89 protein-coding genes and 1 pseudogene (2 of these 90 running past the window's edge) are annotated in these 115343 nt (G+C 59.2%); 37 read left to right on the top strand and 53 right to left on the bottom strand.

Annotation, left to right across the window (positions count from 1 at the left end; translation table 11 throughout):
- Positions 1 to 327 carry the beginning of a TonB-dependent receptor gene (locus AACH73_RS17615; protein WP_338736543.1) on the bottom strand. It extends 2595 nt beyond the left edge of the window, so 327 of the gene's 2922 nt are visible here — the first part of the coding sequence; its start codon is at positions 325 to 327; its stop codon lies off the left edge, out of view.
- A 546-nt stretch (positions 328 to 873) separates the two neighbouring features.
- Between AACH73_RS17615 and AACH73_RS17620 the strand changes: the two genes are divergently transcribed.
- Positions 874 to 1890, top strand: a complete 1017-nt coding sequence (locus tag AACH73_RS17620) for a LacI family DNA-binding transcriptional regulator (protein ID WP_338736544.1) — start codon at positions 874 to 876, stop codon at positions 1888 to 1890.
- Between the two features lie 4 nt (positions 1891 to 1894).
- On the opposite strand, the gene AACH73_RS17625 is transcribed toward AACH73_RS17620, so the two are convergent.
- The 3 genes from AACH73_RS17625 to AACH73_RS17635 all read right to left on the bottom strand — a co-directional run bounded on the left by AACH73_RS17625 (position 1895) and on the right by AACH73_RS17635 (position 4969).
- Positions 1895 to 3067 carry a benzoate/H(+) symporter BenE family transporter gene (locus tag AACH73_RS17625; RefSeq protein WP_338736545.1) on the bottom strand — a complete coding sequence of 391 codons (1173 nt, stop codon included), beginning with the start codon at positions 3065 to 3067 and terminating at the stop codon, positions 1895 to 1897.
- 37 nt (positions 3068 to 3104) lie between these two features.
- Positions 3105 to 3827, bottom strand: a complete 723-nt coding sequence (locus AACH73_RS17630) for a hypothetical protein (RefSeq protein ID WP_338736546.1) — start codon at positions 3825 to 3827, stop codon at positions 3105 to 3107.
- 353 nt (positions 3828 to 4180) lie between these two features.
- Complete coding sequence (locus AACH73_RS17635) at positions 4181 to 4969, bottom strand: alpha/beta hydrolase (protein ID WP_338736547.1); 789 nt, start codon at positions 4967 to 4969, stop codon at positions 4181 to 4183.
- Positions 4970 to 5105: 136 nt separating this feature from the next.
- Between AACH73_RS17635 and AACH73_RS17640 the strand changes: the two genes are divergently transcribed.
- The 3 genes from AACH73_RS17640 (at position 5106) to AACH73_RS17650 (ending at position 10140) form a co-directional block, all read left to right on the top strand.
- Positions 5106 to 5576 (top strand): MarR family transcriptional regulator, encoded by a 471-nt coding sequence (locus tag AACH73_RS17640; RefSeq protein ID WP_338736548.1) that lies wholly within the window; start codon positions 5106 to 5108, stop codon positions 5574 to 5576.
- 87 nt (positions 5577 to 5663) lie between these two features.
- Complete coding sequence (locus tag AACH73_RS17645; protein WP_338736549.1) at positions 5664 to 7925, top strand: prolyl oligopeptidase family serine peptidase; 2262 nt, start codon at positions 5664 to 5666, stop codon at positions 7923 to 7925.
- A gap of 133 nt (positions 7926 to 8058) precedes the next feature.
- Positions 8059 to 10140, top strand: coding sequence for a methyl-accepting chemotaxis protein (locus tag AACH73_RS17650; RefSeq protein WP_338736550.1), 2082 nt, complete (start codon positions 8059 to 8061; stop codon positions 10138 to 10140).
- Positions 10141 to 10214: 74 nt separating this feature from the next.
- Here AACH73_RS17650 and AACH73_RS17655 read toward each other — a convergent pair whose 3' ends face one another.
- Positions 10215 to 12572, bottom strand: a complete 2358-nt coding sequence (locus AACH73_RS17655) for a beta-galactosidase (protein ID WP_338736551.1) — start codon at positions 12570 to 12572, stop codon at positions 10215 to 10217.
- A gap of 572 nt (positions 12573 to 13144) precedes the next feature.
- On the opposite strand from AACH73_RS17655, the gene AACH73_RS17660 reads away from it, so the two are divergent.
- The 3 genes from AACH73_RS17660 to AACH73_RS17670 are packed head-to-tail and all read left to right on the top strand — an operon-like array spanning position 13145 to position 13960.
- A complete protein-coding gene (locus tag AACH73_RS17660; protein ID WP_272740925.1) occupies positions 13145 to 13435 on the top strand; it encodes a type II toxin-antitoxin system RelE/ParE family toxin in 291 nt (96 codons plus the stop codon).
- A complete protein-coding gene (locus tag AACH73_RS17665) occupies positions 13425 to 13727 on the top strand; it encodes a HigA family addiction module antitoxin (protein ID WP_272740926.1) in 303 nt (100 codons plus the stop codon). The genes AACH73_RS17660 and AACH73_RS17665 overlap by 11 nt, the downstream gene beginning before the upstream one ends.
- Positions 13728 to 13741: 14 nt before the next feature.
- Positions 13742 to 13960, top strand: coding sequence for a hypothetical protein (locus AACH73_RS17670; RefSeq protein WP_272740927.1), 219 nt, complete (start codon positions 13742 to 13744; stop codon positions 13958 to 13960).
- Positions 13961 to 14047: 87 nt separating this feature from the next.
- On the opposite strand, the gene AACH73_RS17675 is transcribed toward AACH73_RS17670, so the two are convergent.
- From AACH73_RS17675 to vapB, 4 genes are all read right to left on the bottom strand, one after another.
- On the bottom strand, positions 14048 to 14575 hold the full coding sequence (locus AACH73_RS17675) for a GNAT family N-acetyltransferase (RefSeq protein WP_338736552.1): 528 nt from the start codon (positions 14573 to 14575) through the stop codon (positions 14048 to 14050).
- Complete coding sequence (locus tag AACH73_RS17680) at positions 14572 to 14850, bottom strand: DUF1778 domain-containing protein (RefSeq protein WP_338736553.1); 279 nt, start codon at positions 14848 to 14850, stop codon at positions 14572 to 14574. Before AACH73_RS17680 ends, AACH73_RS17675 begins: the two co-directional genes overlap by 4 nt.
- Before the next feature lie 213 nt (positions 14851 to 15063).
- On the bottom strand, positions 15064 to 15483 hold the full coding sequence (locus AACH73_RS17685; protein WP_338736554.1) for a type II toxin-antitoxin system VapC family toxin: 420 nt from the start codon (positions 15481 to 15483) through the stop codon (positions 15064 to 15066).
- Positions 15483 to 15707, bottom strand: coding sequence for a type II toxin-antitoxin system VapB family antitoxin (gene vapB, locus AACH73_RS17690; protein WP_338736575.1), 225 nt, complete (start codon positions 15705 to 15707; stop codon positions 15483 to 15485). Before vapB ends, AACH73_RS17685 begins: the two co-directional genes overlap by 1 nt.
- A 187-nt stretch (positions 15708 to 15894) precedes the next feature.
- Here vapB and AACH73_RS17695 point away from each other — a divergent pair.
- The 5 genes and pseudogenes from AACH73_RS17695 to AACH73_RS17715 all read left to right on the top strand — a co-directional run.
- Positions 15895 to 16038, top strand: a pseudogene (locus AACH73_RS17695) (transposase); the annotation flags it as partial.
- Between the two features lie 1128 nt (positions 16039 to 17166).
- A complete protein-coding gene (locus tag AACH73_RS17700) occupies positions 17167 to 18189 on the top strand; it encodes a hypothetical protein (RefSeq protein ID WP_338736555.1) in 1023 nt (340 codons plus the stop codon).
- Between the two features lie 465 nt (positions 18190 to 18654).
- Positions 18655 to 21543, top strand: coding sequence for a pitrilysin family protein (locus AACH73_RS17705; RefSeq protein WP_338736556.1), 2889 nt, complete (start codon positions 18655 to 18657; stop codon positions 21541 to 21543).
- 354 nt (positions 21544 to 21897) lie between these two features.
- Entirely contained in the window at positions 21898 to 22779 is an 882-nt protein-coding gene (locus tag AACH73_RS17710; RefSeq protein ID WP_338736576.1) for an alpha/beta hydrolase, read from the top strand.
- Entirely contained in the window at positions 22776 to 24515 is a 1740-nt protein-coding gene (locus tag AACH73_RS17715) for a CocE/NonD family hydrolase (protein ID WP_338736557.1), read from the top strand. The genes AACH73_RS17710 and AACH73_RS17715 overlap by 4 nt, the downstream gene beginning before the upstream one ends.
- Before the next feature lie 377 nt (positions 24516 to 24892).
- Here the strand turns inward: AACH73_RS17715 and AACH73_RS17720 are convergent, their stop codons facing one another.
- The gene (locus AACH73_RS17720; RefSeq protein WP_338736558.1) at positions 24893 to 25870 is read right to left on the bottom strand and encodes a 3'-5' exonuclease; all 978 of its coding nucleotides are present in this window, start codon (positions 25868 to 25870) and stop codon (positions 24893 to 24895) included.
- A gap of 159 nt (positions 25871 to 26029) precedes the next feature.
- Between AACH73_RS17720 and AACH73_RS17725 the strand changes: the two genes are divergently transcribed.
- A complete protein-coding gene (locus AACH73_RS17725; RefSeq protein ID WP_338736559.1) occupies positions 26030 to 28684 on the top strand; it encodes a M1 family metallopeptidase in 2655 nt (884 codons plus the stop codon).
- Positions 28685 to 29022: 338 nt separating this feature from the next.
- Positions 29023 to 30234, top strand: coding sequence for an FAD-dependent oxidoreductase (locus tag AACH73_RS17730; protein ID WP_338736560.1), 1212 nt, complete (start codon positions 29023 to 29025; stop codon positions 30232 to 30234).
- 107 nt (positions 30235 to 30341) lie between these two features.
- Here the strand turns inward: AACH73_RS17730 and AACH73_RS17735 are convergent, their stop codons facing one another.
- The 5 genes from AACH73_RS17735 to AACH73_RS17755 all read right to left on the bottom strand — a co-directional run bounded on the left by AACH73_RS17735 (position 30342) and on the right by AACH73_RS17755 (position 34907).
- Entirely contained in the window at positions 30342 to 30641 is a 300-nt protein-coding gene (locus AACH73_RS17735) for a YciI-like protein (RefSeq protein ID WP_338736561.1), read from the bottom strand.
- Between the two features lie 82 nt (positions 30642 to 30723).
- Positions 30724 to 31002 (bottom strand): hypothetical protein, encoded by a 279-nt coding sequence (locus AACH73_RS17740; protein ID WP_272741009.1) that lies wholly within the window; start codon positions 31000 to 31002, stop codon positions 30724 to 30726.
- 264 nt (positions 31003 to 31266) lie between these two features.
- Positions 31267 to 31599, bottom strand: coding sequence for a hypothetical protein (locus AACH73_RS17745; RefSeq protein WP_272741010.1), 333 nt, complete (start codon positions 31597 to 31599; stop codon positions 31267 to 31269).
- A 371-nt stretch (positions 31600 to 31970) separates the two neighbouring features.
- Positions 31971 to 33935, bottom strand: coding sequence for a beta-N-acetylglucosaminidase domain-containing protein (locus AACH73_RS17750; RefSeq protein ID WP_338736562.1), 1965 nt, complete (start codon positions 33933 to 33935; stop codon positions 31971 to 31973).
- 228 nt (positions 33936 to 34163) lie between these two features.
- Positions 34164 to 34907 carry a GntR family transcriptional regulator gene (locus AACH73_RS17755; protein ID WP_338736563.1) on the bottom strand — a complete coding sequence of 248 codons (744 nt, stop codon included), beginning with the start codon at positions 34905 to 34907 and terminating at the stop codon, positions 34164 to 34166.
- Positions 34908 to 35303: 396 nt separating this feature from the next.
- On the opposite strand from AACH73_RS17755, the gene AACH73_RS17760 reads away from it, so the two are divergent.
- Complete coding sequence (locus AACH73_RS17760) at positions 35304 to 37385, top strand: alpha-L-fucosidase (protein WP_338736564.1); 2082 nt, start codon at positions 35304 to 35306, stop codon at positions 37383 to 37385.
- A gap of 17 nt (positions 37386 to 37402) precedes the next feature.
- Here AACH73_RS17760 and AACH73_RS17765 read toward each other — a convergent pair whose 3' ends face one another.
- From AACH73_RS17765 to AACH73_RS17795, 7 genes are all read right to left on the bottom strand, one after another.
- A complete protein-coding gene (locus tag AACH73_RS17765) occupies positions 37403 to 39682 on the bottom strand; it encodes a hypothetical protein (RefSeq protein WP_338736565.1) in 2280 nt (759 codons plus the stop codon).
- Entirely contained in the window at positions 39682 to 41970 is a 2289-nt protein-coding gene (locus AACH73_RS17770) for a GH92 family glycosyl hydrolase (RefSeq protein WP_338736566.1), read from the bottom strand. Before AACH73_RS17770 ends, AACH73_RS17765 begins: the two co-directional genes overlap by 1 nt.
- Before the next feature lie 45 nt (positions 41971 to 42015).
- Complete coding sequence (locus AACH73_RS17775; RefSeq protein WP_338736567.1) at positions 42016 to 43446, bottom strand: glycoside hydrolase family 125 protein; 1431 nt, start codon at positions 43444 to 43446, stop codon at positions 42016 to 42018.
- Positions 43447 to 43451: 5 nt separating this feature from the next.
- Positions 43452 to 45293 carry a beta-galactosidase gene (locus AACH73_RS17780; protein ID WP_338736568.1) on the bottom strand — a complete coding sequence of 614 codons (1842 nt, stop codon included), beginning with the start codon at positions 45291 to 45293 and terminating at the stop codon, positions 43452 to 43454.
- A gap of 18 nt (positions 45294 to 45311) precedes the next feature.
- Positions 45312 to 47909: a glycoside hydrolase family 3 C-terminal domain-containing protein gene (locus tag AACH73_RS17785; RefSeq protein ID WP_338736569.1), complete on the bottom strand. Its 2598-nt coding sequence runs from the start codon at positions 47907 to 47909 to the stop codon at positions 45312 to 45314.
- 23 nt (positions 47910 to 47932) lie between these two features.
- On the bottom strand, positions 47933 to 50614 hold the full coding sequence (locus AACH73_RS17790) for a glycoside hydrolase family 2 protein (RefSeq protein WP_338736570.1): 2682 nt from the start codon (positions 50612 to 50614) through the stop codon (positions 47933 to 47935).
- Between the two features lie 243 nt (positions 50615 to 50857).
- The gene (locus AACH73_RS17795) at positions 50858 to 53524 is read right to left on the bottom strand and encodes a TonB-dependent receptor (protein ID WP_272741019.1); all 2667 of its coding nucleotides are present in this window, start codon (positions 53522 to 53524) and stop codon (positions 50858 to 50860) included.
- A gap of 399 nt (positions 53525 to 53923) precedes the next feature.
- On the opposite strand from AACH73_RS17795, the gene AACH73_RS17800 reads away from it, so the two are divergent.
- From AACH73_RS17800 to AACH73_RS17810, 3 genes are read left to right on the top strand one after another with little or no spacing between them, the layout of a single operon-like run.
- Entirely contained in the window at positions 53924 to 55456 is a 1533-nt protein-coding gene (locus tag AACH73_RS17800; protein WP_338736571.1) for a tryptophan halogenase family protein, read from the top strand.
- A 7-nt stretch (positions 55457 to 55463) separates the two neighbouring features.
- A complete protein-coding gene (locus tag AACH73_RS17805; RefSeq protein WP_338736572.1) occupies positions 55464 to 56246 on the top strand; it encodes a copper homeostasis protein CutC in 783 nt (260 codons plus the stop codon).
- Positions 56247 to 56256: 10 nt separating this feature from the next.
- Positions 56257 to 57165: a BadF/BadG/BcrA/BcrD ATPase family protein gene (locus tag AACH73_RS17810; RefSeq protein WP_338736573.1), complete on the top strand. Its 909-nt coding sequence runs from the start codon at positions 56257 to 56259 to the stop codon at positions 57163 to 57165.
- A 273-nt stretch (positions 57166 to 57438) separates the two neighbouring features.
- Here AACH73_RS17810 and AACH73_RS17815 read toward each other — a convergent pair whose 3' ends face one another.
- A complete protein-coding gene (locus tag AACH73_RS17815; protein ID WP_338736364.1) occupies positions 57439 to 59610 on the bottom strand; it encodes a hypothetical protein in 2172 nt (723 codons plus the stop codon).
- Positions 59610 to 60356 (bottom strand): SDR family oxidoreductase, encoded by a 747-nt coding sequence (locus tag AACH73_RS17820; protein WP_338736365.1) that lies wholly within the window; start codon positions 60354 to 60356, stop codon positions 59610 to 59612. The genes AACH73_RS17815 and AACH73_RS17820 overlap by 1 nt, the downstream gene beginning before the upstream one ends.
- Before the next feature lie 211 nt (positions 60357 to 60567).
- Between AACH73_RS17820 and AACH73_RS17825 the strand changes: the two genes are divergently transcribed.
- Complete coding sequence (locus AACH73_RS17825; RefSeq protein ID WP_338736577.1) at positions 60568 to 61695, top strand: glycosidase; 1128 nt, start codon at positions 60568 to 60570, stop codon at positions 61693 to 61695.
- Between the two features lie 418 nt (positions 61696 to 62113).
- Here AACH73_RS17825 and AACH73_RS17830 read toward each other — a convergent pair whose 3' ends face one another.
- Complete coding sequence (locus AACH73_RS17830) at positions 62114 to 62647, bottom strand: hypothetical protein (protein ID WP_338736366.1); 534 nt, start codon at positions 62645 to 62647, stop codon at positions 62114 to 62116.
- A gap of 300 nt (positions 62648 to 62947) precedes the next feature.
- Here AACH73_RS17830 and AACH73_RS17835 point away from each other — a divergent pair, with 300 nt between their 5' ends.
- Positions 62948 to 63172 (top strand): hypothetical protein, encoded by a 225-nt coding sequence (locus AACH73_RS17835; RefSeq protein WP_338736367.1) that lies wholly within the window; start codon positions 62948 to 62950, stop codon positions 63170 to 63172.
- Positions 63173 to 63268: 96 nt separating this feature from the next.
- Here the strand turns inward: AACH73_RS17835 and AACH73_RS17840 are convergent, their stop codons facing one another.
- The 3 genes from AACH73_RS17840 to AACH73_RS17850 all read right to left on the bottom strand — a co-directional run bounded on the left by AACH73_RS17840 (position 63269) and on the right by AACH73_RS17850 (position 64519).
- A complete protein-coding gene (locus AACH73_RS17840) occupies positions 63269 to 63550 on the bottom strand; it encodes a hypothetical protein (RefSeq protein ID WP_338736368.1) in 282 nt (93 codons plus the stop codon).
- An 82-nt stretch (positions 63551 to 63632) separates the two neighbouring features.
- Positions 63633 to 64154 (bottom strand): ferritin-like domain-containing protein, encoded by a 522-nt coding sequence (locus tag AACH73_RS17845; protein ID WP_338736369.1) that lies wholly within the window; start codon positions 64152 to 64154, stop codon positions 63633 to 63635.
- A 101-nt stretch (positions 64155 to 64255) separates the two neighbouring features.
- A complete protein-coding gene (locus tag AACH73_RS17850; protein WP_338736370.1) occupies positions 64256 to 64519 on the bottom strand; it encodes a hypothetical protein in 264 nt (87 codons plus the stop codon).
- Positions 64520 to 64801: 282 nt separating this feature from the next.
- Between AACH73_RS17850 and AACH73_RS17855 the strand changes: the two genes are divergently transcribed.
- Together AACH73_RS17855 and AACH73_RS17860 are read left to right on the top strand one after the other, a co-directional pair.
- Positions 64802 to 65959: an alpha/beta hydrolase gene (locus AACH73_RS17855; protein ID WP_338736371.1), complete on the top strand. Its 1158-nt coding sequence runs from the start codon at positions 64802 to 64804 to the stop codon at positions 65957 to 65959.
- A gap of 123 nt (positions 65960 to 66082) precedes the next feature.
- Positions 66083 to 66937, top strand: coding sequence for a transglutaminase family protein (locus AACH73_RS17860; RefSeq protein ID WP_338736372.1), 855 nt, complete (start codon positions 66083 to 66085; stop codon positions 66935 to 66937).
- Between the two features lie 139 nt (positions 66938 to 67076).
- Here AACH73_RS17860 and AACH73_RS17865 read toward each other — a convergent pair whose 3' ends face one another.
- The 7 genes from AACH73_RS17865 to AACH73_RS17895 all read right to left on the bottom strand — a co-directional run bounded on the left by AACH73_RS17865 (position 67077) and on the right by AACH73_RS17895 (position 78469).
- Entirely contained in the window at positions 67077 to 68237 is a 1161-nt protein-coding gene (locus tag AACH73_RS17865; RefSeq protein ID WP_338736373.1) for a PHB depolymerase family esterase, read from the bottom strand.
- Positions 68238 to 68665: 428 nt separating this feature from the next.
- On the bottom strand, positions 68666 to 69508 hold the full coding sequence (locus tag AACH73_RS17870; RefSeq protein WP_338736374.1) for an OmpA family protein: 843 nt from the start codon (positions 69506 to 69508) through the stop codon (positions 68666 to 68668).
- 9 nt (positions 69509 to 69517) lie between these two features.
- Positions 69518 to 69913, bottom strand: a complete 396-nt coding sequence (locus tag AACH73_RS17875) for a hypothetical protein (protein WP_338736375.1) — start codon at positions 69911 to 69913, stop codon at positions 69518 to 69520.
- Between the two features lie 719 nt (positions 69914 to 70632).
- Positions 70633 to 71937, bottom strand: a complete 1305-nt coding sequence (locus AACH73_RS17880; RefSeq protein ID WP_338736376.1) for a glycosidase — start codon at positions 71935 to 71937, stop codon at positions 70633 to 70635.
- A gap of 428 nt (positions 71938 to 72365) precedes the next feature.
- Positions 72366 to 76790: a chemotaxis protein CheB gene (locus AACH73_RS17885; protein ID WP_338736377.1), complete on the bottom strand. Its 4425-nt coding sequence runs from the start codon at positions 76788 to 76790 to the stop codon at positions 72366 to 72368.
- Positions 76791 to 77022: 232 nt separating this feature from the next.
- Positions 77023 to 77859: a HAMP domain-containing sensor histidine kinase gene (locus AACH73_RS17890; protein WP_338736378.1), complete on the bottom strand. Its 837-nt coding sequence runs from the start codon at positions 77857 to 77859 to the stop codon at positions 77023 to 77025.
- Between the two features lie 262 nt (positions 77860 to 78121).
- Complete coding sequence (locus tag AACH73_RS17895) at positions 78122 to 78469, bottom strand: hypothetical protein (protein ID WP_338736379.1); 348 nt, start codon at positions 78467 to 78469, stop codon at positions 78122 to 78124.
- 514 nt (positions 78470 to 78983) lie between these two features.
- Between AACH73_RS17895 and AACH73_RS17900 the strand changes: the two genes are divergently transcribed.
- Positions 78984 to 79499 carry an RcnB family protein gene (locus AACH73_RS17900; RefSeq protein WP_338736380.1) on the top strand — a complete coding sequence of 172 codons (516 nt, stop codon included), beginning with the start codon at positions 78984 to 78986 and terminating at the stop codon, positions 79497 to 79499.
- A gap of 855 nt (positions 79500 to 80354) precedes the next feature.
- On the opposite strand, the gene AACH73_RS17905 is transcribed toward AACH73_RS17900, so the two are convergent.
- The 3 genes from AACH73_RS17905 to AACH73_RS17915 all read right to left on the bottom strand — a co-directional run bounded on the left by AACH73_RS17905 (position 80355) and on the right by AACH73_RS17915 (position 81839).
- Positions 80355 to 80876 carry a ferritin-like domain-containing protein gene (locus AACH73_RS17905; protein WP_338736381.1) on the bottom strand — a complete coding sequence of 174 codons (522 nt, stop codon included), beginning with the start codon at positions 80874 to 80876 and terminating at the stop codon, positions 80355 to 80357.
- Between the two features lie 102 nt (positions 80877 to 80978).
- Positions 80979 to 81164: a hypothetical protein gene (locus AACH73_RS17910; protein WP_338736382.1), complete on the bottom strand. Its 186-nt coding sequence runs from the start codon at positions 81162 to 81164 to the stop codon at positions 80979 to 80981.
- Positions 81165 to 81185: 21 nt separating this feature from the next.
- Positions 81186 to 81839 (bottom strand): DUF6766 family protein, encoded by a 654-nt coding sequence (locus AACH73_RS17915; protein WP_338736383.1) that lies wholly within the window; start codon positions 81837 to 81839, stop codon positions 81186 to 81188.
- A 236-nt stretch (positions 81840 to 82075) separates the two neighbouring features.
- Here AACH73_RS17915 and AACH73_RS17920 point away from each other — a divergent pair, with 236 nt between their 5' ends.
- Positions 82076 to 83254, top strand: coding sequence for a zinc-dependent alcohol dehydrogenase (locus AACH73_RS17920; RefSeq protein ID WP_338736384.1), 1179 nt, complete (start codon positions 82076 to 82078; stop codon positions 83252 to 83254).
- 13 nt (positions 83255 to 83267) lie between these two features.
- On the opposite strand, the gene AACH73_RS17925 is transcribed toward AACH73_RS17920, so the two are convergent.
- Positions 83268 to 84209: a GlxA family transcriptional regulator gene (locus AACH73_RS17925; protein ID WP_338736385.1), complete on the bottom strand. Its 942-nt coding sequence runs from the start codon at positions 84207 to 84209 to the stop codon at positions 83268 to 83270.
- A gap of 122 nt (positions 84210 to 84331) precedes the next feature.
- Between AACH73_RS17925 and AACH73_RS17930 the strand changes: the two genes are divergently transcribed.
- Positions 84332 to 85126: an SDR family oxidoreductase gene (locus AACH73_RS17930; protein ID WP_272741031.1), complete on the top strand. Its 795-nt coding sequence runs from the start codon at positions 84332 to 84334 to the stop codon at positions 85124 to 85126.
- Positions 85127 to 85158: 32 nt separating this feature from the next.
- Positions 85159 to 85923 carry an SDR family NAD(P)-dependent oxidoreductase gene (locus tag AACH73_RS17935; RefSeq protein WP_338736386.1) on the top strand — a complete coding sequence of 255 codons (765 nt, stop codon included), beginning with the start codon at positions 85159 to 85161 and terminating at the stop codon, positions 85921 to 85923.
- A 25-nt stretch (positions 85924 to 85948) separates the two neighbouring features.
- On the opposite strand, the gene AACH73_RS17940 is transcribed toward AACH73_RS17935, so the two are convergent.
- Both AACH73_RS17940 and AACH73_RS17945 read right to left on the bottom strand, forming a co-directional pair.
- The gene (locus tag AACH73_RS17940; protein WP_338736387.1) at positions 85949 to 86872 is read right to left on the bottom strand and encodes a FecR domain-containing protein; all 924 of its coding nucleotides are present in this window, start codon (positions 86870 to 86872) and stop codon (positions 85949 to 85951) included.
- Positions 86857 to 87402, bottom strand: coding sequence for a sigma-70 family RNA polymerase sigma factor (locus AACH73_RS17945; RefSeq protein WP_272741034.1), 546 nt, complete (start codon positions 87400 to 87402; stop codon positions 86857 to 86859). The genes AACH73_RS17940 and AACH73_RS17945 overlap by 16 nt, the downstream gene beginning before the upstream one ends.
- Before the next feature lie 227 nt (positions 87403 to 87629).
- On the opposite strand from AACH73_RS17945, the gene AACH73_RS17950 reads away from it, so the two are divergent.
- Entirely contained in the window at positions 87630 to 90698 is a 3069-nt protein-coding gene (locus AACH73_RS17950; protein ID WP_338736388.1) for a TonB-dependent receptor, read from the top strand.
- A gap of 84 nt (positions 90699 to 90782) precedes the next feature.
- Here AACH73_RS17950 and AACH73_RS17955 read toward each other — a convergent pair whose 3' ends face one another.
- The 5 genes from AACH73_RS17955 to AACH73_RS17975 all read right to left on the bottom strand — a co-directional run bounded on the left by AACH73_RS17955 (position 90783) and on the right by AACH73_RS17975 (position 95958).
- Entirely contained in the window at positions 90783 to 93548 is a 2766-nt protein-coding gene (locus tag AACH73_RS17955; RefSeq protein ID WP_338736389.1) for a TonB-dependent receptor, read from the bottom strand.
- A gap of 101 nt (positions 93549 to 93649) precedes the next feature.
- Positions 93650 to 94090, bottom strand: coding sequence for a DoxX family protein (locus tag AACH73_RS17960; RefSeq protein ID WP_272741037.1), 441 nt, complete (start codon positions 94088 to 94090; stop codon positions 93650 to 93652).
- The gene (locus AACH73_RS17965) at positions 94087 to 94842 is read right to left on the bottom strand and encodes a DNA-binding domain-containing protein (RefSeq protein WP_272741038.1); all 756 of its coding nucleotides are present in this window, start codon (positions 94840 to 94842) and stop codon (positions 94087 to 94089) included. Before AACH73_RS17965 ends, AACH73_RS17960 begins: the two co-directional genes overlap by 4 nt.
- Complete coding sequence (locus tag AACH73_RS17970; protein ID WP_272741039.1) at positions 94839 to 95669, bottom strand: DUF692 domain-containing protein; 831 nt, start codon at positions 95667 to 95669, stop codon at positions 94839 to 94841. The genes AACH73_RS17965 and AACH73_RS17970 overlap by 4 nt, the downstream gene beginning before the upstream one ends.
- 1 nt (position 95670) lies before the next feature.
- Complete coding sequence (locus tag AACH73_RS17975; protein ID WP_272741040.1) at positions 95671 to 95958, bottom strand: DUF2282 domain-containing protein; 288 nt, start codon at positions 95956 to 95958, stop codon at positions 95671 to 95673.
- 188 nt (positions 95959 to 96146) lie between these two features.
- Here AACH73_RS17975 and AACH73_RS17980 point away from each other — a divergent pair, with 188 nt between their 5' ends.
- The 9 genes from AACH73_RS17980 (at position 96147) to AACH73_RS18020 (ending at position 104722) form a co-directional block, all read left to right on the top strand.
- Positions 96147 to 96431 carry a hypothetical protein gene (locus AACH73_RS17980; protein ID WP_013481134.1) on the top strand — a complete coding sequence of 95 codons (285 nt, stop codon included), beginning with the start codon at positions 96147 to 96149 and terminating at the stop codon, positions 96429 to 96431.
- A 51-nt stretch (positions 96432 to 96482) separates the two neighbouring features.
- Positions 96483 to 97316, top strand: a complete 834-nt coding sequence (locus AACH73_RS17985; RefSeq protein ID WP_338736390.1) for a DUF692 domain-containing protein — start codon at positions 96483 to 96485, stop codon at positions 97314 to 97316.
- Positions 97313 to 98059: a DNA-binding domain-containing protein gene (locus tag AACH73_RS17990; protein WP_338736391.1), complete on the top strand. Its 747-nt coding sequence runs from the start codon at positions 97313 to 97315 to the stop codon at positions 98057 to 98059. Before AACH73_RS17985 ends, AACH73_RS17990 begins: the two co-directional genes overlap by 4 nt.
- The gene (locus AACH73_RS17995) at positions 98056 to 98616 is read left to right on the top strand and encodes a sigma-70 family RNA polymerase sigma factor (protein ID WP_272741043.1); all 561 of its coding nucleotides are present in this window, start codon (positions 98056 to 98058) and stop codon (positions 98614 to 98616) included. The genes AACH73_RS17990 and AACH73_RS17995 overlap by 4 nt, the downstream gene beginning before the upstream one ends.
- On the top strand, positions 98609 to 99277 hold the full coding sequence (locus AACH73_RS18000) for an NrsF family protein (RefSeq protein WP_338736392.1): 669 nt from the start codon (positions 98609 to 98611) through the stop codon (positions 99275 to 99277). Before AACH73_RS17995 ends, AACH73_RS18000 begins: the two co-directional genes overlap by 8 nt.
- Complete coding sequence (locus tag AACH73_RS18005; RefSeq protein ID WP_338736393.1) at positions 99271 to 99915, top strand: NrsF family protein; 645 nt, start codon at positions 99271 to 99273, stop codon at positions 99913 to 99915. Before AACH73_RS18000 ends, AACH73_RS18005 begins: the two co-directional genes overlap by 7 nt.
- 181 nt (positions 99916 to 100096) lie before the next feature.
- A complete protein-coding gene (locus AACH73_RS18010; RefSeq protein WP_338736394.1) occupies positions 100097 to 100615 on the top strand; it encodes a sigma-70 family RNA polymerase sigma factor in 519 nt (172 codons plus the stop codon).
- On the top strand, positions 100605 to 101543 hold the full coding sequence (locus tag AACH73_RS18015) for a FecR domain-containing protein (protein WP_338736395.1): 939 nt from the start codon (positions 100605 to 100607) through the stop codon (positions 101541 to 101543). Before AACH73_RS18010 ends, AACH73_RS18015 begins: the two co-directional genes overlap by 11 nt.
- A 254-nt stretch (positions 101544 to 101797) precedes the next feature.
- Positions 101798 to 104722 (top strand): TonB-dependent receptor, encoded by a 2925-nt coding sequence (locus AACH73_RS18020; RefSeq protein ID WP_338736396.1) that lies wholly within the window; start codon positions 101798 to 101800, stop codon positions 104720 to 104722.
- 210 nt (positions 104723 to 104932) lie between these two features.
- Here the strand turns inward: AACH73_RS18020 and AACH73_RS18025 are convergent, their stop codons facing one another.
- Positions 104933 to 105805: an oxygenase MpaB family protein gene (locus AACH73_RS18025; protein ID WP_338736397.1), complete on the bottom strand. Its 873-nt coding sequence runs from the start codon at positions 105803 to 105805 to the stop codon at positions 104933 to 104935.
- 350 nt (positions 105806 to 106155) lie between these two features.
- Here AACH73_RS18025 and AACH73_RS18030 point away from each other — a divergent pair, with 350 nt between their 5' ends.
- Positions 106156 to 107106 (top strand): alpha/beta hydrolase, encoded by a 951-nt coding sequence (locus AACH73_RS18030; protein WP_338736398.1) that lies wholly within the window; start codon positions 106156 to 106158, stop codon positions 107104 to 107106.
- 203 nt (positions 107107 to 107309) lie between these two features.
- On the opposite strand, the gene AACH73_RS18035 is transcribed toward AACH73_RS18030, so the two are convergent.
- From AACH73_RS18035 to AACH73_RS18060, 6 genes are all read right to left on the bottom strand, one after another.
- On the bottom strand, positions 107310 to 108302 hold the full coding sequence (locus AACH73_RS18035; protein ID WP_338736399.1) for a cation diffusion facilitator family transporter: 993 nt from the start codon (positions 108300 to 108302) through the stop codon (positions 107310 to 107312).
- A 54-nt stretch (positions 108303 to 108356) separates the two neighbouring features.
- A complete protein-coding gene (locus AACH73_RS18040; protein WP_338736400.1) occupies positions 108357 to 111527 on the bottom strand; it encodes a CusA/CzcA family heavy metal efflux RND transporter in 3171 nt (1056 codons plus the stop codon).
- Between the two features lie 8 nt (positions 111528 to 111535).
- Positions 111536 to 112468 carry an HlyD family efflux transporter periplasmic adaptor subunit gene (locus AACH73_RS18045; RefSeq protein ID WP_338736401.1) on the bottom strand — a complete coding sequence of 311 codons (933 nt, stop codon included), beginning with the start codon at positions 112466 to 112468 and terminating at the stop codon, positions 111536 to 111538.
- Positions 112469 to 112573: 105 nt separating this feature from the next.
- The gene (locus AACH73_RS18050) at positions 112574 to 113863 is read right to left on the bottom strand and encodes a TolC family protein (protein ID WP_338736402.1); all 1290 of its coding nucleotides are present in this window, start codon (positions 113861 to 113863) and stop codon (positions 112574 to 112576) included.
- A 67-nt stretch (positions 113864 to 113930) separates the two neighbouring features.
- Positions 113931 to 114341: a hypothetical protein gene (locus AACH73_RS18055; RefSeq protein ID WP_338736403.1), complete on the bottom strand. Its 411-nt coding sequence runs from the start codon at positions 114339 to 114341 to the stop codon at positions 113931 to 113933.
- A 307-nt stretch (positions 114342 to 114648) separates the two neighbouring features.
- Positions 114649 to 115343 carry the 3' portion of a TonB-dependent receptor gene (locus tag AACH73_RS18060; RefSeq protein WP_338736404.1) on the bottom strand. Its footprint extends 433 nt past the window's final position, so 695 of the gene's 1128 nt are visible here — the last part of the coding sequence; its start codon lies off the right edge, out of view; its stop codon occupies positions 114649 to 114651.

Raw genomic sequence — 115343 nt, forward strand, 5'->3', positions numbered from 1 at the left:
CGAGCTCAGACCCTGCTGACCGCTGGAGGTGCTGAAGGTGTTGGTGGCGACGCCGCTTGACCCCTGAAGCGAGGGCAGTTGCGCGATGGTCGTGAAGACGTTGGGCTGCGCATTCTGGGCGATTTCCAGCGCGCCTATGGTGCTGGTGGGGGTAGGCGCCTTAAAGCCGCGCGAAGCAATGCGCGAGGCCGTAACGACGATGGTGCTGTCGTCGGAGGGTTCGGCATCTTTCGCCGGTGCGGCTTCCTGTGCAAACGCACCGGCGGCCAGGGTCGCGAGAACCATAGCCGAAACCGAGCTGATGATATGGCGCTTGAAAAGAGGCATGTGTGTCTTTCCCTTCACATGAGGCGTCAATGTCAGCGCTATCATTGCAAATTGCATACGTTTGCACGTGGTTTTGTGCAAAATCGACCGCCTTTGGGCGCTCTTCGAGCACATTGAGGCGGCTGATAGCGGTATCATTGAAGCGGATAGATAAACGACCCGTGTCCAATGCGGTTCGTTCGGCGTTGTTTCCCAGTCAGATTTTTATTGCCAATGACAGCGCTAACATTTCATAACGCAGCTATCGGTCGGACAATTGGTAAATCGGATATGGACCACATGTCAAGCGCCCGACCAAATAGTCTGACTTCAATCGATGGCATGTGATAAAAAAGTCAGTAATAACAAAATCAATTTTATTTTATCACCTTGCGGACGATGGAAAGTGGCAGCCGGGCGATGGGCATTTTTATGAGCGACGTGCTCGTCCCCCATTGGATTGAAAAATAAAAAATGATAGCGCTGTCATTGCCATTTTGCGCGATTCGGTGATATGGCTGAGACTGTGGCCGCCTGGAGCTGGCAAAACGAAACAGGGTGATAATATTGGCCTCACGCGCCTCCAGTACGGGTCGGGCGACCCTTGACGATGTCGCCCGAATGACGGGTGTCTCGACGATTACGGTGTCGCGCGCCTTTCGCCATCCGGAAAAAGTCTCGGAAGATCTGCGTCGCCGCATCCAGCAGGCGGCCGACGATATCGGCTATGTGCGCAATCGCGCCGCAAGTGCGCTGGCCTCGAACCGCTCGATGAATATTGCCGTTCTGGTCCCATCACTCAGCAATTCTGTGTTTGTCGAAACCGTCACCGGCATCGAAAAGGTCTTCCGCGAGCACGGCTATCAGATGCTGATGGGGGTCAACCACTATTCGGCCGAAGAGGAGGAAGCGCTGGTGCGCGCCTATCTGGCCTTTGCGCCTGACGGTATGTTGCTGACCGGTTTTAATCACCGTGATTCCACGCGCAGGCTCCTGGAACAGGCCGGGATTCCTATCGTCCATATGATGGAGCTGTCCGATCGCGAAGGGGCCTACAGCGTCGGTTTTTCGCAGGAAGCGGCGGCTCAGGCCATGACCGAGCATCTTCTGTCGCGGGGGCGTCAGCGCATCGCCTTTGTCGCCTCGCAACTCGATCCGCGGACTTTGGCGCGTAATCGGGGGTATCGCGACGCGATTATCCGGGCCGGGCTCTATGAGTCTCACCGCGAACTGCTGGTGCCGGATCAGTCGTCGGTGGCCTTAGGGGCGGTCCTCCTCAAACGCCTGCTGGAACAGGCCCCTGACACGGACGCCATCTTCTTCTGTAACGACGACCTGGCGCAGGGGGCCCTGTTCGAATGTCTGCGGCAGGGCATCGCGGTCCCCAACCGGCTGGCCGTTGCCGGGTTCAACGATCTGGCGATTTCCGAATGTACCGTGCCGTCTTTGACGACCATCAAGACGCCGCGCTATGAGGTCGGGGTCGAAGCGGCGCGAATGCTGCTGGCTCTGATCGAAGGCGAACCTGTTCCGCGCAAGGTGATAGATCTGGGGTTTCAGTTGCGCGCCAGAGAGAGCACCTGAGCGTTTAGGATGCAGGCCTCGGCAAGAGCCGCTTCATCGTCAGGGCGACACCTCCGGCTACCAATCCCCAGAAAGCACTGCCAAGGCCCAGAAAGACGACGCCTGAGCCTGTGGCAAGAAAGGTGACGATAGCGGCGTCACGTTCATCCGGTGTGCTCAGGCTGGTTTCAAGCGCGCTGATGAGCGGCGCAATCAGGGCCAGCCCCGTAACGGCGGCTATGACGGCAGGCGGCAGCGAAACGAACATGCGCACCAGCGCGGGCGCGAACAGAGCGAGAGTCAGATAGAGGCCTGCGTAGATGACGGCGACGAGCCATCGGCGACCGGCATCTGGATGAGCGTCCTGACTGGTGCAGAGGCTGGCCGTAATGGCCGCGAGGTTGACGCCGTGCGCACCGAACGGCGCGGCCAGCAGCGTTGCGAGGCCCGTGGCGGCAATCAGTGGCCCTGCAGGGGGTTCATAGCCGGCTGAGCGCAGGACGACCAGACCAGGCAGGTTTTGCGACACGAGCGTTACAAGGAACAGAGGCAGACTTAAGCTGATCAGGGTTGAGATGTCGGCTCGGGGCATTTCAGGCAAAAGCGTGCCGAAGATCGCACCGGGTGGCGGCGCGTGAAGTTCGCCGCGCAGGCCGGTCCAGGCGATGGCGGTGCCCAGGACCAGAATAAGCGAGTAGAGCGGGACCTTTCGGCGGGCTGCCAGAAAGACGACGAGTAAACCGCCAATCAGCACGGGATGGGTCGCACTCAAACGGAACAGGTTCAGGCAAAACGGTAGCAGAACTCCGGCCAGCATGGCCGAGGCCACCGCGGCAGGCAGGCGCGCGATCAGTCGACCGAATAAGGGCGTTACACCGACGACTATCATCATGATGCCGGCAGCGGCGAAGACGGCTGTCGCCGCCGCCCACGAGAGATGCGTTGTGCTGGCGGCTAACAGCGCGGCTCCTGGCGTAGACCAGGCCAGAACAACAGGTATGCGATAGCGAAACGAAAGAGCCGCTCCCGCAAGCGCAATGCCCAGACACAGGACCGTGACGCCAGAGCCAGCTTGCTCGACGGTGGCACCGACGTTCGTAAGAGCCTGTATGACCAGTGGGATCGTTCCACCGAAGCCGACAAAAGTCGCGATGCCAGCAGCCGACCATGAGGGCAGGGGAGGAAGGCGGATCGCCATATCCGTGAACCTTTCAGAACTTCGTTGAACTGCGGCTTCAGTACCCGGCCAACTGGGCCGCAACGGCTTGAAGCCGGGCCTGTACCCCGGGCTGCTTAAGGGGCTCGACCCGCGCTATCACCTGACCGTCGCGGTCACACACCTCAAAGGCCAGAGGCGTCCTGTCTCGGCGTGACAGCGTTTCCCAGGTGACAAGCTCTGCGAAATCTTCACCCGCCGAAGCCGTGGCATAGAGGCTCACGAAAGGAGAGCGGGAGAGAGCCTGATAAAGCGCCGGGCCCTTGGCAGCAGGGAGCTGAGGGGCGCGACGATAAACCGATTGCGCCAGAAGGCTGCCGGCGTAGGGCTCTGTCAGCGTTCGATAGTCTTTCCAAATGTCGGAGATGCCATCCCCGGATTGCATCAGGCCAAGGGTCCGGTCCACCACGTGGCTGGCTTCATGAAGCAACAGGTAGGGCAGGGCCCGGGCGTCTCCGGCGCTCACCTGCACGCTCAGACCGGAGCCGTTATCGCTGAACAGCGACTGTTCCTTACGGGTCAGAAACGTTGACAGGGACTGATCGAGTACATCGGCGCGCAGGGTTATGTCGAAGCGCGGCTGGCCGTCCGGTCCATCGTACATTCGGGTAAGCGCCGTGCCCGAGCTCGACGGGGCCTCGATGAAGCTGAGGCGCGCGAGGTGGCTTTCAAGGATGCGTTGATGAAGAGGCGGCAGGCTCTGGATAGCCTGTTCGACCAGAGCCCATTCGTGTTCGGTCAACTCATGTCCCTGTGTCCGGCTAGCCCCGGCCTGCGTATAGGCAGCGATTGTGTCCGGATGCGGTGGACCCACTCGCGCTTTAAGTGGTGCGGCCAGGCCACCGGGTTGAAAGAGCTGTGCCGCGGCGGGTGCCGGAGACGCCAACGGGGCTATCAGAGACAAGCCAATCAAAAGGCCCCAAAGGGCAGGGCTGCGCAGCGTCAGTCGTTGAGGGTGCCGCATGGGTGAATCTCTTTGGTGCGAAGGGCAAGGGTGGTCGCGATTCATCCGATGCCTGCCTAGCGGCCAAAAAGCAACCGGAAGCGACAGCGCCAGAGGGGCTGCCGCTCCGGAAGCTAGACCGGGCGGGCGGGTCATTTCCCTTTGGACAGGGTTTGCGCCGCCGTGTCGATTGTGTTGGCCACGACCTGCGCCTGTGACAGGAAAAGGGCATGGCTAGCCGACACCTTGGTGATTTTGGCGTTTATGCGGTGCGCCATGTGCATCAGCATGGCCTGATCAAATGCCTTATCCTCGGTGGCAATAACAGCCCAACTCGGGCGGGTCCGCCACGCGGCGTGGGTCAGTTTGGTGCCAAAAGCCGACAGGTTGATAGGCACCTGAGAGTCAGCCATAAAGGCGGCCTCGGCGTCGTTGACATCGTGGGCGAACCCGGACTTGAATTTGTCACGCGCAACATAGGCAAAGCCATCAGTTCGTGTATCGAGGACAAACGCCGTAGCGGGTGCGAAGCCCTCATATTGCTGAGCGGTCGTTTCACCTGCGTCGGGTGCGAGGGCTGAGACGTACACCAGCCCCGCGACTTTAGGATCATCACCCGCCTCTGTGATGACCGTCCCGCCCCACGAGTGGCCGACGAGAAGGGTCGGACCGTCCTGTTGATCCAGAGCGCGTTTTGTGGCCGCCACATCATCGGCCAGAGAGGTCAGGGGGTTTTGCACGATGGTCACGCGATAGCCGCGCTGGGTCAGCCGGTCATAGACGGCGCGCCAGCCGCTGCCGTCGGCAAAGGCACCGTGCACCAGCACGACATTTCGGACGGTTTGAGTTTGCGGGATCGCATCTCTTGCCGAAGCCGGCGAAATCGTCATCAGAGCGAAGGCGGCCGCGAGGGCCACAGAGTTCATGTTTGTCATCGTCATCTCCATATGTTTTTGGAATAATTGTTATCGCGATAAGTTATGAATTAGAGGGTCGACACCTCTCCGTCAAGTGAAAAATTATCGCGATATTGTTTTTTGCGATATTTTCAGTTACAGAGAGAAAAAGGAGCCAAACATGCCAGACACCTACAACGAGGCGCCGCCGCCTCTGGAAGCGCAGCTGTGCTACGCCATCTATTCGGCGGGGATCGCCATTCAGCGCATCTATAAGCCGTTACTGGACGAGTTGGGTCTGACCTATCCACAATACCTGGTGCTCAATGTGTTGTGGCGCCAGGACGGACAAAGTGTCGGCGCGGTGGCTGAGACCCTGGCGCTGGAATCGAGCACGCTCACGCCAATGTTGAAACGTCTGGAGGCGGGGGGGCTGGTCACCCGTGCGCGCAATCCCCAAAGCGAGCGTCAGGTGCTGCTCACCTTAACGCCCGCCGGTCGCGCCATGCAGAGCCGGGCCGGGTGTCTGGCACAGGCCCTGCTGGAAGCATCCGGGCAAAGCCCTAAGGCGCTGGGCGAACTGAATGCTGACATCCGCCACCTGCGCGACAGTCTTTATACTGGGATTGAGGGTTGGCAGGCGCCAGCCTGACCGCCGCGCAGGCCTCCTTTTTGACGAGCTTGTCAATTGTCTCAACCTGTGAGAGATTAGCGACAAACTAGATAACAGGGGGATTAAATGCGCAGACGCCTTTCGGGCCTGACAATAGGCACGACCTTGAGTCTCTGTCTGGCCGCCACGCCAGTTTGGGCTCAGACCAACACGTCCGAAACCACTCAGGTGATCGTCAAGGCGGCTGCCCGGCCGCACCTGAACGAGGAGGTCGCGCCGCCGCCGATCAGCGACTTCATTGTGCCGCCGCGTGTCGAGCAGATCGCCCTGTCGCCGGACGGCAGCCGCTTTGCCTTCATTACGCGCAAGGCAGGGTTGCGGCTTCTCACGGTATATAATGTCGATGACGGCAGCAATCAGGTCATCCGCCTCAGCGAGGACCCGCTCTCGGCCCTGACCTTTCTCGATAACGATTTTATCGTGCTGTCGGACACACGGACCGCGTCGCGCAGCACCTGTCCGTCGGGGCTGGATAAGGCGTTCAAGGCGGCGCAATCGGTCGATGATTATCGCTCGGCCCTGACAGACGGCGGCTTCGGCAGCGGTGCCAAGGAAAATCCGGGGGCCAAACTGGACTGGATGATCGCCATGATGATCTCGACCGCCCTCTCGCCGCCGCCGTGCAAGAGTTACGGGGTGCGCGCTCATGAGGCGGCCGCGATTGTCGATCTGCGCACCAGGCAATCCATCAGCCTTGGCGCGCGCATGGGCGGCGACTACGACCAGATGCCGCTCGGCCTGCCCAAGCCCGTGATGATGGACGGCAAGCTCACTCTGGTGGGCCCGTTTCTCGAACTGCGAGACAAGTCGATCGCCGGGCAGGTGGCGCAGCGCGTCTATCTGTGGAAGGTCGATCCGCAGACCGGACGCGGGCGGATCATCGACGACAAGGGCGGTGATCTTGACCGGGAGGGCAGCTATGTCGATGACTGGCTGACCGATGATAAGGGGCAGCCGCAGGTGCGTGCGCAATATACCTATATCAGCGAAACTTTCGCTATTGAGACGCTCCAGGACGGTAAGTGGAAGCCGCTTCTAACGCGCAAGATCGACGCCAAGGCCCACACCTTCGCCCCCTTCCTGGTAGGCCGCGGGCGCGACGGTCAGTCCCTGCTGCTGCTGGATGCAGCGCCTGGCTCCGAAGGCAAGCGCTTCCACTATGTCGAACTGTCGCTCGACGGCAAGGTGTCGGAGCCGCTTAATGAGGACGCCACGCGCGACCGTCCGGTCTTCCATCCGCAGACGGGGGCGCTGGCGGGCTTTGCCCATGACGGCGAAGTTACCACCTACACCTTCTTCGACGCTGACCTTGCCGATTATTACAGCCATGCGGTTGATACGGCACCGGGTCAGGCCGTGCGCGTCGCGGCGATGGCCAATGACCCGGCCAAAATGATCCTGTTTGCTCAGGGGGGTGATGATCCGGGGTCGTGGGCCTATTATGACTTCATCAAAGGCAAGCGCGTTGATATCGGCTCCCACTATCCGGACGTGCCGCCGGAGTGGGTGGCGTCGCAACGCACTGTGCGTTATGCGGCTGCCGACGGCCTGACTATTTCGGCCCTTGTGACCCTGCCGCGTCAGGGCGAGGTCAAAAAGCGCGCGCTGGTCGTTCTGCCGCATGATGGGCCTCGGGCGCATGTGGGACGCGGCTATGACTGGCTCGCACAGGTTCTGGCCTCGCGCGGTTATGTCGTCTTGCAACCCAATTACCGCGGTTCGGATGGCTATGGCGCGGCCCTGCGGGAGGCCGGAAAAGGGCAGTGGGCAGGCAAGAGCCTGAGTGATCTGGCGGACGGCGTCACCTATCTGGCGGCGCAGGGCCTTATTGACCCGAAACGCGTCTGCATCGCCGGCGAAGGCTATGGCGGTTATGCGGCGCTCAAAGGCGCACAAGGGCAGACCCCTTATCGCTGTGCGGCGTCTATTAATGGCATTATCGACCCGGCGGACTACCTTAAGACCGCCCGCAGCAATGCTCCGGCCGATGCCATAGCGTCGCTGAAGGCCGATCCCGCGGCCCCGCGAGCCTTCGTCGCCGACGCCCTGTCACCGGCCCTGATCGAGACGCAGTTTGGCCAGACACCCCCTCCGGTCATTGGGGCCGCTGGCATCAGCAAACCCGTTTTGCTCATTGCCAGCCCCAATGACCCCGTGGTCCCATCAGGCCAATCGCGCGCCCTGCGCGATGCCTTGCAACGCGCCGGTAAACCGGTCGCCTTTGTCGAATTGCCCGACAATGGTCACGAATTGCAAACACAGGCGAGCCGTCTCAGTGCCGCTCAGGCCCTGATCGACTTTCTGGCGAAACACAACCCGGCGAAATAGGACGGCGCACAGACAAGGCACAGACGGCGTGTGTCCTCTCTGCGCGCAGAGGTCGCGTAACCGTGTGTTGAAATTAAGCGTTTCGAAACCATGATCGACTACGCATTTTTGAGTTGTAGATCGGGTGTTTCGTATGTTTGCAAAGTCGCTGCCTCTGAAGCTGTCCGCCTATTGCGGGCTTGCCCTGTGCCTCGCCTTCGGCGTCGGTGCGGTTGTGATCACCAGCCAGAGCGCGGACGCTCAGCACAAACAAAACGCAGAGATTCAGCTCAACCTAGCCAAAAGCCAGGGAGAGGCCGTCTCGCGTCGGCTTGATCTGGCGGCGAAAGCGGCGGCAGAGATAGGGTCTGCGGCCATCGCGCTGAAGGAAAGCGGGGCCACCTCCCGCACCACTCAGGATGCCGTTCTGAAATCGGTTCTTGAGCGCAATCCGGAGATTTTAGGCGCTTACACGGCCTATGAGCCGAACGCCCTTGATGGGCAGGACGCCAAATATGCGGGCACCGAGGGCACGGATGCCTCCGGCCGCTTCATCTCCTACTGGAACCGGGGATCGGGGACGATCATCCGGGAAGTGCTCGCCGATTATGACAAGCCGGGCGCAGGCGATTACTATCAGCGCCCCAAAAATGAAGGTCGTGCGGTCGCTATTGAGCCGTACATCTATCCTGTGGCGGGTAAACCGGTCCTGATGACCTCGTTCACGCACCCGCTGCAAGTCAACGGGCAGTTCATAGGCATTTCGGGTGTCGATATTGATCTGGGTAGCCTCAATGCGGAGATGGCAAAGGCAAAACCCTTCGGCACCGGCTTCGTTGCGCTTGTGTCTTCCACGGGTCTGGCTGTCAGCCACCCGGACGCCAAAACACTGGGCAAGCCCCTCACAGAGATTGACCCCAGCACCGCAAGTGCCGCGAAACAGGCGATTGAGAGCGGTAAGCAGGTCGCGTTTGACGGCAAGGGCATAGACGGAAAAAGCTGGCGCTATCTGGCGCTCCCCATCAAGGCCGGGGCCACGGGTGACGTATGGGCCGTTGTGGTCGAGGTTCCGGTTGCGACCCTCAATGCAGACATCAATCGCAGCTTGGGCCATATGATCCTCATCTCCCTGCTCAGCATTGTCGCGGCTCTGGGTGCGCTGTACGTGCTGATAAGCCGGATGGTCGGGGTGCCCCTGCGAAATCTGGGATCGGTCATAGATCGCATGGCGGCTGGAGATCACAATGCGCAGGTACGCGAGGCGAGTCGCTCGGATGAAGTGGGGGCCATCGGCAAGGCGGTGATGTCGTTCCGCGAAAGCCTGAGGCTTAAGGCCGAAGCCGAGGCGGCAAGGGAGCGCGATCAGCAAAGCGAACAGACGCGCCAGCGTCAGCAGTCCATGAATGAACTGGCCTCGCGGTTTGAGACCGCGGTTGGCGGGATCGTCGAGATGGTGTCGGCGGCTGCCACGGAAATGCAAGCGACGGCTCAGCAACTGACGTCAACCGCGCAGGAATCCGCCTTTAAAGCCAGATCGGTTTCTGTGGCCGCCGAGGAAGCCGGGACCAATGTGACGTCCGTGGCGGGCGCGGCCGAAGAACTGGGCGCATCCGTTTCGGAAATCAGTCGGCAGGTTGAGCACTCTCTGGCCAAGGCCCGGGAGGCGGTCTCCGAAGCCGAGACGACGCGCGCGATTGTGCACGAACTCTCCGAGGCGTCCGGGCGCATCACCGGCATCGTCGATATGATCTCGGGCATCGCTGCGCAAACCAATCTGCTCGCGCTAAACGCCACGATCGAGTCCGCGCGCGCGGGCGAGGCCGGACGCGGCTTTGCGGTCGTGGCCTCGGAAGTCAAGACACTGGCTCAGCAGACGGCCAAGGCGACCGATGAGATAAATCAGCAGATTGCGGCCATTCAGACGACAACCACTCAGGCCGTCGCCGCCATTGAAAACATCTCGGCGACCATTCAGGCCCTCAATGATTCTTCGGCGACGATCGCCAGTGCCGTCCAGCAGCAAGGCGGCGCCACCCACGAGATCGTCCATTCCGTGACGCGCGCTTCTGCCGGTGCCTCTGAGGTTTCCTCAAACATTTCCGGCGTTGCCCGCATGGCGGAGGAGACCGGGCAGGGGGCGTCTCTGGTCCTGAGTGCGTCCTCCGAACTGGCGCAACAGGCCGAACGGCTCCAGGGCCAGGTTCACGCCTTCCTGGCTCAGGTCAGGTCCGCCTGAAAGCGGCATTGAGGCCGGGCATTTCCCGTGATTGGGCGTGCCCGGCGGCTGTAAACGCCCCAGCGGCTGCGCCACTAAGGTTCGACCACTAGCGCGTCACCGACATAGACCTGATAGTCTTTGATGCGACCCGTTACGCCGTCTCCGCCTTGTCTCGGTGTATAACGGAAGCCCGCAACTTCTATGGTCCGGCCGAGGTCAATCGCCAGATAATGCGGGTGATCGCGGACGTCGGCTGAGCGAACGGCCGTATGCCAGAAATCGGCGGCCTGACCGTTGATCGCGTTCACGGCCGCACCGTTCAGGCTCGCGACCTCCTCACTGTCGACATAGGCCACGGACCACTCCGACTGGTTGATGGGCTGTCCCGCCTTATCGAGAAGGGCAATTTCGGCAACAGCGGCAAACCCTTTCTGGTCATGCGCATTTTGCGAGACAAGGCAGAACTGTCGGCCTTTTGCGGGTGTCTCAAACATCACGTCCTGGCTGTTTGACCCCTGACGGAACGCCCCCGAATGCGTCGGAGAGGTGTTTGCGAGAGCCAGGGTGCGATTGGATTTCGGTTTTGGCAGATCCCTGTCGAGTCGCAGCGCGTCCAGTATGGGGGTCGTTTGCCCGAGGACGACCGGCGTGTCTGGACCCGTAAGATCGAGGACCACAATTTCGTTCACCCCCTTCTTAATCCAGGGGCCCGGAAGATACATGGTCTGGGTGGGGCCGATGCTCCAGTAGCGACCCAGGCAGCGACCATTGATCCACACGATGCCAAGGCCCCAGTTCGACAGGTTCAGGAACGTATCGTCGCGCGACGTCGCGGTGAAGGTGCCGCGATAGAAGGACGGCCCGCTCGCCTTGTCCCGCGTCCAGTTGAGCTTCGGCAGGTCGCCATTGGCACCGAAATCAATTGCCCGCAGTTCCCAGTTCTCGACAGGTATGGGGGCCGAGCCTTTGGGGGTAAAGGTGACCGGCCCCTGAATGCCCTTGCGATCATGAACCTCCACCCCAAAATTCACGCGCGCGATGGTATAGAGCAGGATTTCAATGACCGCGTCACGCGATCGGGCAGGGATAGCCACAGAGGTACGCTGATGGCGCACATCAAAAGTGCCTACCTCTTTTCCATCGACCCTAATCCAGGCCAGATCGCGCGCCTTGTTTACCTTGAGCACGCCCTCAGGCCCGGCCGGCAAGACGGCCTTGTAAGAGACCAGACCGCGGCTGATGCCATAGGCTTCGATGGATCGAAGCTCACGCGTCCGAACGGGGTTTGAGGGATAGCCGGCGCTCACGGGGGCACACTCTTCAAGAGTGAAGGGGGCCAGAGCCATCGTGTTTTTCTGCGGAGGGGGGGCGGGCAGCCTTTCCCCGGTCTTCAAAAACGGCCGCATGGCCGAGCGGTAGGCCTCGAACTTTTCCCCGATCCGCCCCGCTTCGCTAATCGGCGCATCATAATCGTAACTGGTCGTGTCGGGCTGGAACGGCCGGTCACAGCCGCCCCAGAGCCCAAAGCTCGTGCCGCCGTGCGCCATGTAGAGGCTGAAGGAGCCGTTTTGCTGGAGCATCCACTTGATGTCGGCCACAGAGCTTTGAACGCCACCGGTTCGGTGCCCGGCGCCCCACACATCAAACCACCCGGAATAATATTCGCCGCACATCAATGGCGCGCGTTGGACGGAGCGCAGGGCATTAAACCCCGCCTCCGGGTCATTGCCGAAGTTCGCAACGGACAACAGCTCAGGGATATGGGTTTTGGCGACAACGTGGGTCGGATTACACTGGAAGAGAGGCACGTCAAACCCGGCCCGCTCAACGGCCTTGCGCATGCCTTGCAGATACTCAAGATCGTTGCCGAAAAATCCGTACTCGTTCTCGACCTGCACCATCAGGATGGGGCCGCCTTTGGTAACCTGAAGCGGGCCAAGATGGCGACCCACCTCTTCGATCCAGCGGTGCGCCGGCTCGGTGAAGGCCTCCGCACGGGTGCGCAGAAAGGCGTCGCCTTCGGCCTTCAGTAACCACCAGGGCAGGCCCCCCATTTCCCATTCGGCACAGGCATAGGGGCCCGGTCGAAGAATGACCCAAAGACCTTCTTTCTGGGCCATCCGGCAAAAGGCAGCGGCATCCCTTTGCCCCTCCCAGTCAAACTGGCCCTCATCCCACTCGTGGTAATTCCAGAACAGATAGGCGCATACGGCATTTAACCCCATTGCCTTGATCATCTTGAGACGATGCGGCCAATACTCACGAGGCACGCGGGGGAAATGCATCTCGCCACATCGAATCTGGATGGGGCGACCGTCGAGCAGAAAGTCGGATGGCCCGATCTCAAAATGGTGGCCTTTTGCCGCAGCAGGGGTGCCCGGCATAAGCGCCGACACGGAGGCGGCCATGCCAGCGGAGAGGGTCAGGCGACGCGAGGGGAGAAAGGGCATACCGGCAGACTTTCCTGAATAATCTCACCCACCGAAGGGCTCAGGCAAAAAATTATATGACAAATATGCCCGAAGCAATGAGAAATTGTCAGACCTATGACCGACCGGAGAGGGTGGTATTGCCACTCCGGGCGGTTAGAGTTCCACGATAGTTCAGTTTAAAATCGGTCGAGTATGTGCGGCGCGTAGGTTCGGGCTAGGGCGAGAACGGCTCGAGGCAAGAACCTCAGCAAGCGAATTCGTTCGACATCAGTTGAGTAGAAACACTCATTTGGTCGTAGTTGTCCAGACATGCGTGATTGTAAGCCACGATGCCACGATCTGCGATCCGTCCACGAACATACGGGTCTCTAGAAATAATCGCAGATCTGCGAACTTAAGTGACGATGCCTAGATTTATTTGGAACGCGTACGGGCACGGCAGACCACGCTTACGCCTCGTTTAGTCTGATTGCGCCTCAGCGGCTATTGTAAGTGTCCCATAGCGCTTTAAGAGGCTTTCGGCTTTTCTGCATGTAAGGTGTGTCAAGCGATACTTGACGCGCCTTAGGCCGTCAAGTATAACTTGACGCATGCTTATCGAGTCCATCCGTCACAAGGGGCTGCGAAGGTTTTTCGAATCTGGAAACGCTAAAGGCCTTGTCGGAGACGTTTCAAGGCTAAGAAAGATGCTCGCGTTCATCGACGCTGCTGCTGATCTGGACGAACTCTTCGCGCCTCCCAATTACGGTCTCCATGCACTTGGGGGAGATCGTGTGGGCACTTGGTCAATGACGGTCACTCGAAATTGGCGTCTGACGTTTGAGATGGATCAAGACGGAGCGTTAATTAACTTGGATCTGGAGGATTATCATGGCGATTAAAATGCATGCAGCGTTGGCGGTCCACGCGGGCGAGTGGCTTAGAACTGAATTTGTTGAGCCCTATGGTATCACGATCAAGGCCTTGGCTGACCACGTTGGGGTGACTCGTCAGGCGCTAAGCACTTTGCTAAATGGCCACTCCAGCCTCTCTGCGGAAATGGCGATCCGTTTCGAAAAGGCGTTTGGCGTAAAGGCGGAAACTTTAATGCGTATGCAAACTGCCTATCAATTGGCGAACGCTCGCGCGCACGAGGATAAGGTTGATATTCGTCCGTTGGCCAAGGTTGCATAGCCCGGTATCGGAAGATGGAATACGAGGTTGAAAACGATGATGCCGTCGTCGGCATCGAAGTCAAAGCCGGAACAAATATCGATGCGGACAGTTTCAAGCATCTGAAGTGGTTCAAGGCGAATATGACTGAAGGCAAATCCTTCAACGGGATCGTGCTCTATTCCGGCGAGTATCCTGTGCCGTTCGGCGATGGCCTGTGGGCCATCCCGACAAGCGCGCTTTGGTGCGCATAATATATATTCTGGAAATAAAATTTAAGTTGAGACAAGTGCGGGGAGGGGTGGACCGGCAATATTCAACATAGTCCTCAACTCGGGGGCTTACAGGAAACCTCTATCTTGAAAGCTAGGGGAAAAGGTGGCCAATGGCATTACTAATGTCAGGGGGAGATTTTTGAGCGGTTCGGCGCTGTATGCAGCATACCAACTCGCAGCACGCACGTTTTTTGCGTCTATGATGAGCAACGTTCCCCCAACCTGTTCTGAAGTTCGTAAGCATCTAAGGGCTGCGGCCGCTAGTAGCTGCCCACCCAGCCCTAACCCTGCGACGGAGAGGTCCGTCGCTATCCGTGCCAACTTGAAGCCCGCGATCTCGTGCCTCGCCAATCCTTTTGCGAGATGTGCGGGGACCTGATCGTGCGATATTGCGGACGGCGTTACCGTGTAGAAACCGAGAATCCGTTGTGACTTAGCGTTTTCGATAGCGCAAAAGGTTTTCGACGCGTTTTGCTCATGACTCTGCCGAGCAAATCGCTGCAGAAATTCGTTCATCTGGGTGTCGCCACAGTTGAATGATTTTCGATCATGCGACTTGGCAATTGGTGCTTCGTGCCAGTCCGGGAGGATCATAGTGCGGACGGCAAAGCTGCAATAGCGGCCCGCAGTTTTGCATTTGGCTTAGGCGGGTTTTCGAGCAGCTCAAGGACCCGAGCGAAATCCCGTCTAGAAAGGACGACGGCTTCAGCGGCTTCAATCACTGAATCTGCTTCTTTCAACGCTGTCTGCATGATGAAGTTGGTGAGGTCCGTATTTTGAATCGCCGCGGCCCGGATCAGCTTGGCTTTTGCTTCTGGCGACACCCTCAAATGCAATCGCTTATTGTCATCAATGGCTACGCTTGGCATCGGAAGCTCCACACAAAGGAATCCTAACTCATTGTACATGTAGGCGGGAAAATGTCAAGCTGTACGCCATGAATGCGCACAACGCATAATATAGATTATGGGAAATCGCGAACCAGTTCAAAATCTCGCGCGCCCGTGAAGCAGGGTTGAACGGTAATCTGGAGTGAGAAACATCTAACTCCACACGACTTTCTAAGAAACGGTGACGCTAAATTAGTTCGCCATCGGGTCTGACGAAAGCCAGTCCTCGCTACGAAGCCCTTCAACGCGGGAGAACTCACTCAAATTTCCAGTGACAACAACCAAGCCTCTGCTTCGGGCATGACCTGCAATTAGTACATCATAACCGCCAATCGGAGTACCCCTACGTTCCAAGGACGCTCGAATGTCTGCGGCGTGGGCGGCAGCCTCTGGCCCAAATGGAATCACCTCGAGCCGCGCAGCAAACTGTTCGACCTTTGTTCGGTTAAAAGCCGGGCGGTCAGACTTTTCAGCACCGTGCAACAGTTCCGCCAATACTATTGTGGAGATGCAAAGCCCATCAGCTTCAGCGTTGAACCGTTCGCGGATTGACTGCGGCCGGTCTCGGAGCACTCTGATGCATAGATTTGTATCAAGCATATATCGAAGCATTAGAAGCGCTCGCGGACTTCTTCTATCGGTTGGTCGCGCTCGCCAAGATCAATGCCTGGGGCCGCAAAAAAATCGTCCCAAACGCTGTTCGACGGCACGATGATACGACGCCCCCCTTCCCTCAAAATAGTTACGTCTTTGACCCCTTCTGGAAAAGCCACGTCCTTAGGTAAGCGAACTGCTTGCGAGCGATTCGAGTGAAATAAGGTTGTGCGAGCCATGATACACCTCCAGGAGTTTACCTTAAACTAATCATAACATGGGATATGTCAACGGGATATACATAACAAATATCGTGGGAGATGATCCCCATCCTAGTTTCTAGCTCGCTGAAGCATTGGCGATTATTCCTTCGCGGACAGAAAGAGATGGGTGGAGCTTTATATAACGCTTAGCAAGAAGACCGGCAAACGCGTGGTTCAGCGCCACGGCTATCGCGATCGTGATTAGGAACCGCGCGCCAGTACCGTCGAACTGCGCGCCCCTCAAACTTCGCAAAACAGTTATCTCCCAAGCTTTCTGAAGCCGCGGCGCACGGCACAGAGGGTGCTAACACCTTGCGACCTACTCGCCGAAAGCGCGGACGCTCTTATTGCCGCCAGTGCCTAGAAAATATGAGCCTCCCGATAACCGCCAGAAGGTATCCAACACTGGCCCCCCTACCGCTGGAGCCACAGAGGGGTATATGAATAAGATTAGGGTTCCAGCGAGAACCAGAAGGTTTGGCCAATCTCCGGTGCCCGACCAGGATTGAATGGCCATAAAGCAGAGACACCAGAAAATGACGGCTGTAGAGATGACTAAAATAAGGCGCATGATGAGTTGCGACATAGGGGTCTGACTTCTAAATTCCATCCACACCACAATGCCGGCGACCGCAACGCCTGTAAAAATCATATAGACTAGAAGCCCCACGCGTTCTCCCTCCCCGATTTAACTTGGTCGTCTCTTCCACGGAATCGCCCAAAAATCGAATTTATCCGACCCACTACCTATGCAGCCTCATAAAAATTACCGAATTCTTTTCGCGCAGTAAAAAAATACCTTGTCCAAACTTGGCTAGGGCGCATGCCAAATCAGCTCCGGACACGCAGATAGAAAGACCACTCTTCTCACTGTAACAGGTCGCGACCCTACAAAGCACCGGGTTGCAACACCTGACCGCCGCGAATTGCAGCGGGATGCAACAGCTTGCAACACGTTCAATCCGCGAAATTCGGGCATGATTGGCCCGGTCCATTATGGACCTCCGTTCGATGGAATTTCGCATGTCTCTCTTCGCCCGCAGAGCTGTTCCAAGCGCCGGTCTGGTCGCCGCGGCAGCCCGTTACGTGTTGGCTGTGACGTCGGGCTTAAGCCTGTGGCACTGGTGGGCACGGCGGCTCATCACAGGAGCCGCTACGGCGATGCGCAGAGTTATTCCGCCCGTGCCGTCCTGATGCGGCCGGACGACTCCTGCGACATACACCTGATCGGTTTGTCGGGCACGGTCATCTCTCCCAACAGCAACCTGCCGAGCCCTCTCGGCCGGCTGCAAACGGGCGCCGGTTTACCCGTCCCCGCAAGGATTAAGCCCGACTGTCCTGGCCGGGCGTGCCACACGATCAGAGCGAAATCCTCAAAGACCTTGTGTTGCCTTTAGCTTCTCCCGACGTCTTTTTCCTCCACACAAAGGATAATCCCATGCGTAAAACCCATCTACTGTCGGCATGCGGCCTCATTACGCTCATCCTGGCCGCTGGCGCCGCCTATGCCCTACCGCCGGGATACAACCGCAACTTGGCGCGCCAACAATTGGCTAACATGGCGCAGGTTGCCTATGTCAAGAAAATGGTCACTCTTCAGGAAGCCCAGTCGATGGGCGTGCGTCTTGCAACCAGCGACCGCTTCGTCGACGACCATGTTAACGAAATGCAACGAGTCGGCGTGGATCTCGGTACACCCCTTCTCGGAACAAGCGGGGCCGGGGTTTTGGACGCCATCACCGCAGCGCAGGCCGCTGTCAGCGGAAGACGTACCGGTGTCTCGACGACCGTAACTCCCGGAGTTGCCGGCCCGACGCAACGCGCCGACGCCCAGACCACGGTGACCAATGCCCAGAACACGTTGACCGGGTCTCGCAACGTAACTGCACCTGCCTTGACCTCGGTCACCGAACGGACGCGCACCCCCGGGCGCGACAACTCGATGATTTCCGATGTCGATAATCCCGGCATCTGGGACTGGTTGACGAAGTCCGATGCCGACATGCAGGCCGAATGGGACAAAAAGTATGGCCCTAAGCCGCCTTGTGGCGACGATGGCGACGTCATGTGTGGTTATAGATTCACCGGTGGCGGGGCCAGCCGGCCGAACCCAGAGGGCAATCCGCGCCGAGCGCTGCCGACTGACTTGACTGCCAATGATGTGAAAAATCCCCGTAACGGCAGCCATGTCACAAACCCAGCGCCGGATGATGGTACGGGTGCAACGGCGGGCGTGGACCGAACAGCTCCGATCCCGACCCTCCCTGGTGGTGGCGTAGTCAATCCTGGCGGTCCTGAGAATGTTCGCACCCCGGTCAAGATAGATGGCAAGGTGCCGATCATCGACAACACCAATGTCATTAATCCCGACCGCTCAAACGGCAACCCGACCGAACCTGGCCAAGCCGGCGGTGGCGCTCAGGGCAATGTCGGGACCCCGGGCGGCAAAAAGAACGAGTAGGTCTACGGGAGTGGCTCGCCGTCGGGATGTCGATCATCCCGACGCGGGTCCCTTACATAGGTGCGAGGAAGGCTGTTTGGGCGGGCTTTGCAAAGGTGAAGAAATGGGTCTCCCATGCAGAATTTGTTGTGCTTCATAGGGGGCCGACTGAAACAAGAATGAAACCGAAGTCAGCATGCACGAAACTAGAGGATTGCGCGCATAACTGACGGTGTTGTGAGCCTGTCTCCTATAGCGGGGCCATGAGGGGCAGACGATCGGTGGATACCCGTTTAGCCGGAGCCTCCAGCGGCAAAAAAATCCGGCAATAGCTTTGAGTGGGGAGGTTGGTGGGTCATGGGTTGGAAAGTCGTTGCAATAATGACTTTGCGTGGCATGCTCGCTCCAACCGTCCCATTCGGGATCGGACTGGCCGGAAACCGTTAATAGTTTTTGCGTCGTCACCACAATCTTAGAGATGCCTGCATGATACGTCCTTCCCTTCGTTCTCTTGGTCTCACGGCTTTTGCATCGATCCTCGCGATGACCACCGCGCTTGGGCATGTTCAAGTTATGGCTGCGCCTGTGGAAATAAAGGCCGCGCCGGTGAGCGAACTGGTCAAGGCGGTGAACATTCCCTACTCGGCTTTCACGCTGAAAAACGGACTGCGTGTGATCGTACATACAGATCGCAAGGCCCCCGTCGTTGCTGTATCTGTATGGTATAACGTCGGTTCAAAACATGAACCGAAAGGAAAGACCGGCTTCGCGCACTTGTTTGAACACCTGATGTTCAACGGCTCTGAAAACGCTTCAGGTGATTTTTTCGAACCCCTCCAGCAGGTCGGCGCGACGGATTTCAACGGCACCACTTGGTTCGACCGCACCAACTACTTTGAAACCGTTCCAACTCCCGCGCTTGATGTGGCTCTCTTTCTGGAAAGCGACCGCATGGGTCATCTTTTGGGTGCGGTCACCCAGGAGAAACTCGATAACCAGCGTGGCGTTGTTCAGAACGAAAAGAGGCAGGGCGATAACCAGCCCTATGGTTTGGTCGAATACGCTCAACTTGAAGGGTTGCTTCCTGAAGGTCATCCCTATCATCACTCTACGATCGGTTCGATGGCTGATCTGGACAGCGCCAGTCTTGAAGATGTGAAGAATTGGTTCCGCGCCAGCTATGGCCCGAACAATGCTGTGCTGGTTCTGGCCGGCGATATCGACGAGGCCACCGCCAAAGCCAAGGTCGAAAAATGGTTTGGCGATATTCCCAAAGGCGCCGCAGTTGCTCCGGTCAAGGTTGACATCCCTACCCTCAGCGCCCGCAAGGACATGGTAATGAAGGATCGCGTCGCCCAGACGCGACTTTACCGTTACTGGGCGGTTCCGGGGCTCGACAGCGCCGACCGTATCCCGCTTGATATGGCAGCGGGTGTTCTGGGCGGTCTGTCCAGCTCGCGCCTCGACAATATTCTGGTCCGCGACGAACAACTGGCTGTGCGCGTCAGCGCCGAGCTTCAGACTTTTGCGCAACTCTCCTTTTTCGAAATCAGCGTCGATGTGAAGCCGGGCGTTGACGCGGAATTAGTATCCAAACGCCTTGACGCAATCGTTGCTGATTATATCGCTAAGGGCCCAACGGCCGACGAAGTTGCACGTGTGGCCACTCGACATATCGCCAGCACCATTAGCGGATTGGAATCGGTGGGTGGTTTCAGCGGTAAGGCGACGCAACTCGCCGAAGGGGCGCTTTATCTCAATGATCCTGAGGCTTATAAAAAAGAGCTAGACGCCTTTGCGACCACATCTCCCGCTCAGGTCACCAGAGCTATGGGTAAGTGGCTGACCCGTCCGGTTTTTGCCATATCTGTCGTACCAGGACCTCGCGATGCTTATAAGGAAGCCGGTAGCGCGGGCGGCGAGCGCGCCGGCATCACCTCCGGTCCCGCACTTTATCTCGATGCTGCCGAAGCCGATGCAATCGCGGCGGGTTTGCCGCTTACTGCTGTTGACCGTAGCCAATTGCCCCCAGTTGGCGATATCACGAACATCGACTTCCCAGCGGTGGAAACCATAACCCTCTCGAACGGCGTGAAGGTCCACTTTGCCCGTCGCACTGCCGTGCCGGTCGTACGTTTGTCTTTGTCTTTCAACGCCGGTCACGCTTCGGACGGCAAGGGCCGTCTAGGAGTGCATTCGTTGATGCTGGCGGCCATGGACGAAGGTACCAAGACCCTTTCGGACGTGGAGATTGCGGAGGCGCAGGAACGTCTGGGGGCCTCGATCACGCTGAACGGCAGCATGGACCGCACGGTCGTCGGCCTGTCGGCCTTGAGCGCCAACCTCGATCCGTCGCTCGATCTTCTTGCGGATATCGCCAAGAACCCTGCCTTTGAAGAGAAGGCTGTTACCCGGGTGCGCAACCAGCGCCTGGCGGCCATTGCGCAGGAGCTGACCCAGCCTCAGGCCATTGCGTCGCGCACCCTCTCTACGGCGATTTTTGGTGTCGACCACCCTTACGGTCGTCCTTCATCGGGCAATGGTACGGCGGACGTCGTATCCACCCTTTCACCTGCGGATCTTTCGGCCTTTCACGACGCGTGGATTCGTCCGGACAAGCTGGAAATCTTCGTAGTTGGGGATACGACCCTCGCCGACATCAAGGCAAAGCTTGAAACCCGGTTCGGCCAGTGGAAGGCCCCCTCCACTGCTGCCGGTCAGAAAAGTTTCACGTCGGCCATCCCCATAGCCACGCCGCGGATTATTCTCGTCAATCGCCCGCAATCACCGCAGTCGGTGATCTATGCCGGTGAGGTGCTCAAGGCAAGCGGTACGGACGACCTCCTGACCCTTACGCAGGCCAATGAAGTTTTGGGGGGCAGCTTCCTGTCGCGTATTAACATGGACCTGCGTGAAACCAAGGGGTGGTCCTATGGCGTGCGCTCGGCCATCAGCCGCTATGAAAACCAGGTACCATTCATTGTCATCGCCCCGGTTCAGGCTGACCGTACAGGCGACTCTATCACTGCCTTGCGTACTCAGATGATGGAATTTCTGGGGGTGAAAGGAGTAACGCCAGAAGAGCTCAAACTGACCATAAACGGCAGCGTGCGTGAATTGGCGGGAAGTTTTGAAACCTCTGAGGCCGTACTGGGCCAGATACGTAGCGATGCGCTTTATAAGCGCCCCTTCGACTATATCGAAACCGTCGCAGGCAAGTTGGGAGGGCTCGACGCCAAGGCGCTGGACAGTTCGGCGCGTAACCTTATCCAGCCGGATAAGCTGGTCTGGGTCGTGGTGGGCGATAAGGAGAAGGTCCTGCCTCAATTGACGGGCCTTGGGCTGCCCATCGAAGTCGTTGATGCCCCCAAATAAGCCTTGAGGACCATAAGAGCGGAATGGCTTTGTGGGAGCCATTCTGCTTTCAGCTGCCGTGAAGGCCCGTGGTAGCTCTGTTTTCGAACCTTGCATGCTTCGCTCTAGGCGCGTCCCCTAAGAGCTAAACCTCTTTGATCTTTGGAGAGTGGCTACACGGTTATGGCAAAGCGGAGTGACAAAAGTTGTCGCCTTGGCGCAATGGGATAAACTGCATGCTTTTGAAATAGTAAAGTCTAGCAATTATCTTTTCTGAGTTTTGATTTTGCTTTAGATATAATTGTGGGCCGCAATGAGCCCAACGAAGAACAGATTAGGGACACAGCCGTGGGTATTATACACAAAATAGTGGTGATGGCCGCGCTAATTAGTGCCGTTTCAGGGTCTGTTTCGGCCCAGGACAGCCAGATGGTCGCAATAGTCACCCCGGACCAACCCAATGCTATAACGCTCAATACAGGGCAACTACCGGGGGCAACTGTACAGGAATCATGGCACCGGCAGTACGGAAGCGTATTTGCGAGGAATGTAACTGAAGCAACATTGACGCCTTTCCTCCCCAGCCATTCCAAAGCCACCGGTGCGGCGGTTATAATCGCACCCGGAGGCGGATTTCGTACACTCTCGATGGAGAATGAAGGCTGGAACTTAGCCGAACGTCTGGCCGACATGGGGGTCGCGGCCTTTGTGCTTAAATACCGCCTGAATCAGACAGCTGCGACCCTTGAAGAATTTTCACGACCACAAGGTCCACCGCCATCGGCGTCAGGCGCATCGCGGCCATGGGTGGTCCCTTCGGATGCGCCACAGATTGCTGATGTCGAGGCAGCTTTTAGCCTAGTGCGCGCCAATGCGGAAAAGTGGGGCGTCGACCCGGACCGAATAGGTATGGCCGGCTTTTCGGCAGGGGCGCGACTGACATTGTGGACTGCCCTACAAAGCAAGTCGGCCAAGCCGGCATTTTTAGGCTATGTCTATGGTCCGCTGTCGGCCGTCGACGTTCCTGCGGATGCACCTCCGATATTCGTGGCTTTAGCGGCTGACGATGGACTAATCGCGAACGACTTTAGCCTCATTGTGAATTGGCGAAATGCCGGGCGCGCGGTTGAACTGCATCTTTACGAGAAAGGTGGTCACGGTTTTGGCATGTACGAGAAGCCGACAACGAGTACGGGGTGGTTCGATGCGTTCGTCCGGTGGATTGAGATGAACGGCTATTTGAAGAAAAAGGTTTGAAAGCCTTGCGCAAGATCAACGTGAGGTCTTGGCTAGCCCATACGCTTGTGCTGTTTCTTATATTTGTGACAGCGACAGCTATTGCAGCGAATGTTCGCGCCCAGCAGACAGCCAACGATTATGTGCGTCAGTCTCTATACGTTCCCGTGAGAGATGGCACGCGGATTGCGGTGAATATTTATCTTCCCGCGTCTGGGGGATTGGCGATACGCGAGCGAAGGCCGGTCATATTTGTCTTCACGCCTTACAGAGCGAGGTTTCGTAACGAAAAGGGTGAGGTGATTGAGGAGGCGTTGAGTGATCAGCTCGCATTGCGCTCGCTATTGCACGCCGGCTATGTGGTCGCGGTTGCAGATATACGTGGCAAGGGAGCGTCTTTTGGGGCCCGGCGCGGCTTTCAGGACCGCACCGAAGCTCAGGATGGCTACGACCTGATCGAGTGGTTGGCGCGCCAACCCTTCGCCACCGGCTCGGTTGGCATGATCGGGTGCTCTTACTTGGGCGGCACAACCTTTCACACCGCCTCGACAGCGCCACCGTCTCTAAAAGCAGTGTTTATCGGGGCTTCGGATCTAGATAAGTATGCGTTTGTGCGTAACGGTGGCATTACGGCCCAGTTTAACACCCGCCCCGATGAGCCAGCATCTGTGGATCTTGCTAGCCTCCCAGTCGATGCCGATCCAGATGGCGCTTTGCTCAAGAAGGCTGTCACGCAGCATGCTCATAACACACCTATGGCGCCTCTTTGGTACGGTATGCCCTATCGGGACAGCGTATCAGCGTTAACGGGAAACCCTTATTGGGAAGAGGTGGGAGTATATCGATACCTGGACGCGATCCGAAAAGCGGGGATTGCTACCTATTTCTGGGGCAACTGGCAGGACGAGCCAACTGCGCAGGTTATTCTCGGAGCGGCGAACCTTGATGGCAAGTTCCTGGCTGGACCGGGGGGGCATTGCAGTACGCCAGAAAACTTCGATTTTACGGGTGAAGTCACTCGTTACTTCGATCATCATTTGAAGGGTGTTGCTAACGGTATCGATCAGGAGCCGCGCGCTACGTACTGGGTTCGCGGTCTGGGCGGTAATAAGGGTGGCTACGTTCGTTCAGACCAATTGCCCGGTGTTCAATCCTTACCGGTCCCGTGGTTTCTCAGCGGGAGCGGTGACCTAAGTGTTGGGCCGGGATCCGAAGGACGTGACGCCTTCACAGTGGATTATGATCTGCCACCCGCGGAATACTTTGCGTTTTGGGCTAAGCCAATGGACTCCCACGGTCTGAGTTATACGAGCTCGCCCTTAGTCGAACCCATTACATTGATAGGTTCTTCCATAGCGCGGTTAAACCTCATGTCGAGCGATCCGCAAGCCAATCTGTTTGTCTATCTCGACATGATTGCCCCCAACGGAGAGGCAGAGGTTATAGCGTTTGGGCGATTGAACCTAGCTCATCGGAAGGTGTCCGAACCGCCTTATGACACATTGGGGCAACCCTGGCATTCCGGTCTTTCTTCGGACATTCAGGGTTTAAAGCCAGATGAGACGGCGCACGTAGTTATCACGTTAACGCCGGTGTCGCTTGTCGTGCCGAAGGGGGCGCGTCTGAGACTCACAGTTGCCGGGGCCGACCCTCGTCAACGCAACCTAAAGGCCATTCAGATCACGCCACCTCCCTTGATTACGGTAGTTCGGGGCGGTTCCACGGCTTCGCGGATTGATCTGCCGTTTGTAAAATGAGGATCAGAACCCCTGATTGAGTGGCATTCACGGCTTCGCAGGGATATGCGCAGAAAACGATGCCCCTGATTGGGCAGGCGGATCATATAATTTATGGCCAACTCGCTGATCTGACGATTTCAGTGCAACCCGAAACATCTCAGGGGTAGCGATGGTTGGATGGCCTGCCCTATCTGATTAGGGGTCTTCGGATTTGCAATCCGCCGCGTCAGTATCTCCGCCACAGGCCAAGCGTTGAAATATGGTGTTTTGCTCCGAAAAGCGACTCAGCACATCCCCGGCGCGAAAAATGAACAGAGTTTAGAGCGGGCCATGAACCACGTTCGGTCAAACTGCGACGTTGGTGATTTATTACATGGCCCAGTAACAAGGACTACTTATCCTTTGAAACGGTCGACAGCGGTCAATCGCCGCGACGTGAGGTCAACATCACTGCGGTTATAAATCTCCGCTTCGAGAAATTTGATCTCAGAATCAAAGAGCTCTGCATCAACCTCCGTCCACCAGGCCTTGGGCGTCGCCCCTTCCCCGCCAGACCAACGGTAGCCTCTGGCTTTTAAGACGTCCTTTTTATCGAAGGGGCTATATTCTGCCCAAATCCGGATTCGCTCGCGTTGGCTCGCCCGATAAAGTTCGGCAAAAGGCGTCAGTTCATGAAGGCCCGGTTGCAACAAAACTTCCAGTAAGGCGAAACAGTCGTCGACTGCCCGGTGTCCGTTATGAAAAAAGCCAGCTTGATTGATGAGATAGCCAAGTTTCGTCCCTTCGAAACCACGACCTTTCCAATCCACTTCCTCGTTGGAGCACGCCCACGGTTTTGACGCGAAGACATGGGACAAGCGCTCACAAAATGGTCTGTCAAAGCCTGCATTGTGCGCGATGATCAGGTCGGCTGGAAGAACAATCCGTTCCAAGGCATCGAGATTGATCGAGCGTCCTCTTACCATCTCATCGGTAATTCCGGTTAAAGCTGTAATCTCTGACGGAATAGGTCGAGATGGTTGATGCAGAGAGCTGTAGACGTCGATTACGTCGCCGACCTGACCTTCGGGATTAAACCGAAAGGCAATAACCCCGATCTCTATGACTTCGTCCTCGCCTTTGTTCAGACCCGTGGTCTCAGTGTCGACGATTGCGCCAATGAGAGGGAATCCGGGTCGAGGCGACTCGCAAACGTCACGAGGCCGAATCTGTCGTAATATTCGGTATCGTCCCGTCATTTCCAAATGTCGAGCTATGTCATCTTCAGAGACATCCTTCAAACTCAGACGTTTTGAAGTCGCTTTGGGCTTGCGGACTGGTTTGGTTACGGGCGCATTGGAGGGGACGCCAAACATGTCGAGTTGAGAAGCCATCGGTGTAGCTTATCGGATTCTCGCTTCATTTGCCCAAAAAATGATGCGTCCAAAGCGGCGAGCTGTGAGGTTACAAAAACTTAATTTCGCACATCTGCACCCGGCTGTTAGTCAAATGCGTTCGTATCAAAGTATACGGTCTCAAAACGGATTTTCTGAATGCGTCCTTTTCTGCGCGCCCTGGCGGTCACGACCTGCCTCGTAATGGCCCCTTTCGCCCTTTCTGTAGCGACCCCAAGTGCGGCTGTTGCCGCCGACTACCCCGAAGGTCGGCTACCCGATACGGCCAAGCCCTCAGCTTATCGGCTCAGCCTTACCATTATTCCTTCGAAGGAGCGTTTCTCAGGTCATACCGAGATCGATCTGGACCTTAAGACGAGGGTTGCGTCGCTCTTCATGCATGGCCGCGACCTTACCGTGACCAAAGCTGTTGCTGTTCAAAACGGCAAAGCGATCGAGGCTGTCTGGACCCAGGTCGATCCGTTGGGTGTTGCCCGCGTCGACTTCAAGGCGCCGCTGCAGGCGGGCAAGGTAACGCTGAAATTCGACTACGATGCGCCTTTCGGAGATGGCCCTGCCGGGCTCTATCGCGTCAAGGTCGGCGACGATTGGTACGCCTGGACGCAGTTTGAGTCCATTGATGCGCGCGCTGCCTTTCCCTCCTTCGATGAACCGGGCTTTAAGACCCCCTACTCCGTCAGCATCACCACGGAACCGGGCCTTGTAGTTGCGAGCAATGCGCCCGAAAAAGATAGCGTCAAATCGGGCAATCTCGTCACCCACAACTTCATCCCGACCAAACCCCTGCCCTCCTATCTGGTAGCCATGGTCGTCGGACCCTTCGCAGTAGCCGAAGGCGTCGCACCGCCGACGCCACAGCGTTCGTGGCCTTTGCCGATACGCATCATCGCGACCAAGCCTAACAAGGACAAGCTCAACTACGCTCTGACGGAAACGCCGTCGATCGTCGCTCATTTGGAATCTTATTTTAACCAGCCCTTCCCCTACCCCAAGCTGGACCAGATCGGCTCTCCCATCATGCCGGGCGCAATGGAAAACGCCGGGGCGGACATCTATGGCGACACGATCCTGTTGCTGGATGATGGTGCGCCGACCAGCCAGAGAAAAACCTTCGGGATGGTGGTCGCCCATGAGCTGTCGCACCAGTGGTTTGGCGACTACGTGACCCCGGCGTGGTGGGACGATATCTGGCTGAATGAAAGTTTCGCCAACTGGATGGGCTTCCGTATCGGAAACGAATGGCGCCCTGAACTCAATATTGGCGTGGGCGGTCTGGCCGAAGGATTCAGCGCCATGCCCACCGACGCCATGAAGGTGGGGCGCCCCATTCATGAGAAGATCACCAAAAACGGCGATATCGACTCCGCTTTTGACGGTATTACCTACGGTAAGGGCGGTCAGGTCATTGCCATGATTGCTGCCTATCTGGGCGACAACAACTTCCGCGAAGGCGTGCGTCTTCACATGTCACGTCACCCCTACGGCAACGCCACGACCGAAGAATTCTTCGGTGCTCTGGCCGATGCGGCTAAGGACCCACGCGTGTTGGAGTCGATGAAGAGCTTTATCAACCAACAAGGCGTACCGGTTGTCGATATTGTTCGCAAAGATGGTCGCCTTATTGGCACCCAGTCGCGCTACAGCTACTACAGCAGCACTCTGACGCCCCAGTCTTGGATCATCCCGGTCTGTCTGCGCGAAGGGTCAGAGCGCAACTGCACGCTTATGGACAAGACGACTGTGGATCTGGGTGCGGCGAAACCTGGCGCCATCATCCCCAACGCGGGCGGCACGGGCTATTATCGCTTCTCGCTGACCCCCAGCGACTGGGACGCGCTGCTGGCCACCGGAGCGACCCTGCCCGCCGCCGAAGGTATAGCCGCCATCGACAGCCTCTGGGCGCAGTTTGAGGCCGGTAAACTGCCTGCCGCAGAGCTGATCACCGCGGCCAAGGCTCTGGCCGACAATCCGGACTCCAGCGTCGCCATCGGCGCGGGCGAACGCCTGACAGGCCTGTGGGGCGACGGAATGGTGGCCAGCGAAACCGAAGCCAAATACCGTGGGGTCATCGGAGGCATCTATGGCCCACGTCTGGGCGCCATGGGCTTTAACCCGGCCAATGGGGCCTACAAGGCCGAAGCCGCAGAGCTTCAGTCGCGTCGCCGTGGCCTTGTTAGCCTGCTCGCCGGAAGTGCCAAAGATACGTCTGTCCGCAAAACCCTGCTCGACGCTGCGACGGCCTATCTAAATGGCAACACCAATGCGCTAGACCAGACCTATCTAGGCAGCGGCCTCAGCATCTACGTTCAGGAAGGTGGCCTGCCCGCCGCAAAAGCGATGTTTGAACGCGCCGTCACTTCGACGCAGGAAGGTTTCCGTGGCCGGGCGCTGGGCGCGGTCACGGCCGGCGCCAAGCTTGATACGGCGGATTGGGTTCTAAATACCGCCATGAATGACAAGCGGCTGCGTAATTCCGAAAAGATCAGCCTCCTGGGGGGACTGTTCTATAGCCGCGAGACGCGCGACACGGCCTTTACTTGGCTGAAAGCCAACTATGCGTCCTTCTCTGCTGGCGCGGGCATTTTCAGCGCTGGCCGCATTGCCTCGCTGCCCGGTGTCTATTGCGACGCCGCCAAGGCAGACGAGATCGACGCCCTGATGCGGCCGAAGGTGATCGCCGCCGGTCGTGGAGAGTTGTCCTTCAACCGCACGCTGGAGACGATGAAAACCTGTAGCGCGTTGAAAGATGCCAAATCGGCTGAGGTCAATCAGGCGTTTATCGACGCCAAGTGACCCGTCCAGTCTCCGCTTATGCTGGATCGTGAGCGGAGACCTGCGTTGAAGCGATGCGCGTGCCTGGTTCTATTAGACCGGGCACGCGTCCGCAACTTGAGCGCTGCTGGTCAGCCACTTGCCAACCACCCTCACCGTGACCCAAAGCGGGCTCTCTGGCGTTTTCGTTTTTGATGTCTAGGAATTTGGGAGCAGCGCACTGGACGCGTTGGCCCCGTTGGCCCATTTTGCCATAATGAGCGTTTAAACCGGGCTTTCAAATTCATTATAAAGCGCGGTCAATTTAGGCATCGCTCGGGCGATGCTGACTAGGGCACTCCTTACATGAGGAGGCTCCAATGTTCGAAACCCCACAAAAGCTCTGGTCGGGTGCCCCGGCGTGGTCAGCGCGCGCAGGCGCAGTTACGACGACCTTTCTCACATCAGGCATAAGCGCGGATGTTGTTATCGTAGGTGCGGGCATAACGGGGGCTTTACTCGCGTCCGCACTAAGTGAAGCGGGGCTGGAGGTGGTCATCATTGACCAACGGCCGCCGTTGCAGGGATCGATTCGTGCGAGCACTGCGCTTTTGCAATACGATCTCGATCAGCCCTTATTGAAATTGACGGCACAGATAGGCTGTGACAGCGCTGTTCAGGCTTGGCAGAGATCACGCCTAGCGCTCGACAGTCTTTACGGCAGGATAAATCGTCTCGGAATTGAGTGCGACTTACGCCATCGACCCTCGCTTTTACTTGCGGGCAACCTCCTGTCCGCGGCGGAGATGGATGATGAAGTAAGGCTACGTCGCGCAGCGGGTCTATACTGTTCGCTACTGTCCTCAGAGGCGCTGTCGAGCGAATTTGAGTTTAGGCACACTGCAGCGATCCATTGCCAGGGCAATTTTACGGCTGATCCAATTCTTCTCACCTTAGGCTTCTTAGCGCACGCCCAATCATTAGGGGCGCAAATTGTCGCCCCGGAGAAGGTCGTGGAGGTGGTACCTGGCAATCGGGTGCTCGTGAAAACAAGTTCTTTTGACGTAAGCTGCCGGTATGTCGTTTATGCAACCGGATATCACGTTGACCCTGAACTTCTGCCTGAAAACAGTTCTCTGGTTGGAACCTATGTTATGGTCACAAAGCCCCAGCCAGAGCGGCTTTGGCGACACGAGTCTCTTATCGCAGAAGCGTCCTCTCCTTATTTCTATGCCAGAACAACTTCCGACGGGCGGATAATGTGCGGCGGAGAAGATGAAATCTGGCATGGCAAAGATCATTGCGAGGCGAAACTTTCCGCAAAGACTAAAGTTCTCGAGGAAAAGCTGAGTCAATTGTTCCCTCAGGCCGATGCAACCGCCGAGACATCGTGGTGCGGCGCCTTCGGGAACAGCGTCACTGGACTTCCGACAATAGGTCCAATCCCAGGTCGTCAAAACTGCTACGGGGTATTTGCGTTTGGAGGCAACGGAATCACCTTTGCGGCCATGGCGGCAGATCTGATAACTGCGCGTCTTACGGGTGTCACGTGCCCCAATGACAGCCTCTTCGGGTATACCATTAGGCGTTAACCGAGATCGCAAACAGAAACGGCTCAAAAGCCATTCCGATGTCCGCACAAAAGCTAAAATCACCTTTCAGGGGCCAATAATCTGGAAGCCGCGAACGAGACGGCCCTTCAATCCATAGGGAATGCCGCATTTTGCCCCGCAACCGTGTGCCATTCACGTACCTGCCATGATTCAACCAGTCCATTGATCACGTAGGGATCTGCCAGCGCAAACCGGTGGACCACGTCCGCTGTCTGCGCTGAGAACAGCAAGACCCCCGTGTCTACTGGATCAACAAGTGCTCCCCCTAGAAGAAGGTTTCCTTCAGCGGATGCAGCCCTCGCTAACTTCAGGTGCTCAACTCGGAATGCCTCACGTTTAGTGAGGTAATCTGAATGATATCTGTAGAATAGCAAAAAATGTTTCACACGCTTTTTCCAGTGCAAAATTTTATTATAGTCATAAAATTAGGTATTTTCTTTATGGGTAATGCTGAATTTCTACAAAAATTTAAAACAAGAAAATAATGCCATTTCCAAAGAGCGTCATTATTGTGACGATAGTCGCCACTGTTGCATAAACTAACGCTCGCCTCCATAGGCCGCTATCAATTTTGGAAACGCTCATTTCATAGTCTGCAGGCGTAATCTCGCCATTTCTTAAGTCGCGAATGAGGACAGACTTGGCTTTTTGGCGTTTCATTGAGTGGACTATGAACACAATCATCATGACGAGTAGGGCGATCCCTAACTGCTCGCCCGGATTCGAAATCAAAGCAAAATCTTGCATTTTGGCGACCCTTCATTACATAAATTGTGCGAGGCGACGGTGTCTTTACGTAATATAGAGGCTTTGATATTGCCGATCAGATGCATGCTGATACATTAAATTTTAGCAATAAAACTCCTCTTTTGTAAAACACAAGCATTATAAGCCCTTGAGAAGACAAAACCGGTCGCCATTTTTCCTGCGAGACAAAGAATTTCTTCTCCAAATGAAGGGAAGAGAGCAAATAGAACAAATTTGGCTCATCTACAGGGGTGATGCGTGCGACTAATTTCCGCCGATCTTGCTGCCGCGAACGGCGACTGACCCGGTTTCTTTGACCTCAACGGTTTTGGCGAGCACATGAATGTCGACGCCACGAAGGTCAATACTGCCATCTTTTTTCATCGTCATTGAAGACTGTCCAACTGTCAAACGCAGCTGATCACTCGCCGATAACTCTAGGTTTCGCTCCGAAGGATCAGGAAGACGTCTCTCGAGCGCTGATAGGCGCGCTTCGAGCGCCGCGACGCGTGACGCCTCGCCTTGCGCCCAAACCGGGACCACCAGACCTAGAAGAAGGCCTAAGCTTAGCCCACCTGCAAACCCTGCTACTTTCATTGTGACCTCCAGATGCGATAAATGATCATGCAGCCGGTTAGAGAGAAAGTCAGGCTTTTTCGGGCGAGTGAGTACGAAAACAGGTTTTGATGAGCTCCTGCTGAACCCAGGCCCAAAGGCGGGCGTCAGCCCTCAAAGCTATTGCGCACTTCGGGACTAGCATCCGTTCCGTCTGACTGCATGTCGCTGTCAGCAAACAAGCGATAAGGCAGTTCACCGCTAAAGAGGCCTTCGCTGCAATGATAGAGCCCCGGCGTTGCCCTGGGTCCACTGCGCCACCGGTTGCCCGTCCGCTTTTAGCCGGTAGAAACGATAGCTCCGCTGGACCATTGCGACCGATCTCTAAAGTCAGCCACTCCTTAGTGCCGTTGTCATTGGCCCTCGGGTGGCCAATAGACTAATCCGGGCGCCTCATTGATAAACACGTCGAGCACGCCGTCGGCGACTTTGATCGGTCGCTCAGGACGGGTCGCGCCCGGAATAGAGCGCAGTTTTGAGGCCTCTTCTGACAAAGCTTGCGCCGCCGCGAAGCGATCCCTGGCCGTTCGGTTATCGGTTGCCTGAAGCCCATCGACCGTCAGACGCAAAGCCTTGCCCCACAGGGCGGTTGCCGTAAGCCACGGAGCTGCCTCTTCGACAAAGCCTTTGTCGGTCACGCCGGCGCGGATGCGGTCGGGCGCGGCACTCAGATCATCTGCCCATTGCGACAGGGCGCTCAGCGCCGCCCGACGCTCTGCCATATCTGTCCCCGCCAACGCATCTCGCACGCGGTTGATAACGGCTTTAAGGCGCGGAGCCTGCGTCTGCCACGGCTGATTGCCGAAGGTCGGGGCCAGATGCTGGGTATCGAAAAAGGTCAGTAGTGCCTGCGTTACCTGCGCGTCATTCCCGGCCAGGTCACGCGCCGCGGCCCGCCAGGTGCGCTCAGCCTCATAGGCCTGATCATTCCACGCAAAGGCTACCAATCCCATTACGGCCGGGCGGCTGGCCACCTCTTGATTCATCGGGTTGGAGACAATGCCACTCAGTTCGGCCGACAGACCGGCCTCACGCCGCGCATAGGGGGCCATCAGCAAACGTCCGGCAGACTCACCGAAATCATTAACAGGGTAATTGTCCCACAAAAGCGTCTTGCGTCCGAAGGCCTTGGTAGCATTTCGCGCATCGGCCACTGAAATTGACGGCGGCACGGTGTCCGTGCCCGTCCACTGGATAACCACGCGCGGATCAAGCGCGGCAGCCAGCGCCGTCTTATAGGGTGAAACCTTGGCGTCGTAATATTCGGTTGGCACCATAATGAGTTCGCCGTGCCCGCTGGCGGCCAGATCGGCCTGAACGGCGTTCAGGAGGCTGGCCTGGGCCTTCGCCGCCGCTACGTCGCCGGACGGCCCAAAGGCCGCTTCGTCGGCCGCACAGTTCCATTTTTTATACTCAATATCATCGAGCGCCACGTAGAAGCTGCGCACCCCTACGCTACGCAGGGCGGCAAACTTGGCGCGGATGTGCGCCAGATCGGCCGGATCGCTGTAGCAGATGGACGGCCCCGGTGAGACGGCATAGACGAAGTTGACATGGTGTCGGTTGGCCTGTGCGACGAGCCCGCCCAAGTCTTTCAACGTCTCAACCGGGTACGGTTCGCGCCACTTGTCGCGCGCATAGATGTCGTCCTTGGGGCTGTAGATATAGGTGTTGGCCTTAAGGCCCGACAGAAAGGCGATATGGGCAGCGCGCTGCGCCATGCTCCACGGTTTGCCGTAAAAGCCTTCGATAGTGCCGCGCACTGGCATGGACGGATAATCACTTATCGTCAGCGCCGGGAGGCGACCCTGCGCAATCAACTGCTTCAGGCTCTGGGCGCCGTAATAGAGGCCGTCGCCATCTGCACCCGCCAGCACAATCAAAGCCCCGGAGGCTTGCTGACGGGTGGTCAGTAGATAGGATTCGGGACGTGTGGGAACCGCCCCACCTGTCACGCTGAGCGCCGCCTTGACCTCGGCGTCGTTGACCGTGCCGATCACCGCATAGTCGCCGGTAAAGCGCTTCGGCAGGCGTTTGACCACGCGGACCATTTGGACCCCTGCCGTTGTCAGGGCGGTGCGCACCAGCGTTTCGGTTTCGGCATCAACCTTGTCGCCCTTTACTAGAAGCAAAGACCTCCCTGGCTTCAGATCGGGCCCGGTCAGGGTGAGGGACTGGGGTGCGGGATAGAGGGCCGGCACCGTCGCTATCGGCTGCGCCTGTGCAGCCACAGCACTCACACATATCAGCGCGCTGAGAACACAGACAAACCAGCCCCAGAGCATCCAGTGCGAGTGATGGGGTGACTTCAATCCCATTGGCAGGTCCTTCAAAGGTAATGCAGAGGTTCTATATAGGTATTGGATATAGACGAACTTGTCGCCTGTCCATAGCCTGCACCTTTGCCTGGAGGGATTAGCGACTCGAGATGCAATCATCCCGCCTTACCCGCGAAAGGCACGACCGCACGACGGTGTGCCGCCGCGATTCAAAGCCGCTACTGGATGCGTCCGGAGACAAGAGACATTTGGGACCCCGAGGCCAAGTCAGCCCAGTTCGGCGATCACGTCGTAGGCCTCGCCGTGGTAATAGCACTGGCTGAATTCCACGGCGGTGCCGTTGGAGAGGAAGCCGCGGCGCTCGATAAACAGGCCGCAGGCGCCCGTTTGTACACCCAACAACTCGGAATGCGCCTCGCTCAGGGGCGCGGCACGAAGGCGTTGCAGGGCTCGCGCCGGGCGGCTGCCGGCAACCGCCATCGCTTCATATAGGGACTCCTCCACCACATCGACCGATGGGAGGAACTGCGCCGGGACGACCACAAACTCCAGACACACGCGCACACCGTCGGCGCATCTGATGCGGTGAAAGCGGTGGACCTGCGAGCCAGGCGAAAGGCCCAGCGCCAGCGCTTCTTCCGGAGTCGTCATGCTGGTGGTCTTTTTCAGCCAGATACTAGACGGCTTATAACCGCGTGAGCGGATATCTTCGGAAAAGGAAGTGAGGATCGAAAAGTTCTTTTCGACCCGCGTAATCGCCGGGGTTGACACATAGGTGCCGGACCCGCGCGTGCGGGTCAGAAGCCCCTCTTCGACCAGCCCCTCCACGGCCTTACGCACGGTGATGCGCGAAACCCCGTAGAGTACGCACAGTTCGCGCTCCGGGGCGAGTGCCACCCCCGGCTTCAGCTTGCCCTCAGTGATCTCGTCACGAATAGCGTTGCGGATGAGCATATAGGCGTGGCCGCCGTCATCCTTCAGAAAGGCAGAGCGCAGAGCTGACTTATTCATGTCACTTCCAGTATTTCCCCTGACATTTCATGTGGGGCTTCTGGCTTTCAGTCAATTGGAAGTTTGCATTTTCGAGCATTGCGCGTACGCCTCCACACCCCAAAAAGCGAGGCGGGAGGTAGTGATATCCGACGCTCCAGGATTGGACGATACATATTAAATACATTTTACTCGCCAAAACCTTCAACTGTTCCTGTGGGTCAGCGATCCCCTCACACTTTCAGTGCTTACCGTTTTTCGAGAGGCAGAAGCAAGTCGAACCCTTACATTTTCAGCATTGAAAGCGAAAAAATCCGGACACTGACTTAAGGAAATTGGGACACGGACTTAAGGCTTGCAATTGCATCCGGCTGAATTAGGGTGGGACCAATTATGAACCAAAGAGGCAAATTGGCCATGATGATGGATCGTCGCACCCTGTCCCTGTCCGTTTTCGCCGGTCTGGTCGGCGGTCCCGCCCTGGCGCGCACGCCCAAAGGTCCAGTGCCCTTCGGTGCAACCCCGTCGGCGCGTCAGTATGACTGGCAGCGGCTCGAAACCTATGGCTTCATGCATTACACTATGAACGCCTTCACCGATCGCGAATGGGGTTATGGCGACGAGCCAGTTGGCCTGTTCAACCCCACCGATTTCAGTGCCGATCAGATCGTACTGGCGGCGAAGGGGGGCGGTCTTAAGGGCATAATTCTGACGGCCAAGCACCATGACGGCTTTTGTCTGTGGCCCAGCCGTTACACCGAGCATTCTGTCAAGTTCAGCCCCTACAAGAACGGCAAGGGCGACATCGTCGGCGAAATGGCCGAAGCCTGTCGCAAGCACGGTCTGAAGTTCGGTGTCTATCTGTCGCCGTGGGACCGCAACCACGCCGAATATGGCCGCCCGGCCTATGTCGAATACTATCATAATCAGCTCGAAGAACTGACGACGCAGTACGGCCCGCTGTTTGAGGTGTGGTTCGACGGCGCCAATGGCGGTGACGGCTATTACGGCGGCGCGCGTGAACGGCGCAAGATTGACGCCCTCACCTATTACGGCTGGGACACCGTGCGCGCTATTGTCCGCAAGAACCAGCCGCACGCCGTCATGTTTGCCGATGAGCATATGGATGTGCGCTGGGTCGGCAATGAGCATGGTCAGGCCGGTGATCCCTGCTGGCCCACGGTCGATGAAACCCCATACACCATGGCCAAAGGCAATGCTGGTGTGCGCGGCGGCAAGATCTGGAACCCGGCGGAGACCAATACCTCGATCCGGCCCGGCTGGTTCTGGCACGCGGATGAAAGCCCGCGCACCCCGGCCAATCTGACACGCGTTTATTTCGAGTCGGTGGGGCGCGGCACGACGCTGCTGCTCAACCTGGCCCCTGACCGTCGCGGCCGCGTGCCCGATGCCGATGTGGCCTCACTCAGCGGCTGGAAGGCCATTCTGGACAAGACCTTTGCCCGCAATCTGGCCACCGGGGCGAAGGTGACGGCCTCCTCGACCTATGGCGAGGGGTTCGGCCCGGCACAGGCCCTGAAAGCCAACAGTTTTTGGGCTGCGCGCACCTCGGACAAGGCGGGGGCATGGATCCGTTTTGACCTGCCCAAGGCCCAGACCTTCGACGTCATCCGCACCGCCGAGGATATCCGCAAGGGCGTGCGCGTCGATGATTTCGCCATCGACATCCTCGAAAACGGCCGCTGGCGCACCCTGCAAACCCACACCTATATCGGCTACAAGCGCCTGACGCGCCTGTCGGCCCCCGTGACGACACGTGCGGTGCGTATCCGCATCCTCAAGGCCGCCGCCTCGCCCATTCTCGGCGATTTCGGCCTGTTCCTGATGCCGCCCGTGCTGGAGGAACCCTCGATCGGCCGTGACCGTACCGGACAGGTCAAGCTCAGCGCCGCAGAAAAGGACGTGCAGCTGTTCTACACAGTGGACGGCAGCGCCCCAACGACGGCCTCGACGCTCTTTACGGCCCCCTTCCCGCTTCCGGAAGGCGGTCAGGTGCGGGCCGTCGCCTTCAGCCCGGCGCGCAAGGTGCTGAGCGCAGCCTCGGTGGCCCAGTTCGATGTCGCCCCCGTCGGCTGGCGCGTGGTGTCGGCCAGCAGCGATACGCCGAACGCGCTTCTCGAGGGCAAAGGCTTTGTCGGCCGCAAGGGCCAGCCCGCCGAACTGATCCTCGATCTGGGCAAGGTCTATGACCTCAAAGGCTTTACCCTGACGCCCGGCGTGCAGGACATCTATCTGGACGTGAACACAGTGGCCCAGATGGGTGCCCCGGCGGGTTACGTCGCCTCGGTCAGCGCCGACGGTCAGACCTTTACGCCCGCAGGCGAAGGCGAATTCTCCAACATCGCCAACAGCCGCAGCGAACAGCGCATCCGCTTCGATACATCGCACAAGGGGCGCTATCTGAAACTGGTCTTACCCCGCGCCGTGCAGGACAAGCCGACCGTAGCCTTCAGCAGCGTAGGCGTTATTACGCGGTAACGGAAAGCGCAGGCGGCCTATAGCGGATAGAGCCAGACCTGCGCCACCTGCCGTCCGCGCCCGGAACCGCCCAGGCCCTGTGGACGGAACCATTTGAGACTGAGGTGGCCCTGCGCCGTGACCTCTGGCGGCAGGTCCATCTCCACCGTCTCCGGATTGCTGCGGCGGGCGCGGGCCGCGTGCAGGGTCGTCGTGTCATTGGCGATCAGAGTCAATGGCAGGGCATAGTCTTCGCCGGCATAGACCACCTTCAGGCGATAGGGGCGCGTGCGGTCGAGCCCGGCATAGCGCAGTTCCAGCGGGGTTTCGTACAGCGCCTCGGCATAGGTGATCCACGCCAGTCGCCAGCCGTCATCCGGCGTGCGGTCGGCAATGCTCTCTAGGGCCCCCGCCATGCGTTGCGGGTCATCGGCCCAGTCAGTGCCGCGCACCAGATGCGGTGAGGCCTGCGGATCGCCCAGATCATCGTAAAACCCGTCGGGTGGCGGCGCATCGCGACGTAACAAGGCCGCCAAACTTTCAGCGCGGGCGGGCGCGGGCAGGGCCTCGATTTGATCCATTTGACGCATCAGCCATACGCGGTCGTTCAGCGACACCTCAAGCCGGTCTAGATTGGCCCCCCGCTCCCAGTTGGAGGCCCCATAGAGGCGCACGCTCAGTTGCAGGCCGATGGCGCTATAGAGCCGTGCGGCCAGAGTTTGTATCTCTGTGCGCAAGGCCTGCGTGTCTGCGTCGTCGGGGGTGAAAAGCGCGCGACGCGCTGCCTGAAAGTCGTTTTTAGACAGGGCCTGATAGGCGGCGTCTTCACGTTGCGTCTCCGCCACAGCGCGCCGCTGCACATAGGCGTCATAGCGCGCGCGATAGGCCAGCATGTCGTAACGCCAGTTGTCGCGGTGCGGCAGGGTCCTCAGCGTTTTCAGGGTGCGCGGGATGTCGCCGTTTCGCCGCACTGGCCCGCGCCAGTTGCGCTCCAGCCCTTCCGGCACCGCCCTGAACCGGGCGTCGCCCAGAAAATAGCGGCCATAGTCCGCCGCGAGGACCGATGCACTCTGTGACCGGTCCATACCAAGCCCGGCCCACAACATCTTGTTCACATCGTCCGTCACCCCTTCGGAATAGGTGACAAAGCTCTCAAAATCCCCGGCGAAATGACGGTAGATATAGCTTTGCGCCTGCGGTTGCGGGTTGATGGGTTCGCGCCCTTCGGTGAGGGCGAAGGCCGGATCAAAGCCCGGCACCGGAAACTGCGCGTGCAGGGTATGGGCGATGTCGGGATAGAAAAGCACCTTGTAACGTGCCGGAATGCGCGCGCGCTGCACAGACAGGGTGTCGCGCGATTGGGGCCCGACAAAGACCCCCGTCAACCAGGGATTTTCCTCTGCCATCAGGGCGTAAAAGCGCTCATACTGCGCCTTGTCAAAACCCTGCGCCGACACCCACACCGTGGCGTTCGGGTGATAGCGACGCAGGATCGCGGCTTCATCGCGGATCAGGGGGAACAGGATATCCGGTGGGGTATGGCCGGGGTCGCCACCCGGAATGAACAGGCTGCTTACATGCGGCGTGGCGCGCACCAGCGCTTCAAAGCGCTTAAGCTCCACCGCCCTTTGCGCCGGGTCGCCATAGTCGGCCATCATTTGCGGGTAATAGAGGTGGAAATCGACGCCATAGCGTTGCGCCAGCCGTGACACGCCGATCAGGGTGTCGAGCGGCGGGGCCGGAAACAGCGGGCTTTCGGCGGCATCATCCGAAAGGGGCGCGATCCATTGGAGACCATTGGTGCCAAACACGATAAGGTCGCGCAGATGCCGCTCGAACATGGCCAGCGTAAAGGCATCATAGCTGTTGTTTTTGAAGCGGTAGCCGATCTGATGCGCGCGGATGGCCTTATCAGGCGCGACATAGAGCGGCAGGCCGCGCACCCGCCCCCGCTCCGCCTTGCGCAGCACATGGCCCATACCGAACATCAGACCGCGATCATCGTCTCCGGCGATGATCAGCCAGTTGTCTTTGGAAAACAGCGCATAGGCTTCCGAGCGCACGGCCGGCAGGGTCTGGCTCCAGTCCTGCCACGCGGCACGCACCCTGGGCGGCAAGAGCGCGGCCACCTGCGACCGCTGCGCCAGCACCACCTGCCCGCGCAACGCACCCAGCACCGGCTCCTCCTGGAACCATGCCGCAGTGGTCTGGGCCTGCGGGCTGGCGTCAGGGGCGGTGATCAGGGTTGCCGCCACCGCCTGCGCCGACAGGCACAGGCACAGGCACAGCCATAGACACAGACACAGGAGCCGTGCCATCACACGAAGGACGGCGGCCGGTCGGCCAGCCGCGCCCCGAAGGCCGGGTTGGGCGTGGCGCTCATCAGGAAGCGCAATTCGCCACCGCGCATCAGGGTGTCGTGAGAAATCCACGACCGGTTCCACGCCTTGCCGTTCAGTCGCACCCCGCTGACATAGACCTTATCCGGACCATTGCTTTCGGCGACGATGCTCAGATGCCGCCCGTTACCGAGCGCAAGGCGGGCCCGATTGACCAGAGGCGAGCCGAAGACATAGACCCCGCTGACCGGATCAACCGTGTAGAGCCCGAGCGCGCTCAGCACGTACCAGGCGCTCATCTGGCCGCAATCCTCATTGCCCTCCAGTCCGTTGGGCTCGGCACGGTACATGGCCTTCATCAGCATCCGTACACGCGACTGGGTTTTCGGCAGGGCACCGGCATAGGCATAGAGATAGGCGACGTGGTGGCTGGGCTCATTGCCATGCGCATACTGCCCGACCAGCCCGCTGATGTCGTCCAGCAAGCCGTGATCGAGGTCCGAAGGCGCGTTAAACAGGGCATCCAGCTTGGCCTCAAACGCCTTGTCCCCGCCGAACATCTGCATATAGCCATAGAGGTCGTGCTGATTGAGGAAGGTCGCCTGCCAGCCATTGGTTTCCGTATAGTCGCGCCAGCGTTTCTGATCGTGGCCCAGAGACTGCGGGAAATAGGGCGTCACCCAAGAACCGTCGGCCTTTTTGCCGCGCATGAAGTGGATGTAGGAGTCGAAGAGGTTGCGATAATTACGCGAGCGTTCGCGCAATTTGCGCGCATCCTCATGGGCACCGACGGCTGCAGCCAGTTTTGACGCACACCAGTCGCTATAGGCAAACTCCAGCGTGCGCGAAACGGACTCATCGACCTTGTCGGCCGGGATATAGCCCAGTTGGCGATAGAGGCCGAAACCGTGAACATCGTCATCAAAGGCGCGTTTGCGGATCACCTTATAGGCCGCCTTATAGTCCACGCCGGGCACGCCCTTGACGCAGGCCTCGGCCAGAACGGCGGCGCTGTGGTAACCGATCATGGTGTCGGTTTCGCGCCCTTGCAGCGGCCAGATAGGCGCGCCCGCCGGGCTTTCCTGTCCCATGCGCGCCAGCCCGCCGATCATACCGGGCACGCGCGGCCCCTGCGTCAGCGTATAGAGCGGATGCGCGGCGCGATAGGTGTCCCACAGGCTGTAGGTCGAATAGTTTTCTTCGCCGGGCTTCAGGCGGTGCACCTGATTGTCCATGCCGCGGTAGCGCCGATCGACGTCGGAAAACAGGGTCGGCGCCAGCAGGCTGTGGTAATGGGCCGTATAGAAAACCTTGCGGTCATTCGGGTCACTGAGGTCCACGCGGATGCGCGACAGTTCGCTTTGCCACGCCAGATGCGCTGCCCGGCGCGTGCCCTCGAAATCAAAGCCCGGCTGTTCGGCCTCAAGGTTTTTCAGGGCTCCGTCGATATCAACCGCCGAAATCCCCACCTTGACCAGCAGCGGTGCCGATCCGGCGTCATCGAAATGCAGGGCGCATTTCAGCTTGCCACCGGCGGCGGCGTTGCCGCCGACCGGGGCGTCGTTCTGATACAGTTCGGCGCGGCTGAACGGGCGCGACAGTTTCAGCGCAAAGAAAATCCAGCGCCCACCCGCCCACATGAAGACCTGACGCCCGCCCACCAGCGTGTCATTGCCGATCAGGCGCAGGCTCGTATTGTCGAGCTTGGTCGCGGGCGATTTTTCCCACCAGTTGCGCTGCCCGTGCGCCCAGTCGATCAGAAGGTGCCCCGCCTCTCCGGCCGGGAAGACATAACGGTGCAGACCCGTGCGCAAGGTGGCGGTCAGTTCGGCGCGCACACGGCTGTCGGTCAGGGTGACGGCGTAATAGCCGGGGCTGGCTACCTCATCGGTATACCGCGAGCGGTAGCTGCCTTCGATCTGCCCCGGCTCGCCCGGATTGAGCACGACGGCTCCGGTGCGCGGCGTGACCAGACAGTCGAGCATGTCCGCGCAGCCCGTCCCCGACAGGTGGGTGTGCGAAAAGCCCATGATCGAGCCGTCCTTGACGTGATAGCCGGAACAGGAATCCCAGCCATTATTGCTGGTGTCCGGCGACAACTGCACCATGCCGAACGGCAGGGTCGCCCCCGGATAGGTGTGGCCGTGGCCGCCGGTGCCGATAAAAGGATCGACATGGGCGCACAGGTCGTCTTCAGCGGCCAGAGACTGAACCGGCAGAACGGAGGCCACAGAGGCGGCCCCCAGAAGCGAACGGCGATTGATCATCGAAAGGCACTCCATAGTCGCGGGATATCGCGGCACATCACAAGGTCACAAAAGGTCGGGGGCGCTCCGCATCAGGGTCAGCACCGTCTCTCCGAACAGGCTGTTGGCCCAGGCAAACCACGAGCGGGTGAAATGGCTGGCATCGTCCTTGTGCACCGACTCATTGACAAAGCCACGCGGGGCCGAAGCGCGCAAAATCCCTTCAAGGCAGGTGCGTTGCTCCGCCTTGTCCTGAGTGGTCAGTATCTGCATCATGAGGGCGATGGGCCACACTGTGTCCGGCTCCGAATGCGGGCTGCCGACGCCGGACAGCACCTTGCCCTCGAAATAATAGGGGTTGCGGCGGCTCAACACTGCGCGGCGGGTGCGCAAATAGAGCGGATCGTCGATACGACAGGCCCCCAGATAGGGCAGACTGAGAAGGCTTGGCACGTTGGCGTCGTCCATGAACAGGCCATTGCCGAAGCCATCGACCTCATAGGCCCACATGTCACCACCCACCGGCGCGCCGAGGCGGCCATAGGCGTTCAGGGCGTCGCTGACCTCCTGCGCCAGCGCCAGGCAGGACTGCGCGAACGCCGCCCCCAGCCCTGACGGTTCGGCGAGCTCCGCCAGTTGCCGCAGGCTGACCACGGCAAAATGATTGGCCGGTATGAGGAAGGGATAGAGGCAGGCATCGTCCGACGGACGGAAGCCGGAATGGATCAGCCCCACCTTGCGCGTCGGGGCCCCATAGCCGCGCGCCAGCGTCTCGGTGGGTTCGGACGCCGTGCGCTGAAAGCGATAAGGGCCATTTGTCTCTTTGCGCTGCTGCACACGGAAGGTATCGACGATCGTGTGCATGGCGGCGCGCCAGGTGTCGTCAAAGGCGCTGACATCTCCCGTCTGCCGCCAGTAAAGATAGGACAGGCGCACCGGATAGCACAGCGAGTCGATTTCCCATTTGCGCTCGGCCACGCCCGGCTTCATGTCGGTAAAGTCGGTCTGCGACCACGACAGATCGGTACGCGCCTTAGGGTCGTGCATGTAGGCATTGGCATAGGGGTCGATCAGGATGCAGCGCGCCTGCCGGTGGATCAGACCGACAAACAGGCGTTGCAGCGCCTTGTCCTGCGTCACCAGCGGCAGATAGGGCGTCACCTGCGCCGAGGAATCGCGCAGCCACAGGGCCTTGATATCGCCGGTAATGACGAAGGTGTCGGGCTTGCCATCGACCTCCCCCAGTTCAACCGTTGTATCGAGCGTATTGGGGTAGGCGTTTTCAAACAGCCGCGCCAGAGCCGGGTTGCGGATAGCGCGGCGGGCTTTGGCGATAGTCGCTTCGACCGCCGCCGAGCGGAAGCCGCGCTGTTGCGGCGGCAGCCGCACGCCGGAGGCCACCTGAGGCGACATGAGCGGAATCTCGGCCAGAGCGGGCGTCGCCAATGCGCCCAGGGTGGTTGCCCCCAAAGCGGTGAGGAACTGTCTGCGCTGCATGAATCCTATCCTTTTACCAGACCCGGCAGGTCCCAGATCTGCGATCCCGAACCGGCCAGTGAGCGTTCGCCCTGATCGTGCAAGTCGAGCACGACGACCTCATTGACCCCGACCTTGAGATAGGGGGCCGGCACGAAGAGCGCGCGCTGCGGCCCGACAGACCAGTAGCGGCCCAGATTGTGCCCGTTGACCCAGACATAGCCCTTACCCCAGCCGCGCAGGTCGAGGAAGGTGAAGCCCGCCTCAGGGGTTTCAAACGTACCGCGATAGAAGGCGGGGCCTTCGACGCGCTGATGCTTGAAGCGCAAGGCGCTTAGATCATCGAGCGGCACGCCCTGATGCGTCCAGCCGGTGAGCGGCTTGCCATTCAGCGTGACCGGCCCGATCAGGCCCTTCTGATCCTTGCCGATCTGATCGCCATAGTTGATGTGGCCCATGGCGTCGATCAGCAGGTCGAGCGTTTCCCCGGCCTTCAGCGACACCACAATCTCGGTCTCTTTCAGACGGCGATCCAGCGTCCCGACGCGCACCTGCCCGGCGCTGACGAGGGCGTAGTCGCGCACCTCAGCCGCTTTCAGACGGCCCGACACAGCGGTTTTAGTGGTATGGCGGTAGAGCATCAGGCCGTGGTTTTGCCCCATCTGCTCAAAGGTTTTAGGTTGAGGATGGCTGACACCCTTTGGGTAAAGCTGCGCTAGCGGGGCCGTTTCGCGCAGGGTAAAGCGCTCAATCTTCAGCGCCTTTTCCGGCGCGGGCAGAGGCGTGAAGCGTTCCGGTGGCAGATAGCGGCGGAACAGTTCCTGCGCCGCCTCGTATTTCGGGGTGACGCGCCCGGCCTCGTCCAGCATGGCGTCGTAATCATAGCTCGAAATATCCGGCTGATAGCCCTGCGTCTTGTGGAAATTGGCCCCGGCATCAAAGGCGAACGAAGTGCCCCCGTGCAGCATGTAGAAGGAGAAGCTGATGCGGTTGTCGAGCATCCATTTGAGGCTCTCCATCAAAGGCGGGATTTCCATATTGGAGTGCATTTCTCCGAAGTGGTCGAACCAGCCGCCCCACAGCTCGGTACACATACGCGGGCCCTTGGTCTTGAACCTGGCATAGCGCGCAAACTCGCCCTCCGCCTTGTCATAGGTGCCAAAATTGATGCCATTGAACAGTTCCGGCAGGGCGCCGTTTTCAATGACCGCCGCTCCATCGACAGTGTAGAGCTGACCGCTGAAACCCGCGGCGCGCACCTGATCGCGGACGGCCCGCATATAGTTGAGGTCATTGCCGTAAGAGCCATACTCGTTTTCGACCTGCGTCATCAGGATCGGTCCGCCCTTGTCGATTTCAAGGTGCGACACCTCCTGCCCCAGCCGCTTCAGCCACTGCCCCGCCGGGTCCATATAGCGCGGGTCGAGCGAACGCGGGCGGATGTCCGGGTCATTGAGGAACCACGCCGGATAGCCGCCATTGTCCCATTCGGCGCAGGCATAGGGGCCGGGCCGCAACAGGACGTGCAGCCCCTCTTCCTGCGCCATCTTCACCCAGGCGGCGACGTCGAGATTGCCGCTGAAATCATAGACGCCCGGCTTTTTCTCATGCGCGCTCCAAAAGGTGTAGGTCGAAAGCGTATTCAGCCCCAGCGCCTTCAGCTTGCGCAGGCGATCGCGCCACAGCTCACGCGGGATGCGCGGATAGTGCATCTCACCCGCCATCAGGTGCACGGGCTTGCCGTCCAGCAGGAAGTCATCATCCTTTATCGTAAAGCGCGACGGGGCCGCGCAGGCGTCACCGGCTGAAAAACCGAGCGTCACCGCCGAAGCGACCAGCCCGCCGAGAATCTGTCTGCGATCCATCATGAGGGTCGTATCCTGTGGTTATTTCGGTAGCGCCATCTGGCCCGAGATCGAAAAATCAGCGTTCAGGGTCTGAGCAAATCCGGGCTGACCGCCACCGACCGAGAGGCTGTAGGCCCCGGCCCGAATGGCGCGCTCGCCCTCAAGCGTGACCGTGCTCAGATCGCGCGGGTCAATCGTCATGACGACGGTCCGGCTTTCGCCCGGCTTGAGGCTGACGCGCGAAAACGCCGCCAGCGAGGCATTGAGGCCAAAGGCATCCGGCCGTTTGACATAGAGTTGCACCACCTCGTCCCCGGCGCGCGGACCCGTATTGCGCACACGGACGCTGAGGCGCAGCGGCTGACCGGCCTTCAGAGCGTTTGTGTCCAGTTTCAGATCGCTATAGCTGAACTGCGTGTAGGATAGGCCGTGGCCGAAGGGATAGAGCGGCTTGCCCTTGAAATAACGATAGGTGCGCCCTTCCATGCGGTAGTCGATAAAGGGTGGCAGGTCCTGCACCGAGCGATAGAAGGTCACCGGCAGGCGACCGGAGGGGTTAGACTCGCCGGTCAGGGTGCGGGCAATGGCCGTGCCCCCCGCCTCGCCCGGATACCAGGCGGCCACCACGGCGTCGGCGTGGGCGTCGGCCCAGTTGAGCGCCACCGCCGAACCGGACAGCAGCACCACGACCAGCGGCTTACCCGTGGCCTTGACCGCTTTCAGCAGGTCCTCCTGCGTTCGCGGCAGGCCGAGGTCGGTGCGGTCGCCACGGTCAAAGCCCGGCACCAGAATCTGAAGCTCCTCGCCTTCGATGTCGGGCGACAGGCCGACAAAGGCGACGATAGCATCGGCGGCCTGCGCGGCCTTGACCGCCTCATCAATTTGCGGCTGCGCCGGAGCGATCCATTGCAAACGCACGCCCCAATCGCCGCCCACATGGCGATATTCGAGACGCAGACGGCGCGCGGCGGCGCTGTCGAAGGTCAGTTCGGTTTCCAGCGACTTGCCGTCGCCCGTATCGACGATGACCGGCTTGTCATCCAGATAGAGGCGCACCTCATCGTGCTGGTTGGCCTCGCAGGACCAGCAGCGATCCACGAACACTTTCAGGCGATAGGTGCCCGCCGCCGGGGGCGCGATCTGGCCGCTCCAGCGGATGCTGTAAGGGCCGTCTTTCAGCGCCTTGACCGGCAGGCGGTTCATGAATTCCAGATTTACGGTACGCTCGGTGCGCGTTTCGACCGGCGCACCGGTAAAGTCGGCGTTGGCGTAATAGCTGGCCGTCAGACCCGCCGCTCCGTCGGAGGTACGTAGCGCCGTTTCCGGTACGGTGGTCGGCACCCCTTCGGCCAAGGTCGCGCCTTGTGCATAGAGCACCTTCGCGGCCCCCAGTTGCGCCCGCAATCCGGCCAAGGGCGTCACCGGCTGACGCGCTATGCCATTGTAATTGCCGCGCAGCGTCTCCTGCGTGTCGGCATTCGGGCCGATCACCGCGACGGTCTGACCGGGCTTAAGCGGCAAGACGCCATTGTTTTTGAGCAGGACCAGCGACTGTTCCGCCGCCTGTAGCGCCAATCCTTGCGCCTGCGGTGTATTGATGGCGTCCGGGCTGATCTTCGACCACGGGCTGGGCGCGCCGTCGATGCCGAGACGCTTGCGTACATCCAGCAGGCGGTTCAGCGACTGATCCATCAGGGATTCAGGGATCAGGCCCCGGCTCACGGCTTCGGGCAGGGCCGCATAGGCATTGCCGCAGTTGAGATCGACACCGGCCTTCAGGCTCTCGGCCGAGGATTCAGCGTCATTGAGACGATAGAAGTGAAAGCGCGTCATGTCGTAGATGGCGTCGCAATCGGTGACGACATAGCCCTTGAAGCCCCAGGCGTCGCGCACATAGGTCTTAAGCAGCAGGTCCGACGCGCAGGCCGGAACCCCTGCCACCGCATTGTAAGCGCACATGACCGACTGCGCCTTTGTGGTCATCACCGAATACCGGAAGGCCGGCAAATAGGTCATTTCCAGATCATAGGGCGACACCGAGGCGGCAAAGCCATGCCGCCCGGCCTCCGGCCCCGAATGCACGGCCAGATGCTTGACCGAGGCCACGACCTTCGGGTGCTGCGCGTCCGGCCCCTGAAGCCCGGTGACAAAGCCTTCGGCCAGACGGCTGGTCAGGAAGGGGTCTTCGCCATAGGTCTCCTGCCCCCGCCCCCAGCGCGGATCACGGAAGATGTTGATATTGGGCGACCACAGGGTCAGGCCGAAATAGCGCGGGTGATCCCCTGCCGGATCGGTCGAATTGAACTTGGCGCGCGCCTCGGTGGAAACCACATCCCCCACCTGTTTCAGCAGGGCCGGGTTCCAGGTGGCCGCGAGCCCGATGGCCTGCGGGAATACGGTGGCTTCGCCCGCTCGCGCCACGCCGTGCAGGCCCTCGTTCCACCATTCATACGCCGTAAGTCCCGCCGACGGCAGGGCTGGCGCCCGGTTCTGCATCTGCGCCGCCTTTTGCTCGACTGTTAGGCGGGCAATGCGCGGGTCGAGCGGCGGCTCAGCCGTTTGCGCCAGCGCCGCACCTAGGGACAGGGCCCCCAGAGACAGGGCACTGAGGCTTACGGTCAGCAGAAGGGGTTTCACAGCAGAAAATACAGATCGGGAAGTCATTGCGCAGCGCCATAAAGGGAACGGATGGTCAGCGCCCGGCGAAGTTGCGCCTCGGAAGCTGAGGTTTTGAGATCGAGGCTGACGGTCTCACCCGGCATCAGGTCAAAGGCATTGTCGGACAGGCTCACCTCAAGCGCGTCCGTATCGACCCAGACCTGCCGCGCCAGCGTGCGCGCCGACAAGGTGAGGCGATAACCGTCCGTCGTGCGGGTCAGGCGCGACCTGATCTTCGGATCGCGGAGCGCCAGCGCCTTGGAGGCGACGAAATAGCTCTGATGCCGCGAGAGAACCTGATCGTTTTCCAGTAGCTCGACACTGACCACGGTCGATTTGGGATCAGCGCCTTTCAGCAGGTCGGCATCGCTGATCCGCATAATGACCTGTGCACTGAGTGGGGCGGCGTTGAGGTCCTGCGTCCATTGCGACAACAGCTTGCCGTCCAGGGTCATCACCTTAAGCCGCCAGTGCAGACGCGCCTCGCTCTGACGATCGGAAACAACCGACAGCTCGGTCACGCCGTCACGGCGCAGCAGCGATACGGAGACCGGGGCATAGAAGCGACGCGCCGAATAGTGCAGCGCCTTCCAGCGGCCATAATAATCGACGCTCGACCACGAGGCCACCGGCCACACGTCGTTCAGTTGCCAGTAGAGACCGCCCATATTTTGCGGGCGTGAGGCGCGCAGATGCCGCGCCGCCAGCTCGATACCTTCGGCCTGCATCACCTGCGACAGATAGACGAAGTCCTCAAAGCGCTTGGGCTGACCGTAATTACTGTTGATATACATCAGAAGGCGCTGATTGCCGCGGCCCTTATCGAACTTCTGGTGGGCGATCATCACCGGGGCATCAATGGCCATATCCTTCGGGCCGGCAAAGGTCTTGATCGTCGCCATGACCGGGAAGGATTGCAGCCCGTATTCCGACATGAAGCGCGGCGTCACCGTCAGATAGGTTTCCACCGGCTGCTTGCCGCCCCAGACCGTCCAGTAGTGGCGGTCCCCGTCGCGGTCACCATCCGACGGACCATCATAGTCGGCCGTCGGGGAACCCGGCCAGTAAGGCGTGCCCGGTGAATACTTATCGACCGCGCCGCGCAGCACCTGATCGAACAGACGCACCAATCCAGTATGGATAAGCTCGGCCTCCTTGCGGCCGACCTTGTCCTTCAGCGCCTGACTGTCGCCCCAGTTATCCCAGTTGACCTGCACCTCATTATTGCCGCCCCAGATGACAACGGAGGGGTGGTGGCGCAGGCGACGCACCTGATCATAGGCCTCCTGACGCACGTTTTCGCGGTAGGCTTCGTCGTATGGCGGGATGGAGCCGCCGAACATGAAGTCCTGCCACAGCATCAGGCCGTGGGCATCGGCCCAGTCGTAGAAGCCGTCGTCGAAATAGTGCCCCCCACCCCACAGACGCAGCATATTCATATTGGCGTCGATGGCGGTTTTCAGGATACGATCCCGATAGGGATCGGAGACGCGCGGCGGCATCATGTCGAGCGGGATCATGTTGGCGCCCTTCATATAGATCGGCACGCCATTGATCAGTATGTCGAAGCTGCGCCCCCATTCATCCTTCTGACGACGGATTTCCGAGGTGCGCAGACCGATGCGCTGCACGCGCTCGCCCATCACCACGCCGTCGCTCAGAACACGCGCACGGATGGTGTAGCGATCCGGCCGACCATAGCCCACCGGCCACCAGCGTTTCGGATGGTCGATGCGCACCGGCAGGCTGAGGCTGTTGCTCCCGGCATAAAGGGGAAGGGTTTGCGTCTGGGTCTGCGTCTTGCCGTCCGGATCGGTAACGGTAACCTCCAGCGTGGCGTTGCGCACGGCATCGGCGACGATCTCGAACCGCGCCTCAAGGGCCGCCACCTGATCATCAAGGTGCTGTTGCTGCGCATAAAAGTCCGACAGGCGCACACCGTCATAAATGTCCAGCCGCACCGGTCGCCACGGCCCCAGCGTCACGAGGCGCGGACCCCAGTCCCAGCCGTACTGATACCCGGCTTTGCGCACATAGGCCGAACTGTTCTGCCCCAGCGGCTCATCGCCAAAGGCCGAGTCATACGCCCCCGGCTGGTAATAGCTGAGCCCCTGCATAAAGGGCCGCATTTTATTGATCGGTGAGGCAAACCGGATATGCAGGCGATTGGCCCCGCCCACCACCATGTCCTTAACCGGCACACGCCAGCTACGGAACATATTGTCTGCCAAAAGCGAGGCCTTACCGTTCAGCGTCACTTCGGCAAACGTATCCAGCCCGTCGAATACAAGGTCGACATGCCCGCGCTTCAGCGTCGCCTCATCGAGCGTAAACGACGTTTCGTATTCCCAGTCCGACAGGCCGACCCACTGCGTCGTCGCCTCGTTCAGGCCGACATAGGGGTCTTTGAGCTTGCCCAACGCGATCAGGTCGCTCTGTACCGTGCCCGGCACCGTTGCCGTCATCCACTCGGCGACTTCGGGATGCGCCGCGCGATTGGGATCGCCCTCAGCGATGCGAAAACGCCAGCCCTCCGTCAGGGTCCGCGTCTCAGGCCCTTTCACGGTTTCCGCCCGCGCCGGCACGCTCGTCAGGGAAAGGGCCACAATCAGCCAGAGACAAAAAGCGATCAGCCCGACCATCCCGCCGGCCCCACGCCCCTTCGAAATCACTGTCCGATGCACGAATGGTTCTCCCTGGCTTTGCAGAGCCCTCAGGCCACCCGCCCCGCAAGAGGCGCCTCAAATTAATAGCAATTCAAAAAATTCAATCAACTAAAATAAGTTTTTGCAAACGATTTTAATTTGAAATTTTAAATCGGCTCAAAGCAAAAAAGGCCCGCGCTTCAATTGAGGGCGGGCCAGTTTGCACCACTAATACATACAGAACGCTTTAAATATTCATATTAGAAATATGAATACATTGTATTACATTTTCAGGTTCACGCCGACGAAGAAGCGGCGGCCGTTCTTGTAGAAGGCGGTCGGCGCGTCTGCGAACGAGCTGAACGAGTAGTACATCTCGTCGAGCAGGTTCTGACCGTTGGCATAGACCGAGATCTTGTCATTGACCTTATAGGTGGCTGACAGATCGACCTGCTTGTAGGAGTCGGTGAAGTCCTTCGAGTTACGACGACCGATGCCCGTGAAGTATTGCGAGCGGTAGTTGTAGCTCAGGCGAACCTGCCAGGGACCTTCTTCGTAGTAGGGAATGACGCTGATGGTATCACGCGACAGGTACGGCATGTTGTAGGCCGTCGTGCCCGTGTCGGCATCGGCGAAGGTGTAGTTCGCGATGATACCGAAGCCGTAGGCGATATCCTTTTGCCCTTGCAGCGCAAAGCCGGTGACAGAGGCGTTCTGGGCATTAAAGGGCGACGAGAAGGAGTAGGTCGCGTTGGCATTGGTCAGCTTGTTGAAGAAGACCTTTTCCTGCGTGTCGTTGACAACGTAGGAGCTGATCTTGCGGTGGAAGAGTTCCGCCGCCAGAAGGCCGGTCTTGTCGAAGTACCATTCCACCGACGCTTCGAAGTTGGTCGATTCATAAGGCTTCAGGTTGGCGTTGCCGCCACCGCCGGTCAGCTGACGGTCGTTCAATTCCACAGTGCCGGCCAGTTGGCTGTAGCGCGGACGGGCGATCACCTGCGCCGCACCGACCTTGATCAGGACATCATCGGCGGCTTCATAAACAACGTTGATGTTCGGCAGCAGCTTGGTTTCTTTCTGAGTGACGCTCTTGGGCGTATAGGTCGTACCGCCGTCTGAGGTTTCCCAGTAGTTCGACTGGTCTTCGGTCGAAACCAGTCGCGCACCGACGTTACCGCGCCACTTGTCGTGACGGAAGTTGCCTTGCAGATAACCTGCCGCGATGTTTTCCTTCACGGTGAATTCCATGCCGTACTTCGGCCCGTTATAGCGGGTGATGCTGGCATTGATGACACCGAAGATGCCGTCACGCGTCAGGCCCAGATACTGCATGGCGTTGCCGCTGCCGCCCATATCAGCCCACAGGCCGTCCGGAGTCAGTTGCGAAGCGAAGTCACTGAGGTAGAGCGTCTTGTTGGCGAAGTAGTCCCAGCCTTCGGCATCCAGCGAGTTCTCGTGCTTGGTCAGCTTGGCGCCGAACAGAACGGTCTCAAAGAAACCGTCCAGATTGCGGCGGAAGTCGATCTGACCGTAGGTTTCCTTGTCCGTGGTGCGGCTGCGTTCCATGCCGCCCATCTGGACGTAGTTGCCGGTCACGCCGTTGATCGTGCTGGTCGAAGACGACGGCGAACGGAAGAACGACTTGGGCGTCGTGGGCGAGGTATCGTAGTTGATATAAGTGCTGTTGGCCGTAAAACCGAACTGGAAGCCCGAGTTCAGGTCGAAGCTGATCATGCGCTCCGGCTCTTTACCGCCGGTCGCCTGCGTCCAGCCGACATTACCGGATACCTTCCAGTCACCGGCATTCCACTTACCGGCCAGGTTGACGCTGTCCGTCTTGACCACCGTGGTGCGCAGGATGGCGTCATACTGCGTCAGGGTGCCGGTGCCAGGGGCCTTGGCGGGCACATAAGCGCCGGTGATCAGGCCATTCGCCACAGTGAAGTCGCGAGAGTTAGAGCTGTTCCACACCGGAACGGCGTACATCGACTGGTTATAGTTGGTGTAGTCGCCTTCGATATGCAGGGCCGTCAGGTCGAACTGCGTGTCGTCATTCGGCTTCCACTGGATGGCCGTGCTGACACCGGTGCGTTGACGGGTCTGGTCGAAATAGGCCCAGTTGAAGCAGCAGGGCACATTGGCAGCCGCCAATTGGTTATAGGACGCCAGGGTCGGCGCTGCGCCGTTGATCTTCGGGCCGGTGACAGTGTTCCCGGACACCGTGAAGGCGCTGTTGAAGGCGCCGGCACCCATATAGCCGAAATATTCGATACCGGCGCGATGCAGTTGCTGCTTGTCATAGGTGGCCGCGACGAGGACACCAAAAGTGCGGGCTTCGTTATGCCAGCTATAGAGCGCCGAACCACGGACATCGCCCTTTTCCGAGCGGTCATTATAGCTGTAGCCGAGCGAGCCGGTGATGGTGCCGGGCTTCAGGTCCAGCGGCTTGCGGGTTTCGAGGATAACCGTACCGCCCAGAGAGCCTTCGTCTATCCACGCTTCGGGGCTCTTATAGACCTTGAGCTGACCGACGATTTCCGGCGCCATCAGCGAATAGTTGAAGGTACGGCTGGTCGGGTCGTTCGGGTTACCGCCCCAGTCGGCCGAGGCGATCGAGTGGCCATCGACCAGAATGCGGTTCAGAGCCGGGTCGGTACCGTGGATCGAGACCTTTTCGCCTTCGCCGAAGTTACGGTCAACGCTGACACCCGGCAGGTGCGACAGCGACTCTGCGATATTGGTGTCGGGGAACTTGCTGACGTCTTCGGCCGAGATGACATCGACAATGGCGTCGGTCTTCTTCTTTACAGCCGCAGCCTTTTGCAGGCTGCCCTTGATGCCGACGACGACAACCTCCTGAACGTCGCCACCTTGCTGTGCATAGGCCGCGCCCGAAAGCATCACCCCGACGAGCGCCGTGCTCATCAAAACAGAGCGTTTCAAACTCATCACTTCGTCCCCTTAATGGTCATAAATCCACGTTTGCTCGCACGCCGTTTCTCGCCATCAAGGTGCTGAAATTGCGTTCGTATAACGAAAGTATGACAACTTTGAACTCTGTCAACGATAATTCATATTTTTGATTTATTAATTGCACATTTTAGAGACCAAATTTGCCATATAAATAAACCAAAATTCTCAGATCGTTCAGAAAACTTCGCAATAATATAATTAAATCAGTAATATATAACCCCGTGGGAATAAGGAGGTAATATTACCAATTATATGCCTTGATGCAAATTGGCAACATAACCACCAAAATACCAAAATGCCATTGCGCCGTTTCGCAAACTTTGTGACCCTACGCCTTCACGCCCCGCTCCAACCCTTTTCTCGCCCCGGCACGCCATGCAGGATTTACCTCGTAAACAACCCGGTTTTCGAAAGATTGTTGTCGTCGGCGGTGGGACGGCCGGGTGGATGACGGCGGCGCTTCTGGTCCGCCTTACCGAAGGCCGTCTGGGTCAAATTCATCTGATAGAGTCGGAAGACATAGGCACCATCGGCGTGGGCGAAGCGACGATTCCGCCAATCCAGGACTTTAACCGGCTACTAGGCATCGACGAAACGACGTTTCTGCGCGAGACCAAGGCCACCTTCAAGCTGGGGATCGAGTTTCGCAACTGGCATCAGAAGGACGACAGCTATATTCACCCCTTTGGTGTGATCGGGGCGCAGATCGGAAGGGCCGGTTTCCATCATTATTATACACGCGCGGCCCTGTCCGGAGACACCACGGCCTTCGAAGCCTATTCACTGGCCAGCGTCGCCGCCCGGCAGGGCCGCTTTGCGCCACCCCCCCGTCACGACAGCGGCGTGCATTCCACCCTTGGCTATGCCTACCATTTCGACGCCGGTCTGTTTGCGCAATTCCTGCGCCGCTATGCCGAAGCGCGCGGCGTGATACGCCACGAAGGGCGCATTTCGAAGGTGAATCAGCGCGCCGAAGATGGCTTTATTACTGGCCTGGAGACCGAACGGGGTGAGAGTCTCGACGGAGATCTTTTCCTCGACTGTTCCGGTATGCACGCGCTACTTCTGCAAAAGACGCTGGAGACGGGTTTTGAGGACTGGAGCCACTGGCTGCCCGCCAACCGGGCCTGGGCCGTGCCCTGCTCTAATGTCTCGGCCCCCCTGCCCTATACGCGGGCCACGGCCCATAGCGCGGGGTGGCAATGGCGCATCCCGCTGCAACACCGCACCGGCAATGGCCACGTCTTCAGCGCCGACTTCATGAGCGAGGATGAGGCGCAGCGGATACTTCTCGACAACCTCGATGCCCCGCCCTTGGCTGATCCGCGCCTTATTCGTTTCCGCACGGGCCGCGCCCGACAATTCTGGCACAAGAATGTCGTCGCCATCGGCCTGTCCGGTGGCTTTCTTGAGCCGCTGGAGTCCACCTCTATCCACCTGATCCATTCGGGTCTGATCAAGTTCATGGATCTGTTCCCGGACCCGGACTTCAATCCGCTTCTGGCCCAGCAGTATAATCAGGCGGTCGGCATGGATTATGACACCATCCGCGATTTCCTGATCGCCCATTACAAGCTGACCAAGCGCGACGATTCCGAATTCTGGCGATACTGTCGCGAGATGAGCATTCCCGCTTCACTCCAGTACAAGCTGGATCAGTTTCGCGAGAGCGGGCGGGTTATCATGTCCCGCGGAGACCTGTTTCAAATCCCAAGCTGGCTGGCCGTCTTGTTCGGCCAAGGCGTGATGCCGAAGCGTTATGACCCGCTGGCCGATCTCATCGAACCGCAGGACCTTTCCGCCATACTACGCCAGATGCAGGGCACGATCACCGAATACGCAAACACCATGCCGCCGCAGGCCCGCTATCTGGAACAGCTTGGCCTTACCCTTGCGGCGGGAAAGTAGAGTTTAAATGGCGCCTTACAAACACCCCACGCTGCTGGTGGAGCCGGTTGCCCGGCCCGCGCAAACGCACCCCTGCCGTCTTGAGGTCTGCGTGGATAGCCCGCGTTCGCTCTATGCCGCCGTCGAAGGCGGTGCCGCGCGTATCGAGCTTTGCAGCGCGCTCAGCCTGGGCGGACTTACGCCGGGGCCGGGCCTCGTGCGCACGGCGCAATCACTCGGCCACTCCACCCGCGCCATGATCCGCCCCACCGAAGGCGGGTTTGTCTATGGGCCAGACGATCTGGATGTCATGCGACGCGATATCGACGCCATGGCCGATCATGGTCTGGAAGGCGTGGTGATGGGGGCCCTTACTCCGGAAGGCTACCTCGACGAGTCCTTTCTGGCCCGCCTGTGCAGCCATGCCACAGGCCTGAAAATGACTCTTCACCGCGCGATCGACCTGACGCCCGATCCGCTTGAAGCCCTTGAAACGGCTATCGGGCTCGGTTTCGACACCGTCCTGACCTCCGGCACACAAATGCGCGCCATCGAAGGGCTGGACATCGTCCGGGCGCTGGTTGAAGCCTCCGCCGGGCGTATCGACATCATGGCCGGTGGCGGCATCAACGCGGCGCAGATCGGCGAGATCATCGGTGCCACCGGCGTCAACTGGGTGCATGGTTCCTGCTCGCGTTTGCAGGAAGTTGGGCCTGCCGAGTTGGAATTGGGCCTGTCAAGCGACAGCTATCGTCTCACCGAGGCCTCATTGGTCAGGGCGATCTGCGACGCCCTGCAACCGCAGAACTGAGGACTGGCCGATGCACGAATACCTTATCGGCATTGATGGTGGTGGCACCCGCTGCCGCGCCCGCCTGACAACCAACGAAGGCCGCATCATCGGACAGGGCCTGTCGGGCCCGGCTAATATTCAGCTCGGCCTCGACTACAGCTGGCGCAATATCAGCGAGGCGATCGACCGCGCCCTGGATCAGGCGGGCTTGGATAGACACCTGTTCCCGCGTTGCCGGCTGGGGCTGGGACTGGCCGGTGTGGTCACCGAAGCTGACCGTCAAAGGGTTGCCGCCAAGGCCGCAGCGTTCAACAGCGTCAAGGTTGCCACCGACGCCCATACGGCGTGTCTTGGGGCCTTTGGGGGCCGTGACGGGGCCATCTTCATCGGAGGGACGGGTTCGGTCGGCTATGCGTGGTTGTCGGGCGAAAGCCATCAGGTCGGTGGCTGGGGCTTCACACTGGGCGACGAAGGTTCGGGCGCGACCCTTGGTCGTCAGGCATTGCGTTATGCTTTGATGGCGCGCGATGGACTGATTGAAGGTACGGCCCTGACCGAGCGCGTCAATCGCTTCTTCACCAGCGCGGGTATTGACCTTCAAACCTGGCTAGCGACAGCGCGTCCCACCGATTTTGGGACCTTTGCGCCAGATGTGATGGAACTGGCCGAAAGGGGCGACCCCTTGGCGCTCGATATCCTCAACATCAATGTTGGCTGGCTTGAGACATATGTACGACGCCTGACGAGACTGGGTGCACCGCGGGTTTGTCTCCTAGGGGGCGTTGCGCCGCGCTACATGCCTTATCTGTCGGAAGAGGTCCTTTCGCTGATTGCGGACGCCCAGGGCGATGCTCTGGACGGAGCGCTTCTGATGTGTACGGGTCTAAGCGAAGGGCAATTGCCATGCGGGCTCGATATCCCACAACTCGTAAACTGAGGCGTTTATCTAAGACTGAACTGTAACAAGGTTTTTCGTAGTTTCACGCGTCGAGTGAACTGATGGTCAGCAGACGGTCGGGCCCTTAGTCATCCCTTTGACGTGTTTTACCAAAGACGTAGGGGGGCTGGCTGAGCCTTAAAAAGGCACCGGCGACTCGTCTCACTCAAAACCTCTGGTGTCCGATGGCAACAGATGGGCTGACGAAGGGGGATTCTGACATGCTGTCCCGCTGCGGTAAAATTCAAGTCGGCTGACGCCGAGCGTTATTGGTCACCAGCTAACAAACACAGTGGCATCTGCCGGCACTTGTGCCAGACGGGTGTTATGTTCGGTCTTCAGCGATACATCGGTCTCGTCGGTCCTCAGGGTCAGGCCCGGTAAACTACGGCGCTTCTTGGCCAGAAAGCGGACGCAGGCCGTCTGCCCCGTCGGGCCTTTCAGAACCAGCATCAGACCCGCCGCATTGCGCGTTACCGCATAGGGGTAGTCGGCAAACAGCCAAAAAGGCAGATCGACACCGTAAAAGCCACGCGCCGCGATGATAAAGGCTCCGCCGCATCCATAGATCTCCTGCCCCACCTGCCCCGCCGGTTGCCCGTCGGCGTACAGGTCTTCCAGCGGAAACGACAGCGCCCGGTCGATATGGCCGTTGCGGATGGTGGTCGCCAGCGCTTCTTTCGGCAGGGCGTCGGGATAGTAGGACCAGCTTCTGTCAAAGGCGAAGCGGCGATATTCGGATAGCAGCAGCTTGACCTTGGGCGGCAACTGCTCCCCGGCCAGTTGCAGCACCTCGTCAAAGGCTGAGAAGGACTCAAAGCACTCATAGGCCGCCATATAGGGTGCATCGTGCAGGCAGGTGACGCCGAAGAAGTTGCTATAGGCCGAGGCATTCTCAATCTGCGAATCCCACAGCACGCAATTGTGCACAAAGCTCGCCAGAAACACCTCGGCCTGTGCCAGATAGCGCTCATCACCGTCCATGCGCCACAGCTTGATACAGGCGGCAATCCCCCAGGCCGTCAGATTGGCCTGATAGACCAGTTCGAAACGCATCCCCTCGGTCGCCTGCATGGCCGCTCGGGCCTCGTTTAAATAGAGGTCGTTGCCGGTCAACTGATGCGCCTGAAGCATGACATAGGCGTAGAGGCCTGCCACATCGGTCTGGCCATAGCCGTCACCCCGCGTCTCGGTAATCACCGAAAAGTCGCGCACATCGTACTGGATGGGCCACAGATATCTGAAATGATGCGCTGATCTGACCGCGTAGTCGAGCGAATCGAGAAACAGCTTTCGCGCCCGTTTGTCCCCCCTCAGGGCCAGCCGCCCCAGATTCATCAGCGGATGATAGAGGTACCAGGAATCCACTGCATTGGCGTTCTTGTCCTCCCCGACATTGTGCAGATATCGGCGGATGACCCGCAGTTCCTTGTCGAAAAAGCGCCCCATCCCGGCCATCAGCACATCGCGGTAGGGCTCTGCCTTGCCGAACAGGGTCTGATATTCATCAATCGCCGAGGCAACGCTCATCTGCACCATGGAATCCGGATATTCCGAGGCGGTATAAGGGTGCAGATAGACCTGGCCGTAATGGCGAATGGTCGCTTCAGGTGCGGTCTTCAGGTCGTGCAGGGTCTGTTCAGCCCGCGCCGGCCAGTCGTGAAAGCGCGGTTCGGGCCGATCCAGATGCGGATAGATGTCGCCGATCATGTCGATAAACAGGCGCGCTTCTTCCGTCTCATTGCGAGCGCACTCCGTGCGCAGGCCCAGATAGGCGTCGGAAATGACATAGGTCTGCCCGGCCTTCAGCGGCGCGGTCGGCGGCGAGTTACCGTTGGGCGCGGCAGGCGGCTGATAGCCAAGCTCCGGCCACTCACCGCCCACCACGCCGTCAGGCTTGGTGGCAGTCGCCAGAAAATAGGGATTGAGCGCCGTCAGGTTCTGCACATAGAGGGCGCAGCCAAACGCCGGTTCCTCGACACAAAAATAACACAGGCCGGTATTGTAGCCGCGTTGCGCGGCCTCGACGCGACCCTTTGTGGTCAGCGGATCGTCCTGCGCATCGAGCACATAAAGATCGCGCGGCCAGAAGGGCAGAAGGAGGTCGAAGGCAGGTCGCAGGGCGCTGCGCACATTCAGAAGCGTCTCGCCCTTCAGGCTCACCTCTACCGTCCATTCGCCCGTCTCGGTTTGCGCGCGGAAACTTAGGCCCGCCGCGGTCGTCTCCAACCCCTCAATCCGATAGGGTCCGCTACTGAAGATCAGGCGAAGCGCCAGACCGCCACGCTTGGGTCGCGAAATTTTCAGCCACGGCGTATCGCGTCCGGCCCGGACCTCCAGCGTCAGTCCGCCCATGCACAGCCTTGCCTCAGCTGCCTTACTGTCTTGCAAATCGGCCCGTACCCGCAGGGTCTCAGGCGTTACGGCCGCCGTTTTGCGTGCCATCACGAACGTTCCAGCAGTGGTTCGACGCGCAAAACCGAGACATCCGTGCGTACTGAGCGCGTCAGGGCAAAGCCGATCGTATCGGCCAGTTCTTCGGCATAGAGCATTTCGTTGCGCGCGATGGCCTCGCGCTGTTCTTCAGGGCTCTTTTCCTGCATGTCCGCCCCGACCGAACCGGGTTCGACCAGAGTGACCTTGATATGGAAATCCATCACCTCCTTGCGCAATGTCTTGGCATAGGTCTCGATCCCGGCCTTGGTCGCGGCATAGACGCTGGTACCCGGCCCCATAAACTCGGCGCTGATGGACCCCACAAACACCAGATGACCGGCGCCGACAGCCTTCATGCGGAGAATGGCCTCGCGGGCGCAGGCGATGTAGCCCAGGAAGTTGGTTTCTGCCGCCAGACGCCAGTCCTCATCCGCCTCATCCTGCGCGCTGCCAACGGCCAGACCGGCATTATTGATCAGGATGTCGAGCCCGCCCAGATGGTCGTCCACCGCTGCAAAAACGCGGGCTACGTCGTCGCGGGTGGAGACGTCGGCGGTCAGACCATGGATGTCGGCGTCCGGATTGACCTCCCGCGCATGGGCCAGTGCGTCTTCAAGCTCCGGCTGATGCCGCCCGAAGGTGACGACGCGCGCCCCCTGTTCGACCAGCAGCGCCACCGTGGCCCGCCCGATGCCGGTCGTGCCGCCGGTCACCAGAACCCGTTTGCCCGCAAGCGAAGTCGTCTCGACAGCCATGACCGTCTCCATCTGTTGTAAGGACGCTGACGGACAAACTGCGGTTGCGGGCATCAAAAGAAAATGCGGATCGCTGTGGCCTCTCGCAACTTTGCCGATTGCTTACGCCAACCCCGTGGCGGCCCATATCCCGCTTACCGCGAATATCCGATGGTCCGGGCCTGAGGTCATCCCTATGTCCACGCCTTATATGTTCCATCCGGTGAGCGATATGCCCTACCCCATTGATCAGCTTGTGCTGACGCCTGATGATATTGACCTGTCGCGCTCGCCGCTGGCCGGGCACCTGAAGGCGGAAACCTTTGTGCTGGGGGCGTTTAATCCCGGCCTCCTGCGTCTGCAGAACGGCAATTTGGTGATGATGGTGCGCGTCGCCGAGGCCCTGCGCGAGCCGATTGTCGATGGCCATGTCCATGCCATCCGCTGGGACGAGCAGACGCAGGGCTATGGCCTCGACGCCTGGCCGCTCGATCAGGCCAATACGGCCGATCCGCGCAAATTCACCCTCGCTGGCGGGCAGTGGAAGGTCATGGCCCTGACCTCCCTGTCGTGGCTGTTGCCCGTCGAGCTGAGCCCGGACGGTACACGTGTTCTCACGCTGCACTACGACCGTGCCATCGCACCGGCCTATAGTTTTCAATGCTATGGGGTGGAAGATGCCCGCATCAGCCGCGTCGGGGACCGCTGGCTGATGACCACCTGTTCAGTGAGCCCTGAGCGCCATTCGACCACCCTCTATAGCTCCGAAAATGGGCTGGACTGGACCTTTGAAGGGATCGTCCTCGACCACCAAAACAAGGACATGCTCATCTTCGAGGGACGGATCGACGGCTATTACTGGGCGCAGACGCGGCCTCTGGGGGCGCTCTATTTCGCCTATCCGCCCGGCAGCGACTGGCGCGCCGGGCCGTCGATCAATCTGGCGGTCTCCAAAGACGCCCTGTTCTGGAAGCCGTTTGAGCGGCCGGGCCTGCGCCCGCCCTCGGGCACACTGATCATGGAGCGCATGGGCGGTGGCACCCCGCCGATCCTGACCCCTCAAGGCTGGCTGACCCTGTGGCACGGGGTCGAGCCGCATGAGGTGGTGGGCATCTATCGCACCTACTGGTCAGTGCTCGACGCTCATGACCCCAGCCGTGTCCTGCACACCGAAACAACCCCGCTGCTGGAGGCCAATGCCGAACTGACGCGGCCCATCGAACACCAGATGTATCTGCGCGATGTCGTCTTTACGACGGGGATTATCGAGGATGGCGACCACTATATCGTGGCGTCGGGTGAAGCGGATCTTGCCTGCCGCATCACCCATATCCCGAAGAGCGTTTTCGTAATTAGCTAAATATCAGCGGGCTTTTCCAACTGCATGATCTAAACTCGCGTCATTAATCGATCAAATAGACAGTCGTTTTTGATCGATTAGTAACGTGAGTATTCACAAATACCAAATCCATGCATTCGGATCGCCACCGCCGGTACACGAAAATCGGCATGCCCGTGCCCCGGCGGAGGGCCAACCTTCCTCAAAAGGTCTCATATTCTATGGCCCGGCATGGACGAGTGGACGCCATCTGCCCGGCACCACTCCTGACAACTGCCGTGGCCTTCGGCCGGGACAATCTACAAGATTTGAGGGACGAAGCATATGCAGCATTTTTCTGCTCAATCGGTTTAGATACAACGATGAGCAGAGGTTTTCACCTCTTCCCCTCAAGCTCTTTGCCTGATTGCAGGGAATTCACTTCCACGCAATCTCTCGGCTATTTGTTTGGGGTGTCTGCCGCCGGATTACCATAAAGCTGCCCATCCACAGGTTTGTTGAAAGGTGGCCATATCTCGGCCGCCCGTCCCTCCTCAAACAGCCTCTGTATCCCCGTGAGCGCAGCCTCACGTGCCCCCGTGTGATGGACATACCCGCCAATGAGTTGCCCATCGCGCAAAAGCTCCCAAATGCCTTCCCGATGGAATATTTCGAAACGCACCGGAATGTTTTCGTTTTGCAGATTGCTTTCGCCACGCGTAGGCCACAGATCGTCCCACCTTGCTACCAGTGAGCCCCCCTGTTGCGCCGCGCGGTTTTCACCGAGCTTGACAATTTCGCGGACAAAGGCAGCGGCGTAATCCGCCGTGTCTGTGTAGTCCTGTAAGGCTCTTGCCACCCGAACAGGCCGACAAAACGTAGCGCTCAATCTTTCGAGGAACGCAGGCTCTGTCTCAACCATATGAGCGATGAGACCTTGGAGAATTTGCTCGTGAGCGAGCATCCGGCATTCAATGGCGTTATCTTGGGTCATAAAACTCCCTTCCGGGGATAAAAGGCTTACAGGTCTATCCATAGCTATCAACGAAGAGCATCTGTGAGCAACAGGATGCAATTTATACTTAAAATATACATATCATAAATTATTGTATTATTTTATCGTGACTTAAATATATCATTGGTGCATATTATGCATTTAAAATAAATATTAAATTCATTTCAATTATTGAGCAATGATTAATTCATTTCTAATTTAATAAATTGATATTTTTTCTAATAAATGGTATTATATTTCAAGAAAAATTTAGATTTAATTTTGGAAAATGGACATCAAATGAAAGCCGTTAAATCAACAAATAAAGAAAGAATACAAAATTTTGTATCGGATTGGTCTGCCGCTTTTATGATAACTGTGGTTTTGATTACAATGGGCGCGGTGGTTTTGATATTGACATATGGCCGATCCAGCATAGGTCGGAGCGATTTGAGTGAAATGACCCTTCCTGCCAATAGCCCGTTTGCGGGAACACTTCTTACAGCAAACAGAGTTATAGCCTGAACCAAGCGCCTGGGTCAGCTTTTATGAATCCGAAGCCCCTGACGCGCCTGCCCCACCCTGTTGAACAAAAAGCCCGGCGAGCCGGGCTTTTCTGCGTCAGTGATCATGAGGAACTGCATCAGGAGGCATGCCAATGTCTTCTTCCCCGTCTGCGTCCGGCTCATCGAAGTCGATTTCTTCGGGCTCAGAGTCGGGCGGAAGGGGGGCGTCATCCTCGTTGTCTTCGCTATCAAAGTCGGCACCTTCGCTGTCCATATCCTCGACCGGATCAGTCAGGGGCGCTTCTTCTGTATGGGAGGCCAGCGGCCCCGACTGCGGCGTCAGCTTGATTTCGGTCGACGGGGCATGAGACGGGTTTACGGTGTGTTCATTGATCATTAGATTTACCTTTCTTACGTGTCACTAAGTAAGCAGAGCTTCGGCGGCGCACTCGCTGGCCCACCCGGCGACGGACAAGGGGTTACTCCGCCGGTTCAACCGCACCAGCCATAAACAGCGCGGCCTGATTGATTTCAGAGGCGGCCAGACTGCTCAGCTTCTCATCTGTCGCTTTTTCTTCCGCCAGGGTTTCAGCGAGAAGCTGCGAGGCGTCGGGGTAGCCCAGTTGGTCCGCCAGAGCGACCAGCGATCCGTACGTAGCGATTTCGTAGTGTTCGACCTTCTGGGCACCGACCAGAAGCATCACATCGCGCACGGGGCCCTTTTCGATTTCATCGATCGTCTCTGCCCCTTCGGCCAAAAGGCCTTCCATCGCCAGACACTTCACACGCTTCAGCTTGAGACCCAGCACTTCGACTATCTGATCTATGCGATCGATCTGGCCGCGCGTTTCTTCGAGATGGATCACAAACCCTTCAGCCAGAAGCGGATGGGTGCAGGCGCGGGCCAGCTTGGGCAATGCCTTTGTCAACTGCTTTTCAGCGCTGTAGATATCCGAAAGCTCATGGGCAAACGCTTCTTCGATGGTAGTAATTTTTGACATTTTAAATTCCAAATAAAGATGAGGCTGCAATTTATCAAAAATAAAAGACAAATCATATACTTTTAAAGTCGAATAATTATCAGTATTCAATGCCCTTAATTTTAAATATATTCCCTTAATCGAATATAACCAAAATAAAAAAGACTGAGATCCGCGACAGCCATACCCGCAGCCATGAACGACCCTTTGGGGCAGATGCTCATGATCGAAATGAAAAATTTTTCGCAAAAGCCCCGATCCGCCATGGCCATTGGAAACGGGAATAACCTGATCGGTTTGCCATGATCACACGCGGCTTCAGTGGTGTCTGATGCGTCTCCGTGTTCTCCCGACAGGTTCAGATCGATAAGCGAACCCAGGCGCAAGCGTCTCAGATTTGTTAGCGCCGATAATTAAACCTACCGGATGACATTAATTCGGAAAAATAGCCTCTCCAACGCCACTCATTGTAAAATTCATCCGAATGTAAATTTAAAATAAATAGACAATATTCCAATTCGCTCTCATGCATACCAATAATAACACTTTCCATATTTAGCGCTTACTTTAAAAAAAGCACCTTCATAACTTCCTGAAGGAATAGAATTTACTCACCCCATAAATACCAATCAAGGCAAATTCCCCTTACCCCTACTTTGCAGGACCTTATGCCCCTCATTATGATGGCTCGCCTTCTTACATCACTGCTTTCCTGGGCCATATTGGCCGCCGCGGTCTATCTCGGCTGGAGCTGGTATCAAGGAGAGCTCTACCGCAGCACCGATGGCGATTGGATCAGAGTGCGGGAAGACGGGCGTTTATGGCTTTTGGGGTGTCTGATTGTCTGGTCTGCGTTCGGGGGCCTCCTTATGAGTCAGCTTCTTGCACGACCAGATCGCAGACCACTCAATACGGCTCGAGGGGATGACGCGCATCAGATCACTGACCAAAATAATGCTTCGCTTTATGTCGAAACGCAGGGAATGGTGGAGGCCGCACCCCTCATACTGACGCACGGTTGGGGTATGGACAGTACGATCTGGGGCTACACCAAAGAGGATTTGTCCGACGCTTTCAGAGTTATTGCGTGGGATCTTCCGGGCATGGGACGTTCCAGAGCGGGTACTGCGGGCATTACGCTGACGGCCTTCGCCGTCAGCCTAAAGGCGGTCATTGAACAGACGGCAGAGGAAAAAGTCATTCTGGTCGGTCATAGTATCGGTGGTATGGTCCTGCAAACTCTGGCGCGCGACTTTCCAGACTTCTTTGAAGCCCGCGTCGCCGCCGTCGTGCTTGTGAACACCACCAATACCAACCCGTTGCGCACCATGATTTTCGACCGGCTGGCGCTTGCGCTTGAGAAGCCGCTCATTGAGCCTATGATGGTACTGACACGGTGGTTGACACCTCTGGCCTGGCTCAATAGCTGGCAAACCTACTTTAATGGTGGAGCCCATCTGGCTAACCGGGTCGGTTTTGGACGACACGTCACCCACAACCAGCTCAACCATACCGCCCTTCTCAGTACGCGAAACTCACCGGGCGCTCAAGCACGCGGTAATCTGGCGATGTTTGCCTGGGAGTCTCAGGGAGCCCTGAGGCACTCCGCGGTCCCCGTACTGGTGATCGGCGGCAAAATGGATATCGTGACCAAGCCGTCCTCGAGCGAAACTCTTGCCCTCTCTCTCGGGTCGGGACAGCTCCTGTTGGTGGAGGACGCCAATCACATGGGCTTTCTCGAGAATTTCGAAGTTTACAACGAGGCTATTGCCGCCTTTGCCCATCAGGCACGGGCGACGAAAAGTCTTGCCCTACCTGCTACGTAACAAGGTGAAGTCGACCATCCCTGCCCCCGCATCACGACAACAGGTCTAATGTAAAAAATCCGAATTCTGTAATTATTACAGCTTCTTACGTAAATAATATTAAGAAAGCGCGGTGGTGGTCTTATGAAAATTCATATTCAGCACGACACATCCTACCGCTATGCGCAGCCCGTGAACATCTTCGTCCACGAGGTACGTCTACGGCCTCGCGAGGGCCAGGGGCTGGAAGTACTGTCTTTTGATCTGGTCGTCGAACCGGATGCCCAAATCAGTTGGATTGAGGATGCGTTCGGCAATCGGGTCGCTCGTCTTCGCTTCACAGCCCCCACAGATCAGTTGGTGATCAAGGCCAAATGTGACCTGACACTTAGCGCAGAACGCTGGCCCCTCTTTGATGTTGCCCCCCATATCCAGGTATGGCCATTCGATTATGGACGGGATGCGATCACTCTGACGCCTTTCACCGAGCCGGTATTCGGGACCTCACAAGCGATCTTGAGGGCCCGGACGGGCCCTCTTCGATCAGCGGGGTTGCACGACACGCTGACGCTCCTAAAAGATGTGAACACCTCCCTGTTCGAGCGCCTTGAATATCAGATGCGTGAAACGGAGGGCACGCAGACCCCAAGCCAGACGTTACTCAGGGGGACCGGAACCTGCCGGGACTTTGCGGTGCTGTTCGCAGACTATGTCCGAACACTGGGGATAGCGGCGCGATTAGTCTCAGGCTATCTCATGGACCCCGAACTTGAAGGTCCCACGCCCGACACCTCTACCCATGCCTGGGTGGAAGTCTATTTACCGAACGCCGGCTGGATCGCCTTCGATCCCACACATGGGCGAATGGGGACTTATGGACTCGTGGCTTTGGCGGTAGGGAGAACGATGGAGGACATCGCCCCCATCACGGGTGCCATTAGCGTCGAGCCATCTGCCCCTGCCATGACGGTGAACATAAGCTACAGTGTGTCCACTTAGAGGACCGATTTATGGTGGAACTCCGTCGCTTGAAGCGCCAGTGCAGCGGCGGCGAAGGTGGCCCAGCCCGAGCCTGCCGAGGGGCCAAACAAAATCCGGATCTTTATGTATCTACCGGATATTATGAGGATCAATAGGCCTAAATCTCCGGGTCGACCTGTAAGAAGAAGCGCACCATTTCCGCACTGGCGTCCGGGCCCTTGGGGTCGGTGTATGAGCCGCCAGAACTTCCCCCCGACCAGGCATGACCCGCGCCATGCAGCACCCACGCTTCAAGTCGGGAGACGCCAGACTTGTCCGTTTCAATGGTCCGCGTATAGCGCACGCCCCCTGCGGAAATCCCTGTCGTTTCCACCCGCCTCAGCTGAGTGCGCCCACGCACCTGAGCCGTGATCTGAGTGGCATTCACAGGGTTGACGGTTCGGTCGGCATCCCCGTGGAAGACAATGGTACGCAGCGGCCGCGGATTGAACCGAATGGGGCCTTTGGCACCTTGAGTCATTGCCGCAAACGCCGAAGTCATGTCTCGGGCAGCACCGCAGGCAACGCCCGAATGTACCCCCACAGCGACATAAAGGTCGGGATAGATTGCTCCCAATACCGCCGCCGCCGCGCCGCCGGCTGACAAACCCGCCACGAAGACGCGTCTGGGGTCAATCCGGTAGGTCCGGATGACCTCACGGGTCAAACCCGCAATAAGGGCGGCTTCCCCTCGATCACGCTGCTGGTCGCCAGCATTGAACCAGTTCCAGCATTTTGAGGCGTTTGCGCTTTGTGTCTGCCCTGGATAGGCAACCAGAAAACCGTAGGTCTCCGCCAGGGCGTTCATCTGCGTCCCGGAAGCGAAATCGTCTGGGGATTGGGTGCAACCGTGCAACATGACGACAAGGGCGGGGCTCTCATCACTTAGCGCCCCGGGAATATACAATTTATAAGGTCGCTGTCCGGTACTGTCAGAATAGACGTGACCTTCAAAGGATGAGCCTTCGGGCGCGGGCAAAGGGGTGGCCGTCTTGCGTAACCGCGAGGCACCACCCGGTAAGTGCTCGCCTAACTGTGCCATAAGGCGTTCGAGCGGAGGGACGACCTTTGTCACCCTCTCCGAGAACTCAGGGGCGCGGGCGGTCCATGACGCACCGGGCTCTCGCGAGGGGGCGGCCATATCTATAGACAGCTCGCCGGGAACTTCGGCTGTCTTAGGCGCCGTGCCTTGCGTCAGCAAAGCGAGGGCGGCTTTGAGTTTGCCCTGACGCGTAAGACGGGTGGCTTCGATCATATCGATGCCAACGGGGAACTTCATTGACGCACTCCAAAATTGGATACTGAATGGGGAGAGTGGGCTCTGCCAGTTTGCGTAAGTTTGCTGACGGGCCCTGAACTGCTTTTTGGCTCAATGACCGATCACCGGCATCAGGGCAGAATTGCCGCCTACGCTCTTGGTCTCGTCTCATATTACGAGCCGAAAAAAAGTTGGCATTTCGGAATGTGTTACGCCCGTCTGTGATTGACCTGATACGATCGCAAACCGACGATGGGAGAACGGGGTTCGGAGCCCTCGTAAGCCAAGCCCGTTGGCCAGATTGTGGCTCTTAGCCACAGTAAAGCGCGTGTGATACATTTGCGCCTTAAAATCATTGTCGTTGGAGGCCGGAAACGACGTTGGCGCCCACAAGATCGAAGACCGCTCCTTGTGCGCGCCACTGCCTCCCTGACGGGTTGAATTCCCCTTTATTTGAGTAATGTAACCTCAACACGTCGATTGGACTGCCGGCCCGCCTTCGTTGTGTTGGTGGCAACCGGGTTTTCGATACCCGACCCAGACGTCTCAATACGATCATTACCAACGCCTCCCGCCGACAGGACCGTCCTGACGGCGTTCGCACGCGCGAGTGAGAGAGTCTTGTTATACTTCGCGCCTCCGACATTATCGGTGAAGCCATCAATTCGAACTTTTGTCGTCGGACTCAGCCGGAGATAATTGATCAGCGGTTGAAGACGATTTACCCCCCCAGCCAGGAGCTCTGACTTGCCCGTTTCAAAGCTCACATCCTGAAGAATGAGAGTCGAACCCATGTCGCTCTGCGTCATTTGATAGTCACGCAATTGTTCTCTGGCGGCTGCAAGTTCCTCGGTCTTTCCGGCAAGTTGGTCTTCCTTATTCGCAATCATGCGGTCCTGCCCGGCGATCTGCGCATTCTTATCGGCTAACTGACGGTCCTTACTGGCTATCTGGGCAAGCCCCGCCAAGCGGGTATTATCTGACTCAACTTTTGCCTGCTGGCCACGGGTTTCAGCCAGGTCAATATAGGTCTGCCCCATGACCAGCTGATGCCCGGCCTGCTCCTTGTTGCCTCGGGTCCATTCCATCTGAGCGGAATTGAGTGCGAGCTTTGCGTTTGACAGGTCTGACTGACCGCGCTCGGCGGTTTCCTTATCATTGAGAGCTGAGGATAACCGCGCCTGCGCATCCAAAATCTGTGGATTGGGCTCCATCGCTGTACAGGCCCCCACAGCAACGAAACCGCAGAGAAGAACAGCCTTTAAGCCGCGTGTAATGGTGATTTTTGTCATATCCCTCTCCTATTGCGCAGGGGCGCTGTCAGCGGTGCCGAGTAAGCTGGCATTGCTGATTTGAAGTGCGGCCAGGGTGGCGCGTTCGCTACTCAGCGAGGCGAGCAGAGCCGCTTGTGTGGCAAGCCTTTCAGCATGATCGTACTGACCGGATTTTAGAGCGACACGTGCGTTCACAAGCCTCTGGCGGGCCTGATTGAAGCTCTGGTCGCCCACGCTGCCCGCGACTCCCGCCTGTCGGGTTACCATTTCGACCCTCGCGTCAGCACGGCTGATCGCGGCCTTGGCCGTGGCCTCATCCGCCGCAGCTGGCATTGCGATGAAAAAACAACCGATGATCGAAACCCCTATAAGTCTCTTCAGGTGCCGGTTCGTGTTTGGAAAATTAAGGTGAGTTCGGGTCATTTAAGATCCCTTTCCGTCGCAAGCTGGCTCACGAAAACCGTGTGCGCATCAGAACAAGCGCTCGAAGCCAAGCTTTAAATAATTGCAAGTAAAAAATATATACACAATACAATAAAATACAGACTGAAATATTTGATCACTACAAAAATTAACATATAATATTATAAAATACACCTCAATCTATTCCAAAATACATTTCGTTCTTATTTTTAAAATAAATTCAAACACAATAATAAATCACTCAATTGGTTAAGTTTCATAACTTTACCCGGTATGTGCGCGAGACCGTTTAACGCCGGCCGTGTGAAGACGACCTACTGAACCAGCCAGTTGGATGTGGGACCAAGGTTGTTTGGAAGTGACCGATCTCCGATCCGCCAGGGATGACACTCGAGGAGCTGTCCGTTCGCAACAAGAGTGAGGTGACTGACACCTACCGACTCGATGCGAGCCTGAATAGAATGACCTGTGCTTAGGTGCACATCCAAAGTGTCATCATTTGAAAACGCGTCACCTTTTATGGCAATCGCGCTTCCGGATTTGAGTTCAGGGCTCATTGTAGCCGCTTTAAAGTTAGACATGGACTGATCACCTTTTCCGATAAACCGTTCGGCCGACAGCGGCCTTGAGAGCAAGAATAGTCTATTTTTAATGGCCGCTGTCGAGATGACGCGCACCATATCATTCAGAAGCAACAGAGAAGACAGTGGTTTGTGTTTTTATTGAGCACTTCGCATGTCCGCGAGAAGAGACGAAATGGTCACGGAGACGAAACGGATCGATGACTCAGCAACGGCATAGGGTATGATGACGCGATCTTTATGTTTTATTGAACCGCAACTATGAATAACGTTCGGCACGTAACCTTCGCGCGTATCAGGCTGCGGGGCCAGAATCGGCGTATGGCTTCGCGCGAGGACCTTGCGCGGATCGGATTTATCCAGGAGGACTGCACCGAGCCCATAACGCCGCATCGCCCCCACGCCAAAGAACAGTACAAGCCACCCCTCGTCGAGTTCAATTGGCGGCCCACAGGTGCCTATCTGAACAAGCTCCCATCCGAAACGGGGCGATAACAAGGTCTGTCCATGATCCCACACATGTGGGTCCTGGCTCTCAAGATAATGGAGATTTTCGAGATCGAGGTGCCCGACAGCTGCGTAATATCCATTAATGCGACGCGGAAACATAGCGAGCCCCTTGTACGCGGATGCCGCTCCTCGCAGCGGCGTCAACCGGATGCTCTGGAAGTCACGGGTTTCAAATAATTCCGTGGTGGTTTCGCTTCCGGAGTAAGCCGTGTAGGTCCCCAGGTACATTGTCTGGCCGCTCTCTTGTGTGAACTCGACCAGTCTCAGGTCTTCAATTCCCATTGCCTGCGACGCGGTGATCGGAAAGATCACCGCGGAAAAAAGCGACAAGTCTGCGGATAAGGCCAGAGTCACCGGGCCCGCAGACACATGGTCGAGCGGGCGGGCTTCGACGGCGAATGTCGGCTCGGGCTCAAGGTCAATTGTTCCGTCGTCAAAGATGAGAACAGAGCGAAACGCCAGCGTTGAAAGGTGTCCTTCCCCTACACACCGGACGGACAGGCAGAAACGCGTTGCACCGTCCACAACACCCGACTGGTCGGGGTGCATCACAATGGAAGGGTTCATTACGGCGGCCGCTTCGAAGGCATATTCCCGGCAGAAATAGGCACCAATCAGCGCTGCATGCGGGGCCTCGATATCATCCATACCCCCGAAAAAGGGACCGACTAGTTTTTTTACGTCCTCAAAACGCTCCAGAAAGTATTTACGCGCATGCGGATGTCCGCTGATAAAGCCCTGTCCAACTTCCGTTAACTGCAGATCACATTCATCGAAAGACAGGCCAAGTATATGCTGGCAAATGTGCTGAGCGCGGGCGATATGGCTTTGCGCCTGGGCCGTCACCTTCGAAGTAAAGAAGTAAGGACGCAAAACGGTTCGTTTCGGATTGATCCGCAAAATTGAGGGGCTGTGGAGAAATTCGGCACACATCTGATTTACTCTCTGACCCTGACCCTATCGGCTCAGGAGATACAGGGCACCGCCCATGAGCCCGATCCCCAGGACAATACCAATCCACGGCAATCGCCTACTTTTATCATCAGGCGAGGTCATAAGGGGTTTTCGCCATGCAAAATTACCCAATTTATTCTGAAGATAGCGAATGAATTTTCCTGAACTACGTTTCTTATCTCTTACCTGAAGTTCGTGCATAGCAATGTACCTATAGGAATACATTTTCTGAGAATGTCTCTCAGAATTTTTTGTCAGAGTTGATCACAATATCATTCTCGGAATTTTTTAGGACGCTCGGAATATACTCACTGTCAGTGTTCGCCAGGGCCGAGTCGATTTCCCAGTAAACTGCGATTCCAGAGGATGAATTGAAGTGGCCGAGGAACCGTTTAAATCGGCCCAACCTAAACCGTTTCGCCGCCCGACGCTGCCAACGCCAAGCGCGCCAAAGCGGGCATGGATTTGGACTTCGTCTTTTTCATGATTGCGTTTCGATGGTTTTCAACAGTGCGTTGGCTGATACCAAGATCCGCCGCTATGTTCTTACTGGGATCACCAGCCAGAACTCGATCCATGATTTGCTTTTGACGCGTGGTCAACGTCGCCAAAACAGCGGCCGCATCCTTGCGCCACGCGTAACGACGATTCTCATCATGTGAAATTTCGAGTGCCTGCGCGACCGTCGCCAGTAAATCGTGCGGGGAGATAGGCTTCTCGATGAAATCGGTGGCGCCGGCCTTCATGGCAAGGACAGCCATAGCGACATCCGAACGACCTGTAATCATGACCGAGGGGAGATGGTGCCCTGCCTCGGCCAAACGCTGTAGAAGCTCGATACCATTAATCCCGGGCAAGTAGGCATCGATGAGGAGGCACCCTTCGGATCCAGGCACATAGGCGGCAAGGAAATCTTCGCATGAGCCGAAGTCATTCACATGTCTCCCGGCTTGGGAAAGTATGGATGTCACGAACTCTCGGAAAATCGGGTCATCATCAACCACAAAAACAGTTGCTCCCTCTGCTGCCGAAGAGCGTTCGAGGGGGGCGGCCTCTTTAGCCTTGGCGCGTGCGTTGGCGAGGGCAAACTGGACGGCTTCGACCATAACGACCGGGGCAACAGGCTTGGTAAGACGGGCAAATTGTCTTTCATCAATTAGGGTTCGGGTGGCCGTACTCATATCGGCCGTAATCATGATTACGGGTACGGGCGGATGCAAAGGTGTATGCAAGACCCGATGGAGGCTCTCGACGGCTTTCAGACCATTTGGGGGTCTTGGAAAGCTAAATTCACTAAGGATCAAATCGGGTCGAAGCTTGAGACGCTTAACCAGGTCCAGAGCCGCATCCCCATCCGCCACCGCATAGACGAGATACCCTACCGCTGTCAGCATCAGTTCGATAAGATCACGCTCATCTCGATTGTCGTCAATAACGAGAACGGTCCCGGTCTTAGCGTGCGGCATCTTGTGCGTCGGGACGTGACGCGGATGGACGTCTGCGGCTCCCTTCTTTTCATTGTCGATGGGAACCTCTATCGAAAAAACCGAACCCCGCCCTTCCTGAGACCGAACGCGCACACGGTGGTTCAGCATCACCCCCAAGCGCTGAACGATCGACAGCCCGAGACCTAAACCGTTGTTATCGTCCTGTTTGCCGACTTGCAGCCGCTCATATTCATTGAATATATCGGTAAGTGAGGCTGGCGATATGCCGATGCCTGTATCATATATTTCAACAGTAATGGACTGGTTATGCCGGCGACAGCCAACCAGTACCTTGCCCGTGTGTGTGTACTTTAAGGCATTGCTGAGAATATTTCTGACCATCTGCTCGAGAAGCTGCGGATCGCTAATCACGCTCACGCGGCAGGGAATCACAATGAATTCTAACTTCTGTACCTGAGCGTGATAAACGAATTCATCCCTAACCCGAAAAAGCAGATCGTTAATAGGGAAGCTCGATATTTCTGCATGCACTGTTCCTGCTTCGATCTGATTGATGTCGAGCAGCGAGTCCAACATGCCGGTGATGGCCGAAAGGATACCTTCCAGACGCTGAACCAGTTTAAGGGCGTGTTCACCTTCCACCGAACGCAGCAACAGCCCTTGGATCAGCTTTAGGGATTGCAGAGGCTGACGTAAATCATGACTCGCGGCAGCCAGAAAACGAGACTTCCCCGCATTGGCTCGTTGCGCCTCCTGTTTAGCGGCCTCAAGGGCTATAGCCGTCTTGCGCCGCTCGGTGATGTCGGCAAACGTAATCACGACACCATCGACGCCTTCATCGGACACCCGGTAAGGCAGGATCCGACGCACGTACCAGGCTTCATTCTCGCCGCGGATTTCGTGTTCAACAGGCGACAGCTCGGTAAGGACACGTTTGGCATCCGCTAACAGGTCTGCATCGTCTGCGAGGGATCTTAAGTCGGCCAGCGGACGCCCTATGTCTGCGGGGATGACGCTGAACAACTGACGCGTGGCCGGCGTAAAAAAACGGATATTCAGGTCTCTGTCGAGGAAAAGTGTTGCGATATCCGTGCTGTAGAGCACGTTCTGGAGGTCATTAGAGGTCGTCCTTTGCCGTTCCAGGGTTTCTTGTAACTGACTGTTGAGGGCGGTCAGCTCTTCATTCAGAGATTGCAACTCTTCCTTAGAGGTAAGCATCTCTTCATTTGTTGATTGAAGTTCTTCGTTGACCGAGAGCAACTCATCATTGACTGCCCTTTGCTCGGCTGTGGACATTTCGAGGTTACGAATAGCGGAACCCAACTCGCTCCGTGTGGATTCGAGCTCGAACTCAAGAGCCTCCATCTGACTGATTTGTGGCGCACCTCGCCTTGGCATTGCTGAAGGGGGCGTTGGGGGCGTATCGACAAAACACACCAGGTACAGCAATTGTCCGTCGTTTTGGATCGGGAGTATGGTGATTTCAAATCCGAAATCGGCACCTCCGTGCTGAAGGCGACCGTCCTTTACGTTCGCGGGCCTTTTCTCGTGTACTGCCTGCTGAATGGCGGCTCTCAGCTTGGTGCGAACGTCCTCCCGCGCGAGTGACAACAGGTCCAGAACAGCCGGCCCGCGCGGCATCGCGAGATACCGGTCAGTCTCACCTGTAAAATAAAGGCACTCACAGCGATCATTTATAAGGACAAAAGCGGACGCGAACGCCTCCATGACCGCCTTCTGCGACAAGTTCAGCAGAGTGGCGGGGCCCGGACTGATCTGATCGCCTGGCCTAAGGCTTGATGGGGGCCAAATATCTTTGCCGCGAGGCCTCACCGAAACGTAATTGGGCGGGCTGCGGCCGTCCTTTCGGTAAAGTCGCTGCGCCTTAGAGATCACTGAAAAGGAGGGCTCTCCGCTGCCTGGGGTCTCCGAGGCCCCCAATAGCAAGACGCCCTGATCGAGGAGGGCGAAGTGAAAAAGAGAGAGGAGCTTTGTCTGAGCCTCGGATTTCAGGTAGATAAGCAGATTTCGGCATGAGATCAGATCAAGACGCGAAAACGGCGGATCATTCAGAACATCGTGAACCGTGAATACCACGTCTCCACGTATTTCCCTCGAAACCCGGTAGTGGTCACCTTCTTTTGTAAAGAACCTCGCTATGCGTTGCGGCGACATCTCCCCCATGGCTGAATCCGGGTACAAGCCCTCGCGAGCGATCGCCACAGCGTCAGCATCAATATCCGACGCGAAAATTTGCAATTTCAATGCGCTTTTGGCCGCCTCGATTGCCTCTCTGAACACCATGACGAGAGAGTAAACCTCTTCCCCGGTACTGCAACCAGCCACCCAAATCCTTAGAGGCAAGTCAGTGGGACATTTAGAGATCAGTTCGGGAGCTATTTTCGAAGCGAGGAAACTATAAACCTCGGGGTCCCGGAAAAAGCGGGTCACATTGATAAGAAAATCATTGGCGAGAAGAAGCCGTTCTCCTGCGTCCTGCTGCAGGCGGTCGAGATATTGCCGCATATTGGCTTCGGGCAGTCCTGCCATTGCCATGCGCCGTTGAGTTCGCCGCTTAACGGTCCCGGACTTATAACTGGTGAAATCGTGGCCGGTTGAATGGCGTAACAGGGCAAGGATTTCGGCTAAGGGATCGCCGAGCGGCACCGACGGTTCCGCGCTTAAACTCTTGCCAGGCAATGGCGGCATAGGTGGCACAAGGCCTGCCTTGAGATCGGCAACGCGTTTCATGAGAGCTGCGGGAATATCCCTGACTTTTAGAACCTCATCGGCGCACGCCGTGAGAATCGCGCTTCGGGGCATGGCAGCAAAACCGGCCTCTTCCGGGTCTTGAACGATAACGAATCCGCCGGCGTCTCGCAGAGGTTTAAGCCCTGCACTTCCATCCGCGCCCATGCCAGACAGCACAATGCCGATTGAACGGGGGCCCAGCTCGGTCGCCATGGATTGCAAAAGAAAATCAAAAGGAAGGCGAAAGCCATGGGGCTGAGGGGGTGGGGAAAGCAACAGCTTACCTTCAGCCACGGCCAGATAGGCTCCCGGGGGTATGATATAGAGGTGACCCGGCTCGATGCTCACCCCATCGGACGCCTGCGAGACGTTCAACACGGTTCGTCCTGTCAGGAGCTCAACCAAAAGGCTTTCATGGTTAGGGGCCAGATGCTGAACCAGCAAAAAGGCCAGACCGGCATCGCCTGGCATGGCAGCGAACAGTTCACGACAGGCCTCCAGACCTCCCGCCGAGGCGCCAACACCAACGACGACAAACCGAGCGGGTGATGCCTCGAAAGGTTCACCCCCGCCTTCAGTCGATCTATCGACAGCTCGAAGGCGCTCTTCTGACGGTCTGTCGGCGGCGGTCATGGAGCCTCAGGTGTAAAGCCTAATACCTTATAGCGGAGGCAGACCACGACAAGATCAGGTAAAAATATTCGCCGGCGCACATTGAAGCATTTTTAAATAATTGTCAATTTTTGACTCAATCCTCAACATTTTTTAATGCCAAAATGCAAATAAAATAAATAAAACTTCCAAGTTACAGGAAATTAAACGCAAATTAAAATCATCGCTTTACGCGTATTAAATGAGATTCGTCTTAATGCTCTCTGATGTTCCCGGACGCCAGGCGCAGAGGTAGCGGCATCTCAAATGTAAAAACCGTTTGGCTAGCGTCGGAAACCACTCTTATGCCTCCGTTGTGGGCGCGAGCGATTTCAGAGCATAAGTAAAGACCCAGGCCAAGCCCGTCTGAGCGGGCGCCTCGCTCCCCTCTTGCAAAAGGCAAAAACAGTCTCTCGCATTCCGGGAGCGGAATCGGCAGCCCCTGATTGCCGACCGACAAGGCAAATCGATCCTCTTGTACCGATGCCTTGACTGTGACTGGACCCGCCTGACTTCCGTGGAATAAAGCGTTTGCGATGAGATTGGATAAGAGCTGCGACAAGCGCCGATGATCGCAGCTAATCACCTCGGGCAGTTCAACCTGTAAGCTTATGTCTCTTGACGGGTGAGTGACCCTGAGCTCATTAACAACGTGCGCGATCACAGGCTCCAGATTCACATCGTCACAGGTGACCACCATTCCCGTGCCCAGCCGACCTCTCGCAAAATCCATCAGGTCGTCAACAAGCGTCGAAATTCGCAGTGCACTTGCCTCAACCAATTTCGCGGCTTCCGTTTGGCGGTCATTCAGGGGGCTATTGCACATTACCGCCAGCCCGGAAACAATCGCGGAAAGGGGATTTCGAAGATCGTGGCCCAGCACAGCGATGAACTGCTCGCGCAATCCGGATGTTCGTCGTTCTGCATTTAACGCGCGGTTAGCCGCGTCCTCTCCAACCCAGCGAGCAACTCCAGGCGGAAGTGTGCCGGAAGTCTCAGGCGCGTTTAACGGCCCGCGATCACCGCCGCTGGGATCTTTTCGCGTATTCATTCTTAGCCTCTTATAGTCAAAACAGAGGATACATTCCTCGCGTCTCCCCCTGGCCACCGCCCCTGACCTAAAATGTACAAAACGCGATTTAGCTTCGCGGCGACGACCGCAGGCTACTGATTTAATCAATTTTTGATAAATCCGAAAAGGTTCGGAATCTACTTATTCAATGTAAAATTCAATTTGGAAATTTGAAACCCACAGCTTGTAGTGATTAATAATGAATTCATTCAATAAAATTCAAATCACTTTTAATATAAATTTATTTAATTTTGACATCATTAATCAATATTATAGCCCTAACGCACTCTTCAGCAAAGCTTTCTGTGTTCGTATATTCATTTTCACATCTCTCCATTTTCATTGGAGTGATAAAAACGTCATTAAGACGAGAGAGTAAATTGGGCTCGCTTTGCACCAAATGTGCGATTACGATTTGCAAAATTCTTTCATGCGCGAGAACTCTGCGTTCAAGACTTGTCTCTTCAGCAGGCCTCTGAGAGGTCTGAATAGACAATGGCTTATCAACCGCTTCAACCTCGAGGGCACGTTGAAGTAAAATCCGAAGGCGTGGAATATCGCCTTCCAAGTCTGGAGGCAAACTGGTCATATCTTAACTTTCCAGAACCAGGCGTTGTACCGTATTAGCGAACAGAAGCGCTTCATCGGTCTTGCGGCGGCGTCAGAGCTGCCGGGAGGCTGAGGATGCTACGCCCTTTCCCCTTCTTGGGCGAGTTGCCGCTTCCGGTGATGCTGCGACTAAACAGGGGGGTCTGTGACGGGGTAGCTACCTTTACTTGTTTAGGCTTACGGGGTTCGCGGTGGGCGAGATTTTTGGCTTTGGTCATGGTCGCTCCAATTCATGCTCAGCGCTAAGGGTAGACGACACCTAAGGGCTACTAAAGGTTCGGAAACTACCTGAGCAGAACTGGCCGTCCTGTTTGTCAGCACGGGCTTTAACCCATTTACATCTTTCTGGTGAGCAGAGGTCTGGGGCTCAGAGTAGATCCCGATGCTCCCGTTCCCCACCCTAAGGGCTTAGTTTGGGAACCGCTTGCGTCGCGCCTAGCGATCAAAAAGAGCGAACGCGGATCTAGCCTTAGCCCTTTCAGGAACGGTCGATCATGAAATACGCCCTCACCCTGGCGCTGGCCGCCGCAACGAGCCTGGCCGCCCCCGCCCTTTCGAAACCCCCACCGCAGGTGCCCGGCGCTCCGGATACACACGCCCAAGGTGGTCAGGCGGCACGACACGGGCCCTGGCTCAAAGGTGATAAGGTCCCGGACGTTTACCAGAAGAGCCCGTACACGGTGGCGGACTGGCAGCGTCGAAATCTGGCTACTCCGGCCAGAGGGTCACACTGGGTACGAAATGACAGCCACCAATTCGGACTGATTACCGAAAACGGAACGGTTTCAGAGGTCGTGTCGCAAAACGATGACCGCTATAGTCGCCGTTGGGCTCACGGGGACCGCTTGCCCTTAGCCTTCAGACGTGGCGACTATATTGTCACCGGCTGGCAGGCCCGCCACCTGAAGCCGCCGAAGCGCGGCTATCGCTGGATCCATGTCGATAATCAGTATCTGCTGATTGATAAGGCTAGCGGTCGGATCACAAAGGTGACCTCAGATGGACAATAACATCCAGCTTGTTAAAGGCTCTGGTGAGCGCAGACATTCTCCGGGCTCGCCTAAAACCACGATGAAGGCTCTTGTCTATCATGGACGAGGGCTTAAATCGCTTGATGAGGTCCCTAAACCCGTCATCCAGAACAGGTCGTGACGTTCGAGCTCGGACTGAAGGGTATGACACTCTCCGGGCCGATCAGTGCCGTCATCCCGCAATCCAGACTCACGGCGAGCTGATTCCACTACAGCCTCCCAGAGCGAAACATATCGCGGGCCCCCGGCCACAGCCGCGTTACGGCCACCATCGTCACAACACCCGATAACACATACAGCACGTCAGAGTTTGGCCGGTTACGGCGGTTCACAGGGAGGCAAAGTAGGGCCGGTTAAAGACTATGAGTGCGGCAAAGTGGGTGATGAGCGAGAAGAGAACCAGTGCCCGCACTTCGTTCTCGGATATGCCAATATGCAAGGCCGCGATGAAGATAAATGCGACGTGGAGAGCGCAGCATCGCATTGTAGGACGCTCCAGATTAGCCGCCCGGCATCCCCTTATCTCGTCCGGCACGCTGACGCGAAGAGGGTCAGTTAGTTCAGCCAGTCCGAGGGCCAGGCCGCGCCCTGATTTACGGCCGCTTCGGCCGCCCTCATTGTGTGCGCTCCCCAAAGAAAATGGGGCAGTCCCCGAGCTGCCATTTCCACGTCATGATGTATAACCACCCTATTTATAGATCAAAATAGTGGTATTTTTTGATCTATAAATCCAGCTTTATCGATCATTCCACGGCGACGGGTACTAAAAAAGCCAGACTGATGAAGGGGTCATCACTCTGGCCGAAGCGTTTTCAGTAGATGAGTAACAGAGACCTACTGCGCCGGTTCGATCTCGGCAGCGGCTTCGAGCGCCTGACGGTTGACCTCGGACGTGGCCAGCCCGTTGAGCTTTTCGTCGGTCGCTTTTTCTTCCTGCAGAGTCTCTTTCAGCAGGCTGGAGGCGTCGGCGTAACCCAACTGATCGGCCAGAGTGATCAGGCTGCCATAGGCGGCGATCTCATAGTGTTCGACCTTTTGCGCGCCGACGATCAGCATGACGTCGCGCACCGGACCCTTTTCAATCTCTTCAATGGTTTCGCCGCCCTCGGCGACCAGACCTTCCATGGCCAGGCATTTGACGCGCTTCAGCTTCAGACCCTGCGCTTCGACGATCTGGTCAATGCGCTCGATCTGGCCCTGCGTTTCCTCCAGATGCTGGGTAAAACCTTCGGCCAGTTGCGGATGGGTGGCGGCGCGCGCCAGCTTCGGCAGCGCCTTGGTCAGTTGCTTTTCGGCGCTGTAGATATCGGACAGTTCATGGATAAAGGCGTCTTCAAGCGTTTTGATCTTCGGCATATCAGGCTCCGCAATAGGGGGGAATGTCGGATGACGCCGAGAACTTAGGGACGGTGGGGGAAGGAACAAATACGCCCCCCTCCCCGCTCGATCAGAATGCGGTCAATCAGAGCCTTTACGCGCATCTTGTTTTTCGCCGCGATCGTGTGGACCGAGCTGTTCCCCGGCCTGCGGATACTGGTCCGGCCGCTTCTTCCAGCCGGGCTTTAAATCGACATGCACATTGGCGTTGTCGGACTCATTGCCTCCGCCCTTGGGGTCTTTGAGGTCTTTGTCGGTCGGGTTCATGGGGGACTCCGGTTCGCACAATCAGGGATTTTCGTCGTGCGGCATATCCACCGGCTTTGACTCCGGCGAGCCGTATTGCCGCAGCCAGATCGACAACAGCACAATCGCGCCAATGGCCAAAAACTCGCTCTGCCAGTTCTGGAAGGATTCAAACCAGAAGGTGGGGCCGGACAGGAAGGCGCCAAGCCCTTCTGTGGGCTGCCCTTTTAAGACCGCCTCCTCGACCTGATTGCGGTAGCTGCCATAGAGGTGCAGCGAAAAGGACAAAAGAAACAAAGCTAAAAAGGCCAAGCTGAGCGAGTATTTATAGAGCCCCAGCACCCAGCCACCTTTGCGCACCGGCCACGGTGCCCGCGCGTGGGCTTGCGGGGCCTTATCGACGTCGCTGTCGCCCTCAAGCGGTTTCGACTCCGATGAGCCCTGCTGACGCAACCACACCGTGGCCAGCACATAGACGCCCATCTGGAAGAACTCGCTCTCCCAGTTCTCGAACGTCACTTCGATAAAATTGCCGGTCGTCAGATAGGCGGCAAACCCGATGGCCGCCGCCCCCTCCTCGGTTCGCATCTCATTATAGACGCCCCAGCCGGTCAGGGCCTGAGCCGCCCAGAACAGCCCGAAGAAGATGAGCACAAAGATCGACAGACCGTTTCGTCGCAGAAAAGAAGGTCGCATGGGCATACCTCGTTCGGTGTCGGGTGCCGTCAGTCAAACGCCACGCGCTCTAAAAATGCCATGCCGTTTGTGAAACCTGCCTGTTCCTAAAGAGCGGCTAAAAGCGCGTCTTGAGGGAAAAGGAACAGAGTGGGGCGGCCTCCCGCTGTGCATTCCACAAGAAGGGGGGCGCAGTATCGCGCTTTCTTTGGCTCCCCGGCCTCTTCCCCCTTCCCCCTTATCCTCAAGGACAGACCATGAAAGCGCTTTGCTGGCACGGTGTGGGCGACGTTCGCGTCGATACCGTACCCGATCCCCGACTTCTCGACCCGCGTGACGCCATTATCAAGGTCACCTCTACGGCCATCTGCGGGTCGGACCTGCACCTCTATGGCGGCCTGATGCCGAGTCTCAAATCTGGCGATATCCTTGGCCACGAATTCATGGGGATCGTGGTGGAGAAAGGCTCACAGGTCACCAATCTCAGCATCGGCGATCGCGTCGTGGTGCCCTTTACCATTGCCTGCGGCGACTGCTTTTTCTGCCGCAAAGGCCTCACCTCGTGCTGCGAACGCTCAAACCCCAATGCGGAGATGGCGGCCAAGGCTATGGGCCATTCGCCGTCCGGCCTCTTCGGCTATACCCACATGCTGGGCGGTTTCTCCGGCGGGCAGGCGGAATATGTGCGCGTACCCTTCGCCGATGTCGGCCCGTTCAAAGTGCCCGACCATCTGTCGGACGAACAGGTCCTCTTTCTGTCCGACATCTTCCCGACCGGCTATATGGCGGCGGAAAATGCCGATATTGAGCCCGGCGATACGGTCGCCGTCTGGGGCTGCGGCCCGGTGGGACAGTTCGCGATCAGGTCGGCGTGGATGCTGGGGGCCGGCCGCGTCATCGCCATTGACGAAGTGCCCGAGCGGCTGGCGCTTGCCGCCGCCGATGGCAGGACCGAAATCCTCGACTTTTCTGAGGAATCCAATGGCGTCTATGAGGCGCTGAACCGAATGACCGGCGGGCGGGGTCCGGATCGCTGTATCGACGCAGTCGGCACCGAAGCCGCGGGGCACGGGTCGGTGGACGCGGTCATCGACAAGGTGAAACAGGCGGTCAAGCTGGCCTCGGATCGTCCGCATGTGGTGCGCGAAACCTTCCTGTCCTGCCGATGCTGCGGCACCATCTCAATGCCCGGCGTCTATGCCGGCTATCTCGATGCCGTGCCGTTCGGGGCCTTTGTCAATAAGGGGCTGACGCTCAAATCAGGGCAGACCCACGTCCACCGCTATATGCCGATCCTGCTGGATAAAATCGAGCGCGGGGAGATCGACCCGACCTTCCTCATCACCCATCGCGGCCGGCTGGACGACGCGCCAGACCTCTACAAGACCTTCCGTGACAAGGCCGATGGCTGCATCAAGGTCGTACTGACGCCCTGAAAGTGAGGTCGCCTCAGGCCGCGCGCATGGAACGGCGAACGGCCTGAGGCGGCTGACCATAGGCGCGCATGAACGCCTCCCTCATGCGTCTTAAATCGACAAAGCCCGTTTCACGGGCGACCGCCTCCAGACCGTGACGACTGTCTTCAAGCAGAAGGCGCGCGGCCTCCAGGCGGATATGCTCCACGGCCTTGGCCGGCGTCTGGCCCGTTTCGGCGCGAAAGGCGCGGCTGAACTGACGCGGCGACAGCGCGGCCACTTCGGCCAGTTCCTCGACCGTCAGGGGGTGGGTCAGGTGGGCACGCGCATAGATCAGCGCCTTCTGGATGCGGTCGCTGCTGGGTGCCAGCTCCAAAAGCTCCGAATGCTGCGATTGCCCGCCGGCCCGGCGATGATGCATGACCAGCCGCCGCGCCACCGCGCCGGCGATGTCGCGGCCCAAATCCTTTTCCACCAGCGCCACGGCCAGATCCAGCCCCGCCGTCAGGCCCGCTGAGGTCCAGATCGCCCCCTCATTGATAAAGATGCGGTCGTCCTCGACCCGCACCCCCGGAAAGGCTTCGCGCATCTCTCGCGCATAGGACCAGTGGGTGGTGGCCCGACGCCCGTCCAGAAGGCCCATCTGTCCCAGCAGGAAGGCCCCCGTACACAGCCCCGCCACGCGCCGTGAGGTTCGCGCGGCGGCGCGCAGCGTTTCGAGGGTGGCTTCGCTCTGCTGCGGGGGTGGCGTCAGGCCCGCCAGCAACAGGAGCGTATCCACCGGCTCTCCCTCGCTGAGCTTTGTCGTCGGCACGCAGAAACCGCTGGATGAAGTGACCGGCCCGCCCTCAACCGAGGTTAGGGAGAGGGTGTAATAGGGCTCCGCCGTCAGGACGTTGGCCAGCTCAAAGGCCGCCTGAACGCCAAGCGCCAGAAACTGAAAACCCGGTGTGAGTACCATCGAAACGTGGGGCATGGGTCTGATCCACCTAGCGTGTCCTAAAAACGTCGTTTCTACGTCATATCAGACATTTTCCAAATACGCCATAAGGACTGTGCCGAGCGCGACGGTGCGCTCATCTCAACAGGAAGACGACTATGACCCACAAAGGCACTGCACTCATCACCGGCGCATCGACAGGCATCGGCGCGATCTATGCCGACCGTTTGGCCGATCGGGGCTATGACCTTATTCTGGTGGCCCGCACGACCGAAAAACTTCAGGCCCTCGCCGCCTCTATCTCCGACCGCACCGGTCGCGCGGTGGAGGTTCTGGCGGCCGATCTGGGCGACGCGGCCGATCTGCGCCGGGTCGAGACTGTGCTGCGCGAAGACGCCAGCCTGACGCTTCTGGTCAATAATGCGGGGATCGGCACCCATACGCCGCTTCTGGACAGCGATGTCGAACGCATGGAAGCGATGGTGCGCCTTAATGTGACGGCGCTGATGCGGCTGACCTATGCCGCGGTGCCCGGCTTCGTGGCCCGTGGCGGCGGTACGATCATCAATATCGCCTCCATCGTCGCCGTCGCTCCGGAACTGCTGAACGGCGTCTATGGCGGGACCAAAGCCTTCGTCCACGCCTTCACCACGTCGCTGAACCATGAGCTTTCAGACAAGGGTATCCGCGCTCAGGCCGTCCTGCCCGGGGCCACGCGCACCGACTTCTGGGCGCTGGGCGGCCTGCCGGTCGAGCACCTGCCGAGCGAAATCGTGATGCCCGCCGATGAGATGGTCGATGCGGCGCTGGCCGGGCTCGATAAGGGCGAGATCAGCACCATTCCGGCCCTTAAGGACATTGACTTGTGGGACCGTTTCGAAGCCGCCCGCCGCGCGCTGGGTCCGCAACTTTCGGCCACCCACCCGGCCCCGCGCTTTGGCCTGACGGCCTGAGATACCCCCCTACCCCTATAAGGACTGATCCTGTGAAACTCACCGGCAACACCATCTTCATCACCGGCGGCACCAGCGGCATTGGCCGCGGTCTGGCCGAAGCCTTCCACCGTCTCGGCAACACGGTCATTATTTCCGGCCGCCGCGAACATCTGCTGAAAACCGTAACCGAAGCCAATCCGGGCATGGCCGCCCTTACGCTCGATGTCACCGACCCCGAAAGCATTGCCACGGCGGCGGAAACCCTGATCAGGACCTATCCCGACCTGAATGTCGTCTTCAACAATGCCGGCTTCATGCCCTTTGACGACGTATCGGGGCCCGTCGATGACCAGACCGCGCAGGACCTGATCACCACCAATCTGCTGGGGCCGATCCGCGTCACCTCAGCCCTGATTGACCACCTGAAAACGCGGCCGGAGGCGACCATCCTTTACACCAGCAGCGTCCTGGCCTTTGTGCCGCTGGCGGGCAATGCCATCTATTCAGCCACCAAGGCCGCCCTGCATTCCTATGCCATGTCGCAGCGCTTTCAGTTACGCAACACGAATGTCCGCGTTCAGGAAATCGCCCCTCCGTGGGTCGATACCGACCTGATCTATAAGAGCGGCGACCCCCGGGCCATGCCTCTGACCGACTTCGTGGCGCAGACCCTCAGCGCGCTGGCGACAGAGGATTATGAGGTGCTTGTGGACGCGATCCGCCCCTTGCGCGACAATCCCGGTGCGAACGAACACGCCCTGTTTGAAGCCTTCAACCAGAGCCTTGTCGAAAATCCGATACCGGTCGGCGCGTGACCCCCGAAGGGGCGAACCTGACCCGTCAGTTGCGTGCCGCACGCAGCCGGATGCCGTCCTCGCTCACCTGCGCGTCCACGCCATAGAGGGCGTGCAGGGCCTGAGCGAGGGCCTCCGTATTGCCCGCCTCGAACTCGCCGTCGATGCGCAAGGCTGATAACCGCTCATCGACCACAATCAGCTTGCGATCGCTATAGCGGTTCATCTCGGCCACCGCCTCTTTGAGCGGGGTGCGGCTGAAGGTCAGACGCCCTTCCAGCCAGTCGGTTACACCCGCCGTATCCGCCGGATGGACCGGGCCCAAATGACCGGCACGGTCCACCGCCACCGCCTGACCGGCCTGAAGCTTCACAAGCTGTGCGTCCGACCTCTGGCCGCGCACCTCGACATGGCCCTCGATCAGATTGACATCGGTGCCGGTCTCTTCGCGGCGTACTGTAAAGCGGGTGCCGGTGACGCGGACCTGCGCCAGATCGGTGCGCACATCGAAGGGGCGGGCGTCAGGCTTATGCGCCACCTCGAACAGGGCCTCACCACGCATCAGATCGACCTTGCGCCCGCGCACCTCGATACGGCTGCCCGTATTCAGGGTGACGCGCGACCCGTCCGCCAGAACAACCGCCTGACGCTGGCCCACCTTCGTTTCATACACAACCGGGCGCTGGGCGACAAACCACACGCTGAGCCCCACAACAACCGCTGCCGCCATGCCGACCGCCAGGGGCCACCACGTGCGCTGCGGGCGCGTCTCCGCGAAATCCGACGCATCGAGCAGGCCCACAGCGTCCCACACGGCCTCCAGCTCGCGCTGCGCCCATGCATCGCCTGCCGTCCCGTTCGCGTTCGCCGTGCCCTCTTCGGCATCGGTCATCGCCTCGACCAGACGCAGCGCATCGGCGTCCTGAGGCGGTGTACCCTTTCCCTGAAACGGGATTACTGTTCGTACCATCCGCTGTCCTTGAGATTATGTCGGCATTTGGCCAGAGCGTCGGCGAGCAGACGTTGCACGCTGCGCAGGGGAATGCCCTGTTTTTGCGAAATTTCGGTGAGCTTCAGGCCTTCGACCCGGTGCAGCATCAGCACCAGACGTTCCTGTGAACTGAGTTTACGGATGGCCTGACGCAAGATTTCCGCATTCTGACGCCAGCGCAGCTCGTCAAACGGCGTCGGCGCGTCTTCGGGCAGATTGTCCGTCAGCTCGACATGCTGATCGCCTTCACGTCGGCGGCGATGACGATAGAGGTCGCGGATCACGCTGTCAGCGGTCTTGAACACGTAGGTAATATTGAACTCCGGCGGCGGCTCGCGCTGCGCCAGTCGCACCAGCCGCGCATAAATGTCCTGAAGGGCGTCGTCCGCATCGTCAGGACGCAGCGCCCGCCCCAGATAGCGGCGCAAACGCCCGTCCAGCCGCTCGATCAGCCCACTCACCTGCGCAGCGGCATTACCCGCCCGGTAGGTTTCGGGGTCCGGCCTCATCGTCCACCTGTCATAGATACCGTACATGGTCCGCCGGTTGTGAGCCTCAGCGCCCCCAAAGCTTTTAACGCCGCCGTGCGCTTCAACCGCCAAAAAAACTGTCAAACAGGCTTTTGATGACAGGCTGATGACACGAACACACCCGACCGGTGTTCGGTGAAACGTCATAAATCTATCATGGCGTCTGACTATCAAGCCCGTGGGGATGTGAGTGAAGGCATTTTTGGATGAGCGGGCCCCTGCCCAGGATCTATCTGCCACGCCTGGCCACCGTTATGACCGCGACCGTCATGACCGCGACGATCTGGGCCCCGGCGGCGCAGGCCGCCCCCCGTCGATTCGACGTGCCTGCCCTGCCGCTGGAGCAGGCCTTGCGTCGCGTGGCCGAACAGGGGCAGGTGCAGATCCTCTTTTCCGGCGATCAGGTGCGCGCCCATGCGGGAGCCGCCGTCTCCGGTACGCTGGAACCCGAAGCCGCCTTTCGCCGCGTTCTGGCGCGTTCCGGCCTGTCGATCCGTCAGATCGACCGCCGCACCTTTATTGTTGTCTCGCCACCGGCACCCCCTGCGGCCGCGCGTCCCGTACCGACACCGCCGCCCGTCGATACGGCCGAGCCGGTGCGCGAAGTGGTGGTGGTGGCGCAACGCGCGATCCTCAATCCGCGTCAGGACACGGATCGCTTCGACGGCAGCCTCGCCGCGCCGCAGGCCACGGCCCTGTTGTCGCGCAGCGATGTGGAACGCACGGCGGCGCGCAATGTGACCGAGGCGCTGGGCGTCCTGCCGGGCGTCACCGTGCTCAATACCGGACGCTCCTTCAGCGGCGGGGTCGATTCCGCCTCCCGCGCCGAAGGCCTGTTCAGCGCCTTTCGCGGCCTGAACACCGAATTCAATCTCAATATGATCGACGGTGTGTCGCTGGCGCAGGGCCTGCCCAATTCGCGCGGCGTCCAGTTGAACCTGCTGCCGCCGACGGGGTTTCAGTCGATCGTGCTCAGCAAGGTGCCGACCCCGGATATGGATGGCGACGTCATCAGCGCGGCCATCGACTTCCGCACGCCTTCGGCCCATGACTTCCGCGCACGTCAGCACCTCTCGCTGAGCGTTTCCGCCTACGACAACCGTCGCGCCCACGCCTATGATACGTCCGGTCAGGGCGGCGGTATCGGCGTCGAATATGCCCGCCGTTTTGGCCGTGACGAGCGGTTCGGCCTCTATTTCAGCCATACCGAAGACCGGCGGCGCTACGCCAATTCTGAAATCGCGGGCATCATGTCGGCGCAAAATGACGCGGGCTGGGCCTATCTGTCGTCGGACTCGCCCAAGGGGACCCTGCCCGCCGGGGCCAATCCCCAAAGCCTGCTGACCGCTACGGCGCTCAATGTCGGCGCCTCGACGGGCGAAAGCCGCGCGCGCTACGATGTCCTGACCCTGACCGGACGCTTCGACGGCGGGTGGGAAGGCTGGCTGCGCGCCACCGCCGCCCATAACCGCACGGACCAGAATTCGACCCTCAGCCAGACGGTCGGGCGCAATCTGAGCTGGAACGATGACGGCAGCGGGCGCTACCGCCTGTCGGTCGGCAGCGTCTCGACCCGCCTGTGGTACGAGACCAATCCCGATCTGGCCAGCCTGTCGGCCGTCAGCCTGGGCGCGCGGCGCCAGACGGGGGCCTGGACCCTCACCCCGTCCCTCTTCTTCAGTCAGGGACGCAGCGACCGGCCGGAACGCATCGAAGCCTCGGTGCGTGTCGATCAGATGGACAGCTATAACAAGGCCCAGAGACGCCCCTTTTCAGGGTTGCTGATCGGCTATGAGAACGGCTTTCCGACGCCGCAACTGACGCCTGAGCTGTACGCCGATCTGGATTCCGTGGGGGAGCGCCTGCTGGCTCGCCGCGCCGGGCAGTTCACGGTGCAGACCAGCCGTCAGTACCGTCAGGGCGGTCGCTTCGATGCCGAATATACCGCGGATGCCGGCGCGCTTCGTCAACTGGCCTTTGGCGTCAAATGGACGCAAAGCGTGCGCGAAGTGACCGACCGCGACTGGACCAATGCCTATTTCGCCGATCTTCTGGGGCGCGGCGGCGTGACGTGGAGAGATCTGGGCCTGATCCGCGGCTATTATGACGACGTGTTTCCGGGCCGTTTCGACTGGCGTCTGCCCAAGGTCGATCACGACCGTCTGGCCGACTATTTTCATCGCTACGTAACGGCGCAGAGCTTCGATACCTGCGCCACGCTTTCGGTCAATAACGACAACTGCAACCGTCAGCACGGCCGCGAAACCGTCGCCGCCGCCTATCTGAGCGCGCGCTGGGTGGTCGGGCGGCTGGAGATCGCGCCCGGTCTGCGCTATGAGCAGACGCGCATCGACAACCGCTTCTGGGTCATCCCCGCCCCGCCCGCCGGCGTGACCGAAGTACCGGGCCACTGGGGGCAAAGCCGCACGGCCTATGGGGTCGGCCTGCCGAGCCTTCGCCTCAACTACCGCCCGGATGAGGCTCACGTCTGGCGGCTGGCCCTGTGGCGCGGTTATACGCGCCCGGCCTTCATGCTTTTGGGCAGCGGTGTGCGCTATCAGCCCGCCGATGACGGCACCTCCCTGCTGCGGCAGGGCAATCCGGCGCTGAAACCCGTGACGGCGCTCAATCTCGATCTGGCCGTCGAAGGGCGCAGCCCCGGCGGCACGCGCTACAGCTTCGGAGCCTATACCAAACGGCTGGAACACTATCTGTTCGACAGTGGCGGCAGCGGGTCGGAGCTGTTGTTTGGCCGCACGGTGGACCTGCGATCTTTGAGCCCGCGCAATGGCGGGCAGGGCGTGGCGCAGGGGCTTGAAGCCGAGGCGCGCCACGACTGGGCGCTGGCGGGCGGCACCCTGTCGCTGGGCGGCACGCTCAGCCGGCAATGGACGCACGTCGATCTGGGCAGCGACGAACTGGGCCGCAAGATCGCCATGCAGAACGCGCCGGACTGGCTGGCCAATCTCACCGCCACCTATCGCTACAAACGCGCAACCCTGACCCTGAGCGCCCAGCATACGGGGGCTTATCTCGCCAGCTATAACGCGCTTTACACCCCCGGCGACTGGGACAATGTGTGGGTCAGGCCCGCCACCCGGCTCGACCTTGCCGCCGACTGGCAGGTCCGGCCGCATCTGCGCCTGTCGCTGTCGGCGACCAATCTCACCGGGGCCTATAGCTACTGGGCGCACGTCGGCAAGGACAGTCTGGCCCTGTCAGATATCATCGACTCCGGGCAGCGCCTGTCGCTCAGCCTGAGATACGCTTACTGATCACACGAAAAAAACCTCCGGAAGCCTTGCGGCTGCCGGAGGTCAGGTCTCAGGCGTCTGGAGATACGCCTGAGGGGGATAGGCTTAGTAGGTATATTTCAGCGTCACGAGCGTCGTCGAACCGGAGTCCACGATGTCGTTGATCGCCAGGCTGTTCTTGCCGACGTGCGCCCAGTAGGAATAGTCCTTGAACAGGTTGGACACCGACAGGTCGAGCTTCAGGCCCTTGCCGAAATCATAACCGGCGTGCAGGTCGGTCCGCTTGGCCGGACGCGTCCACAGTTCCAGACCCGCCACGTTGTTGTAGGCGATGACCGATTCACCGGTATAGTTGTGGTTCAGGTCCACCGTCAGGCCCTTCCAGGCGTAGTTCAGACGCAGGTTGGCCAGATATTCCGGAGCGTTCTGGATCTGGTGCTTTTCACCCTTGCCGATATCGACTTCGGTCCACTGACGGGTGAAGTTGGCACCGGCCCCGAAGCCCGACAGCCAGCCCGGCATCATGCCGAACTTCTGATAAAGCTGGACTTCCAGACCCTTCACCGTGCCTTCGCCGCCATTGGTCGGGTGGACGTAGGTGATCGAGTCATAGACCTTACCGTTATAGGTGACGTTCTTCACGGTCGCCGGGTCGGTGTTCACCTGGGTCGAGCCGTTGTCGTACATATAGTCGGTCAGCTTCTTGTAGAAGGCACCGACCATGGCGTAGCCGCCTTCGCGGTTCGACCACTCGCCCGACAGGTCGAGATTCCACGACTTCAGCGTCTTCAGGTCCGGATTGCCCTGCGTGATCGACAACGAGTCGCCGCCGACGCCCGACACCGTCGTCTTGTTGCCAAGCTGAACCATGGCCGGACGCATATAGGCACGCGTCAGAGAGGCGCGATAGACGCCGCCCGCTTCCGGACGATAGTTGACGAACAGGCTGGGCAGCCATTCGTTATACTTGGTTGAATTCGACTCAAACGCCTTGTTCGTGGTGTTCCAGTAGGTGTTCTTGACGTCGCTGTGCTCGAAACGCAGGCCCGGAATGACCTCCAGCGCGCCGAAGTCGTACTTGCCCGTCACATAGGCCGAGGCGACGTTTTCATCGCCCTTCAGCGTGTCGCCGTTCAGATAGTCCTGATCGGCCAGAGCGGTGGCCATCGGGAAGTATTTGTAGAAGATTTCAAACAGACGGTCCTGATTGACCTTCGGGGCGCGGAACGTATAGAGGCCCGGATAGATCGAGTCGAAATAGTCCGACGCCAGACCCATTTCCGACCAGGTCACCGACTTGCCGACATAGTTGGCCAGATGGTCGTTGGTCCAGTCGCGGCTGATGACGCGGCGGTGGCTGGCGACATACTTCAGGCCGGTCTTGATGTAGGCGAGGTTGCCGCCGTCGAAGTCGTACTGGGCGTCGATACGGCCGCCCATCTTTTCCTGACCGGAGAACTGCTGCGTCAGCTGACCGGCGCGACGCGCGGGCAGCAGGGTCAGCGAATTGTTGGTCAGGTTGGCCATGGTCGGCGTCAGCATCGGGATGGGGTAGCCATCGCTGTTATAGCCGATGAACAGGCCGCTATAGTCCACCTTCTGGCCGCTGTTGTACTTGTCCGACTGGTTGACGCGCATCGAGGCTTCGATGTGGTTCGGACGGTCGTTGTCGCCTTCCGAATAGAAGATCGAGGGTGACAGGGTCCAGTTGCCAGCGCGCTTCACCGCACCGAGGGTGATGGTGCCGAGATCGGCCTGTTCCGGGTTGGTTTCGTACCAGCCGCGCACCGAGAATTTGGTGACGTTCAGGTCGTAAAGACCGGTCGTGGCGCTCAGGACGCGGCTGTTGTCCGGCACAAACTGCGACAGGGTCGAATTCTGGTGCGTTTCCGCATAGGCGTAGGAGCCGCGCAGATAGATATCGAGCGTATCGTCAGCGCGCCAGTCGAGCGAGAAGTTGCCGCCGTAACGCTCGGTGAAGCCCGTCGAAACCCCGACGTTCAGACCCGTCTGGGCCAGATTGGCTTCCTTGTCGAAGCCCGCCGGATTGCTGCCCTGCGACGTATTGGTCGCCGAGTGCAGATAGGCCCAGCTGCCGTCCTGCTGCGCGGTCATGATGCCGGCAATCATCGAGTTGGCGTAGTTGCGCTTGTCGTAGAAGGCGCTGCCGTAGAAGCCGAACTGCTGGTTGTTGCCGAAACGGCGGGCATATTCGGCGCTGACGCCGCCACCCAGACCGTCTTCACCATAGTCACGCGCGCGGCTCTCGACGCGGCCCGACAGGGCCAAAGACATATAGCCGTCCTTGAAGCCGAAGGCCGAAGGCGTGCGGAAATCGACCGTGCCGCCGATGGCGTCGCCGTCCATTTCGGCGGTCGAGTTCTTGTTGACCACGATGGTCTTCAGGCCCGACGGCGGCAGAAGGCTGAGCTGAACCTGACGCGAATAGGGCATGCCCTGCGCGACATTGACGCCGTTGATCAGGGCGAGGGTAAATTCCGTGTTCATGCCGCGCACGCCGACGAACATGCCTTCACCGCGCGAGGCCCCGTCCACGCCGCCGAAGAAGGAGTTGCCGGTATTGGTCACGGTGACGCCCGGCAGCAGGGCGAGGGCTTCGGCGACGTTGTGCACGGCGGTGTGCTCAAGGTCTTCGGCCGACATCACGCTGATGGTGTTGGCGCTTTTCATCTGGGCCGAGGTGGCGGTCGAACGGTTGGCGTAGATGACGACTTCGGTCACATTGCCATTGTCCTTGGTGGTCGCTTCGGTGGCCTTGGTCGCCTCTTCGGCCTGAACGGCGCTCGCCGCCATGCCCATGCCCAGCCCCATGGCCGAAGCCATCAGCATCAGTTTGGTGGAAAATTTCATGCCAGTATCCCCTAAAGGCTGAGGGCATACAGCACGCCCTCTCAAGCCAAGGGACGCCGCCCCGCGGGAGACACGCCGAAACTTAATGAAAACTTCACAAATTAAATCAGCCCCAGCCGCCGATCGAGGCTGAAGGCCCCGCCGCCGCGCCCGATCAGATAGATCAGAAGCCCCGCCCAGCTCAGATGCGTCGGCCAGGCATCGGGATAGACGAAGATTTCAATGACCGCCGTCATGCCGAGAAAGGCCAGCGCCGAATAACGGGTGAACAGGCCCAGCACCAGCAGGATCGAAAACAGGTGTTCGGAGACGGTCGCCGCCACGGCGGCGGCGTGCGGCGGGATCAGCGGCAGGGCGTATTCCTGCTCAAACAGCACGTAGGTACCGTCGGTGATGTGGAACAGGCCATCGACCTTGGTACGCGCCGAGCTGAAGAAGATGGCCGCCACGCCGAAGCGGGTGATGAGCGCGATGACGTCTTCGGGCAGCTTGGCCATGAGTTGGGCGGGCGCATTGATCCAGTCGGTGAGTTTGCGAGTCATAGGGAGTTTCTTTCGGTTGAGAGGTGAAGACAGGAGAGGCCCAGCACATGACTGAACAGGGCCGTAAGATCGCAGGCGGGGTCGCTGGCCATAGCGGCCTCTGCGGCCTCCGTCAGCGTACCGCCTTCGGCACAGACGCTGAGAAAAGCCGCGACCTCGGGGGTGAGGCATCGCACCTCGACGCCTTCACCGAGCCGACGCACCAGCAGGGTTTCCGGCTCAGGCCGTCGCTCCAGTCCCTCGCCTTCGCCGGTTAAAAGCGCGTCCCAGACGCTCAGAAGGGTGGTGTCAAAGCGGATCATCCGCGCAGACGGGATAAGGCGCGCGCGGGCGTGGCTGAGGGCCTCGGGCGACAGACGGGCAAACCCTTCGGAGGGTGTGGCCTCCACGTCGGCGGCGTTCAGCACGCCAAGTCGTAAATGGTCGAGCCGCGCCAGATCGGGCAGCCAGTCCATGTCGGACAGGGCATCCTGCGCTGCCAGCCAATCGGCAAACCCGCCCCCATAATCGTGCAGCATCGGATGGGCCGGGTACTGGTCGCGCGCAAAGGCCGCGGCCACCTGATGGAAATTGTCAGAGCCCAGCGCCGCCCCCACAGCCGGAAAGGCCGCTTCAAGCGCTTCGACCAACCCCGACATAATCGTATTGCGATAGACGGCCACGGTCGGTCGGTCAGACGTTTCCAGCCACGCCGAAAGCGCGTCCGTGTCGCCCGCCAGCGCCCCCGCAAAGGCCTGATGAAAGGCGCTCATGCGGCAACCCTTTCCCGCTGCAAAACCGACTGTGCCCGTTCGCGCTCAGCGATCAGTTCGGCATAGGCGGGCACCTCACCGTCGCGTTCGATCAGGACCGGGCGCGGTCCCCACAGGTCAAGCGCGGCATCGAGCAGCGCCCACACGCCGTCTGCGACCGGGCGATCGTGGCTGTCGATCAGAAGCTGCGCACCGCGTACCGGGTCTTCGCTGTGCCCGGCGAGGTGAATCTCGCCTACGGCCTGAGCGGGGATAGCGCCTAACCACGTCTGCGGGTCGATGCCGATATTGCGCGCACTGACAAAGACATTGTTGAGATCGACCAGCAGGCCGCAGCCGGTGCGCCGGACCAGTTCGCTCAAAAAATCGGTTTCCTCATAGTCGTGGCCGCGCAGGTTCAGATAATGGCTGGGGTTTTCGATCAGCAGAGCCCGCCCCAGCGCAGTTTGCGCCGCGTCGATGCGCTCGGCAATCCGCTGTAATTCCGCTGTGGTGCGCAAGACCGGCAAAAGGTCCGGCACGCTTTGACCCTCAAAGCGCGACCAGGCCAGATGCTCGGACACCGCAAAGGGCGTAAAGCGGTCGATCAGGGCGCGAAAGCGCTTCAGATGCGCGGCATCAAGCGGATCGGGGCCGCCCAGAGACAACCCCACCCCGTGCAGGGACAGGGGATGCTCGGCGCGGGCCCGTTCCAGCGCCGCAAGACGCGGGCCACCCTCGACCATGTAGTTTTCGGGGTGAACCTCAAACCACAGGCCGGGGCGGCGGTCGCCCGTCGCCTCCGTATGGTGTTGCGGCTTCAAGCCCAGCCCCGCCCCGATGGTCATGTCAGGCCTTCGGCGTGAGCGAGCCGTTACCCTTGGGCGTCTTGATGGTGACGCAGGTGCCCTTATCGACCAGCTTGAAGGCCTTGCCGTCGTAATCGACCTTGGAACTGCCGGCGCAGCTCGTGCCCGGACCGGCCTTGCAGTCGTTTTGCCCGGCCTTGGCGATGCCGTAGCAGGCTTCCTTGGCGGCAGGGGCCTTTTCGGGCTTCTTGGTATCAGCGGCGACGGCGACACCGGCGGCGAGGGACAGGGCGGCGGCGACAGCCAGACCCGAACGGGAAACAGACATGGGGTTCTCCTTGCGAGACGACGCCTCAGTGCGTCTGGCAGGAGGTACGCGGGGGCCCAAACAAAGGTTACAGAGAGGGCGGACAAAAAAATAAGAAAAAAATAAATGCCAAACCGTGTAACCTCCCTGCGGCCCGTCGCGTACTCCCTCATGCCACACCGGCACTGCACCTATTCAGAGAGGCCACTATGATCACTGTTAAAACCGGCGCCATCATCGCGTCCGCCGCCGCCCTTATGGCCGCCGCCAGCTTCGCCACCGCCGCCACCGCCCCTGCGGGCAGCAAGGGCGCCGCCGTGGCCGCCGACGACATCGTCCACTGCTATGGCATCAATACCTGCAAAGGCACGGCCGACTGCGCTACGACGACGCACGAGTGCAAGGGCCAGAACGTCTGCAAGGGTCATGGCTTCAAGGCTGTCAAGGCCAAGGAATGCCTGGCTCAGGGTGGCGTCATCGGCGATATCGGCTAAATATCTTCCCTGCGGGGCCGGTGTCACGCCGGCCCTTCTCCGGACCTGTCCATGTTCCCTTCCGTCGCATCCTTTGCGGGTTTCGGCCTCGGCCTGAGACCGCCCCACTACGAAGCCATACTGGCCTCGCCCCCTCCGATCGACTTTTTCGAGATCATCTCGGAAAACTTCATGATCGACGGCGGGCGGCCCCTGCATGTGCTGGATCGCGTGCGGGCCGACTATCCCGTGGCCATGCACGGCGTCTCGATGTCGCTGGGTTCGCCGGAAGGTCCGGGGCCCGACTATCTGAGGCGGCTGCACACCCTCATGCGGCGTGTGGACCCCTTATGGGTCTCCGATCATCTGTGCTGGACCGGCGTCAATGGCCGCAACAGCCACGACCTTTTGCCCCTGCCCCTGACCGAGGCGGCGATGGCCACCGTCTGCCGCCATATCGACCGCGTGCAGACCTTCCTCCAACGCCCGCTTCTGATCGAAAACCCCTCGACCTACGTCACCTTTGCCGAGGATACCTACACAGAGTGGGGCTTTCTGACGGAGCTGTGCCGTCGCACGGGCTGCTACCTGTTGCTCGACCTCAACAATGTCTTCGTCAGCGCCCACAATCACGGCTTTTCGGCGCAGGCCTATCTGGACGGCCTGCCGCTGGAGCGCGTGCGTCAGGTGCATCTGGCCGGTCATTCTGAAGGCGAGACCCTGCTGATCGACACCCACGACGCCCCTATCCCTGACGGGGTTTGGGCGCTGTGGGCCAAGGTCGCTCCGCGCCTCAGCCACGCCGCCATCATGATCGAGCGCGACGACGAGATTCCGCCCCTGCCTGAGCTTCTGGCCGAACTCGACACGGCCCGCCGCCTCGCTTCGCCTGTGGTGTACGTATGAGCCTGGCCGACACCCAACGGGATTTTCTGGGTCAGATTCTGGCCTCCCCCGCCCCCACGCTAAGCGAGGGAATGCGCGTCTATCACCACGCCTACCGCGCGCGGCTTCTTGGCGCGATGGCGGAAACCTATGCGCAGGTCTGGGCGTGGCTGGGGGACGAGACGTTTCACTCTGAGGCCCGCGCCTATGTCGAACAGCACCCGTCCACCCAGTGGTCACTGGACGATTATGGGCAGGACTTTGCGGACTTTTTAGCGAAGCGTTTCCCGGATGATCCCGAAATCACCGAACTGGCGTGGATGGATGCCGCCCTGCGGCAGGCCTTTGCCGCCGAAGACGCAGATACGCTCGACGCGACGGCCCTGATGCAGGTCAGCGACTGGGAGACGGTGCGCCTGATCCTCAATCCGTCCCTGCGTCACCGCCCCATTCGCTCCAATGCCCCCGCCCTGTGGCGGGCCCTCTCGAAAGACGAGACGCCGCCGGAGGTGCTCTATTTCGAGGAGACAAGCGGTTTGTGCGTGTGGAAGACCGCACTCGCTTCGCGCTTTCGCACGCTGGAGGCCGACGAATATGCCCTGATCTGCGCGCTTGCCGCAGGTCAGGGGTTTGCCGCCGCCTGCGAAGGGCTGACGCTTCGGGCTGCGGACAGCGACCCCACCGAACAGATCGGCGCGTGGCTGGGCCAATGGCTGGCCGAGGGTCTGGTCACCGGCCTCGCTGGAACAGAGACGACTTCATGAGCCTCAGCCAACCCGACCTGTGGCAGCAGCAGATGCGCGCCGCCCAGCGCGGCGAGGCGGAGCCCTATCGCGCCCTCCTCACCGCCCTGCGTCCCTGGCTTTCCGCCTATTTCCGCCGTCGCCTGCAATCGCCCGACACCGAAGACCTGATCCAGATCACCCTCGTTGCCGTGCATGAAAAGCGCCACACCTATGACCCCACGGCCCCCTTCATGCCGTGGATCGCCGCCGTGGCGCGGCACAAGCTGATCGACCACGTCCGAAAATACGGGCGCTACGTACATGTCGAGCTGAACGAAATGAACGAGCCGGTGGACGAGGCCTCTCTGGGCCTGCCGGCCACCATCGCGCGGCGCGACATTCAGGTGCTGTTGTCGCAATTGCCCGTCGATCAGGCGCGCGTCATCCGCCTGCACAAGGTCGAAGAACTAAGCCTGGAGGACGTGTCGCGTCTGACCGGCAAATCGGTGGCCGCCGTCAAGGTCATCGTCCACAGAGGATTGAAAAAGTTACGGGACAGCGTCGGCGTGCCCCGGAAAGTGTACGAAGATGAGTAACAAGAAGACCCCCGACCTGATCGAGACCTTAAGCCAGTCCGTCAACCCGGTGGCCCCGCTGGGCCGCCGTGGCCTGTGGCTGTGGGTGGGCTTAAGCCTTCTGGCGGGCATCACCTATGTTCTGACGGCTTACGGCGCGCGGCCCGAAATGCGCCTGTTGTTCAGCGAAGGGCGCGTGGCGGATAACCTGTCGGCCTATGCCAAGACGACCTTTTTCATCGGCCTGGCTGCGCTCGCTGTCTGGCAGGTACAGGCCACCGCGCGTCCGGAAGGCAGGCTCACTCGCGTGCAGACCGGGCTTATGGGGCTTGGCCTGATCGCGCTTTTGACCCTGACGGGCATCGATATGGCCGTGAGCGGCCTTTCATCGGCGCTGACTGGCCTGTCCGACGGCGCGCCGGGGTGCTTCCTGACCATACTGTTGGGCGGCATGGTGGGGCTTGGGGTCGGCTGGGCCGTGTGGCTGCGCCAGGCCGCGCCCGGCAATCCGGCCCTGTTCGGGGCGCTGAGCGCCTTTGCCGCCTCCGCCCTGATGACGGTGGCCTATACCCTGCATTGCGACCACGACGCCCCGGCCTATCTGCTGCTGATCTATCTGGCGCCCAATCTGGTCGCCGCCCTGATCGGATCGCTCATCGGGCGAGCGCTGTTCCGATGGTAAAGCCGCCGCGCGACCTGATCGAGCGACTGACCGAAGACCTGCGCCCCGTTAAACCGCTGAGCGCCGGGCGGCTTCTGGGTCTGGCGCTTGTCTTCGCCGCCGTGACCCTGATCTGGGTGTTGGGCATCTATGGGATGCGCCCGGAACTCAGCGATATAGAGGCCGCGCTGACGCAGACCCGCTTTGCCCTGTTCAAACCTCTGCTGTGGGGCTGGGCCGGTCTGTCGGCCCTGCACGCCGCCAACGCCCTGTCGCGCCCCGAAGGCCGCTGCCACTGGAGCGACCTCGCCCCCCTGCCCCTCATTCTGATCAGTCAGGCGACAGGCCTGTGGTGGGCCGTGGCGCACGGCGGCTGGACGGCGGCGCTGAAGGGCGGCTTTGGCGGGGCCACCCTGTGCGGTCTGACCATTATCGTCAGTGCCTGCGTCGCCATGCGTCTGATCACGCCGCTGTGGCTCAACCGCACCGCCTCATCGCAGCCCAGGCTGTTGCGTCTGACCGCGGCACTGGGCTTTGCGACGCTCGCGGCGGCGGCCTACGCCCTGCATTGCCCGATGGATCAGCCCTACTACACGCTCAGCGTCTATCTGCCCGCCGTCGGCATGGTCCTGCTGATCGAAGGCTGGCAGGGGCGCTAGCGAACCCCAATCTGTGGGCGCTAGAGCGATATGTCGAAACGTATGAGCGGTTTTTCCGCATCCCATCGCTACGCGGCAAAAACATAAATCCCACACAGGGCAGATTAAGCGCCAAAGCCCGGCCTCGACGACGTCCGTCATAAAAAATCTGTCACATTTGCCGACTAGAGCGGTTCCCGTCATGCCGCCCGCCCCCCTGCCTTTTCCGTGGATTGCTGATGAGCGTCAGCGCCTGTCGCGCTTTGTCGCGGGCAAGGTGCGCGACCACGCCCTGCGCGAAGACGTGGTGCAGGAGACGCTGGCGCGGCTGGTCGCCTATGTGCGCGATCATCCGGTCGATAATATCGCCGCACTGGCGCGACGCATCGCCCTGAATCTGATCAGCGACCATTTCAGAGCCGCACGTCTGCGCCCCACCGAGGCCATCGAGGACACTCTGGCCTGCGACAACCCCTTGCCGGAGCAGGTCTTGATGCACAAGCAGCGTCTCGAAGCCTTCACCGAAGCCCTGAAGGACATGCCGCCCCTGCGCCGCGACGTCCTGATCCGGCGGCGATTGCATGGCGAAAGTTGCAGTGATATTGCCCGCAGCCTCAACCTGTCGGTAGATGCCGTCGAAAAACACATAACGCGGGGCCTGCGTCAGTTGCATGAGACCCTGGCCAAAGCCGAACAGAAAAGAAAACGCTATGATGCCTGAGCGTGCGGACACCGACGACATATTGTGGAACACCGCCGCCCGCTTTGCCGATGAGACCCTGACCGAAGGGGAAAGCAATGAGGGCCTGCACTGGCGCCGGGCCGATCCCAGGCACGAGGCGGCCTATCGCCGCCTGTTGCAGATCGCACAGGACCGCGCCCTGCATGACGCCCTCGCCACCTTCGAAGCGCCGGTGTCGCGCCGCGCCCTGTGGCAAAGGCCCGCCGTCTGGGGCGGTTTAGGGGTGGCCATGGCCGCCGGCCTCAGCCTGTTTCTCCTGCCGCCGGTCATCGCCGACTGGACGACGCCCTTGTCCGTCTATAGCACGCGACCCGGTGAGGTGCGCGAACTGACCCTTGCCGACGGCAGCCATGTGACGCTGAACGGCGGTTCGCGTCTGGAAACGCGCCTGACGGGCTATCGCCGCCATGTGGCGCTCAAAAGCGGTGAGGCCTATTTCGACGTGGCGCACGACGCCGCGCGCCCCTTCTTTGTCGCCCTGTCGGGCGGTCAGGTGCGGGTCCTGGGCACCGAATTCAATCTCAGCTATCTGCCCCAGGGCGTCGAACTGGACGTTTATGAAGGCAAGGTGCGTCTGACGGGGGATGAGCGCCGCTATGGCGATTTCACGCGCGGTATGCGCGCCAGCCTCGACAAGGGTCAGGTCAAACCCTTAAGCGGCTTTGATCCGCAGGGCGACGACTGGCGCCGCGGCTGGATCGAGCCCGACCACTGGCCGCTGGAGCGCGTCGTGCAGGCGCTCAGCCGTCAGTCCGGCCTGACCATCCGCTTTGCCGACGACACCCTCAAACAGAGGCCGATCGTAGGCCGCATCCGTCTCGATGCCCCCGAAGCGCAGCTGGAGGCGCTGGCGCTGGTTCATGGCTTTACGGTCGAGAAACAGGGCGATGTCCTCACGCTGCGCTGAGGCGGCGAACGGATACCAAGGGTCATTGAAAATGACTCTTGGTATGCCTTTTGAGAATTTCTCATGTCACTGATACATATGAGAAATTCTCGTTTTTTCAACGGCCGTATGCGGTCAGCATCTTCGGCCGTTGGCATGACGCGTCATAAATATTTCACCAAAAACTGTGTCCGGTCCCACCCGCCCCGGTCCGTCCTTAAGCCTGAGCCGCCAGCGGGGATGGGCCCGCGCACCGGCCAAATGGGGATAAGACCGTGACCTTTCATCGCCTTCTTTGCCTGTCGGCTTCGCTGACGGCTCTCACCTTCGGGGGCCTGACCCCGCACATCGCTCAGGCGCAAGCCGTCGCCTCGCGCGCCGTTGATATCGACATCAAGGCGGGCTCGCTTGATACCGCTCTGGTGCAGTTGTCGCGCCTGACCGGCGTGCAGATCGTCGCCGACCCGAGCCTGACCAGCGGCAAGCGCACGGCGGGCTTTACCGGCCGCCTCAGCCTCGATCAGGCCCTGACGCGTCTCCTCCACGGTCAGTCGCTCGCCTACACGCTGAAGGGTCAGGTGGTGGTCATTCGCGCCGGTCAGGTGCAGACCTCCGCCCCCGTGGCCCGCACGGCAGCGACCGCCGCGACGGTGGCGCGCGCCGAAGCGCCGGCCACAGACACCCCGGTCGAAGAGGTCGTCGTGACCAGCTTCCGCAACTCGCTGTCGAAGGCGCTCAATGAAAAGCGCCGCGCCACCAATGTCGTCGATGTCATCAATGCCGAAGACATCGGCAAGTTTCCCGCCAACAATATCGCCGAAGCGCTTCAGCGCGTCCCCGGCATTTCGATCACGCGCGACCGCGGCGAAGGCCTCTTCGTGCGCGTGCGCGGCCTTGGTCCCAATTTTCAGAACGTGACCATTGATGGCCGCAGCGCCGCCGTGAATGAGAACGTCCGTGATTCCGGTCAGTCCGGCCGTCAGTTCCGTTTCGATACGCTGGCCACGGAAATGGTCTCCGGCGTTGAGGTCATCAAGTCGCCTCTGGCCGCCATGGATGAAGGCGCGATTGGCGGGACCGTCAATCTGCGCACCTTCAAGCCGCTCGATTTCAAACGCCCGACCTCGGCCCTCAGCCTGACCTCGACCTATGTTGAGCTGGCCAAGAAGGCCGACCCGAAGATGTCGGGCCTGTGGAGCTGGAATAACGAAGACCGCACGCTGGGCGTGCTCGTTTCGGCCAATTACGGTATCCGCAGCCTGCGCTCGGACCGCATCACCGGGGTGAGCTGGACGACGGGCAAGATCGACGTCAATGGCGACGGCGTGACCGACACCACCTATGTGCCGAGCGCCGTGCGCCCGACGCTGGAAACCGAACGCCGCGAACGCTGGGGCGTCAGCGCCGCCATCCAGTGGCAGCCACGCGAAGGCACCGAAATCGCGCTGTCGCACATCTATTCCCACCTCGACGACTTTTATGACGAGCGGACCTATTCGGCCGACTTCGTTCTCTCCAGCCTCGTTGCCAATACCGGTCAGGTGCGCGATGGCGCGCTGGTGGGTGGGCGCACCAGCTCGACCAGCACACAGATCGGGCGTGAGATTGACTATCTGATCCACGACAATCAGTTGACCGATCTGAGCCTCAAGCAAAAACTGGGGGCCTGGGATTTAAGCGGCAGCGTCTATGTGGCGCGCGCCTATTCCAATACGGACAAGCCGATCACCCGCACCCGCGTGCTGGGGCAATCGGGCGGACTCGACTTCTCCCTCCCGCAGGTCGGCGAGGGCGTGCCGACCCTGACCTTTCTGACCCGCAGCCTCAGCGACCCGATCCTGCCCTTCCGTCGTCTGGAATGGCGTGTCAACGACTCGCTCGACGAAGAAAACGCCGTACAATTCGACGCCCAGCGTGCGCTGAGCTTCGGCCCCTTCAGCCAGATTTCGGCGGGTGTCAAATTCCGCGACCGCTCGCGCCGTTATAACCGCCGCGACATCAACTTCACCAAGGACTTAAGCGGCAAGACCATCGGCGGCAACAACACGCTGTTTGGCCGCGATTTTTACGACACGATCGACGTCGATAACTTCCTCGGCGAAGTAGGTGCCACCCTGCCCGCGACGTGGCTGAGCCCCAACCGTGACCGGTTCGTGGCCATTCTCGATATGTCGGCCATCGCCAATACGGCTCCGGCTCGCGGCGATCTGCGCAACTCCTACTATGTAGCGGAAAAGATCTCGGCGGCCTACACGGCGGCGGATATCGACACGCAGCTGTTTGGGCGCACCCTGCGCGGCGAAGTGGGTGTGCGCTACGCCGAAACCGAACAGGTCTCGCAAGGCCACGCCGATAATGGCACCGCCGCCCTGCCCGTGCGTTTTGAAAAGACCTATCGTGACACCCTGCCGAGCCTCAACCTCGTCTATGAACTGAGTGAGCGCGTGCAACTGCACGCCGCCGCCGCCAAGGTGATCACCCGTCCGTCTCTGGCCGACCTGTCGCCGCGCCTGACGCTCAACTCTTCGGGCACGGTGTTCACCGCGGTCGGTGGCAATCCGCTGCTCGACCCGTTCGAAGCCAATCAGTATGATGTGACGGCAGAATGGTACTTTGCGCCGGGCTCGGCCCTGATCGGCGGCCTTTTCTATAAGGACATCACCACCTTCGTCTATAACCAGAACACCCCCATCGTTATCGACGGCCAGACCTACACCCTGACCGCTCCGGTCAATGGCGGCAGCGCCTGGGTGAAGGGAATGGAGCTCGCCTGGCAGCAGAATTTCCGCGATCTGCCCGCCCCGTGGGACGGTCTGGGCGCTCTGGCCAGCTATACGCGCACCGACTCCGAGGCCACCTACTCGCCGACTCTCATCGACAAGATGCAGAACGTGGCCAAAAACAGCTACAACCTGACGGTCTATTACGAGAAGAACCGTCTGGGGGCACGCCTGTCCTATGCCTGGGTCGATGATGTGCTGGCCTCGGTCGGCACCGGCGGTCTGGCCAGCCTCAACGACAAGGCCTACGGATCGCTCGATGGCAATGTCAGCTATAAGATCGACGATCAGTTCACGCTGGTCATCGAAGGCCAGAACCTGACCAACGAAGCGCAGTGGCAGTTCACGCAAAACGGCCAGTTCGGCGGCTATACCTTCAATGGCCGCAGCGTCTCTGTGGGCGTGCGCGGCAAGTTCTAGGCCGGTCAGCGGCCTTCTACACTGCGAGAATCAGACGAGCGGAAGCGGGACGGCGATCAGCATGGTCGTCCCGCTTTTCCTTTTATCCCCTCTCGCATGCACGCATAGCCCCCGAATAGTCGGCACCCTTAACTAGCGCGGCGCGAAGCGAACGGTGAGCGGTTGATCGAGGGACTGAGAGCCAGGTGTCGTCGAAATACCGCAAACCTATCACGTGTCCGTAAGCGGGCGGCGTGCGTCCTGAAAGGCCCAGCGAAGGGTTTTGGCAACGCTTCTCGCACTGGCTCGAACGAGAGGACGCAGCCCAGGCGCAACATGGAGATGATGTAAGGCCTTGGCCCACGCTGGCATCAGATCTACGGCCGCTGTCATTATAAGATGATGCGCGGGCTGGGCGGACAACGAGGCGGGCCGTTGCGTAAACAGAAGCTCGGTCACGGTTCGGGTTCTGGTCGACACGCGCAATTCGGGAAGAAAGCGCGTAATCAACAGCTCCGCTTCGGCGCGTGTCTGGGGCACGGGGTGGGCGCCCAGGCGTTTAGCGATAAGCCCGGCCTCCCGCACATATTGGTCCTGATCAGAGACGCTCATGTAAGGCTCTGCGTAGGCAATCCACGCGTCGAGAAAGCCGAGCGTTTCGCAAACATGCACCCATGCGAGCAGCCACGGATCATCAGCCCGGTAAGGCTGACCGTCCTCCATAACCCCCTGAACCTGCCTATGGATGGCCCGGACTCTGTCAATGGCCCCGTCGGCTTGCTCTCGTTCGGCAAAGGTGGTGACAGCGATAAAGCGCGCCGTCCGCCGCAGACGCCCGCTCATGTCCTCTCGGAATTGACTGTGATCCCAAACCCCTGCGAGGGCCGCCGGGTGCAGCATCTGTACAAGCAGCGCCGTTACGCCCCCGATCATCATGGTGGTCACGTCCGAATGCACCCGCCAGATTACCGAGTCTGGTTGAAACAACGCATGGTTAGACCGGACGACAGGGGTTTCGCCCTTTGCGGGGTCATTAAAGACGGCCCGAACGCGAGACACGAGCACATCTTTTAAGGGGCTTGTCAAAGACCGTTTGGCAATCATAACACTCCCCCATGGGGCCGAGCTTTTTAGGCCGCGTCCGTCGTTTGGCGTCTTATGTAGCTATACGCCCATTCGTCCTGTTTCGAGCACTGAACTCTTACTCAGGCAAGATTTGCGTGCAGCAACGCTTATCATCCCGCCTCACGGTAGGGAATGACCTGCCTTCCAAACTCACTTTTCCAATCCCCCCAGTCCATTTTTCTTGCCCCGGCGGCCACAAGTCGCCCGCCGGGCCATGGGTGCCGGCAAAATGCGCGCATATTCAGGGTAGGGACCTGTCAGGGGGGTTGCCTTGCCGCCGCGGATGCCGTCACGTAAAAAGCGATAAGCCAAGAAGGGGAGGTTACACCGTGCCATCCAGATTCGCGTCCTTCATCATCGCCGCCGCGTTTCTCGCAACGCCTCCAGCGGCGATGGCCCTGCAGCAGGCCTCAGCCTTGGCACCCAAAATGACGGAGGTCCCCCTTTACGGTGACGCCCCCATTCCAAATTCGAAACCTGTGGCAGACACCGAAACAGGCGCGCAAAAGGGCTGGATACAGAATGTGTCGCGGCCCGCGCTTCAAATCTATCTGCCGTCACCGGCTAAAGCGACGGGCACCAGCGTCCTCATAATCCCTGGTGGCGGCTATGCGGGCCTGACCTTCGACTACGAAGGCGTTCAGCAGGCGCACTACTTCATCGATCATGGCATCGCTGCCTTTGTCCTGAAGTACCGTCTGCCGAGTGATGCGACGATGGAGGATAAATCGATCGGGCCTCTGCAGGACGCGCAGCAGGGTCTGCGGTACATCAGGCTAAACGCCAGCAGCTGGAACCTCGACCCGGCGCGCGTCGGGGTGGTTGGCTTTTCGGCAGGCGGCCACCTCGCGTCGACACTGGCAACCCATTTTCAGAAGGCTTATGCCCCGAACCCTGAGAACGTAAATCTCCGTCCAGACTTTCAGGTGCTCGTCTATCCGGTTATCAGTATGGATGCCAAGATCACCCACATGGGCTCAAGGACCGCGCTCCTCGGTGCATCACCATCAGATGCTCAGATCGAGGCGTTTTCAAGCGATCGAAACGTAACGACCGCCACACCGCCCGCTTTGATTCTTCACGCCGCTGACGACCAACTGGTGGATCTCGACAATAGCCTGGCTTATCTCGAATCCCTTCGGCATGCGGGCGTCCCTGTTGAGGCGCGGATCTTCAGTAAGGGGCAACATGGCTTTCCTTTGTTGCCCCGCAGTACCTGGCAGGGTGCCATAATGGACTGGATCACCGCGAACGGCTGGCTCAGTCCGCGTAAACCGTAAGGCTCCCGAAAAGCACAATCACGGCTGACCGCTGCCTTAGGCGAACACGACGCTTATGACCTTATAGCCCCTTTTTTTGGCGGGTTCAGTGGAACCTGATACTCATCTTGATGCCGTAGAGAGGACACTCGCCCTAAGAAGGGCCCTGTTCAAACCTAACGTCTGACCCTATCTTTGTGTCTATATGGCCGTAAAAACCACCCTCAATGCGACGAACCTTGCCGGGATGCTATGTCCTTGCTGCGCGATCTGGCGGTCGTTCTTGTCGAGGATGAGCCAGATGCAAAATGTTCTTCGCCGATATGGGTTCGCTCGACTTGAAACGTAGCATGGCTGATGGCATGACGACTGGCGACCTCGTGGGCCAAGGCGAGAATGGTGTCGTCGTTCGGTCGGTCATCGACCAGAAGGTGGGCAGTCAGGCTGTTCTGACCCGTCGTCACACTCCAGATATGCAGGTCATGCACGTCGCGCACGCCATTGATGGCCGCAAGTTCAGTCTGAACTCTTTGCAGATCGACGCCTGCGGGAACGCCTTCGAGCAGAACATGGAGACTTTCTGACAAAAGACGCCATGTGCGGGGCACGACCCATAACCCGATCAACACCGCCAGAATCGGATCGATCTGGGGGATTTTAGTGATGTAGATCAATACGGCGGCGATGATGACGCCGATTGAGCCGAGCATATCTGCCAGCACCTCAAGATAGGCGCCCTTCATGTTCAGGCTTTCGTCGCTACCGCCTTGGAGCACCTTCATGGCAAGCACATTGACGATCAACCCGAGGACCGCGACGACCAGCATCCCGGTCGTCTGGATTTCCGGCGGTGTATGAAATCTCTGCCAGCCTTCGTACAGGATGTAGATGGCCGCGGCGAAAAGGGCCAGCGCGTTGAAGACGGAGGCAAGCACCTCGAACCGGCGATAGCCGAAGGTACGTTTGCTGTCGGCGGCACGCTTTCCGATCTGAATCGCGATATAGGCGATGATGAGGGCCGCGACGTCGGTCAACATGTGTGTCGCATCCGACAGGAGTGCCAGGCTGTCGAACAGTACCCCGCCGATAATTTCGGCAATCAGGAAAGTCCCGGTCAGGGCTATAGCGATCAGCAGGCGTCTTTCGTTGGTCACACCCGCCGCGTGGTTATGCTTGTGACCGTCGTCATTGGAGTGTTTACCGTGATCGTGGGACATAAGAGCCTCCCGAAAATGACGGGCGCAGCCACAGGCCGCGCCCGTCGGGCTTAATTAAGACCGGCTTTCCGCTTTGATTTCAGTCTTCGAAGCGCGTCGACCGTGGACGATGCGATAGAGTGCTGGCAGGACCAGTAGCGTAAGGATCGTCGAAGATACGATCCCCCCTATCACAACGGTCGCCAGTGGCCGCTGCACCTCGGACCCTGCGCCCACATTGAAGGCCATCGGTACGAAACCGAGCGACGCCACCAGTGCCGTCATCAGTACGGGGCGCAGGCGCGTCAAAGCCCCCTCGATAATGGCGTCATCGAGCAGTTTGCCATCCTCTCTGAGCGACTTGATAAAAGTCAGCATGACCACGCCATTGAGCACCGCCACACCGGAGAGGGCAATAAAGCCGACCCCTGCGGATATTGACAGAGGAATATCACGCAGAGCCAGCGCCACGACACCGCCGGTGAGGGCTAGCGGCACCCCGGAGAAGACAATGAGGGCATCTTCCATCGTGCTGAACAGCATGAATAGCAGACCGACTATCAGGATCAGGGCAATCGGCACTACGATCTGAAGTCGTTGTGCTGCCGAGGTCAGTTGTTCGAAGGTGCCGCCGTAGGTGATCCAGTAGCCTTCCCGCATCTTGACCTGTGTCGATACCTTTTCCCTGACGGTCGTCACGAAGGTGCCGAGGTCTGCCCCGCGCACATTGGCCGTGACCACGACGCGGCGCTTGCCTTCTTCCCGGCTGATCTGGTTAGGCCCGTTGATCATCTCGATGCGCGCAATATCGGCCAGCGGAATATAGCTGGCGCCTGTCAGACCGTCGGCTAAGTCACCGCCAGCGCTGACGGGCACACGCAGGCGTCCGATCTCGGCGAGATTTGCCCGACGATCCTCCGGGAGACGGACGATGACATCAAAGCGGCGGTCGCCCACGAATATCTGTCCCGCTTTCGTGCCGCCCAAAGCCGTCGCGACCACGTCTTGTACCTCGGCGACGCTTAACCCCAGACGTGCCATGGCGGCGCGATCGGGCGAGATCTGGAGCATGGGCAGGCCTGAGACCTGTTCCACACGCACATCTTTGGCGCCGGGAATAGCGGACATGACGCGCTGAATGTCGTTGCCCGTTCTTAGCAACTGATCGAGATCGTCGCCGAAGATTTTCACCGCCACGTCCGAGCGCACCCCGGAGATAAGCTCGTTGAAGCGCATCTGAATCGGCTGCGTGAACTCGTAATTATTGCCGGGGATTTCTTCGACAGCTTTCTGCATACGTTCGACAAGGTCATTCTTGGGTTCTTTTGGATTTGGCCAGTCCTTGCGATCCTTGAGAATGACAAAGGTGTCGGCGACGCTGGGTGGCATGGGGTCGGTCGCTACCTCCGCCGTACCGATCTTGGCGAAGACCCGCTCGACTTCCGGGAATGTTTTCAGGCGCGCCTCGACGGCAGCCTGCATGTGTACGGACTGGGTCAGACTGGTTCCGGGGATACGCATGGCGTGAAGCGCCACATCGCCCTCATCCAGTTGCGGGATGAACTCCGCGCCCAGACGGGTGGCGAGGAAGCCGGATGCGAGGGCCAGAATGACGGCGCCGGCCACAACCGCGTAACGGGCCTTGATCGACAGACGAAGGACCGGTTCGTAAAACCGGCGTGCCCCGCGCATGACGAAGCTTTCCTCCTCCTGCACCTTGCCCCTGACGAACATGGCGACGGCCGCCGGAACGAAGGTGAGGGACAAGATCAGTGCCGCCCCAAGCGCTATCACGACCGTCGCCGCCATCGGGTGGAACATCTTCCCTTCGACGCCCGACAGAGCGAAGATCGGGAAGTAAACGATGGTGATGATCAGGACACCGAACAGTGAGGGCTTGATGACCTCGGCCGACGCTTTCGAGGCCAGATCGAAGCGTTCGTCGCGCGTCAAAAGACGCCCGTGGTTATGCTGCGCCTCGGCAAACCGCCGCAGGCAGTTTTCCATGATGATCACGGCCCCATCGACGATCAGACCGAAGTCGAGCGCCCCCAGCGACATCAGGTTTCCCGAGACCTTGTTTTCAACCATGCCCGTGATCGTCATCAGCATGGCGACCGGAATTACCAACGCCGTGATAATCGCAGCACGGATATTGCCGAGCAGCAGGAATAGGATGACGATGACAAGCAGAGCCCCTTCGGCGAGGTTCTTTTCGATCGTGTGGATCGTCCGCTCAACCAGTGTCGTGCGATCATAGACCGACACCGCCGAGATGCCTTCCGGCAGGGATTTGCTCGCCTGTGCCAGTTTAGCCGAGACCGCATTCGCCACGGTGCGGGAGTTTTCGCCGATCAGCATATTGACGGTCCCGATCACGACCTCCTTGCCATTCTGGGTCGCCGCTCCGGTGCGCAGTTCCTCACCGAGGATGACGTCTGCCACATCGGCAATGCGGATCGGTACACCCATGCGGGTCGCGACGACGATCTGCGACAGGTCGCTGATATTATTGACCTGCCCCGGCACGCGGACGAGGAACTGTTCACCGCTTTTCTCGACGTAACCCGCGCCGCGATTGCCGTTGTTGCGTTCCAGCGCTTGGATGACATCCGCCATGGTCATCGCGTAGGCGGACAAACGCTCAGGATATGGCGTCACGTGATACTGGCGCTCGAACCCGCCAATGGTGTTGACCTCCGTCACGCCCGGTGTGTTGCGCAGTTGCGGACGGATCACCCAATCCTGAAGCGTGCGCAGGTCTTCCGGCGTGTAAGCCGATCCATCCGCCTTGCGAGCATCAGGCTTCGCTTCGACCGTGTACATGAAGATTTCACCGAGACCGGTCGAGATCGGCCCGAGTTGCGGTTCAGAACCGGCCGGAAGCTGGCTTCTAACCGACTGCACCCGCTCGTTGACAAGCTGGCGTGCAAAATAGATATCGGTGCCTTCCTTGAAGACGACAGTGACCTGAGACAGCCCATAGCGAGAGATCGAACGGGTGTAGTCGAGACCCGGCAATCCGGCGATAGCGGTCTCGACCGGGAACGTGATGCGTTGTTCGGCCTCCAGAGGTGAATAGCCGGGGGCTTCGGTATTAATCTGAACCTGAACATTGGTTATGTCGGGCACGGCATCGATGGGCAGTCGGGTGAAATTGTAAACGCCGAGAGCCGACAAGGCCAGAACGACGATCATGACGATCCAGCGGTGCCGGATCGATTGCGCGATGATTTTTTCAAGCATGACCGGCCTCAGTGCTCATGCTCGGCGCCGGACTTTTCGATGTCCGCGCGGATGAGGAAGGCACCTTTGGTGACATAGGTTTCACCCGGCTGAAGGCCATCGATGATTTCCGCGGACAAGGTCGACTGACGTCCAAGTTGCACGGCTCTGGGGTTATAGGTCGTGCCCGTCTTTACGAATACGACCTGGCGCCCTTCAAAGGTTTGCAGGGCATCGGTCGGGACGACGATATTCGCCGGGGATTGCGCGGTCACGAACTGGCCTTCAATGGCCATGCCGGGACGCAGGTCCATGGCCGCTGATGTCGGTAGTTTGACAATCGCGGTAATGGTCTGAGTGCGCGGATCGACCGCCGGCAGAAGCGAACTGACTCTGGCCGTTATGACCTTGCCGCTCAGCGTTTTGATGCTGACGGCCTGACCGGCTCTGATAGTCTCGGCATCTCGTGGGAACAGATAGAAGGCGGCTTGCAGCGTATTCGGGCTGGCGATCACATAGATGGCGCGCTCGACGGCAATGTCACCCACATTGGCGTTCTTCTCGACGATCGTACCTGAAATACCGGCAGGGATCGAATAGGTTTGCAGACTCTCGCTCGACTCGACGCGTGCGAGGACCTGCCCTTTAGATACCTGCTGACCCAGTTGCGCGTTGAGCGACATGATGCGACCCGGATACCAGGCGCGCACCTCGCCCTTGCCTTCCGGGGCGATCTCGACGCGACCGGCTATGTCAACCGTCTGGTCGATTTGGCCCGGCCCAGCCGTGCCGACTTCGACACCGCCTTCGCGCGCGGCTTCATCACTAAGAATCGCGCTTTCGGCACCTTCGCCACCGTCTTCGTGGCCGTGCTCGCCGTCGGTGTGTTCGGCTTCAACAGCGGGCTTTTCGGTTTCAGCGGCGCCTTTGGGGTTTTCACCACAGGCGGACAACATCGCCATCACGCCAACACCCGCCAGTAACCAAAGGCGGCTTCGGGTTAAGATTACAAAGTTCATTTTCATATCCTTCAGGCGCAGCCCATCCGTGACGGCGCGCCGTTAAATTCAGTTTTGAGCGGCGGTCTGGATCAGCGGTGCCCACTGACCCGAAAGGCGATCCCGCGCGGCTTTTTCGATGTGGAATTGCTTCAGGATCTCGACGCGGCGTGCTCTAGCGTTGATCAGCGTTTCCTGTGCGCCGATGACATCGCGGTAAGTGAATCCTCCGCGTGCGAAGCCCTCCCGAACCTGCGCTACGGCCTTCTCCGCCATCGGGATGACCTCGGTCTCGATGCGCCGCGCTTCCTCCGCGAGATTTGTCATGCGGATCGTTGCCGCGGCGATGTCGCGTTGCCGGATACGCTCGGCGACTTCAAGGTCGGCTGCCGCCGCCTCGGCATCGGCGCGCGTACGCTCGATATTGCCCTGGTTGGTGTCGAAGCGGTTAAGCGGTATTGAGCCCCCGACCAAAAACGCCACGGAACCATCATCCCGGAAATGGCGGATACCGGCAGATAAGGTTGGGTCCTGCACCCTGCGTGTCGTTTCGACCCTGACTTGCGCGGTTGACAGACGCTGCCGCGCTCGCAGCACCTCCAGGTCAGGGGTGTCAAGCAGGTTCGGTGTTGCCGAAACCGCGCTGGTATTTTGCAGCACAGTAGGATCGAGCGTGAAATCGGCTCCTCCACCCCACAGCGCCGCGAGTTGCAGCTTGAGCTGCCGCGCTTTCGCCCTCGCCTGATCAAGGGCAATGCGGGCATTGGCGACATCCGTATTCGCCAGTGATCCGGCAAACAACGGATCGCGTGCAGCCCTGACGCGTCGGCTAATTTCTGCTTGCGACTGCTCGGCAAGGTTCAGGCGTTCCTGTGCCACGCCGATTTCGGCCTCGGCAGCGACCGCCTCGACCCAAAGCGACTGCGCCGTGTTCATCGCGTCCCAGGTTCGGGCCCGTCCCTGAGCCAGAACAAGGTCGCGTTCCGCCGATGCAACGCCGACACGCGCCTGACGCTTGGACTTGCGCTCCAGCGGCTGCTCGTAGCTCAGGGTGAATTCCGCTGAATTGAGGCCGCTATACGGGTTGGAGCCGAGGAAATTTTCAGCCTCGATCCCGAGGCTGGGGTTGGGCCGAACACCCGCCTGTCGAATATTGGCGTCGGCAGCCGTCAGGCGGCGCTGCGTCGCCGTGGAAGTCGGATCCGCTGATACCGTGCGGTTCAGGGCTTCGGTCAGGGATAAGGGGGCTGATTGGGCATTCGCCCATAGCGGTGCAGCCAGCACAAGGCTGGAGGCGATCGCACTCACCAATGCGAGCCATCGCCAGGCGCGGGGTCCGCGCAAGGAAGAGGAAGTCATGAAGATATCTCGTGGAAGGATTCAGACGAGCGGCGCAAAGCGCGGATCAGGCGTCAACGAAATCCATTCACACGCGCGGAGGCTGAAAAGGCAGATCGGCCCAAAGGTCCGCCAGAGGCGAAGCCTGCGCGGGCACGAATTTAACCTGTGTCAAAGCCAGACTAATCGAGTCATTTTGCGATCTTACCGCCAGGCCTTGAGGCACTTCACTCGAATTGTGGTGATGGTGGTGGATCGTGACCAGATCGTTAGTTGAGGTTTCACCGGTTCCCAAATGACCAACGCATTGCCCGTCTTTATCGGAACAAGTCGCCGCCCATCCACCATCAGCAAGTTGCTGATCGCCGGCAACCTGATGTTCAAGAATTTGCAAGGCCGAATGCCCCAATTCAAAACCAGCCATCACGACCGCCACCATGCACAGGATGGCGCTGAACGCGACTAAGCGGGAGATCAAGGTGCGTGGAACGGACTGCATTTGAGCCGGGTGCTTGAGGGAGCGCAAGTTATACTGAAAAGACGAACTGCTGAGAAGGCGTTATCTTGTACGACCCCGCTCGGAGATCATATCTACCGGGCATGTACCGCAATTTGGTGCGCCTTTAATGTTCAGAGGCCAAGTACCTGACGGCCATCCGCTCTGTTCGCGATGTTGAGGCGCGGACGGCCGTGCTTGTGGGTTCAGGAGCGCAGGTCGGCGAACGGCTGTCTTAAGGCAGCGCTCTAAAATCGACGCTTGTTAGAGGCGGCTCAAATCTCAGCGCCTTGATCACCATCTGAGTGTTCTAATATGCACGCGACACCGTCAGCCACAATACTGGAGGCGTGGGCGGCGTCCGCTGTGAGCCGAGCCGAAGCGTAAACGGATTGCCATAAGCCAGCGTGTTGGCATCCGGAGGGGAATGGAACTGCGCCCTTGCCCCGAAACTCCAGTCTTGCCGTTGATAGGTGGCGGACAGATTGACGGTCACATAATCTCCCATGACCGCTTCTGACTCTTGGCCAAAATTCAGATGGGATCGCCCCTGATAGGTCAAACCGGCCTCATGGGTCCACGCGCCGCGCGTGGTGCTCATGCTCTTTCGAACCGACAGGTGCAGATTTGTCCTCGCAATATTGGGCAGTGTCGCATCTTCTTCGCTGACAAAACCCGCGTCCGGACTGGTGAGTTTAGAGGCGTTGATCAGCCACGCACCGTGCAGGCTCCACTGATCGGGCAACTGCCAGTCGGCTTCGGCTTCAAAGCCGCGATTGACGCCGCTGCCAATGTTAACGGTCACGGGCAGCCCAGACGCCTGAAACTGATCACTCTGGATATTGTCCCAGTGGACGTTGAAGAGGCTGTGATTGAGCAGGAGCCTCCCCTCGTCGAGCCGTGTCTTCAGTCCGACTTCAAGACTGTTTAATTCATCCCCCCGGTAACGCGGCGGCAGTGGGTCGTTGGCCTTCAATGCACTGGTATTGTAGCCGCCGCCGCGAT

This window comes from Asticcacaulis sp. DW145, from assembly GCF_037101385.1.
Lineage (GTDB): Bacteria > Pseudomonadota > Alphaproteobacteria > Caulobacterales > Caulobacteraceae > Asticcacaulis > Asticcacaulis currens.

Excerpts from the sequence above, each read along its gene's own strand:
- AACH73_RS18000 (WP_338736392.1), top strand. The coding sequence starts at position 98,609 with ATGAGTAACAAGAAGACCCCCGACCTGATCGAGACCTTAAGCCAGTCC.
- AACH73_RS17680 (WP_338736553.1), bottom strand. The coding sequence starts at position 14,850 with ATGCCAAGCGTAGCCATTGATGACAATAAGCGATTGCATTTGAGGGTG.
- AACH73_RS17875 (WP_338736375.1), bottom strand. The coding sequence starts at position 69,913 with ATGACCCGAACTCACCTTAATTTTCCAAACACGAACCGGCACCTGAAG.
- AACH73_RS17745 (WP_272741010.1), bottom strand. The coding sequence starts at position 31,599 with ATGAAAGTAGCAGGGTTTGCAGGTGGGCTAAGCTTAGGCCTTCTTCTA.
- AACH73_RS17970 (WP_272741039.1), bottom strand. The coding sequence starts at position 95,669 with ATGACCATCGGGGCGGGGCTGGGCTTGAAGCCGCAACACCATACGGAG.
- AACH73_RS17865 (WP_338736373.1), bottom strand. The coding sequence starts at position 68,237 with ATGAAGTTCCCCGTTGGCATCGATATGATCGAAGCCACCCGTCTTACG.
- AACH73_RS17655 (WP_338736551.1), bottom strand. The coding sequence starts at position 12,572 with ATGCCCTTTCTCCCCTCGCGTCGCCTGACCCTCTCCGCTGGCATGGCC.
- AACH73_RS17985 (WP_338736390.1), top strand. The coding sequence starts at position 96,483 with ATGTTCCCTTCCGTCGCATCCTTTGCGGGTTTCGGCCTCGGCCTGAGA.
- AACH73_RS17825 (WP_338736577.1), top strand. The coding sequence starts at position 60,568 with ATGCCCTACCCCATTGATCAGCTTGTGCTGACGCCTGATGATATTGAC.
- AACH73_RS17980 (WP_013481134.1), top strand. The coding sequence starts at position 96,147 with ATGATCACTGTTAAAACCGGCGCCATCATCGCGTCCGCCGCCGCCCTT.
- AACH73_RS17990 (WP_338736391.1), top strand. The coding sequence starts at position 97,313 with ATGAGCCTGGCCGACACCCAACGGGATTTTCTGGGTCAGATTCTGGCC.
- AACH73_RS18035 (WP_338736399.1), bottom strand. The coding sequence starts at position 108,302 with ATGTCCCACGATCACGGTAAACACTCCAATGACGACGGTCACAAGCAT.
- AACH73_RS17815 (WP_338736364.1), bottom strand. The coding sequence starts at position 59,610 with ATGGCACGCAAAACGGCGGCCGTAACGCCTGAGACCCTGCGGGTACGG.
- AACH73_RS17665 (WP_272740926.1), top strand. The coding sequence starts at position 13,425 with ATGGCGATTAAAATGCATGCAGCGTTGGCGGTCCACGCGGGCGAGTGG.
- AACH73_RS17760 (WP_338736564.1), top strand. The coding sequence starts at position 35,304 with ATGATGATGGATCGTCGCACCCTGTCCCTGTCCGTTTTCGCCGGTCTG.
- AACH73_RS17635 (WP_338736547.1), bottom strand. The coding sequence starts at position 4,969 with ATGACGATGACAAACATGAACTCTGTGGCCCTCGCGGCCGCCTTCGCT.
- AACH73_RS18040 (WP_338736400.1), bottom strand. The coding sequence starts at position 111,527 with ATGCTTGAAAAAATCATCGCGCAATCGATCCGGCACCGCTGGATCGTC.
- AACH73_RS17910 (WP_338736382.1), bottom strand. The coding sequence starts at position 81,164 with ATGAACCCGACCGACAAAGACCTCAAAGACCCCAAGGGCGGAGGCAAT.
- AACH73_RS17770 (WP_338736566.1), bottom strand. The coding sequence starts at position 41,970 with ATGATCAATCGCCGTTCGCTTCTGGGGGCCGCCTCTGTGGCCTCCGTT.
- AACH73_RS17685 (WP_338736554.1), bottom strand. The coding sequence starts at position 15,483 with ATGCTTCGATATATGCTTGATACAAATCTATGCATCAGAGTGCTCCGA.
- AACH73_RS17840 (WP_338736368.1), bottom strand. The coding sequence starts at position 63,550 with ATGATCAATGAACACACCGTAAACCCGTCTCATGCCCCGTCGACCGAA.
- AACH73_RS17960 (WP_272741037.1), bottom strand. The coding sequence starts at position 94,090 with ATGACTCGCAAACTCACCGACTGGATCAATGCGCCCGCCCAACTCATG.
- AACH73_RS17660 (WP_272740925.1), top strand. The coding sequence starts at position 13,145 with ATGCTTATCGAGTCCATCCGTCACAAGGGGCTGCGAAGGTTTTTCGAA.
- AACH73_RS17915 (WP_338736383.1), bottom strand. The coding sequence starts at position 81,839 with ATGCGACCTTCTTTTCTGCGACGAAACGGTCTGTCGATCTTTGTGCTC.
- AACH73_RS17900 (WP_338736380.1), top strand. The coding sequence starts at position 78,984 with ATGAAATACGCCCTCACCCTGGCGCTGGCCGCCGCAACGAGCCTGGCC.
- AACH73_RS17645 (WP_338736549.1), top strand. The coding sequence starts at position 5,664 with ATGCGCAGACGCCTTTCGGGCCTGACAATAGGCACGACCTTGAGTCTC.
- AACH73_RS18050 (WP_338736402.1), bottom strand. The coding sequence starts at position 113,863 with ATGACTTCCTCTTCCTTGCGCGGACCCCGCGCCTGGCGATGGCTCGCA.
- AACH73_RS17940 (WP_338736387.1), bottom strand. The coding sequence starts at position 86,872 with ATGGTACGAACAGTAATCCCGTTTCAGGGAAAGGGTACACCGCCTCAG.
- AACH73_RS17950 (WP_338736388.1), top strand. The coding sequence starts at position 87,630 with ATGAGCGGGCCCCTGCCCAGGATCTATCTGCCACGCCTGGCCACCGTT.
- AACH73_RS17720 (WP_338736558.1), bottom strand. The coding sequence starts at position 25,870 with ATGGCTTCTCAACTCGACATGTTTGGCGTCCCCTCCAATGCGCCCGTA.
- AACH73_RS17855 (WP_338736371.1), top strand. The coding sequence starts at position 64,802 with ATGCCCCTCATTATGATGGCTCGCCTTCTTACATCACTGCTTTCCTGG.
- AACH73_RS17930 (WP_272741031.1), top strand. The coding sequence starts at position 84,332 with ATGACCCACAAAGGCACTGCACTCATCACCGGCGCATCGACAGGCATC.
- AACH73_RS17670 (WP_272740927.1), top strand. The coding sequence starts at position 13,742 with ATGGAATACGAGGTTGAAAACGATGATGCCGTCGTCGGCATCGAAGTC.
- AACH73_RS17650 (WP_338736550.1), top strand. The coding sequence starts at position 8,059 with ATGTTTGCAAAGTCGCTGCCTCTGAAGCTGTCCGCCTATTGCGGGCTT.
- AACH73_RS17860 (WP_338736372.1), top strand. The coding sequence starts at position 66,083 with ATGAAAATTCATATTCAGCACGACACATCCTACCGCTATGCGCAGCCC.
- AACH73_RS17765 (WP_338736565.1), bottom strand. The coding sequence starts at position 39,682 with ATGGCACGGCTCCTGTGTCTGTGTCTATGGCTGTGCCTGTGCCTGTGC.
- AACH73_RS17975 (WP_272741040.1), bottom strand. The coding sequence starts at position 95,958 with ATGTCTGTTTCCCGTTCGGGTCTGGCTGTCGCCGCCGCCCTGTCCCTC.
- AACH73_RS17705 (WP_338736556.1), top strand. The coding sequence starts at position 18,655 with ATGATACGTCCTTCCCTTCGTTCTCTTGGTCTCACGGCTTTTGCATCG.
- AACH73_RS17880 (WP_338736376.1), bottom strand. The coding sequence starts at position 71,937 with ATGTGTGCCGAATTTCTCCACAGCCCCTCAATTTTGCGGATCAATCCG.
- AACH73_RS17800 (WP_338736571.1), top strand. The coding sequence starts at position 53,924 with ATGCAGGATTTACCTCGTAAACAACCCGGTTTTCGAAAGATTGTTGTC.
- AACH73_RS17755 (WP_338736563.1), bottom strand. The coding sequence starts at position 34,907 with ATGAATAAGTCAGCTCTGCGCTCTGCCTTTCTGAAGGATGACGGCGGC.
- AACH73_RS18045 (WP_338736401.1), bottom strand. The coding sequence starts at position 112,468 with ATGGCGATGTTGTCCGCCTGTGGTGAAAACCCCAAAGGCGCCGCTGAA.
- AACH73_RS17945 (WP_272741034.1), bottom strand. The coding sequence starts at position 87,402 with ATGAGGCCGGACCCCGAAACCTACCGGGCGGGTAATGCCGCTGCGCAG.
- AACH73_RS17890 (WP_338736378.1), bottom strand. The coding sequence starts at position 77,859 with ATGAATACGCGAAAAGATCCCAGCGGCGGTGATCGCGGGCCGTTAAAC.
- AACH73_RS18025 (WP_338736397.1), bottom strand. The coding sequence starts at position 105,805 with ATGATTGCCAAACGGTCTTTGACAAGCCCCTTAAAAGATGTGCTCGTG.
- AACH73_RS17845 (WP_338736369.1), bottom strand. The coding sequence starts at position 64,154 with ATGTCAAAAATTACTACCATCGAAGAAGCGTTTGCCCATGAGCTTTCG.
- AACH73_RS17775 (WP_338736567.1), bottom strand. The coding sequence starts at position 43,446 with ATGCAGCGCAGACAGTTCCTCACCGCTTTGGGGGCAACCACCCTGGGC.
- AACH73_RS18010 (WP_338736394.1), top strand. The coding sequence starts at position 100,097 with ATGCCGCCCGCCCCCCTGCCTTTTCCGTGGATTGCTGATGAGCGTCAG.
- AACH73_RS18015 (WP_338736395.1), top strand. The coding sequence starts at position 100,605 with ATGATGCCTGAGCGTGCGGACACCGACGACATATTGTGGAACACCGCC.
- AACH73_RS17905 (WP_338736381.1), bottom strand. The coding sequence starts at position 80,876 with ATGCCGAAGATCAAAACGCTTGAAGACGCCTTTATCCATGAACTGTCC.
- AACH73_RS17965 (WP_272741038.1), bottom strand. The coding sequence starts at position 94,842 with ATGAGCGCCTTTCATCAGGCCTTTGCGGGGGCGCTGGCGGGCGACACG.
- AACH73_RS17955 (WP_338736389.1), bottom strand. The coding sequence starts at position 93,548 with ATGAAATTTTCCACCAAACTGATGCTGATGGCTTCGGCCATGGGGCTG.
- AACH73_RS18055 (WP_338736403.1), bottom strand. The coding sequence starts at position 114,341 with ATGCAGTCCGTTCCACGCACCTTGATCTCCCGCTTAGTCGCGTTCAGC.
- AACH73_RS17795 (WP_272741019.1), bottom strand. The coding sequence starts at position 53,524 with ATGAGTTTGAAACGCTCTGTTTTGATGAGCACGGCGCTCGTCGGGGTG.
- AACH73_RS17885 (WP_338736377.1), bottom strand. The coding sequence starts at position 76,790 with ATGACCGCCGCCGACAGACCGTCAGAAGAGCGCCTTCGAGCTGTCGAT.
- AACH73_RS17835 (WP_338736367.1), top strand. The coding sequence starts at position 62,948 with ATGAAAGCCGTTAAATCAACAAATAAAGAAAGAATACAAAATTTTGTA.
- AACH73_RS17780 (WP_338736568.1), bottom strand. The coding sequence starts at position 45,293 with ATGATGGATCGCAGACAGATTCTCGGCGGGCTGGTCGCTTCGGCGGTG.
- AACH73_RS17750 (WP_338736562.1), bottom strand. The coding sequence starts at position 33,935 with ATGGGATTGAAGTCACCCCATCACTCGCACTGGATGCTCTGGGGCTGG.
- AACH73_RS17710 (WP_338736576.1), top strand. The coding sequence starts at position 21,898 with ATGGCCGCGCTAATTAGTGCCGTTTCAGGGTCTGTTTCGGCCCAGGAC.
- AACH73_RS17625 (WP_338736545.1), bottom strand. The coding sequence starts at position 3,067 with ATGGCGATCCGCCTTCCTCCCCTGCCCTCATGGTCGGCTGCTGGCATC.
- AACH73_RS17830 (WP_338736366.1), bottom strand. The coding sequence starts at position 62,647 with ATGACCCAAGATAACGCCATTGAATGCCGGATGCTCGCTCACGAGCAA.
- AACH73_RS17675 (WP_338736552.1), bottom strand. The coding sequence starts at position 14,575 with ATGATCCTCCCGGACTGGCACGAAGCACCAATTGCCAAGTCGCATGAT.
- AACH73_RS17995 (WP_272741043.1), top strand. The coding sequence starts at position 98,056 with ATGAGCCTCAGCCAACCCGACCTGTGGCAGCAGCAGATGCGCGCCGCC.
- AACH73_RS17920 (WP_338736384.1), top strand. The coding sequence starts at position 82,076 with ATGAAAGCGCTTTGCTGGCACGGTGTGGGCGACGTTCGCGTCGATACC.
- AACH73_RS17805 (WP_338736572.1), top strand. The coding sequence starts at position 55,464 with ATGGCGCCTTACAAACACCCCACGCTGCTGGTGGAGCCGGTTGCCCGG.
- AACH73_RS18005 (WP_338736393.1), top strand. The coding sequence starts at position 99,271 with ATGGTAAAGCCGCCGCGCGACCTGATCGAGCGACTGACCGAAGACCTG.
- AACH73_RS17870 (WP_338736374.1), bottom strand. The coding sequence starts at position 69,508 with ATGACAAAAATCACCATTACACGCGGCTTAAAGGCTGTTCTTCTCTGC.
- AACH73_RS17820 (WP_338736365.1), bottom strand. The coding sequence starts at position 60,356 with ATGGCTGTCGAGACGACTTCGCTTGCGGGCAAACGGGTTCTGGTGACC.
- AACH73_RS17730 (WP_338736560.1), top strand. The coding sequence starts at position 29,023 with ATGTTCGAAACCCCACAAAAGCTCTGGTCGGGTGCCCCGGCGTGGTCA.
- AACH73_RS17700 (WP_338736555.1), top strand. The coding sequence starts at position 17,167 with ATGCGTAAAACCCATCTACTGTCGGCATGCGGCCTCATTACGCTCATC.
- AACH73_RS17640 (WP_338736548.1), top strand. The coding sequence starts at position 5,106 with ATGCCAGACACCTACAACGAGGCGCCGCCGCCTCTGGAAGCGCAGCTG.
- AACH73_RS17725 (WP_338736559.1), top strand. The coding sequence starts at position 26,030 with ATGCGTCCTTTTCTGCGCGCCCTGGCGGTCACGACCTGCCTCGTAATG.
- AACH73_RS17895 (WP_338736379.1), bottom strand. The coding sequence starts at position 78,469 with ATGACCAGTTTGCCTCCAGACTTGGAAGGCGATATTCCACGCCTTCGG.
- AACH73_RS17925 (WP_338736385.1), bottom strand. The coding sequence starts at position 84,209 with ATGCCCCACGTTTCGATGGTACTCACACCGGGTTTTCAGTTTCTGGCG.
- AACH73_RS17810 (WP_338736573.1), top strand. The coding sequence starts at position 56,257 with ATGCACGAATACCTTATCGGCATTGATGGTGGTGGCACCCGCTGCCGC.
- AACH73_RS17740 (WP_272741009.1), bottom strand. The coding sequence starts at position 31,002 with ATGCAAGATTTTGCTTTGATTTCGAATCCGGGCGAGCAGTTAGGGATC.